We start from the raw sequence: 114941 nt of genomic DNA, 5'->3' as shown, positions 1-114941 counted from the left end.
GTGGCGGCCGCGCTGGCCGCCGTGTTCGTCTCCAGCCTGGCGTACGCGGCCGTGCTGTCCATGCCGGGCCGGATCCGGCGGGTGATGGGAGGCTGGCTGGCAGCGATGTCCCTCGGGTTCGCGGCCGCCGTCGTGCTGCTCCCGCGGATCTCGGAACTTCTCGGCTGGCGCGCCCCCACCGCCGCGCTCGGGGTGGCGGCGGCGCTGGCCCTGATCCTGCTGCGCCGAGTCCTGCCGGAGGATCGCCCGGCGAAGCCTCCCGCGGCCGGTCCCTCGGCCCGCTTGGCGGCGCTGCCCGACCCGGCCCGGACCGCCTTCCGCGCCCTGGCCGCGGCGACCGGGGCGGCGGCGCTGCAGCTTGCCCCCGTGCTCGGCTGGGGCGATGCGCGCGTCGGCGGGCTGCTGATCGCCTCGGTGCTCGCCGTCCTGGCGGCACGCTGGTGCACCCTCAAGGAGGTGCCCGCGCGCAACTGCGCGCCGCCGGTGCCCGGCCGCATCTGGACCACGACCGCCATGGCCGCCTTGATCGTGGGCTTCATCCAGGTCGTGCTCACCGGCGCCGTCCCCGCGCTGGCCCGCGCCTCGGGGCTCGAGCCCGGCCGCACCGCACTGGTCCTGGCCGCCTTCGGTCTCGGCGGCGCGGTGGGCAGCCTACTGATCCGCCGTTGGAACATCGCCCCACTGGCCGGCGCCTCCCTCGGGCTGCCGCTGGCCGGCCTGGGGCTGGCGCTGCTGCACGCCGTCCTCGGCCGCAGCACCTATCCGCTGGCCACCGGCGCCCTGGTGACCGCCCTGATCGGCCTGGGCATCATGCTCGCCGCGGCACCGCAGATGGCGCGCGATCTGGCCGCGGCCCCCCGACCGCACCTGGGCGTCAATGCCGCGCTGCTGCCCGCGGCCATCCTGTTCGGCAGCGCCGCCGCCCAGGCCATCCCGGCTACCGCGGCCGCCGCCGGTGTCCCCGCCCCGATCGAGGCCCGCGCCCTGCTGTGGACGGCCGTGATCGTGGTGGCCGCCGCCGCGTTCGCGCTGGGCCGACCGGTGGTCGCCGCCGCCGTCGCCCTCGCCTCGGCAGCGCAGTACGTGATCGTCCACCTGAGCCGCGGCCACTCCCTGAGCATCATCGTCGCCCTGCTCGTCGGCGCCATGGCCGGCATCCTCGCCTGGTCCCGCCGCCAGCAGACCGAGCGGTTCACCCAAGCCAGCGCCACCGCACATGCTCTGCAGACCGCCGTGCTGCACCCCATCCCCGCCAGGGCGGGGGAGCTGCGCCTGGCTGGCCTGTACCGGCCCGCGACGCAAGGCACCGGAATCGGCGGCGACTTCCTCGAAGCCCTGCAGACCCCGTTCGGCACCCGCATCCTGATCGGCGACGTGCGCGGCAAGGGACTGCAGGCCGTCCAGAGCGTCACCGACCTGCTGGGCTGCTTCCGCAGCCTGGCCCACGAAACCCCCGACCTCGCGGCCGTCGCCGGAAGCCTGGACCGCCAACTGCGGCGCGCCGCCACCACCCGCGGCGACGACGAACTGTTCGCCACCGCGCTGCTGCTGCAGTACTCCAGCGACACCCACGCCCTCCAGGCCATCAACTGCGGCCATCTGCCGCCGCTCCACATCGATGCCACCGGCATCACGCCGATCCCCGTCCCCGCGGCGCTCCCGCTGGGCTTCGGCACCCTGGACGACGGCGATGCGCTGCGCCCGCACGAGCTTCCCCTGTCCCCCGGCGCCACCGTGTTCGCCCACACCGATGGACTGAGCGAGGCCCGCAACGCCAGCGGCGAGTTCTATCCCCTGACCGAGCACCTGACGGGACGTCACCTGCCGACACCGTCGGACCTGGTCCGCCACCTCGACGCCGACGTCCGCGACTTCACCGCCAACCTCACCGACGACCTGGCCATCATCGCCCTGGCCCGCACCTGAGACCACAGGCCCGCACCGACCCGGGGTGACGCTTCGTCATGGCACGGGTCTACCGGCGCTCCCCGCCCGCGGTCAGCGGCGTGGCGGCGGGGCACGGAAGCGTGAGTCAGCACGCACGCGAGTTGGGATGAAACAGGAACAGGTCGCCTTCCGCTCCACCCGCAACCCCGCCCGCCTCCTGGGCCCCCACGGCCCCCACGGCCACCGCGGCCCCGGCAATCCCGAGACTAACCGATAGCCATACAACTACGTACCACCTCGTTACAGGTGAAAACGACCTCTCAGACGGAATCCGAGGCCACCCGGACGAAGGCGCGGACCAGGGGGTTGTCGTCGGCCGCCCGCCAGGCGAACGCCCAGCGGAGCGGCGCCAGTCCGCTCACCGGGACATACGCCACATCGGGCCACGGGGAGAAGCGGGCCGCCTCGGCCGGGCAGGTGGCGACGGCCTGCCCGGTGCTGACGGCCTTCAGCCGGTCGTCCCAGGTGGCGACCAGCGGGCCGCGCGCGATCCGGCGCCCCGAGGGGGTGGCGAAGGGCTGCAGGACCTCCTCCATGGCGGGCGGGATCGGCGAGCGGTGGCCGACGAGGACCAGATCGCCGAAGTCCTCCAGGCACACCGATTCACGGTCCGCGTACGGGTGGTCGGCGGGCAGCATCAGCAGGACGGGCGAGGTGTGGGTGACGCGTCCGATGGCGAGGTCCGGCTCGCGCATCGGCATCCACAGCAGCGCCACGTCGACCTCGCCCGACCGGAGCGGGGTGAGCGGATCCACCAGGCTGAGGTCGCGGTGCGTCAGATCGACCCCCGGGTAGCGGGATCGGAACCGCTCGACACGGTCGTGGACCCTCCAGCTCTGCGGGCCGACAGTGCCGAGCGCCAGGGTCCCGCCGGCGCCGGCCCCGGACGCCCGCACCTCGTCGATCCCCTCCATGATCTGCCGATAGGCCGGCCGCAGGTGCTGGTAGAGCCGTTCTCCGGCGGGGGTGAGGCGGACCGCCCGCGAGGTCCGCTCGAACAGCGGGACGCCGATGTTGCGCTCCTGCTGCTTGATGACGTGGCTGACCCGCGAGGGGGTGATGCGCAGCCGCTCGGCGGTGCGCGCGAAGTGCAACTGCTCCGCCAGCGTCAGGAAGATCTCTATATCGCGCAGCTCCACCGGGCCCTGCCCCCTCGCCGTATCCGAGCGCGAACCTACAACGCCGGGGTCGGTTGACGCACGTCCAGCTGGCGCATAGATTCCGCACGTCCGCGGCGGATCGCAGGTGAACAGGACACTATGACAGCGCAGCCCCCGCCCCCGCCCGGCCCTCCCCTGGTCGGTCGGGGCGAGATCCTGGCCCGGCTGCGGCACAAGTTGCGCGCCGTGTCGGACGGCGGCGCCGCACGGTGTGTGGTGCTGCGCGGGGTCGCCGGGATCGGCAAGTCCCGGCTGATCGCCGAGGTCTGCCGGGAGGCCGCCGACCGCGGCATGGCCGTCGCCTCCGGCCGGGCCACCGAACTCGACCGGGTCTCCCCGCTGGCGACCCTCACCCAGGCGCTGCGCGCCGCCGCGCCCCCGCTGCTGGACACGGACGCGTCGACCCGGCTCGCGGCCCGCGCCGGCACCCCGCATCTGCAGGCGGAGTTCCTCGCCGAGCTGCTCGGCGCCCGCGCCCGCAGCAGCCCGCTGCTGCTCGCCCTCGATGACGCCCAGTGGACCGACGAGGCGTCAGCGCTCGCGCTGCGGCTGCTCACCCGCGAGCTGGCCGAGGCGCCGGTGCTGTGGCTGCTGGCCGCCCGGCCCACCACCGGCGCACAGGCCATGCACTCCGTCCTGGACGCGCTCGGCCAGGGCGACGGCGGCGCCATCGAACTCGGACCGCTCTCCGCCGACGCGGCCGGCGAGCTGGTGCGGCACCTGGCCGGCGGCCGTCCCGCCGCCGCCCTGCGCGAGATGGCCGAACGAGCCGGCGGCAACCCCTTCCTCCTCCATGAACTGCTGCTCGCGCTCCGCGAGAAGCGGCGGCTGCGGGTGGCGGCGGACGTCGCCGATGTGGCGCCGGGCGAGCTGCCGCCGGACTTCCGCTCCCGGATCGCCGAGCGGCTGCGCGACCTGCCGCCGACGGCGCGGCGGCTGCTGGAGGCCGGCTCGGTGCTGGCCCGCCCCTTCGACCTGCGGACCGTCGCCGCCGTCAGCGGCCTCGATCCGGTGGGGGTGGCGGGGGCGGCACAGGAGGCGCTGCTGCACGGCTTCCTCGCCGAGGACGGCCCGCTGCTCGCCTTCCGCCACGACCTGCTTCGGGAGGCGATCTACAGCGGACTGCCCGGTCCGGTCCGGCACGCGCTGCACGGCAGCGCGGGCGAGGTGCTCAAGGAACGGGGCGGACCGGCGGCCGAGGCTGCGCTGCACCTGGCGCACGGCGCCACGACCGGCGACATCGAGGCACTGGTGGTGCTGCGCGCCGCGGCCAAGGAGGTCCGCGCCACGGCCCCCAAGGTCGCCGCCGAACTGCTGGTGCGGCTCGTCGATCTCACCGACGCCGGCGACCCCGAGCGGCCCGCGGTGACCGTCGAGGCGGTCCGCGCGCTGGTGTGGGCGGGCCGGATCCAATCCGCCGTCGACCTCGTCGAGCGGGCCCTCACCGCACCCATGCCGCCGGAGGTCGAGGCCGCCGCCCGGATCGTGCTGGCGCAGGCCCTGGCCCACCAGGGACGGCAGGCCGCCGCGCTGCGGCAGGCGCGGCACGGCGGCGCGCTCGCCGGACCACGCTCCACGGCCCGCGCCGGCGCCAAGGTCATGGAGGCGTTCGCGCTCGTCTACGGCCCGACATCGGCCGAGTGCCGGTCCCGCGCCCGGCTCGCGGACGAGGCGGCGGCCGAGGCCGTCCGCCTCGGTCAGGCCACCGGCGATGCCTTCGGCGAGGTGGGCGGGTTGTGCGCGGGCGGCGTCGTGGCCACCGCCCGCGGCGCCGTCCAGGACGCCGTCGGCCTCGCCGAGCGGGCCACCCGACGCGCGGCGGAACTCGGCGGCGAGGCGCGCTGGTTGGCGACACCGGCCTGGCTCGGCGCCACCCTCACCGCGGCCGACCGCTTCGCCGAGGCCGAGGAGCGGCTGGAGGCCGGACGGCGGGAGGCAGAGCGCAACAGCGCGATGTGGTCGCTGTCCATCATGGGCGAGTACCGGGCCCGGCTGCTGCTGCTCGCCGGCCGCCTGGACGAGGCCGAGCGCACCGCCGAGGAGGGGCTGCGATTCTGCCGCGGCATGGGGGCGGTCGGCCCGACGCCGCCGCTGCACGCCGCCCTGGCCCGGGTGGCGATTCTCCGTGACGACCTGGCGTCCGCGGCCCGACAGCTGGTGCGCGCCGAGGAGTTGGGCGCCGGGGGCGTCATGCCCGACTACGACGACGTCCTCGTGGCGGCCGCGCTGCTGGAGTCCGCCCGAGACCGCCCGGAGGCGGCGCTGCGCGCGGCGGCGCCGCTCTACGCGGCGCTGCCCACCGTGCTGGCGTCGGCGTATGAGCCCGGAATCCTGCCCGAGTTGACCCGGATCGCGCTGCGCGCCGGCGACGCGGCGAGGGCCCGGACGGCGGCCGACGCCGCGGCCCGGTACGCCGCCCGCAATCCGCGCCTCGCCTCTGCCCGCGCGGCGGCGGCCCACGCCGAGGGGCTGCTCGGCGGGGACGCCGACGCGCTGCGCGCCGCCGTCGACGCCGCGCGCGGCGGTCCGCGTCCCCTGGCGCTCGCCGGCGCGCTGCACGACCTCGCGGAGGTGACGCGGGAGGCCGACTGTCCGGCCGCGATCGCCGCCGCCGAGGAGGCCGCGGGCCTTTACGAGGCGGCCGGGGCGGACCGTCCCGCCGCCGCCGTCCGGCTCACCCTGCGTCACCTCGGAGTGCGGCGGCGCCCCGCGCGGACACCCGACGCGGACGGCGGCTGGGCGGCGTTGACGCCCGCCGAGCTGCGGGTGGCGCGGCTGGTCGCGGCCGGGATGACCAACCGGGCGGTGGCCGAGCGGCTGTTCCTCTCCCGCCACACCGTCGACGCCCATCTGCGCCGGATCTTCGCCAAGGTCGGCGTCTCCAGCCGCGTCGAACTGGCCCGGCTGGCGGCGGACCGCCGGCTCGCCGACGTCGAGCCCGGGCCCGGCCGCCCGGACGCGTCGCCCGAATAAAGCGTCGCCCGAACAACCGCCCGCCCGAATAACGCGCCCGTCCACGCGGCATCACGTGAGCGCGTGATGCCCGGCTCCCGTCTCGCCGCGCACGCTTGCCTCGGCCCGAGAACACCGGGCTGATCAGCGTCTTCCGCACCCGAGGCATTTCCCGGGCGGCCCAGTCCGTCGCGGTGCGCTGCTCATCGTCACGCCCGTCGACCGAAGGAGCCCCCCGACCCCATGAACGAGCTGACCATCCTCGGCATCTCCGGCAGCCTGCGCACCGCATCCCACAACAGCGCGCTGCTGCGCGCCGCGCAGAAGTTCGCGCCGGCCGGGGTGAACGTGGAGATCTATGCGGGGCTGCGCGACATCCCGCCCTATGACCTGGACCTGGACACCCCGCAGGCCCGCCCGGCCGCCGTACGCGAGCTGCGCGAGCGCATCACGGCGGCGGACGGACTGCTCATCGCCACCCCCGAGTTCAACTACTCCATCCCCGGAGTGCTCAAGAACGCCCTGGACTGGGTGAGCACCGACTGGACCAAGACCGAGGGGCTGCCCCTGCACCGCAAGCCGGTGGCGATCGCCGGGGCGGCGCCCACCAACTTCGGCTCCGTCCGTGCCCAGCTGGCGCTGCGTCAGGTCTTCGTCTGGACCGACTCCGACGTGGTGGTGAAGCCCGAGGTGATCGTCTTCCGCTCGCATGAGCGGTTCGACGAGGGCGGAAGCCTCGTCGACGAGACCACCGTCGAGCTGCTGCGCGGCCAGCTGGAGGCGCTGGCGGCCAAGGCCCGCGCCCACTGACGGGGGCGGCGACCCATGCTCAAGACCTGGGTTGTGCGCCCCACCGGCCTGCCGACCGTCCTACGCGCCTGCCACCGCTGCGCCTCGAGCCGCTTCCGGACGGACGGCACGTTCCGCGTCAACGCCCACCACAAACGCCTCGACGTCTGGCTCCTCGCGCTCTGCGCGAGCTGCGAGGAGACGGCGAAGCTCACCATCCTGGAGCGCAGGCACGTCCGATCCATCCGCCCCGAACTGCTGGAGCGGATGCGCGACGACGACCCCGCGCTGGCGTTTGAGCTGCTCCAGGACCCCGCCGTGCGGCGCCGCAACCGCATCGCGCTGGACTGGGCCGGCTGTTGGCGCCTGGACACCGGAGGTCCGTCGGATCACCAGGGCGGCCAGGTGGTCGACGCCAAGGTCCGTTTCGCGGCCCGGATACCGCTGCGGCCGGTGCGGTTGATCGCCGAGGGGTGCGGTCTCTCCAGGAGTGAGACCGAGCGGTCCATCGACGAGGGCCGGCTCGTCTCCGCGACCCGCCTCAACGGCCGCCGCGCCGACGACTTCGCCTTCACCCTCACTCGTTGACGCGCTGGTCGGCGAGGGCCTGGGGAAGCGCGGCCCGGGAGGAGATGCCGAGCTTGGGGTAGGCGCGGTAGAGGTGGTGGCCGACCGTCTGGGGGCTGAGGAACAGCCGCGCGGCGATCTCGCGGTTGGTGGCGCCGTCGGCGGCGAGCCGGACGACGTCCCGTTCCCGGGGGCTGAGCCGGCCGAGCGGCGCGTCCGCCGGCTCGGCCTCGTCGATGACCTCGCCGCTGGCCCGCAGCTCGGCGCGGGCCCGGTCCGCCAGTTGGGCTTCGCCCTCGCGCGCCGAACCCACAGGTACCAACTCGACCTGCTCACCGCGGGCACGCCAGCGCGATGACCACGCGGTGTCACTCCAACCATGACCCCGGAGTCAACCCTGCCTTGCGGAGATGGCCGTTGATCACCCATGGACGTCCGACCACCATGGTCCCGGATCGCGCGCCGCCGTCGGCGGGCGTGTCAGCGCCGTGACAGCCGGGTGTCAGCTCGTCCCACCAATCTGAACTCACCAACCCGTCAACGATCCTTCAGGAGAACACCATCATGCCGAACTTCGCCACGCCCGCCCCGATCGCCACCGTGATGAACCTCCCGGCCGGCAGCGTCCGGGTGGTCGCGGGGGACCGCGCCGAGACGACCGTCGCGATCACGCCCGCCGACCCCGGCAAGAGCCGGGACGTCAAGGCCGCCGAGCAGACCACCGCCGTGCTCGCGGACGGTGTGCTGCGCATCGACGGCCCTGCCAAGAACCAGTACTTCGGCCCCACCGGCGCGATCCAGGCCGTCATCGAGCTGCCCGCGGGCTCCGCCGTGGAGGTCAAGGCGTCCAGCGTCCAGCTGACCACCGAGGGGGCGCTTGGCGCGGTGACGGTCGCCACTGACCACGGTGACCTGAACGTCGCCGCCGCGGCCACCGCCCAGCTGGCCACCACGGCCGGCAGCGTGACGGTCGGTCAGCTCGCTGACGGCGGCGAGATCCGTACCAGCAGCGGCAGCATCACCGTCACCCAGGCGGCCGGCGGCGCCCTGACGCTGCGCACCGACTCCGGCGCTATCACCGTGGGCGCCGCCGCCGGGGTCTCGGCCTCGCTGGACGCCTCCACCTCCAACGGCCGGGTCTCCAACGCGTTGAAGAACGACGGCAGCACCCAGCTGGCCATCCACGCCACCACCGCCAACGGCGACATCACCGCCACCAGCCACTGAACCCCACCCACCCGCAAAGGAGCTTCCCTGATGTCTACCGCCCTCACCCCGCGCGGTATTCGCCGCCTGCACGATGTCCTGGCCCGCTACACCGATTCCGGGCAGATCCCCGGCGTGGTCGCCCTGGTCGGCGTCGGCGACCAGACGCATGTCGAGGCGCTCGGCACGCTGCGTCACCAGGGCGGCGCTCCGATGCGCCGCGACACGCTGTTTCGGATGTCCTCGGCCTCCAAGCCGGTGACCACCGCGGCGGCGATGGTGCTGCTGGACGAGTGCCGGATGCGGCTGGATGACCCGGTCGACGCCTGGCTGCCGGAGCTGGCCGACCGCCAGGTCCTCAAGGCGCCCGACGGCCCGCTGGAGGTGACCGTCCCGGCCCGCCGCCCCATCACCGTCCGGGACGTGCTGACCTCCACCTTCGGCCTGGGCATCGACCTGCCGCTGATGGGCTCGCCGATCATGACGGCCGTCCTGGAGCGCTCCAACTACGACCCGGAGACCGCGCCGGTCCCCGAGCCGGATGAGTGGCTGCGCCGCATCGCCGAGCTGCCGCTGTCGTATCAGCCCGGCGAGCGCTGGCAGTACGACCTGGCGCACGACCTGCTCGGTGTGCTGGTCGCCCGGGTGTCCGGGCAGCCGTTCGACGTCTTCCTGCAGGAGCGGATCTTTGCGCCGCTGGGCATGTCCGACACCGGCTTCTTCGTGTCGGCCGCCGATATCGACCGGCTGCCGCCGGTGTACTTCCCCGACGGTAACGGGGAGTTCCCGGTGTGGGACGAGGCCGAGGGCGGGCGCTGGAGCAAGCCGCCGGCCTTCCCCTCCGGCGCCGGCGGGTTGATCTCCACAGTCGATGACTGGCACGCCTACTTCCGGATGCTGCTGAACCATGGCACGCACCACGGCCAGCGGGTCCTGTCCCGCCCGGCGGTGGAGTTGATGACCACCCACCGCCTGACCCCCGAGCAGGCCGCGCCGCGTGCCGCGCTGGCCCGGGACAATGTGCACCTGAGCTTTGGTCAGGGGCAGCAGGGCGGTTGGGGCTTGGGGATGGGGGTGCGGACCGAGCGCGGCGACTACGCGCCGGTCGGCCAGTTCGGGTGGGACGGGGGGACGGGCACCTCGGCCTACGCCGACCCGAGCAACAACCTGGTGGGCGTGCTGGTCACCCAGACCGGCCTGTCGTGTCCGGACCCGGCGCGGCTGATCCACGACTTCTGGACCACCGTCTACCAGGCCCTCGAGGACTAGGAGCGTGTCCCAGTAACGGGCAATCGGCTGGGGGATCGTGGTGGGATCGGTCGTGGTCGCTTGGTGTGTGCCTGACCGGGCGGGACAGCCTGGTCCTGGGAATCGGCTTGAAGGGGGCCGGTGTGCCCGGTGGGGTCAGCCGACCGAGGCGGCGAGGCCGGCGGTTCCGGCGTGTCGGAAGATCTTGCGGAGGTTATGGCAGGCGGCCAGCAGTCGCCACTCGCTGCGGGCCCCTTCCTCGCCGCGCAGGAGGAGCTGGCGGCCGCCCTGGCAGGTCATGATCTGGCCGAAGACGGGTTCGACGATGGCCTTGCGGCGACTGTAGGCGGCCCGGCCGGGCTTGGTCCGCAGCTTGCGGGCCATGCGCTCCTTCAAGGTGGCGTCCTTGGAGATGCGTCCGCGGGGTGCGGGCGGGACCTGCTCGTCGTGGCCGAGGCGACCGGTGGCCATGAAGGTGTTGGTGCCACAGGTTAGTTGGCGGTCCTTGGCGGCCTCGAGGTTGGCCTCGGAGCAGTAGCCGGCATCGACCAGGGCCTGCTTGGGGTGGGTGCCGGTGTTGTGCGCAGACTGGTCGAGCATCGGGGTGTAGTTCGCCGCGTCCGAGGCGTTGGTCGTCACATCGGCGGCGGTGATGACCTGGTGTTCCTCGTCGACGACGGCCTGGGCGTTGTAAGCCTGCATGTAGGCGCCGTCGCTGTTCTTCATGATCCGCGAAGCGGGGTCGGTGAAGTTGGCCTGCGCCTTGGGCTTGGGACGGGCCTTGCCAGCGGCCTCCTCACCGGCGTCAGCCACGGCCTGCTCGTCGCTGGTCCCGGCGCGCTCTTGGCGGCGGCGCTCCTTCTCCTCAGCGTGAGCGCGGGCCTTCTCGGCGGCCTCGGCCTCGATCTGCGCGCGGGCGGCCTGCAGTTTGGCCAGGCGCTTCTCACGCCGGTCCAGTTCGGCGGGCAGGTCCACGTGCTTGCCGTCAGGGCCGAATGACTGGTCCTCGGCGGTATCGGTGGCCTCCGCCTCATCCAGCAGGGATGCGGCCTTGGCCTCCAGGGCGGCGATCTCGACCTCGATCCGCTCTTCCTTGTCGATCAGGCGGCCGTAGCTCATCGCCTTGTGCTTGGAGGCGTTCGCTTCGAGGTTGGTGCCGTCCAGCGCGACGCGGCCCATCTTGACCATGCCAAGCCTCATGGCGAGGTGCAGCGACTGGGTGAACAGCCCGGCCAGGGCGTCCAGGTGGCGGCGGCGGAACCGGGCGATCGAGCGGAAGTCCGGGGCCTGGTCGGCGGCCAGGAACCGGAACGCGACGTCGTCGACGCACCTGCGCTCGATCGCCCGCGAGGAGCGCACACCAGTGGTGTAGCCGTAGATCAGCAGCCGCACCATCAACCGCGGGTCGTAGGGCGGGTAGCCGCGCTTCTCTGTGTAGTCGGCCAGGACCGGCGACAGGTCGAGTACCTCGTCGACCAGGTCGGCGACGAACCGGGCCAGGTGGCCCTCCGGCAGCCAGTCGTCCAGCGACGGCGGCAGCAGGACCTGATGCGGATCGAACGCCCGGAACCGCTTGTCCCCTACCGCCGGACGAGCCTGCCGCTGCTTCCTTACGCCCGGCTCGACCTCGAACAGCCCATCGCCATTACTCACACCGAGATCATCCCGCACGTGATCAACCTGGGGTCACGCTGCTACCCGCCGGGCGGTTGAGCGTGGATATGCCCCACAGTTCGGCGATGCGGCCGTCCTGTACCCGGAAGATCTCCATCATCGAGGGCAGAGGCTGGTCATCGATGCCTGCGCCGCCCGAGACGCCATGCAGGGCCGTGCGAACCGCCACCTTGTCCGCATCCACGACCATGTCCTCGACGATGACCTGGATGTCGGGGAACGTGGTGTGAAGCCCGCTCCACGCCTTCACGACGCTGTCGACGCCGACGGTGCCCAGCGGATGGCTCACGAAGTCGGCGGAGAAGATCGTCTCTGCTGCGGCGAGGTCACGAGCGTTGAACGCCTCGTACATGCGCTCAGCAGCGGCCCTTGCGTCGTGCGTCATAACACTCCCCAGTCGTTGGCGACCTCAGCAGTCAACCACGCGTTCGACTAACCCAGGCCACCAGAGGCCAAGGCGTCGTCCTCGGCCGAAGCCGAGCTGATCACCGGGTGACATGATGCGTCAGCCACCCAGGAAGCCGAGGAGAACGCCGTGCTGCACCTGCTGTTGCTTCACTACACGGGTTCGGAGCTGGCCGCGGAACCCTTCATCAAGGACCACGTCGCCTACCTGGAGCGGCACTACCGCGACGGAACGTTCCTGGTCTCCGGCCAAACCGATCCCACCTCGAACGGCGGCGCCATCGTCGCCCACGGCGTCGACCGTTCCACAATCGAACAGATCACGGCGCAGGACCCGTTCGTCGCCAACAGCGTCGCGAAGTACACCATCACGACCATCATTCCCGGACGGGTACACCCCGACCTCGCTGGCGTGCTCAAGTCAGTCCACTGACCCGCGGCCCTACCCGAGGGACGAAAAGCTATACACGGCCGTGTCCGCGGACAAACGCACGCTGCGCTTGCTGACCCATGCTCCTAGCGTCGGCCGTGCTCGACGCTGGCTGGCCACAGGCGAGTACGCCCGCGCAGCCGTGAAGACACTCGAGGACCTCGCGCGCATCGCCTGCCGACCCAGCTTGATTCAAATCGCGAACGTGTACGGTCAGGCCGCCGGGCACCCTTGGACACCTCTGACAGACGCTCTACTGCGCAGACCGCCGCCCTTGACCAGCATGAGCTCTTGCCGCCTGTCTGACCGGCACCCCGGCCAGCACCTTCAAGATGGCAGTGGCGCTATACACAACGAGGGCCTGGGCGAGCCGGACCATCGATGGCGAACGCTGCCGCGTTTGGCGGCGCGCCTGCGCCGGGTGCGATACAGGAGTGCTGACGAGGTGACAGAATCCTCATGCGGACTCCATGGACTGTGGTCCGTTCGGCCCCCGGCGCGGAGCTTCACCGCCGCTGCGCCGGGGGCCTCCCCTGGCGGCACGCATCCGTCCGTCGTGATTCCCTGGGATCGGTCTTCGGCTACGAAGACGGTCCCTCTGGCTTTGGATCAGCTGGTCAGGGGGCTTGGTCACGGCCGCAGGACTCGTGGTGGAGGAGTCGAGGACCCACAAGATATGTGCTGTCAGAGGTTGGACGGCCTTGGCACTCGAGTGGTTCGATATGGCCCATCACACCAGCACCCACCATCCAAAAGCCCGATGACCCGGGCCCGGTCGTGGGAGGAAAGCGAGCCAAGCCGTGACTTCTCCGACCGAGTCTTCCGTGTCCAACGGTGTCGGCGATGCGCAGCAGCGCTTCCTTGAGCAGATGCATGCGGAGCTGCGGAGAATCGAGAACGAGCGGCAGGGTCTGCGCACGGTCATTGCACAAATGCAGGCGCAGCTCGCCGCTTTGGACGCCGACCACGCCGTCCGCAGCCGCGTGGTCGCCAGCGGAAGGACGATACTCGGCCACGCCCGTGAAGGCGCCCCCACTGGGGCGATCCGAGGCGCGACGTCAATCCCCCCGGCGCGCTGCCACAGCGAAGCGAAGCCCACCGAGGCGCAGTCCGGTGACGGATCCGGGCCGAGCGCTGCTGACCGCGTCGCCGATGCTGCGGGCCAGCCAGCACCGGTCAAGGGGTCCGCGACGCCGATTCGCGGAGCCGAGCCCACGCTGGTGGAGCGCATGCGTCAGCTGATGGACCGGCAGACGGAGCCGAGAACGGCGGCAGAGTGCGCACAGGAGTTGGGGGTGGGGACCGAGCGGGCGCGGGCCGCCCTCAATGGCCTGCTTCGGGTCGGACGAGTGACACGGCACCAGCAGCAACGCACTGTCTATTACGACGCGGTCCGCCCCGAAGATGCGTCGCACAACGCCGAAGCCACAGCCTGGGACGGCAGCCCCGCAGTTGACAAAAATGTTCTCCCTGCGGCTGCGGGCCGCGGACAGAGTCGGAAGGCGGATGTGCAACGGCGCGGCGCGTCGCCGGTGGCTTCAAGGATCGCATCCGGAAGCGCGGTGCCGACGGTGTCCGACCGCGTGCGTCAGGCACTTCAGGCGCGGGCGGTACCGCAGAGTGCTGAGCAGATCACCGTTGAGGTCCACGGAGCGGACGCGGATGCCACGGCGATCAACAGGATCCGCACCGCGTTGGACCGCCTGGTGGCCCGCCAGGTCGCCGAGAAGATCCACCTGGGAAAGCGCAGGGTCGCATATCAAGCCACCGGCGGCACCAGGTCAGGTCGCAGCGGTGGTTCGGAGGAACGGGCACCACGGGGCGCACCCGAGTAACGGGCCTTGGCCGGCATCGCATCCGGTGCACCCGTGGCCAGCTGCACTGCCGTCAGACGCTTCGGCAGGACGGTCAGCGGCGCAATCGGGGACATTGCAGCCACAGGTTCGAGTGCGAGGAATGAGATCCGCTCGCCAACCGCGGTGTCCGGATCCATCGGCCGGAGTGCGGGGCGGTGTCCTGTTGCCGGGGATCGGCGGCCCCGGTGACACTCCGCTCTCCGCCCACCAAGATCCTGGATGTTGCCTGACGCCCCGCCATCTCCTCTACAGAGAAGGAGGACGGTGCGCGATGCCGGACTGGATACAGCCTTCGCCGCAGCGGCAGGCCGACTGATGCGGGCCGCGATGCGCGCGGTAGCTCGGCCCTACCCGCTCACCGGGACTGCCCCGCCTTGATGACCATGATGCGGGGCTCGGGTTACCCGGTGGGGCGCGGGGCAGGCGCGGGGACTCGCCGCGCCCGCTCGCAGACTCCGCTGTATGCACGCGCCCGGTGGGCCTCGGGGCTCCTCGGCCGTATTCCCCGTCCCCCGGCGCCCGGGACCGCTACCTTTCCGGGGATGAGCCCCCATGGGAAGGCCCGCCGCTGGTCCCTGCTGGCACGGCAGCGCGCCGCACGGGCACGTGGCCGCGCCGAGAATCTGCGGGCGCGGGTCCCCCAAGACGCGCTCGGCCACGACCGGAGCGGCGATGCGCAGGTGCGGCTGGAGAGCGCGGTCTCCCGCCGGCGACCGACCCGTACCGGAAGGGCCCCGGTGCCCTCGTCCCGTCGCCGACTTCGCCTGCGTCTTCACCGGGTCGAATTGAGGCACATGCAGGGCCCCAGTCGCCTCAATGGCTGTCGTTCTCCGCGCACCGGCGCTTCCATTGCAGGTCCGCCGATCCGGAGGTGGCCAACGGCTCAGGGTGCGGCTGGGCAGTGCGCCGTAGGCGTCCCGGTACTTGGCCGCGAAGAGGCCGTACTGAAGAACCCCCATCGGAAGGTGATGAATCCGTCACTCTGACAGGGGTCGGATACCGATCGAGCTCACACCTCGATGGCGCGCGCAACCTCGCGGAGGCGGTCCTGCGCTCCGGCCAATTCGGCTCCCCGGTCCAGGGCCAGATGCAGGAAGACGCCCTGCCAGCCGCGGTTGAGGACGGGCACGATGATATGGCTGCGATCGAGAAGGGAGACAGTGATGTCCCGCAGAGCACCCACCTCGTAGCCGAAGGCCTTCAAGGCGTCCAATTCGGCGCGGAAGACGTCGGTGTCCACGGCCGCGATGGCACTCGGGTCAAGGTCCGAAGAACGCGTCCTGCTCGCCAGCGACAGGCGCGCGTAGTAGTCCACGACGGTCGCCGTTCGCGCGCCCCTGATCGCAATGATCTGATCGACGGCCTGACTCGGCGTCACCGAGAGATCCTCTGTGGCTCCCGCAGCCAATTTTGCATAGTGCGAGGGTAGTCCGGGACTTGGCCCGCCGGTCGACAGTTTGCCGACGCGCGCAACCATCACCGAGCCGCCTCGGCCGGGATGCCGCCCAGCCGCTGGCGCTCAGGATGGGTTCTCCTCGATACAGCTCGATCGCGTCGGATCGTCGGACCGGTACCCGACACCTCGAACGGCTGTGATGTAGACCGGATGTCGCGGGTCCGGCTCGATCTTCGCCCGCAGGCGCAATACATGGACGTTGACCGTGCGCCCGTCGAACGGTGCGTCGCCTCCCCAGACCTGCTCGAGGAGTGCACGTCGGCTGAGGACCTGCCCGGGCCGGCGGGCCAACACGGCCAAGAGGTCGCACTCAATGGGCGTCAGCCGCAGCGGCCGGCCGGCCCGGGAGACGGTGCGGCCGTTGAGGTCGATGACCAGGTCGCTGAGGGTGAGAATCCATGCCAGGCCTATTCCTGCACGCAGGCGGACGCGGATGCGTGCACGGAGTTCGCTCAGGCGGGGCGGCTTGGCCATGAAGTCGTCGGCGCCTGCCTCAAGTCCGGCGACCACGGCCGCAGTGTCGGTTCGGGCGGCGAGGAAGATAACGGGCGTCTGCGATTCGGCGCGGATGGCCCGGCAGACGGCGAAGCCGTTCATGCCGGGAAGCCGCGCCTCCAGGAGGACGACGTCCGGATTGATCTCACGGAATGCCTCCAGGGCCCGGTCCTCGTGGCCCACGGCCCAGGCGTCGTGACCTTCCGCGCGCAGCACCGATCGGACCAGATCAGTCGTTGCAGACTAGGACGTCCCACGCCGGATCCAACGGATGCAGGACCAGCCTTGGCCTAAAATTTGCATTATGCCATTTTTGCTGTGTGCCATCGATGGGCATGCCTTCGGATGCGCGGCCGCGCCGAGGCCGACCTGGAGGAGTCATGCACAGCGACGTCCACGCCGATCTCGTCGAGTTCGCATGCCGGCACTGCACCCACTGGTGGCTGCGCCGGTTCGAGGTCTGGCACGTCTACACCCACACCACCGAACGCGCCTACTACCGGCAGGACGGGCATTGGACCATGGCCCCCTACACCGCCTCCGGGGCGCACACCTGCAGACACTGCGGAACACCAGTGACCGGTCGGCGCCTGGAGCGGCGACGCCTGCCTGCGCCGCCCTCGATCCCCTGAACTCAAACGCAGTTCACCATTCGGCTGGCCGGCCGTCGTCGGCGCGGGGTTCGTCGCCGGCCTCGTTGAAGGCGCGGAGCGCCTCGACGAGGTTGGCGCGGGCCTCGGCCGGCATCCGCTCGACGACGCGGGCGATCTCGCGGCGGCGCCTGTCGGTCGCCCGGCCCACGGTGCGCCGGCCGGCGCCGGTGAGGTGCACCAGGGTCTCGCGGCGGCTGGCGGGGCTCGCCTCCCGCTCCAGCATGCCCGCCGCCACCAGGCGGTCCACCATGCGCATGGCGGTGGAGGGGATGACGTCCAGGTGCTCGCCCAGCCGGGAGATGTTCATCGGCCCGCGCGAGTCGAGCACCACCAGCATGCGGAACTGCGGCAGCGTCAACGACTCCTCGATGGACGCCAGCGAGCGCGCGGAGATCGCCACCAACAGGCGCGAGGCGGTCAGCACGACGCCGGCCACGTCGTCGGCGCCGTCGGCGCCCGGCGCCGCGGAGGCGGGAGAGGGCTTGGACATGCCCCCTTTCTACCCCCACGCGCCGATCGGGGAGGACATCTCCCCGAGAAGCGGCCCTCTAGATGGTTGAGTCCAAGGGTCGCGTGACGCTTAGTGGTCGTAGGCGATCAGTGACCGCTTCGCCGGCCGGCCGGTCTTGTCGTTGTGCCAGATCGCCGCGGTCAGCGCCAGGATGCGCGTCAGGACCCGCACCACCACCCCGGCCGGGCTCCTGCCGCCATGGCGTTCCAGGTCCAGCTGGCCCTTGAAGGTCTGGTTGATCGACTCGATGACCTGCCGCAGCGGCTTGAACAGATGCGCCCCGGGCCGCTCGGCCTCACCACTGCGGGCCGGACGCAGCAGCACCAGCCGACGCTCGACCAGGTCGCGCTCGAACTGGCGGCCGTAGTAGTTCCTGTCCCAGATGATCGTCTGCCCGGGATGGGAGGCCGCCACGTCCGGGGCCGCATCGAGCAGGTCGCGCAGCGTCTCGCGCTCGTCGGCCTTCGCGCCGGTGAGCGCGAACAGCACCGGCGGTCCGCCCAGCGTGCACACCAGGTGCAGCCGCAGCCCCCAGAAATAGCGGGAGTGCGAGGCGCAGTAGCCGTAGGCGGCCCAGCCGGCCAGCTCCGAGCGCTTGGCCGTCTCCCGCGAGCAGCCGCAGCCGACCGGGGTGGAGTCGACCACCCACACGTCATCGCTCCACAGCATGGTGTCCGCAGCCAGGATCCGGATCATCTGCGTGAGCAGGCAGGCCGCGGCACGCAGCCGCTTGTTGTAGCCGGACTGGCCGGGCAGGTAGGGGAACAGGTGGCAAAAGTCGGCCCGGACGCGGCGCAGCCAGCGCCGCTCGGAGGTGTAGCCGAGCAGCGCCGACATCACGGCCAGGGTGAGGAGCTCGGCATCGCTGAGCGTGGGAGTGATCCCCACCCTCGGCCGGGACGGCGCCAGCCACGGCGAAGCCTTCAACTCGTCATCGATGCGGGCATAAAGTGCCGTTGCGAGGGTGTCCAGGTTGTTCGTCACAGACTGACCGTGGACGCCCTCGCTTCATGTCCGCAGCAGAACCCTTGGACTCATTCATCTAGCAGTCTAGGCTGGCATCCGAATTCCTCGGGGTCCGTCCGCCCCAGTCGTCTGTTCAGGCCGACGGCTGTTCGAGGGCGGCAGCCAAGTTCTCGTATCCGGGGAAGAGCTCGGCCCACATCTTGTCCGGATCCGTGCGACCGCGCCCGGCCAGGTGTGCGGCGAGGTCTTCGACGTGGGTCTGATTGCCAGTGCCGAAGGCAGCGATGAGGTCCAGGGGAACCCCGTGCTGTATGAGAACAAGGATGGTCTGGTGGCCGTCCGGATGCAGAGTGACTTCGGTGCCGTTGTCGTCCGTCGCCTTGTCCTCGGCGGGCACCAGGTGCAGCCGCCGATGCGGTTCACAGGCGTTCACGCGTAGCGTGCCCTCCCAGCCGCTGGCGTAGTAACGTGCGCGAAGCTCGCCGCCGAGACGAAAGTCGCCGTGGATTTCGCCGAGCCAGCGCGAGAGGCGGTCTGGTTCGGTCAGGGCCGACCACACATCGTCGAGGTCGGTGTCGAAGCGACCCTCTATGCGCACGGTGCCTTGGCCTTTCGCGGCGTGGAGAGATCCCTGGATGTGGCATCTGTCATGATCCGTGCCGGCCATTTGGTGTCCCCTTGATCGTGGGTGATTGCTTCGGCGATCGATGCGTCCGGACTCGGAGTTGCTCTCAGGTCTAGACGACGGGCGTGGTCCCGCCAGGTGCGAGTGAGGTCCGTCTATCGGCTGCCGCCACAACGCGGGCATCGACTCTCGCTTCATCCCTGCTCGAAGACAACACCCTTTCGCCCAGGCGAAACATGTCCACCAGATGCACGCTGACGCTACGCCACCCCAGCTTTTTGAGCGGGAAGGGAACCATCCGACTGCGCTCCGGTGACTCAGCCGCCGTCACCGACGGCGAGCTGAACGATCTCATCCACGCGTCACTCGATGCCTGGCTCAGCAGCGGTCGAACGACACCGACGCGGCACCAGTGGACTCCACCCGGTCCTGGGCGCTCAGCGGTCACCCCCGCCCGGAGCGCTGCGCAGGGGGCGGTTTCGCCTCCGAGCGCCGAATTGTCGGCCGCGGCTTTGCCTCATCGACCCCGTGGATGCCCTCCGCTGCTGGTGACGGCGTAGCCCTGCCTGATCGACCAACAGATCGACCGGTCGCCGGGCGGCTGTCGCCAGCTCACCGCTCCGGGGAGTTGTTGCGGTGTCACCTCCGGTCGGAGCGGTCAACAGGCTTCCGGTGCGGGCTGACCGTCCGTGCTGCGGGCTCAATGTATGTCGGCCTCTGTGAGCGCTACCTGGAAGTGGACGATGCCGTCGTTCACCGCGCAGCAGGTCTTGGCGCGCCAACCGGGAGAGGCCGCGATGTTTCCAAACATCTCGCCTCTGACCTGCGGAGTTGACCGTCAGTGGCACGCTGTAGGTTCTGCGGGTGATCATCAAGCAGCTCGGCAAGATTCGTCCGCACCGCTACGCAGACAAGGACTTCAGGCACCTTCTCGGCAACGACATCGGCAAGGCCACGCAGGATCAGTTGCTCGCTTCCTTCATCTACACGACTGAGGCGAACTACGCCTCCGCCATCGTGAGGACACTGCACGACCACCTGCAGTGCGTGACCAGGGAGAAGACGGAAGCGACAGCGCGTCAGGCCGCTGCTATGACTGACACTCCGAAGCCGATCGCGGACCTCTGCCGGGCAGCCGCAGGGCGGCTCGCCGATGCGGCGATCGAGGAGATCACCGAAGCCGAGCAGGCGTTGAGTGAAGCCTGGGCCGCCTTCAAGGCGATGAAGGAGACATTCGGCAATTCCATCGTGCGGAACCACACGGAGACGGCTGCAGCCAGTGGCCCTTCGCACTTCGAGATGCTGATGCCGCTGTGGTCCCAGTACCGAGACGCAGACGCTCGGATCGAGACACTGCTGGATGCCGACACTGAGGAACTGCATCGCATCGCGATGCTTGACGCCCGCCGAATGGCGTTCATCCGCTCCGAAGCGAGTGTGATACTTGAGCAGATTCACGCGCTGCACCACTCGGAGTTCGAGCAACTTGCTGCCGATCTCATGCGGGATGGGTATCAGGTGACACGCTCGGGTGGAGGCGCCGGCGACCTTGGTGCAGACGTCATCGCACAGAGTCCTAAGGGCAAGGTCGTCGTGATTCAGTGCAAGCATCGGTCTGCCAGTTCCGGTGCGATCGGCTCACCTGACCTGCAGCGACTTAATGGCACCGCTCGGCCGGTCCACAATGCCGACCTCGTGGTCGCGATGACCAACGGAAGCTTCTCGCTGCCCGCCCGGCGCTTCGCCGACAGCCAGAAGATCCATCTGATCGGGGCTCGGAGGCTTGAGCAGTGGGCCACGTGGGGCCAGCCGCTCACGGAAGTCCTGGGGCTTCCGACGTAGGGGTTGAGTTCTTGGCAGGAGGGGTCGGGTTGGGTGAGGCGGCCGATCTACGTGGCAGTCCCCGCCGCTTCCGGCTGCGACTGACGTCGACGACGACCTGGGCCGGTTTCCGGCCGACGCCATGATTCATGCCGGAGACCAGATAGAGGCGGATCGCGCGCTTGTCAGCGGGCACGGTGCGCTCGCACGGTCTCCGCTGCCAGTTGGCGTCCGTGGCGGGAGTGCCGAACCTGGCGGCCACGGATCCGCAGGCTCTCCGCTGGACGCGCGCCGAATGGAGTGCGGCCGGTCGTGACAAAGGCCTCGCCCACTCCGCGCGGCCCGGAGCCCGTCAGCCGCGGACCCGCCCGCGACCGAACCGCGATCCTCCTACCATTCGCGGCCAGCGGAAGCATCCACCCCTGGGCGGCCGATAGATGGCCAACTTGTCCGGAACAAGGCCGTGTAGGGGGCCGGATGCGGGACAGATGACCGGAGACCGCCGGCTCCCGGCCCCCGAGCAGCGGCACCGGTGGCCGGGCTCGTCTCGGGGACGCCCGGCCACCGCACGCCCAGGCTCGGCGGCACCAGGTCCCGTGATACGGAACCCCGAGGGGCGGTTAAGCGCAGAGAACCGGCCCTCCGCCGCTCGGGGGTGAGCTGGCTGACGAAGGAGGCTGTCACCGGGCGCCGCCGCCGATCCTGACGGTGCCTCATCCGGTCCGGCAGCTCGGTCGAGAGGCCGGGGCCAAGGGTGCGGCCGCGTGTCTGGGGGACGGGATGCCGCACCGGGCACCGGACCATTGTGGGGCGCGGTTTACAGCTCGCTGCGTCAGCTCCGGTCGCGGATGCGCTGCAACGTGGCGGTGAGGCCGTCGATGACCTCCTTGCGTTCTGCTGGGGTACCGCGGCCTAGCAATGCGCCGAGGCGCTCGGCGGTCTGGAAGTCGTAGGCATGTTCACGGTCCTCGCCTGGAACGTTCTGGTAGGGGTTGGGCGCGGAGAAGCCGATGATCGCCTGGACAAGGCGGGCCAGCAGCCAGGTCATCACGAACGAGAAGGCGAGCACGGCCGCGACGGCCACCAGTTGGCGCCAGAGCAGTCCGGCACCGCCGCCGTAGAAGAGGCCTTTCTTGCCGCTGATGCGGGATGTGGCCAGCAGTCCGACCATGACCACGCCGATGAGACCGCCGGCGCCGTGCACGCCGACCACGTCCAGGGTGTCGTCCACTCCAATGCGGTACTTCCAGGTGATGGCCCAGGCGCACAGCGCGCCCGCGACCAGCCCGGTGATCACCGCCCCGAGGGGGCTGATCTCGCCGCACGCAGGGGTGATGGCGACCATGCCGGCCACGGCTGCCGAACCGACGCCCAGCATGGTCACCCTGCGGGTGCGGTATTGCTCCACCAGTGGCCAGGTGACCATCGCGGCGGCGGCGCCGAGTTGGGTGTTGAGGAAGGCGGCACCTGCGGTGCCACGGTCGGCCAGCGCGGAGCCGCTGTTGAAGCCGAGCCAGCCGAACCACAGCAGTGCGACGCCGATGATGACCAGGGGGATGTTGTTGGGTCGCTCCTCGCGCTGGGCGAAGTCCTTGGGTCCGCGCACGACCAGGGCTGCCGCCAGGCCTGCGACGCCGGAGTTGAGTTCGACGGGAAGTCCGCCGGCGAAGTCCAGGGCGCCGAGGTGGTGGACGATCCAGCCCTGCTTGTCGAAGACCCAGTGGGCAATCGGCACGTAGTCAAACAGCAGCCACAGGGCGGAGAAGACCAGCCAGCCCCGCATGGTCGCGCGCCCCGCGATCGAACCGCTGATCAAGGCGGTGGTGACGATGGCGAAGCCCATCTGGAAGGTGCTGAAGACATAGGTGGGGATGTGCCCGGTGAGGGTGTTGAGGTTGACGCCCCGCAGGAAGGCGTGGTCGAGGTTGCCGATCAGGCCGACTCCGCCCACGTCGGGCCCGAAGGCGAGCGAGTAGCCAACGGCCCACCACAGCAGGGTGACGAAGGCCAGGCAGGCGAAGCTCATCTTCAGCATCAGCAGCAGGTACTTGGTGCGCACCATACCGCCGTAGAAGAAGGCGAGCGCCGGTGTCATCAGCAGCACCATCGCGGTGGCCGCGAGCAGCCAGGCGGTGTCGCCGGAGTCGTAGGCGCGGGGCATCGGCGGGGCGGCCGCCAGCAGTGAGGACGCGGGGATCGTCACGTGGTCACCTCGGGTGGGGTGCAGGTCAGGGTTTGCGGAGGTCCGGTGCGGGGTGGCCGGTGAGCAGCTGTCGGGTGGCGTCCCACAGGGCCCGGCCGGCGTCGGCGATCCGGGGCGGGCTGTCGCCGAGCAACCGGACCCAGGCGCCGCAGTCCCCGGGCAGGGTGCTCACCCCGTAGCGGACGTCGGCGCCAGCGAGCGCTTCGTGCAGGGCATCTGCCACCTCGCGGGCCGGACGGCGGTCGGTGACCACGTAGTAGGAGCCGACGTGGTCATGGCGGTCGAGGACCCCGGGGCCCAGGACGCCGCGTCCGCGGCCGGGTTGCAGCCGGAGCGCGTCGAGGGCCAGCAGCGTGCCGTCGGGGCGGGTGACCTCAAGGTCGGTGGCGAGCACCCGGTAGTTGTGCCGCTCGCCGCGGGCCAGTCGGCCGGCCGTCACCGTCTCCCCCAGCACCACGGTCGCACCGGGTGCGACGGTCACCCGGGTCTGCTGGTAGTAGCGGCTGTCGGCGAACGGGATGAGCGGGTCGGGCAGGTACTCCAGCAGGGCGCCCTCGTCGGCCGAGAGCCGAACCTGCTGCGTGGCGTAGTCGTGTTCCATCCGGTAGACCTTGGTGGCCGCCTGGGTCGTCAGATGGGCCTCCGCGTCGGGGCCGCAGCGGACGTCGATGCGGTAGCGGTCTGCCTGGGCGGTGCCGCCGCCGGTGGCCATCAGGTACGCGTACGGCATGCCGGGGCGGTGCGGGTCGATGTACAGCGGCCGCATCAGCTGCAGGGGTGTCTTCTGGTACCGCTCGACCAGCTCGGTGCGGCTGTCCCCGGTGCGGGCGAAGCCCAGGTCGAGGATGCCCACCTTGGCCGGGGAGCCGGGGCGCAGGGTGTCAGGGACCGAGGACAGTTCGGCGATCTCGGGCGGGATGCGATCCGGCTCGTAGTGCTCCGGCGCGAGCCGGTCGACGGCGGCGGCCATGTCAGATCAGCGCCTTGCGGCGGCTGTCGAGGAAGTCGGCGACGTGGTCGATGCCGCGGCCGGCGAGGCAGTCGGTGAGGATGACCGGCCGGCCCTCGCGCACCCGGTTGGCGTCCGCCTCCATGACGGCGATGTCGGTCCGCACGTACTGGGCGATGTCGGTCTTGTTGATAACCAGCAGGTCGGAGTCGGTGATGCCCGGGCCACGCTTGCGGGGCATCTTCTCGCCCTCGGCGGTGTCCAGGACGAAGACGAAGAGGTCGACGAGGGCCGGACTGAACGTCAGGGTAAGGTTGTCGCCGCCGCTTTCGTACAGGAGGGTGTCGGTGTCGGGGAAGCGGTGGATCAGTTCGGCGCCGGCGGCCAGGTTCATCGTCGGGTCGTCGCGCACCGCGGTGTGCGGGCAGGCGCCGGTCTCCACGCCGACGATGCGCTCGGGCTCCAGCATGCCGGCGAGGGTGCGGCGGACGTGCTCGGCGTCCTCCTGGGTGTAGATGTCGTTGGTGATCACGGCGGGCCGGTGGCCGCGCTCGATCATCAGGGGCACCAGGGCCTCGATGAGCGCGGTCTTGCCGGAGCCGACGGGGCCTCCGATGCCGATGCGAAAGACGGTGTCGTCCATGGTGGGGTGTCCTCCCGGAAGGGTGCGGTACGGGGATCGGTGAGGGGCGGGCCGGACGGTGCCTCAGCTTGCGAAGAGCCGGGCCTCCGCGCGTTCGTGGCGGGCCGACATGACGTCGACGGCGAAGACAGTCGCGCCCAGGTCGGCGAGGTCGCGGCCGAGCGCCTCCCGGGTCGCCTCCTCGATGACGGGCGCCGCCCGGCGCAGCAGCACCTGCGCCTGGCGGTGGTCGGCGAGCCGCAGCCGCAGCGCCGCGCCGGCAAAGCTGGCGCAGAAGGCGAAGAGATCGGAGGCCACGGCCTGGGCGACGGGAACGCGGGTGCCCGCGTAGACCACCCCTGCCACCACGGCCTGTGAGCCGGGGGCGCCGCCGTCCTGGACGATTTGCCGGTAGGCGGCGGTCCCGGGCAGGGTAAACACCTCGTCGGCGAGGGAGAGCAGCTGGCGCCCGGTCCGGGTGGCGGCCACCCGGATCTCCCGGCTGAGCTTCGCGGCGTCCAGTCGGGTGTCGACGGCGGCCACCCGCGCCCAGTCACCGGCCGCCGCGGCGCGGTGGGCGTGGGCCAGCGCGGTGGCGTCGGACGGGCCGACGCCATGCAGCAGCTGGTCCTCCAGCAGCAGCGGGAGGCGCTCGGCGTCCAGGGCACGGGCCTGTGCGTAGCCCTCCAGGCCGTGCGAGAGGGTGTAGTAGCCGGTGGGGAAGGCCGAGTCGGACAACTGCAGGCTGACCAGCAGCTGCGCGAGGCCGCCGGGCGCGGCCGCGGCGCCGTGGCCGGCTGCCGCCTCCCGCACGGCGGCGGCCCCGTCCGGGTCCTGGAAGGCGGCCATCAGGCCAGGAAGTACAGCTGGTTGAGGGGCAGCCTGGCGGCCGGCTCGATGGTGGCGACCTCGCCGTCCAGGGTGACCCGGTAGGTCTCCGGGTCGACCGCGATACGCGGCAGCGCGTCATTGCGGCACATGTTCTGCTTGCCGATGGTGCGGGTTCCGCGCACCGGCAGCGTCATCCGCTCCAGCCCGAGTTCGTCCGGGACGCCGGCGGCGATGGCGGCCTGCGACAGGAATGTCGCGTGGGTGGCCGGCAGGGCCTTGCCGCGCTGCCCGTACATCGGCCGCATGTAGACGGGCTGCGGGGTGGGCAGCGAGGCGTTGGGGTCGCCCATCTGGGCCCAGGAGATGATGCCGCCCTTGATGACCAGCTTGGGTTTGGCGGCGAAGGAGTGGATCGGCCACAGCACGATGTCGGCGAGCTTGCCGGCCTCGATGGAGCCCACGTAGTCCGCGGTGCCGGAGGCTCGGGCCGGATTGATCGTCAGCTTGGCGAGGTAGCGCAGCACCCGCTGGTTGTCGTTGCGCTCGCTGTCGCCCTCCAGCGGGCCGCGCTTGTCCTTGCAGTGGTGCGCGGTCTGGAAGGCGCGGGTCATAGACTCGCCGATGCGGCCCATGGCTTGGGAGTCGGAGGAAAAGATGCTGATCGCGCCGAGGTCGTGCAGCACCGTCTCGGCGGCGATGGTCTCGGCGCGCACCCGGCTGTCGGCGAAGGCGACGTCTTCGGGGATGTCGTGGCTGAGGTGGTGGCAGACCATCACCATGTCCAGCAGCTCGTCGATGGAGTTGACGGTGTAGGGCAGTGTCGGGTTGGTGGAGGACGGCAGGCAGTTGGGTTCGCCGACCACCCGCAGGATGTCCGGGGCATGGCCGCCGCCGGCGCCCTCGCTGTGGAAGGTGTGGATGGTGCGGCCATCGAAGGCGGAGCGGGTGTCTTCGAAGAAGCCGCTCTCGTTGAGGGTGTCGGTGTGGATGGACACCTGCACGTCGTAGTCGTCGGCGACGGTCAGCGAGGTGTCGATGACCGCGGGGGTGGCGCCCCAGTCCTCGTGGATCTTCATGCCGCAGGCGCCGGCCTCGATCTGCTCCGCCAGGGCTCCGGGCATGCTGGCGTTGGACTTGCCCATGATCCCGACGTTGACCGGCAGGTCCTCGACGGCCTGCAGCATCCGAGAGATGTTCCACGGTCCGGGGGTGGTGGTGCAGCCGTTGCTGCCGTCGGCGGGTCCGGTGCCCCCGCCGATCAGGCTGGTGATGCCGTTGGCCAGGGCGTTCTCGGCCTGCTGGGGGGAGATCAGGTGGATATGGGTGTCCATTGCGCCGGCCGTGGCGATCAGGTGCTCGCCGGAGATCGCCTCGGTGCCGGCTCCGACGACCAGACGCGGGTCGACACCGTTCTGGGTGCGCGGGTTGCCGGACTTGCCGATGCCGACGATCATCCCGTCCTTGATGCCGATGTCGCACTTGACGACGCCGACCATCGGGTCGATGACCACGACATTGGTGACGACCGTGTCCAGGGCGCCCTCGGCGACGGTGGCCTGGGGATCGGCGCCCATGCCGTCGCGCATCGTCTTCCCGCCGCCGTAGACGATCTCGTCACCGTACAGGCCTTCGCTGAAGTCCTTCTCGACCTCGACGAGCAGGTTGGTGTCGCCCAGATAGAAGCGGTCGCCCCGGGTGGGGCCGAACATGTCGGTGTACTGCTTGCGCGGGATGATCGGCATCATCGACCGCCCTTCTTCTTGGCGGACTTGGCGTTCGCGGACTTGGCCGCCGCAGGCTTCGCGGTGGCGCGCTTGGCGGTGGCGCGTTTGGCGGCTGCGGGCTTGGCGTTCGCGGGTTTCGCCTTCGCGGCCCGGCCCGGGGCGGTGCGCGGCGCGGGCTCGGTCGCGCCGTGGAAGCCCAGCTCCAGGGCTTTGCGGACGGCCTCGACGCGCGCGGGGCGGGAGGCGACGCTGCCGTTGAACAGTCCGCTGAAGCCGATGAGGCGGCCGGTGCCGGCGTAGGTGCACAGTTCGACCTCGCGGGTCCCGCCGGGCTCGAAACGCACCGAGGTGCCGGCAGGAATGTTCAGGTGCATGCCGAGGGCTGCGTCCCGGTCGAAGTCGAGGGCGGAGTTGACCTCGAAGAAGTGGTAGTGCGAGCCGACCTGGACGGCACGGTCGCCGGTGTTGCTGACCCGACAGGTCAGTGTGCGGCGGCCGGCGTTGATCTCGATGTCGCCGTCGCCGTAGAGGTACTTCTGCTCGAAGGGCATGCTGCTGCTCCTGGGGTGCGGGAATGGTCGTGGTCGGCGTCCGGCCCGTGGCTGTGGGCCGGGCCGTGGTCGTGGTCGGCGGCGGCACCGGCGGCCAGTCCGTCGATCCCGTGCTCGCGGCGGTGCACGGCCTCTGCCACCCGGGCCCGCAGGACGCCGGCGAGCCCGGCCGGGCCCAGCAGGGGGCCGACCGCCCGGACGGTGCCGTCCGCCGGAGCCGCACCGGCCGGGGCCTCGGCCGTGCCGAAGGCGGCGGGCAGGAGCGCGACCCGGCGCGCGCCGAGCAGGCGGCAGCGCCGCACACCCTCCGCCGGATCGGGGTCGCCGCCGGCCAGCGCGGTCTCCACCAGCCGGTGGCGGCCGTACTGGCGCACCGTCCGGCTGATCCGGAACAGCTCGGCGTCCTCGTCGATGCCGCCGGTCGGGGCGGTGACCAGGAGTGCGTGGTCGGCGGGCGTCCGCCGGGCGAGGCCACGCAGCCAGCCGATCAGGTGCACGGGCGTCCCGAACGGCGCGCTGAGCATCACCCCCGCACGCTGCGCTGCGGGCAGCGCCAGCAGCGTCCGGGCAGTGTCCGCGACGAGCCGCGGGTCGCGGCCGAGCGTCATCGGCACCACGCACACCACCTGTCCGCGGCCCGTCAGGCCGGCGGCCAGCCGGTGCAGTTCGCGCCCGCGGGCGGCCACCTCGACCCCGGCGGGCATCAGGCCGCGCAGCGCCTCCCCGAAGGCGCTCTCGTAGCCGGCGACGGCGATCACCGCGGGCGGCCGCGTCACTTCTTCGCGCGCTTCCGGGCGCTGGTGATCGGATCGTGGCAGGAGACCAGTTTGGTGCCGTCGACGAAGCCCGCCTCGACCTGCAGGAGCGGGAGCATCTCCTTCACCCCGGGCATGGTCTGATCGACCGTCACCACGGTGCGGCCCAGCTCCATGCAGTCCGCGACGCTCTTCCCGTCCCGGGCGCCCTCCAGGATTGCCTCGGTGACAAGCGCCACCGCTTCGCTGTAATTGAGCTTGAGGCCGCGGTCCCGGCGCTTTCGCGCCAGATCGGCGACAACGTAGACCAGGAGTTTGTCGATCTCCCGAGGGGCCAGGTTCATCGTGCGACACCTTTCTGGATTGATGCTGCTAAGCGGACTTGCCCAATCGCGAGAACGCGGGGGCAGCCAGCACGAAACCCCAAGTGATCAGGATGAACGGCCAGGTGAAGGTATGGCCGCCGAAGGTGGTGAAGAGGGAGGTGACCGATGCGGTCAGGCCGACGCTGGCGGCGGCGCCGACGAGCGCGTACCCGACGCTCCACGGCGAGGCCTCGAGAAGTACCGCGCCCAGCGCGAGCGCGACCAGGACCGCGTTGTAGCCGTAGATCCCATTGCCGATGAGCTGCGCGGGTGCGCCCAGCGCCCAGGCCGCGAGCGTCCCGACGACGCTGCCGCCGGCGGTGAACGCGAACACCGCCCAGCCGGCGAACGCCAGGCCCACCAGCATGATCAGTCCCACGTACCAGCTGTTGACGAGGAAGACCTGGGAGACATTGCAGAAGAACGCGTGCCAGGCCTGGTTCCAGGTCAACGCGGTGCCTGCGCTGACGGTGCCGGCGCGGGCGCTGTCCGGGGCGCCGTGCCAGATCCGTGCGAACGACGGGGCTCCGAGCACCATCACCCCAGACACCAGGCAGAACGGCGCGGTCAGCGCAGTGAGCCCGTGCGGGGCGAGGAAGGTGTTGAGCGCGGCAGTGAGGATCGCGCACAGCACCGCGCCCACCACGGTCAGCACCAACGTCGAGACATGCGCGCCCAGGTTCACCACCAGGGCGATTCCGGCGAGGCAGCCCGAGTACCCGTAGAGGCCGAGCCGGATAGCCTTCGCGTCGCCGCCGAGGAGGTGGGCGGTGAGCGTCGAGACGAGCACCCCGATCGTGGCATACAGCCCGACGGCCCACCCGGCCGCCCAGAGGGAGACCCAGATCAGCAGCCCGGTCACGACATTGGACTGGAGGTCGACCTGCCCGAATCCGCGAACCCATGTCCAAGCCGGCGTCAGAGGCGTGGGAGTGCCAGCGGATTCGGTGCCTTTCGCGATGTCCACGGATCCGCTCCCTGCCCGATGACGAATACTTCGGGCGGTGCATTCCGCCGAGGCCGTCCAGGACAAGACAAATACACCAGCGAACGACGGAAGGTGCGCCGGGACACGCGGCACCCGTACAGACGGGTGAAGGCGACGCAAGCCTTCCGCGCCGAGCCTGGTGCGGAGCGATGCGCCCCGTCGGGTGGTCCTTCCGCGCGGCGAGTGCCCACCTCCACGGCACTGTGCACACTCGGGCCTATATAAGCGATCATGTCCCCGCCTCCATCGCCTATTTCGCACGTCCTACGCGTCGTGCGGCTCCCGGCTGTGCTTGTGGTCGCTGCGGGTGGGGCGGTGGGTGCCGCCGCCCGCTACGGCATCTCGTTGATCCACCCGACTCCCGTCACCGCCTTTCCGTGGACCACCCTGGTGATCAACCTGTCCGGTTGCCTGATGATGGGTGTGCTCACGGTCGCGCTCACCGAGCGCTTCACCAGGGCTCCCCGGCTGCTTGACCCGGCGCTCGGTACGGGGGTGCTGGGCGGGTACACCACCTTCTCCACCTTCACCGACGACACCCGACTGCTGTTCGAAAGAGGCAAGTCGGGTGAGGCCGTGGCCGATCTGGTGCTCACGATGGGCCTGGCGCCGGCGGCTGTGGTGGCGGGTTTTGTGCTGGGGCGAGTGGCGCTGGTCCGTCCGCACGGCAAGAGGGTGGACGGCGATGGCCGGCGCGGATGATTGGGTTCTGATCCTGGTCGGTGCCGCCGTCGGGGCCGTGGCGCGCTACACGATCGGGGCTGTGGTCAAGTCCCTGTGGCAGACAGTGATCCCGTGGGGAACCTTTACGGCGAACGTCCTCGCAGCGCTGGTGCTGGGGATCGCCTTCCAGGAGGGCGTCGCCGAGGGAAGCGAGAACACGCGGATGCACTTTCTGGTGGCCACCGGATTGTGTGGCGCGTTGTCGACCTGGTCGACGTTCGCCCGCGAAGTGGTGACGCTGCAGCAGCAGCGACGGGTCAAAGTCGCAGTCTGGTACCTGCTGCTCACTTCCGGGGCCGGCCTCGGAGCCTCCTTCGCCGGGGCCGCCCTCGCCCAAGCGCTGGGCTAGGGCGCGTCTTTGGATCATCGGGCGGACCGCAGGAAGGTGCCCGCGATGTCCATCCCGGCCAGGCAGATGGTGGCGGTCTTGTCGTACCGAGCGGCAAGGTCGCGCCACAGCTTGAGGCGGTTGATGTGCCGCTCGACGGTGTTGCGCAGCTTGCGGGCCTGGCGCTCGAAGGCCGGCGGCCGGCCGCCCCGGCCGCCGCGGCCGCCGCGGCGCAGCCGGTGGGGGCGCTGATCGGCCGGGGTGGGGGTGACCGCCCGGATGCCGCGGCGGCACGGATGCGCCCGGATTGCTCTCGAGGAGTAGGCCTGATGGGAGGCGAAGGACGACGGGAGTCGACTTTTGTGGTCCATCCGCCGCGGGAGCGGCCGAAGGTTTGGTCGTGCGGCTCCGGTCGGGGGCCCCTTTTCTGCGGTCCGGCCGCGTGCTTGCCCCGCCCCCACTGGCCGAAAGCAAAACGTCAGCGGGCCTAATCAGCTAACCTCATCGAGTGGCTGAATACTCGAGACCGACCCACTGTTGACGAGTGCCGACGTGGCACCTATGGTCAACCAGCGTCGCCATGACCGCTCCGAGCAGAGTCCCCATTTTTCTTGGTTCACCTCGCCCTTTTCGCCGTGGAGATTCGCACATGATCAAGTCACTGCATACGAGCCGCCTGATCGTTAGGCGGTTCGCGCCAGGCGACCTTGCGGACTTCTGCGCATATCAGGCAGATCCGAAGGTGCGGGAATTTCAGCGTGGCGATGCGATGAGCGTTGGGCAGGCAATGAGCTACCTGAGCGCTCAGTCCACCATCGACGAGCGCAAAGTTGGCGCATGGCATGGGTATGCCGTTGAGCAGAAAGAGTCCGGAACCGTCATCGGAGACATCGGCGTATTTCTTGCCACTCATTTCGAAGGTGACGTCGGTTCTCAGTTTCATCCGGCGTACCACCGGCAGGGTTACGGATACGAGGCGGCGTCCGCTTTCTTGACCTACCTCTTCGAGGATCTCGGATTGCGACGCGTCACGGCAGGCTGCGACCAGGCCAACACTGCTTCGCGCGCGCTGCTGACGCGCCTGGGTGCACAGCAGCGGAAGCCGTCCGGGACTCGCGCGGACTGCTCCTTCGAACTTGTGCGGGCGGAGTGGCTCGCAGGGCGGTGAGCGCCTGGCCAAGCAGAGGTGGTCATGACGGGTGACTCGCTGCCCTGCAAGGACACGTTGGCACGGGGGACGGGACCGAACGCGCAGATCGACCAAGCGCAGGGGTTGCCCGGTGATCTGACACCTCATCGGCGGCGGGAGAAGCGCGCCGCGGCGAGGGAGGCGAAGACCGCGATGATCCCCGCGGTCCAGACCAGGGACACCCAGACGTAGTAGGTGGTGGGGTGCGGCAGCAGCGCCTGCACCCGTGGGCCGCCCGCCAGGGCGCGGACCGCGTCGACCATGGGTGTGACCGGTTGGTGCTCGGCTACCGGGCGCAGCCAGCCCGGCATGGAGGCGACCGGCACGTACGCGCTGGAGACGAAGACGAAGAGCGTCATCATCACCGACATGCCCTGCGCGGCCTGTGCGGTGCCGGAGAGCAGTCCGATGGCGATGAAGACCCACTCGAAGGCGAATCCGTAGAGAACGCAGAGGCCGAACGCCGCCAGCCCGTGCCCGATCGAGGCGTGCATCCGGAAGCCCACGGCGAACCCGAGCGCCGAGCCGACGAACAGGCCCCACACCACCAGGGCGGTGTCGGCCAGGCCGCGGCCGGCGAGTACCGCGGCACGCGGAATCGGCAGTGACCGCAGCCGGTCGAACAGGCCGTTCTCGACATCCTCGGCGACGCCCGCCGCCGCACTCATGCCGTTGAAGAGGATGAGCGTGGTGACGAAGCCGGGGACCAGGAAGTCGACATAGCCCAGCCCCCGGCCGGCGTTGATGGCGCCGCCGAAGATGTAGCGGAACACCACCAGGAAGACTGCGCTCTGCACGGTCGCCAGGACGATCAGCTGCGGGGTGCGCACGAACTTGCGGACGGTGCGCTGCGCCACCTGGGCGCTGCTGGGCCAGAAGCGGGCGCCGACGCGGGGCGGGTCGACGGTTGGGGCCGGTGCGGCGGAGTTGGTCAGGGCGGTCATGACTGCTGCTCCTTCCGGACGGATGCGTCGTCGGCGCGATGGCCGGTCAGGGTGAGGAAGACCTCGTCGAGGGTGGGGTGCCGGAGCGCGATGTCGTCGATCGGGACTCCGGTACGGTCCAGGGCGCGCATCGCCTCCATCAGGCGGCGGGTGCCGTCGCTCACCGCGGTCCAGGCGCGGCGGGTGGCCGGGTCGGTGCGCGGTTCGCCGCCGACGGTGGCGAGGACGGCGGCCACCTCCCCCAGTGCGAGCGGGTCGCGGACGTGCACCTCGATGACGTCGTCGCCGCCGAGGGCCTTCAGCTCGGCCGGGGTTCCGGCGGCGACCACCCGGCCGTGGTCGATGATGACGATGTCGGCGGCCAGTTGGTCGGCCTCGTCCAGGTACTGGGTGGTGAGAAGGACGTCGGTGCCATCGGCGACGAGTTGGCGGATGGCGTCCCACAGCCGGATGCGGCTGCCGGGGTCGAGGCCGGTGGTGGGCTCGTCGAGCAGCAGCAGCCGGGGCGTGCCGACGAGGCTGGCGCCCAGGTCGAGGCGGCGGCGCAGGCCGCCGGAGTAGCCGCGGACCAGCCGGTCGGCGTCCTCGGTCAGGCCCATCCGCTGCAGTACGGAGGCGGCGGCCGCCTTGGCCCGGCTCCCTTTGAGGCCGAAGAGGCGGCCGACCATCACCAGGTTCTCGCGTCCGGTCATGGCGGGTTCGACCGCGGCGAACTGACCGGCGAGGCCGATGATCTGGCGTACCTGGGCCGGCCGGCGCAGCGCGTCGACGCCGGCGACCTCCAGGGCGCCGGCGTCCGGTCGCAGTAGGGTGGCGACGGCCCGGACGAAGGTGGTCTTGCCGGCGCCGTTGGGGCCGAGCAGGGCGACGACGCGGCCGGGTCGCAGGACCAGGTTGAGCCCGTCGAGGGCCCGGGTGTTGCCGTAGTGCTTGACGAGGCCGGAGGCCCGGAGTACGGGTGGTGCGGTGGTCGGGTCGGCTTCGGTGGTGGTCCGCCGGCCGCTCGCCGCGGGGCTGTGGGATGTCATGTCGCTGCTCCTGTCCGGGTGTTACCCCGACCGGTTCCGTTTCGACTTATCAGCAGTGGGGTGTCGGACCGGGGCGGCGGAAGGTAACGGCGATGGACGAGCGGGACTGGTTGGCGCGGCGGTTCCAGGGGCACCGCCCGCGGCTGCGGGCGGTGGCGTATCGGATGCTCGGCTCGCTGTCGGACGCGGACGACGCGGTGCAGGGGGCGTGGCTGCGACTGGCGCGGGCGGACGTCGGTGCGGTGGCGAACCTGGGCGGCTGGCTGACCACGGTGGTGGCGCGCGAGAGCCTGGATCTGCTGCGGGCGCGCGGCTCGCGGCGCGAGGAGCTGCTGCCGGAGCGGCTGCCCGACCCGGTGGTCGGCCGCTGGGGGGCGGCCGGTCGGGAGGAGGACCCGGAGGCGGAGGCGCTGCTGGCGGAGGGGATCGGGCTGGCCATGCTGGTGGTGCTGGACACCCTCACGCCCGCCGAGCGCCTCGCGTTCGTCCTGCACGACACCTTCGGGGTGCCGTTCGCGGAGATCGGCCGGCTGCTGGGCCGCTCGACGGCGGCGGCGAAGATGCTGGCGAGCCGGGCTCGGCGCCGGGTGCGGGGCGCTGCGGCGGACGCGGAGCCGGATCCGTCCCGGCAGCGAGAGGTGGTGGAGGCGTTCTACGCGGCCGCCCGGCAGGGCCGGTTCGAGGATTTGGTGGCCCTGCTGGACCCGGGCGCTGTGGTGCGGGCAGACAGCGGACGGTCCGCGGGCGTCGAGGTGGTGCGGGGGGCGCCGGAGGTGGCGCGGCGGGTGGTGGAGTCGGGCGGCTTCGGCCATCCGGCGCTGACGCCGCGTCGGGCGCTGGTCAACGGGACGGCGGGCCTGGTACTGGTGACGGCCGGGCGGGCGGTGGCGGTCCTGGGCTTCACGGTGCGTCGAGGACGTGTTGCCGAGGTTGACATCTTCGCCGACCCGCAGCGCCTGCGCCGCCTGGACATGGCGGTCCTTGACGAGCCGTGAGGCACCCGGGTCTCGACGTCGCGGGCGATCGCGGCCCGCTGCTGCACGCCGCAGGGAGCGGTTCCGAGTGCGGTCCTCAATTACGGGTGCGGGTCGCGCTCGCTGCGCAGGCGTATGGGTGGGGTGGTGATGACTGTCGCTGCGCGAGCAAGGACCGTCCCGGCGCCCCGGCCGGCCCGGCGACGTGTTCATCCGGCCGCGCCGGCTCGGTGTCGGGCCTGGAGGCCGCCACGAGTGGTGATTCGGCGTCGTCGATCACGGCGCTCATGGTCGGGGCAACCGGTGGTTGCGGACGGAGGTAGCGAGGTGGCGGCCGCTCATCAGGGTCGGGATGCTGCCGATGATCGGCCGATCGCTTCGCGGGCGAACCGGGTGCGCCGTGGCGGATCCGGGACCGCGTGCGGCCCCGAACTCTGGGTCTCCCGGCACGCCGTTGCCGAAGAGGTCATCATCGGCTTCGTCACCTGCCGCATCGTCAGATCTGCGTGGGAGCCGACGTCTGCGCCCGCGGATCTGCTTCAGCCAGGCCCGCGGGCGCCCCAGGCCAACTGCGGTCACTGTCGCGCTTGGGGCGCGTCTTCAGGGACCGCTTGAGAGACGCTTTGCGTCGCCCGGGCTGGCTCGCAATCCCTCGGTCCTCAGCGCCCGCTCGACGGTGGGATGGCTGATTCTGAGGCAGGTTCTATCGTTCGTCGGTCGGGCCCAGGAGCGGCTTCAGGTCGAGCACGGGCGTGCCGTCCAGTGCCTCGAGGTTGCGGACTCGGATGCGGAGTTCCTCGATTGAGGTGATCGTGACCTGATGAAGTCCGATCGGGTTCGGTCGGTCCGGCGAGCGTGTACTGAACACGCCGGCGCGCGGGCGGCTGGTGTCGCCGCGGGGATGGACTGCTGTCACTGAGCGGTCGCTGCGATCGAGCCAGGTCAGGACGAGAACGTCACTGCCCTCGGTGAGGCCTTGCAGTGCAGGACGAACGGTCTCGTCGAACACCAGCCATGCTTCAGGGGCGCCTTCGTCGCCCTGCCGCGGAGCGTCTTTGAGGTCAGTCAACTCGGACACGACCGTGCCGACCGGCTTCAGGGCAAGATCGTTGGGGTCGGGCGAGTATGCGGGCAATGCAGGTCTCCCTTGTTCGTTTGCTGGCGGCGCGTGTTCCATTGTTCAGCGGCACAGTGCCCTCGTGGGCCGGCTTGCGGACCGGATGTGACAGTCGCGGCACCCGTTGCGGAAGGCTCGTGCTGTGCTCGTGGCCACCGGTGTGTGAGGGCGGGGTTGCGGGTCCGGGGTCAGCAGTGGTCCGGTTCGGGGCTGTTGTCGGCGGCGCTTGAAAACTGATCCACTTACAGCGGATCAAAAATGATCCACCTGGTGGTGATCCGGACATCCTGATGCTGACACAGCGTCAGGATGAAGAAGGTGATCCACGTGGAGGACTGGGCAGAGATCCGCCGCCTGCACCGCTCCGAGGGCCAGGGCATCCGTGCCATCGCCCGCGACCTGGGGATCTCCCGCAACACCGTCAAACGGGCCCTGGCCAGCGACCGACCCCCGAAATACACCCGCGCCGCCAAGGGCTCGGCGGTCGACGCGGTCGAAGAAGAGATCAAGACGCTGCTCGCCGACACCCCGACGATGCCCGCCACCGTGATCGCCGAGCGCATCGGCTGGGACCGCGGGATGACCATCCTCAACGAGCGTGTCCGCGAGCTGCGCCCGGCCTTCCTGCCCCCGGACCCGGTCTCGCGCACCACCTACCAACCCGGCGAGATCGCCCAGTGCGACCTGTGGTTCCCGCCGGCCGAGATCCCCCTCGGCTTCGGCCAAAGCGGAAGCCCGCCGGTCCTGGTGCTGGTGGCCGGCTACTCCCGCGTGATCGCCGCCCGCATGCTGCCCTCCCGCCGCGCGTTCGACCTCATCGACGGCCACTGGCGGCTGCTGACCGGATGGAACGCGGTCCCCAAGATGCTGGTCTGGGACAACGAACCCGCCGTCGGCCAGCGCGGGAAACTCTCGGTCGAGTTCGCCGCCCTGGCCGGACTGCTGGGAATCAAGGTCTTCCAGGCCCGGCCCCGCGATCCGGAGGCCAAGGGCCTGGTCGAGCGCGCCAACGGCTATCTGGAGACCTCCTTCCTGCCCGGCCGCACCTTCACCTCCCCGGCCGACTTCAACACCCAGCTGACCAACTGGCTGCAGATCGCCAACCGGCGCCGGCACCGCAGCATCGAGGCCCGCCCCGCCGACCGGTTCGAGGCCGACCGGGCCGGCATGCTCGCCCTGCCGCCCATCGAGCCGGCCCGCTGGTGGCAGTTCGGCCTGCGCCTGCCGCGCGACCACTACGTGCGCATCGAGACCAACGACTACTCCATCCACCCCGCCGCCATCGGCCGGCGCATCACCATGCGCATCGACGCCGAGCAGGTCACCGCCCGTCTGGGCGAGCAGCTGGTCGCCCGGCACGAACGCTGCTGGGCCCGGCACCAGACCTTGACCGACCCCGAGCACACCGCCGCAGGACGCGCCCTGCGCACCGCCTTCCTCACCCAGCGAACCTCCCCGGCCCAGGCCGCCGATCCGGCCGCGGTCGAGGTCGAGCAGCGCCCGCTGGCCAGCTACGACCGGCTGTTCACCGTCATCGACGGCGGCCGGGCACCGGGCAAGGAGCAGCGGTGAGTGCCACCAAGCGCCGGACCGGGCAGCCGGCGGCCGACCTGGCCTTTTTGACCCGCGCGCTGAAGGCCCCGGCGATCCGGGAGGCCGCCGAGCGTCTCGCCGAACGCGCCGCCGGCGAGTCCTGGAGCCACCTGGAGTTTCTGACGGCCTGTCTGCAGCGCGAGGTCTCCGCCCGCGAGTCGCACGGCGGCGAGAATCGGATCCGCGCCGCACGCTTTCCCGCGGTCAAGACCCTGGAACAGCTGGATGCCACCCATCTGCGCGGCATCACGCGTCAACAGCTGGCGCATCTGGGAACGTTGGACTTCCTGGCCGGCAAGGAGAACGCGATCCTCCTGGGTCCGCCGGGCACCGGCAAGACCCACATCGCCACCGGTCTGGGGGTTCGGGCCTGCCAGGCCGGGCACCGGGTGGCCTTTGCCACCGCCGCGGAGTGGGTGGACCGCCTGGCCGCCGCCCACCACGCCGGCCGGCTGCGCGAGGAGCTGACCCGGCTGGGCCGGATCCCGCTGATCGTGGTCGACGAGGTCGGCTACATCCCGTTCGAGGCCGAGGCCGCGAACCTGTTCTTCCAGCTGATATCGCACCGCTACGAGAGAGCGAGCGTGATCGTCACCTGCAACAAGCCCTTCGGTAAAGCGCACATGTTCCGGCGAACCTGTGTCAGGTGGCGCCAGAATGCGACAGGTTCGGCTCGGTTCAGGTGGTCTCGGGCTCGTGGTGGAGGAAATCCCGGACGTCGGCCGCGAGTATGGACATCTGCTCGCCGGCTTCCAGCCAGGTCGTGACGGTGGCCTTCCAGCCGTCGGTGGGGTTCCGCCACGGGCAGAGGGTCCAGCTCACCGCGACGTGGCCGCCGGAGTGGAAGATGGCCCGGACGGCAAGGTCCCGGTCGGCGGTCTGCCATACGCGTTCGCCTCGCCATCCGCGGAAATCCGCGGCGAGTTCGTCCAAGAAGGGCGCCAGGTCCGCGTCCCAGTTCCAGGCGGCCACCGCGTCAACGCGGGCGTTGAGACCGGGTGCGCTGGCCTCAACGGCGTAGTGCAGGCAGTCCTGGTCTTCCCGGAAGCGGTCACAGAGCCGGACATGCACCGTTCGGTCGCGCTGGCAGCGGACGATGACGTCGGCGGTGTCTTCGGGGATCATCTGCGAAACGTTAGGTCAGCGGGGTGCCCATCGTCATGGTGTTTCCGGCCCGGGCAGCGCTCCGGGATCGACGCGGTCGGCGAGATAGATCAGCGTCGACTCGGCCGTCATCCCGAACGCGGCGGCGACGAGCTTCGGATCCATCACATTCACGAGGTCGAGGAGACGGGTGCTGCGGATCATCCGTGGCGGGAAGCCGCAGGGGTCAAGGACATGGGAGAGATAGGCAGTTGAGGCCGGGCTCCGCCCGGCCTTCGTTCCTTTGGTGACCATGACGTGCGGGTTGTCGGTCCGCCAGCCGTCGCGATGGGCCAGGCAGCGTTGCAGGACCGCCCAGGACGCCGGGTCCATCGGCACCGGACGGGGCCGTTTGCCCAGGCGGAGGCTCTGGGTGGTCTCGTCGACGTCGTCGATCTGCAGCAGGCGGGTCTCGGTACTGGAGGCGCCGTGCAGCAGCGCGAGCATGCCGACCAGGGCCTCGTGGGGGTGCACGCTCTCGTCCGTGGTCCAGCGCCGGAAGAGGCCGCGCTGCTGGTCGAGGGTGAGGGTCGCACCGCGGAATCCCCGGGCTTCGTCACCGGCCAGTCCGCGGGTCGGGTCGACCAGCACCAGGTGCTGGGCACGGGCGAAGCGGAAGAACTGCCGCAGCACGGTCAACCGTCGCTTGCGCGCTCGCGGCAGCGTGTTCAAGAACGCCTCGATGTCCTGCACGTCGACCAACTCCCAACCGTCCTTGCCCCGTTCGGCCGCGAGGAAGAGCGCGAGATCCCGCAGGATTGACAGAGCGGTTTCCAGGGTGTGGTTGCTGCGGGGCCGGGTGCCGGCCCGGCGGGCCCGCTCCTGGGCCCGCATCCGCGAGGCGTCGAAGGCCGTCACGGCCAACCGCAGCGGATCGGGAACGGCGTCGAGGCGCCGTCGGCGGCGGCCCGCCGCCAGGCGATCGCTCTGGTCGGTGGGCAATGCCAGGCCGTGACGGGTGAAGAAGTCCTCCAACGCGCGGGCGAAGGATCCCATCGACCTGCCCGGTCGGCGGGATCGCTCCAACAGGGCCTGCGGCGAGTTGGGGTGTTCATCCCCCAGGAGTCGGCCCAGGTCGGTGACGAAGCCGCAGGCCCGCGAGACGCAGTGTCGCTTGGCGACGTGCGCGACGAAGTCGTCCAGCCACCAGGGTGGTTCCGCGAGTTGTTCCCGCAGGTGGTCGCCGCGGATGAAGGGGCGGCCGGGATGCTTTTGCCAGCACGGCGAGCACAGGCCGAGTCCGGCATGGCGCCGCAGCTGCCCGCATTCTCGGCAGATGCGCGGCGGCTTCTTCGCCGGCCGGGGCCGTGAGCACGACCCGCACCAGCCGGTCGGCTCACGCAGATAGCCGGGACGGCCGCAGCGCGGACAGGGCTGCTGGGCCGCCAGGCGACGGGCCTTGTTCCGGCAATCCCGGCACAGCCGGCCGTCCTTCGCCCGCACCGGATGGCCGCACTGTTCACAGATCCGCGAACACAGAACGCATCGACCGGTGTCCTGCTGCAGCACTCGCTGCAGGCCGCAGGACCGGCATGGTGATCGCGCGGCGTCTTCCTTCATCCGGCGCCAGCACCGGCAGCAGTGCTCGCGGTCCAGGAACCCGACCGGGGCACCGCAGGTGACGCAGTCCCGCTGTCTCTTCCCCACCTCGGCCGCCGGTCACATGGGTGGCATCGACCGGCCGCGCGCGGAGGCGACCCGCGGGAGCTTGGCGACCGGACGGGGCGGGGCGACGGGTCGTTCGACCGGCGTGGTGTCGACCTCGATCAAGTCGTTGGGAGTGCACTCCAGCGCGGTGCACAACGCGGCCAGGGTCGTCATCTTCACCTGGGAGGGCTCCTTGGTGAACAGCGCGGACACCGACGCCGAGGACAGGTCCAGGCCGGCCTTCTCGGCCAGCAGACGCCGCAGTTCGGTGCCGGTCCAGACCTCACGCTGAGCGGCGGCCATCCGCAGACGCCATTGGATCTTCATTCCGTGGACTCCTTCCCGGTCAGTTCGGCGAGTGTGCTGGCCACGGCCCGCTGATAGGCGTCCTCGATGAAGGTGGTCGAGGGCCGGACATATCTCATGGTCGAGCCGACCGTCCAGTGACCGAGCATTTGCTGGATCGCCACCAGGTCGACGCCGCGTTCGTAGTTGTGGGTCGCGCACGCTCGGCGCAGGGCATGCGGGCTGAACCACTCGGCTGCGGGCTGGCCCTCCAGTTGCATGAGATAGCGCAGCCGGTTGCGGATCGTCCCGCGGTGGAGGGGGCCGCCGGACTCGTCCGCGAACAGCAGGGGGGAATCAGGGAACTTGGGCCGCACGTCCTCCAGGAACCACCGCAGCACCAGGTCCAGGCCGTCGAGCATGGGCACCCAGCGCGGCCTGGGTCCGGAGGTGTGGGCTCCCTTGCCGAAGCGGACGTGGATCTTGCCGAACGGTCCGCGGGTGAAGTGCAGGTCCGGCTTCTCCAGGAGTGATGCTTCCTCGGAGCGGAGCCCGGCGTGATACAGCGTCCGGAACATCGCATAGTCCCGGGCGGCGGGGCCATACTTCCGCGCGGTCGCGATCCGCTGCTTCATGAAGTCGAAGAACTCTCCGATCCGCTCCGGGCTCGGCGGCGGCACCAGGGCCGGCGAGTCGTCACCGACATGCCGTGAGGCGTTGAACTCGTCGATGGGGCAGACCAGCCGAACGCCGAAGGCGGCCTCGATCTCGGCAGCCTTTCGGGCCTGGAGGAAGCGGTGGAAGCCTTTGAAGATCTGCACGTATTCGCGGCGGGTCGATGTCCTGCGGCCCTGGACGGCGAGGTCGCCGACGATCCGGTCGATGTCCTCTGCGGTCACCTCCCAGGCGGGCCGGCCCAGGGCCTTGAGCGTCCGCTCCAGCAGGCCGATGTCGTTGTCGATGGTCACCGGGCTGAACCCGCGGGCCCGCCACGAGGCGACGAATGCGTCGACGCACAACGTCTGGAACTGCCAGGGGTCCGTACTCAACGGTTCCTGCGGAACCGCCCCTCCGGTTATGACCTGCAGTCTCGTCCCGGCCACCGGCACACCTTCCTCGCGCCTGAACGGTCAAGGTGGCACCTGGAAAATCCGGGACCCACCACGAGAACCAACGAGAGCCGCAGGAGATGGATACGGGCCGGTGGCAGCACAGATTCCCGGGAACGAACAAGTGCCAGCCCCAGATCGCTGGGGCGAGGTCTTCGGCGACGAGACCGTGGCCGCCGCCATGATCGACCGGCTGGTCCACCATGCCGAGGTCCACTCCCTCAAGGGCGAGTCCTACCGGATGAAGGGCCGCAGCCTCGGCGACCGCTCCAGCACCGACGACGACTGACCGACACAGACGCCACCTGGATCACGTTTCACCCGCTCAAAGTGGATCAAAATTCAGCCGTTGCCGACACGGACTCCGAGATCAGGGGTTACGGCCCCGGAGGGATGTCCACCATGGAGAGCATGGGGAAGAAGAAGCCGCGCCCACGGCGCTCGTTCACGCCCGAGTTCAAAGCGGAGATCGTCGAGCTGTGCCGGCTACGAGGACGCCCACGCGGCCTGACCACCACACCGAACGTGTCCGTCAAAGCGGAACAAGCTCACTGTCACGTTCGAGTGGCGGGACTCGTCCTTCGGAGTGAAATGGCTGCGGACAACGAAGGCAGCGGGCCCGTCCTGCCGATAGGGACATGTGGCCGCATTTATTACTCTCCGTAGCGCGCGGACACTGCGCACGCCCGCGATCGCATGCCTTCTGGCCTTGTTGTTCGCCCTGGGGCAGGCGGGCAACGTCGCCATGCAGGCCACGCCCGACACCTTGAACTACGTCACCTACGCGCACCGCATCTTGGGTCAGGACGAGACGACAGCCACGCAGGCCGCAGGCCAGTACTACTGCCTGAGCGCGATCCGCACCGCCCAGGCCTCCCACCGGGTCGGGGACACGACATTCGCCACCCCCGCAACGGCGGCGGGCAGCGCCGCAAAGCGAGCCTGCGGGGCCAAGATGAAGCGTCAGCTGGCCCAAACGCACGCATTCGACCACGCTGTGGTCTGGCCCTTCTGGCCCGTCCGCTACCAGAAGATCTTCTCCTCGCGCCCGGGCTACCCTGTCCTACTCGCCCCGTTCGTCGGACTGCTCGGTGATGCATGGGGCGTCTGGCTGTTGTCCGTTCTGGTCACCGCAGCGGCCGGCCTCGTGGTCGCGCTCGCCTTGAGGGCTGCCAGCCTCGGAACCGTCGCCGCCTTCACACGATTCTCGGCTACACCGAAGAATACGCGGCCGAGATCCTCGACGAGGTCGCCCGCCTGGGATCCGAGTACATGGGGGACGGCGTCCACTCCGGCCTCGGCGCCATCAACCGCATCCGCTCGACACTGGTGCGGCGCAAAGACCACACCGGGCTCATGGCCCTCGCCCGCTTCAGCAAGTCGGTCAAAGCGGCCGCTCGACTCGAAGCCGTGCGATGGGAGGACGACGGTACGCTCGCCGTCGATGCGACGGCACGCCTGGCCGTCGGCCCGGACCGGGAGCCACTGCCGCTGCTCCGCGTCGACGACCGCCTGATCATCGACCCGGCTGTCACCGGAAGCTTTCTGCCCGCCGGGGAACACGTCGACGTCACCGACGAACTGACGCACTTCACGACCTCGCTGTCGCTGCGCAACCGCGAAACCGGGGTGGAGTGGCACTGCCTGTGGGGGTCCTCGCCGGAACTCGTCCCGCTCCCCGGCCGCAACCGCTACCACCTCGTCGCGCGGGGGACCGGACGGCTCGTTCACCTCACAGGCGACCAACCCACCCTGCTGGATCGTGGATTTTGGGATGTGTGGATCCCCCTCAAGGGCCTGGGTGCGAGTCGAAAGGCACGCCTGGGCTCCGACCGCGCACCGGCCGTCGATCCCCTGTGCCTCCCCATGCTCCCGGCCATCGGCAGGCACCCGGTCATCCCCTACTTCACCGATACGCACAGCAACTTGACCCTCGACGTCGGCCGCCGGGGCAAGAGACTCACCACGCAGCTGGTCGGACGCGATGTCAGCGTGCTGCCTGGACCACGCCCCGAACTCCGCCTGCCCATCGCCGCCCCCTGCACCGGCACGCCCTTCCCCGCAAAGGTCCTGCTCGACCGGGAATCAGGAGAGCAGATCACCGTCGACGTACAGCTCCGCGCCCGCACCGGCCGTGCCCACCTGCCGCTCGCCGCGCTGACTCACATCCCCGCCGGAACCTGGAGGCTCTCGTTGAGTCTGGATGACTCCCCGGCCCTGGCAGCCGAACTGTGCGAACTGATCGCGGGCCGCAGAGCAAGGATCGGACCGGGCCGTGTGCGCCGTGCCGACCTGAGGACGACAGCTGCGGTGACGCGCGAACGCGGAAGGCCTCTCGTCACGAAGCACCTTGAGCCCCTGTCCCGGTGCATCCACTGGATCTTCAGGCGGGCAGCCGCGAGTAAGACCGACCACGGATAGAAACACCCCGAGGTTGACGGTTATCGAAGGCGACAAAACCCAGCGACGCAGGCCCGGGGGCACCAGGTCCCCCGAACTCGCTTCTGTCTCGCGACGAGCGGGCCTCCTGGGTTTGACCCCGGAGGTGGCGCTGGGCACCGGGATCAGCGGGCCGGGAATCCGCTCGGCGCATCCGCCCGCGAGGTGGCCTGATCGTCCCCGCCACCTGCCCTGGCCCACCTCCCTGACGCTCCGGCACTCCCCCGCCGGCGACGGAGTGCTGCACGCCCTCGCCTACCCGAACGGCGGGTTCATTGCAATGGAGGGATCGACCGCCCACACCCGCCGCATCGTCTCCGCCGGCCACCGCGCGATCCGCCAGGCCGTCGAGGACAGCGCGGCGCTCGACGAAGACGCCCTCGCCGACGTCCTGGACCACGCCGGGCACACCGCCTTGACCCGCGCCATCGTCGGCAACGGGCCCAGCTACAACCACCTGCACTGGGAGCTGACGGCCGTGGGCAGACGACAGTCCCGGCAGCGCCGTCAGCCGGGAAGGTTGCGGCGCGCGAACTCCAGACCGCGCTCATTGTCCTCCTGGCCGTCGATACCGGTCAGGTCACCGCTGGCGATCCGGCCGGCGAAGTAGACCGCCTGCACCGCGAACCGGTAGACCACCATGGGCCGCAGCGCCCGCGCGATCTCCCCCCGCTCCAGCACACCCGTGGCGGCGTAGGCGTCCACCAGCGTCGCCGAGCGTTCCAGGCCGCCGTTGTAGAACACCGCGGACGCCACATCGAACATCAGCGGCATCACCGCCGCCGCACCGAAGTCGATCACCCCGCACACCCCCGGCGCCGCACCGGCCAAGAACGCCTCACTGGCCGGATCGCCGTGCACCACGCCCCAGGTCAGCGTGTGCGGGTCCAGGGCCCGCACCCCGGCCAGCGCCCGACCGACCGCGGGAGCAATCCACTCCCGCACGCCCAGCGCCTGCGTGCCGGCCGGCGGCCGGTCCAGCAGGTCCAGCGCCGTCCAGGCCTGCTCCGCCGTCACCGTCCGCGTGCCCAGCACCCGGTGGACCTTCCCCAGTACGGCTCCGATCACCGCGCGGTCGGCGTCGATGCTGCCGTCCAGCGGCCGCCCGTCCACATAATGCAGCAGCGCCAGCACCCAGCCGCGGCGCTCCACGGCCAGGTGCCCGTCAACGGTCGGCTCCGGCGCGCCGGCCGGGATCCCGCCGGCCTCCACGCGCACGGCGGTCTCAAGTCCGAGCAGGAACTGCTCACGCTGCCGGGTCGGGACCGCCTTGGCCACCAACCGGCCGCGGGGATGGGTGATCGAGAAGGCAACAGAGTTCATGCCGCCCTCCAGAGGCTGGATGCGGGCATCGTCCAGCTGCCAGCACTCGGCCAGCACGGCAGCCAGTTCCGAGGAGGTGGGGGCCGGGGTGTTGCGGCCGTCCGCGGTGGCGGGGCCGGACGGCTGCGCGGAGCGGGCAGGGTTGGTCGAGGTCATGAGGTGGCTGCTTTCGGTATCGCCGAGATACCGCCGCCGCGGGACGCGGGGACGGCCTGAACCGGAAGAGGACCGCACAGCCCCACAGTTGGGGCGCGGCCCGGCACACTCACTTCATCGCCGGGCACGCTAGCGCACCCGCACCCCACCCACCATCGGATATCGGCGGCCGCGCCCGGCTCACATGGCATGCCGGGGCTTCTCCTGGGTTCCGGCCGCCGAAAGGGCGCGGAACCGCTACGTACCGGGACCGGACAGTACTGCGTCCCGACCCGCGCCCGTGGAAGCTCAAGCGGCTGGGGTTCGCGCCGTATCTGCTGCGGCGCATGCTGCGGTGACGACCTCGACCCAGATGTCCGGGTGGGTCGACCAGAAGTCGTGGGGCACATCTGGAACGACCTGAAAGGTGGCACCAGGCACCAGCTCGGCGAGCTGCTTCAGTGGCCACGGGGGCCGGATGTCGCCGCCGGCGGCGATGAACGCCATCGGCACGGGCGAGTCGGCAAGGTCTCGGAACAGGGTGGGGTGATGGATCCACTCGGTGAAGGAGGCGCTCAGCGACTTCCACACCGCAGGTTCGTTCGCGATCTCGATGACGACGTCGTTGGGTTTGCCGGCCTCATAGATCTGCGACCAGGTGCGGTCCCGCTGCGGGCCGCGCCCGGCGACGCTGATCACCTGGGCAACCGCATCCGGGTGCTGGAGGGCGTAGCGGACGGCCAGTTCGGAGCCCCAGGAGTGTCCCAGTACGCTCCACCTACTGATGCCGAGGCTCTCCCTGATGGCCTCAAGATCCACGACTGCCTCGGCCATCGTGTGCGGGCCGCCGCCGGAGCGCCCGACGCCGCGCGGCTCAGGAAACCACGCGCGCATCCCGTGCGGAACCAGCCGGTCGTCCTCCAGGTAGTGAACACAGCCTGGGCCGCCGGACAGTACGACGACATCCGGACCGGAGCCGCTGACCCCGACGTGGAGCGACACTCCATCAGGTGCTGTGATCATGCGTTCGTCCATGGCCGCAGACGCTAACACCACCTTGAGCGGCACTCGCCTGCCGGTGAGCATCGATCGGTCGCCTTCGGGTGGGCGTGGGAGCAGCCGGAGGTGGAGGTGGAGGCGTTGGAGTCGAAGGTGGAGGCATCGGCCACTACCGGGGCAGCGCGGCCCCCGGAGCGGTCGGCAACTTCGCGCTGGCCGGCCACCGCTCCTCCTGGTCGGGGTTCGCGCCGTTCGCCGACCTGCCCGGCTCGGTGCACCGCGGCAGCCGCATCGATGCGGAGTCGGGCGAGGGACGCCTGCGCTACGTCGTGGACGCCACCCAGACCACCGGTCCCGACGACGCACGGGTGCTCGCCCCGGACCAGGGGCGGCGCCTCGGCACCAATCGGCGCCTGATCACCCTCACCACCTGCTCGCCCCACTGGGGCCCCAGCGGCCGCTTCATCGTCTTCGGCCACCTGGTCGCCGTCTGGGCCCGCGGCGGGACCGGCGAGACCTCCGCCTACAGGATCATCGCCTGACAGCGAAGACCCGCATGGGCCCGATGCCGGACACGCCCGTCCCGGTGCCCAAGGGCGCGCCCGGCGGCCCGGGTCACCGGGACGGCCCGCCGCGGGCTCGGCTCCGGCGGGCCACGCCGGGTGATCCCGCGCGGGATCGGGCGGACCGGCACATCGGGGAGGCCGTCAGTCCCCGGGCCGCCGACGGCGGCTTCCCGTTCTCGGCCGACTGTGCATCAGTCCGCACCGCACCCGGGCCAGCGGAGGGTCGGCCTCAGGGCCCCTGCAGCAGAGCAGAACCATACAGGGGCCCCTCGGCACCGCCCGCCGGCTCCTCGGGGAGTGATCAATAGAGCCGCGGACGCCCGGCGGCAGCCTTCCGCATCGACCACGGAGACCGTCCGCCGCAGGCACAGCGGCCAGCGAACCGCTTCGTGCACCCGACCCCACTCTCCACCACACCCCGCCGCAACCACGGGCTCTCCACTCGGTGTCGGCGCGGACCCCACCCATCCGGACCAGCAGCACAAGCAGCGGCTGCCCGGAGGCCCAGGGCCTTCACCAGGCGTCGGCGGCCGCCACCACGAGACCCAACCCCGCACCACGACCGCCCACGCCGATGCGACTGACGCTGCAGGGTCGGGTCCCCGCGAAGGCATGGCTTCGCGGGGCCCCGACCGGCGTATCTCCGACCGGCACCCGCGTGCGGACAGGACCCGGCCGGGGCGGCGGGGCTTCGCGAGACCAGCAGTCTCGGCGAGCCAGCTGATCAACGACGCCCCGAGGCCCTTACTCCGCCCGGGCTGCCAAACCCCCTGCGGCTGGCGCACGTCTGGTCACGACCGGCCTTGGGTCAGCCCTGCTCGGATGGTGCACCCACGACCGCACGGTCCCATGAACAGGCTGAGTGGATCTGCGGCACGAAGGGCAGCCCGGACCGGTGTGCCGTGCACGTCGGCGGGGGCGCCTGCGTCAGGTCGTTTCCCGCGCAATGATGCGGTACTCGGTGGTGACCGAGTGGACTGCGGCGTGGGGGCCGTCAGCCAGGCGGTCGCGCAGCAGGCGGAGTGCGCTGCGGCCTGCTTCGAACAGCGGCTGGTGGACGGTGGTCAGGCCGAGCGGGTCGGCGAACGGCACATCGTCGAAGCCGACTACGGCCAGGGCGTCGGGCACGGCAACACGGCGTTCGCGCGCGGCCTTGAGGACTCCGGCGGCCAGCACGTCGTCGTAGGCGAAGACGGCGGTGGGCGGCTCGTCCAGGCCGAGGAGTTGGTCGGCCGCCGTCCGGCCGCCCTCCACCGAATGGGTCGCGCTGAGTCGGCGTGCCGCGGGGAGGTCGAGGCCCGCTGCTGCCAGTCCTTCACAGAATCCGGCCAGGCGCTCCCGTCCTTGCATGGCCAACGGCGGCGTTGCGTCGTCGCCGGCGGAGGGGGCCTCGCTGATCCAGGCCAGGCGCCGGTGCCCGTGCGCGAGCAGGTAGTCGGCGACCAGGCGGCCGCCGGATCGGGCGTCGGCCGTGACGGAGGAGAAGCCGCCCCTGCAGGTGCCGACGAGCACTGTCGGCACCTGGTCGTGCAGCAGTCGGTTGGCGAAGCGGTCGCTGAGTGCGACGCCCATCACCACCAGGGCGTCGACCCGCTGGGTGAGCGGGAGGCTGTCGATGAGGTGGTGGCGCAGTGCTGCGGACTCCACGTCGAAGACGGCGATCTCCATCTGCTGCTCGGCTGCGGCCGACAGCACGCCGCGCAGGCGCTCCATGAAGGAGGGGTAGGAGGTGAAGGGGCGACGACGCCGACCCGGTGGGTGCTGCGGCGTGCCCGGGAGGCCGCCTCCGCCTTGGGGAGGTATCCCAGGTCGTCGACGGCGGTGAGGATGGCGCGCAAGGTGGCGGGGCGGACCCGGTTGGGTGTGTTCAGGGCGAGGGAGACGGTGGAGATGCTGAAGCCGGCCCGCTTGGCCACGTCGTAGATGCTGGCGCCGCCGCGCCTCGACGCCCGCTCTGCCATTGCCTACCTGCCCTCTGCGTCTGTTCGGATGCCGCCTGCGGGCCCGCGGTGAGTGTAGCCGCTGCCGATTCTCTTCGCCGTGCCTGTGACCTGCAACGTTCACTCTATCGAAGAGCTTCGATTGAAGCATTGACAGGACAAGGATACGGATCTTAGCGTTCCGCTCGGGCCTATACGCACCCTCCCCCCGGCCGATGGGCGCCTCACGCTGCCCCGGCCGCGCAACTGCCTTGCCGAGACCTGCTTCTGGAGATTCACCGGTGGCCCCTTCCCCTGTTCCTGCCGACCTTCGGCGCGCTCTGGCCGAGGTCGCCGCGGCCCCGCGGCTTTTGGTGCGCTGCGAGCTCCCCGCCACGCCCGAGATCACCGCCGCACTGGGCGCGCTGGAGGAGCTGGCCGCGACGGCCGCCTCCACCCTGATGGGCGTCCCGGCTCCCGCCGACGAGCGGATCGCGGCCCTGGCGGCAGCCCGACGCCGCACGGAAGCAACCGCCGTGCTGTATCTGGGCGGCGACCAGGACGCCGAGAAGCCCTTCGCCCAACTGGGACCGGCCGACCTGGGGGGTGCACGTCGGCACCGGATTCAGCGTCGCTGGTCTGCAGGTCCGCGACACGCCTGCGGCCGCCGCCGCGCTGCGGCTGCTGCGCGCCGAGCGGGACCTGCACCTTCGCGGCGTGCCCGCGGCCCCGATCGAGCAGCACGCCATGCTCGCCGACGAGCACAGCGTCGCACTGCTGGCCCCGGACGCCCGCCTGGTCTGGCTCTGCCATCCGCAGCCGGACTCCCCCGCGCTGTTCGCCGATCTGCTCGGCGGGGCGCGCGCCGGGCACTTCTCCATACGCCCCATCGGCGCCCAGCCGGTCCCCGTCCAGCGTTATCTGGGCGAGACGATGACGGTGGAGACCGCCTGGCCCGGCCTTGCGGTGACGGACTACCTGGAGCCCGGCGCCGGGCCCGGTCGTACCCATCTGGTGCGGGTCATCGAGGCGCGCGAGCCGGCCGTGCTCGAGTTCGCCCCGCGGCCCGACTCGCCTACAAGGCGGAACGCGCCGGGTTGCCGGTGGTGTACGTCGATCCGGCATACACCAGCCAGGAATGCTCACAGTGCCATCACATCGACCGGAAGAACCGGCCGACGCAAGCCAGGTTTACGTGCCGGTCCTGCGGGATCGTGCTGCACGCGGATCTCAACGGCTCCCGCACCATCGCCGCTCGCGGCGCTGTCGTGTGGAACGCGGGGCGGCAGTCATCCGTCCCAGAAACCCCCTGACCGGGGTGACCGGACGCGGGAGACCACGCGGCAGCCAGCCGCGCTCTACTCGCAAGCTCGGCCGTTCACAGCCGAGAAGTTGACGTTTGCCACAACCAGCGCGCACAGCCGCTCAAGGCCGGGGGTGTCGAGATCACCGCCGGCCTCGATGAGAATCCAGGTGGGATCGCCAAGGCCGGGACGGGGGCAGGCAGGCGCATCGTGGGCCGCCTCGGTGTGGGGAGCGGGTGCTGCTCAGTGTGGCGCACTTGACGGGCACGCATGTCCAGTTCGATCACTCGTCAGCCGGTGTTCGCAAGGCCCTTGTCGGCCGGGCCGGCGGCGCCATCACCGTTCGGCGCGATCGCGGCGAGGCGGGCCGCGGGTTGTTGGCGACTGACATGGCGTCAGGGTGTGGCGAGGTTGACGCCGTTGTCGGATGCACCAAGGACAGCAGTGGATTGGGCCTTGGCATTGGTGTCGCCCGCACGTTCGATCTCGGGCGTGGCGGGGTCGGCCGCCGCTGCGCGCATGGGTTCGCAACGAGTGATCACTCCGGTCTGGCGTGCCGGGCCGACCTCCGAGGGCGCCGGGCGGCTTGCCGCGGAGGACGTCTGCTCGTGCCGTGGGCGTCGCAAGGCCATCCCCCTATCCCATGCGGGGCCGTCCCAGCGACCTGTCCGACGCCCGCTGGGCCCTGATCGAACCCATCCTGACCGCCTGGCGGGCCGAGTGCCGCCGCCACGCCCTGGACGTCGGACGTCCACCCAAGCACGACCTGCGCGAGATCCTCAGTGCCATCCTCTACCTCAACCGCACCGGCATGCAGTGGCGCTACCTCCCCCACGACTTCCCGCCCTGGGAGACCGTCTACAGACCCCTTCGCCAAGTGGGAGAAGGACGGCATCTTCACCCAGGTCAGCAGCCTCCTGCACAGACGCCTGCGCCAGCAGGAGGGCCGAACAGCCGAGCCGACCGCGTGCATCGTCGACGCCCAGAGCGTCAAGACCGCCACCACCGTCCCGGCCGCCAGCCAGGGCACGGACGCCGGCAAGAAGATCGTCGGCCGTTATCTTGAGCCCGTACCAGCGTGTCCTTCATGTGCGTGAAGCACTGACGAGAGCGCCATGCGGCAGTTCCCCCTCGCCGGTCGCCTCGAGCGACATGTCGTCAGGCCCGAGCGTGCGCCGAAGCCGCACGCGCTCACCCTGCTCGCGCCGGCCGGTGGCTCCTGGTTCGGCGACGTCTGCGGAGTCGAGGAGGATGACAACGATGCCATTGCGCGGGACACAGCGGACGGCCCGATGCTGACGGCTCTGCTGATTCTCTGCCAGTGCCGGGTGGCGCAGCCCGTACAGCGCACGCATCGCACACCTCCGTTAGCCCATTGAGCCCCTCCTCGGCCAATCGCCGAGTCACGCCCCGTGGTGATGGGAAGCGAACGGCACCCGCGCCACCTCTGAGACCCACGTCACATGTCTGGCGTCGGTGCAGCATATGCCCATATCGACGCAGTCGAAGCGGATGAGACATCCAACTACCGACCGACGGGAACGGGGCGACGAGTGGAAGACAGTTCCCCTGCCGGCTTCGACGGCTTCGTGGTACAGCACTCCGCGGCGCTGTTCCGCACGGCCTATGTCCTGACTGGCAATCAGCACGCGGCCGAGGACCTCCTGCAGGAGACTCTGGTGCGGGTGTGCCGACACTGGCGCAAGGTGCGGCGGGCCGATGCGCCCGAGGCGTACGCGCGGCGCATCGTGGTGAACCTGGCCAACGACCGATGGCGCCGCCTGGTGCGCACGGCCGAGACCGGAGATCTCGCCGAGATCGAACGAAGGCCCGATCCGAGGGATGCCTACGGCGCGGTTGATCTGCGCGCCGAACTCATCCAGGCCTTGCACCGCCTGCCGATGGGCATGCGCACCGTCGTCGTCCTGCACTTCCTGCACGACATGGACGACGCGCAGATCGCCCAGATGCTGGGAATCTCGGCGAGCGCCGTGCGCTCGCAGCTGGCGCGGGGCCTGGAAAAGCTCCGCGCGACCCTGCCGTCCTCCCTTCCGGAAGGTGCGCAATGACCGAGCAGAACCCCATGTTCGAGAACCACACCGACGGTTACAACCACCACGAGGTGCGCGCCGCTGTGAACCAGTTCGCCAATCGGACCCCAGCCCCCAGCGTCGACCCCTCGCGCATTCGTCGCGCCGCCCGCCGCCGCAGTGCCGGCCGCGCTGGGATCGCGGCGGCCGCGGTGGCCCTGATCGCGTCGGGATCCGCCCTGGCCTGGGCAGGAGCCGACCGCACCGAGCGGCCCGCTCCCGCGGCCGCCACCGTGGCGAGTACCCGCCCCTCGCAACCGGCCCTCGATGCGAAGCCGTCGGCGACGACCGCAGGCCCCCAGCACGGCAGCACCGTCACGCTTCCGCCGCTGCGCAACCAGCTCCGGGCGGACGCCGAGCACCAACTGGACAAGCTGGGCCTGCGCCACACCGTCTCCGACGGCAGCGACCGCAACGTTGCGGCCGGCCGCGTCATCAGCAGCTATCCGCGCCCGGGAACCGCGATCCGCCCCGGCACCACAATCCACCTAGTGGTCAGCTCCCGCGGCTGAGGAGGCGGTTGCCACCCCGAGGCCCGGCCCGCAGGGGCGACGGGGACGAGCGGCGCTCCGCGGCCATCACCCGGACGCTTCGGGGGAGCGCGCCGATGCCCGTGGGCCCTCACCCTGCCACCGACCACCGTCTGGGCGGGATCCACGGACTAGATACCGGCCGGAGGCCGATTCATCGCGGGCGCCTCGCCGATCCTGGTGAGCCAGGATGACCGAGTCTGATTGGGGGCTTGGAGCCCGCCGGGACGTCCTACCACCAGCTTTCCCTGCTGCACGAGGAGGTCCGCATGGTGCCACACGTCCAAGCCCAGCCATGGGTCGTGAAGGCCGCGGCCTCCTGCCGATCCAGGCTCCAGCGCACCACCCGGCCGCAGTCGCGGCAGCGTTCCAGCAGGATGTTGCGGTCGAGCGCGCCGTCGCAGCGGCCGGTCTCCCTGACGACCTTGATGCGCGTGTGCGTGCACGTCACCCCGGCCGCGTCCGCCTCGGCCCGGTAGCCGCGATCCCACCAGGAGGAGTTGGGGCCGAAGTTGGAGCGGTGTCCCGACTCGGCATCGCTCATCGGGTACCAGCAGCGCAGCCGTCCGCCCAGACGGACCCACAGCCGCCACTCGTCGCCGCATACCGGGCAGCACCAGCCGACCCCGCTGGCGAAGCGGCCGATCGAATGCTCCCATCCCAGTCGGGCGCGGTACTCGCCGAGTCCTGCGTAGCGCTCCCGCCATGGCAGGAGGCTGTAGGCGCGAGGCCGCCCGTAGTTGGTGCAGACGTGGCCCCACCACCTGCTCGCCCTGGTCACGGCCCGACCGCCCCTCCTGCTAACGGCGCGACGCACACCCTGCTCGGCGGCGCCAGCCCTGCCTACCCGCGTCCATATCGGGCACCAAGCATCCTCGGCAAGCCATGGTAGGGACGCGTGCCGGAAGGAGATCCGGCCGGACACGCGAGAAGCAGTCTCCGCTGCCCTGGTGGGGATCCATTGCTGGCCAGACTGGGCGGACAGGACGGTGCGAAGCCGGGCTCCTCACGTGCTCCCGGCCAGGGCCGTAACCTTCGGCCCGAAGCCGACGACAGAGCCAACTCCCCGCAGCCGATGGATGCGCGGTGGCCTGCCACCAGCCGCAGACCGCCGTCCACGCCTACCTCAAGGAGTATCCGGGTCGGTCCTCGGCTTGGACAGAGGCGGACAACGCTGGCCGCCTGCAGGCGAAGGAGCTGCAGGAGGTCCGCGACGCTCCCGGGCAGGCCGACTACGACCGGCAGAGTCGCATCAAGGACACGGCCCCCGGGGTGCACAAGGCGGGGCTGCGGCCGCGATTTCTCCTGCTGAGACCTCCTGGAGTATGCGAGTGCCGCCGAGGGGCCGGGGCGGGGCCCCGCTCCGGCCCCTCGGGGGTGTCAGCACACCCGGACGTTGTCAGCGTTGCCGACACTGGCGCTGATGTAGCCGGGCGGCCTGCCGGTGAAGTAGGCCGGCCGGGTCCCCAGGGTCTTGCCTCCGGAGTAGTAGGTGGAGTGCACGTTGCCGATCTGGTTGCTCTTCACCCAGGTGATCACGCCTCCCTCCCAGGGACGAACCACCTCGCACTTGCTGTACGGGCCGAACCAGACGTAGTAACCGTCCCCGTAGTTGACGTGGAGGCACAGGGTGCCGGCCGGCGGTGTCTTGCTCCCCTCGCACTGGGCGGTGGAAGCCTGCGCCTGGGAAGCGGCGCCGATGCCGATCAGGCTGATCGCCATGGCCCCCGTCGCCGCCGCTGCCGCGGTGCGTTTGCCCAACCTCATGGAACGACCCCCTTGTGTGAGCACCGATGTGACGACTGCAGGATCACCGGGGGCGTTGGGAGTCGCCAAGAGCATTGCGTCTGAGAGAAAACATGCTGGTGCTTGTCCAAAGGGCCACCGTGTACAGCGCACCTCGGTTCGCGTGACGGAGACTAGGGTGACGGCCATGGCGAGACGCGGCCCGTATCGCAAGGGCGAGGCAAAAGCGAGCACAGATCCTCCAGACCGCGCTCGAGGTGTTCGCCGAGGAGGGGTATCGTGGCACGTCGCTGCGCAAGGTCGCTGCCCGCTGCGATCTGAGTCTGCCAGGGCTGATGCACTACTTCGATTCCAAAGAGGATCTGCTCACCCGGGTACTGGAGGCGCGCGACGAGGCCGAACGGGCGCGGCATCCCGACTACCGCCTCAACGAGGATGCTGCGGCCACGCTGCGGGGCGGTGCCGGCGACAGCAGCGGCAAAACCAGCAACGGCACCGGCGGTGGCAGCACATCAGGCCGTCCCAGCGGTGGTTCCACTGGCGGGACGGGAAAGAGTAACGGGAATGGGTCCTCCACCGGCGCCGGGGTGGCCAACGGCGGCGCCCGCGCTTTTGGCGGCGCCGGCGGCTGCCAGTGGCGCACCGGCTGGTCCACCGCCAGTGGTGACGCCCCGGACACGAAGCAGCCCCAGACCATCGCCTCGCTGAAGTTCACCAATATCGGCAGCAGATCCTGCACCGTGCGCGGCTTCCCGGGCGTGGACCTGGTCGGCGGCAAGGGCACCTGGTCGCTGGGCCGCTCGACCCAGAAAGTGGAGGCCGTCACCGTCCAGCGCGGAGCCAGCACCTACTCCCCGGTCTACCTCGCCCCCGCGAAGGACGGCACCGCTCAGAACTTCCCCGTCTCCTCGGTGCGCGTTACGCCGCCGAACGCCACCCGGACCGCCATCCTCTCCTGGCCCTGGAAGAGTGATCTCATCGGCGGCAAGAGTGCCCCGTACGGCACCTACCTCGACCCCATCGGCCTCCACTTCGGCGGCTGACCCACCGCCCAGCCTCTGCCTGATGGCGACAAGGCGAAGAATCACGTCACTCCGAAGTCGCGCGTGACACCCCGAACCGGGCAACGACACCGTCTGCGCAGCGCCGCCGACCACCACTCCTGGCCGTATCTCCAACGGCCGCTGGGCGCAGAGAGTGCCGATGCGGTGTCATAGCCCAACTCGGCTGGCTATGACGTGAGTTGAGGAATCCTCAGGCCGGCGATCACCTTGTCGAAGATCGCTTTGGGTGCATCGCCGTTGACGAAGTCCTCCGTGCCGCTGACGCTGACGGTGATCTCGTACTCCGTCTTGCTGTCCTTGCTGAGTACCGCGAACTGGATGATGCGGTGGTCTGTGCCCCTGGTCTGATTCTTACTGCGGAACGTGTAGTCCAGGACGCTCGCGGTCTGGCCGTGGAAGGGCACCTTGTAGTCCAGTGAATAGTGCTCCTTGGTGTAGACCATGTCGCTGAAACTGCTGGAGTCGTAGCTCTGGAGCGTGCTGTCGGCCGCATCGCCCGACGACTTGTCGCTGGTCTGGTCGTCGTAGGCGGCGGAAATCCTGGTGGTCGGATCGGATTGCTTCTTGTGGGGCGCAGGGGAGTCCCAGAACAGGGATTGCGCCGAGCCGCTGGTGTCCGACGATTGCCGGTAGCCGGACGGCGTCGGGATGGTCATCTTCACCGCCGCCTCGTCGTTCGACACCCAGGTGGACGGCACCCCGGAGGGGCCGGCCCACGGGTCGGCGACGGCCAGCGCCGCCCCGGCGATCACCAGCAGCGCCAGGCCCGCCCCGATGAGGCGGTTGCGGGGGCGCCGGTGCCAGGCCTTCGGCGGCGCGGCGGGCGGCACCGGGCCGCCGGTGTCCAGGCGGGTGCCGCCCGGGCCGACGGGCGGCACGGCCCCGGGCGGCGGGGTGAGCTGCGGGGCGGGCGGCGGCTCGGCGACGTGCTTGAGCCCGGCGAGCACCGCGCCCACCTCGGGCCGCGCGGCCGGGTCCTTCTGCAGCAGCGCGGTGATGAGCGGGGCGAGTTCGCCCGCCCGGGCCGGCGGCGGCGGGGTCTCGTCCCGCACCGCCAGCATGGTGGTCATCGAGTTGGAGCGGCGGAACGGCGACCAGCCCTCGACGCTCTGGTAGAGCAGCACGCCCAGCGACCACAGGTCGGACGGCGGGCCGGGGCGCAGGCCGTTGACGCGCTCCGGGGCGACGTACTCCGGCGAGCCGGCCACCGCTCCGGTCTCGGTCATCGGCGCCTCGCCCTCCACCTGGGCGATGCCGAAGTCGGTGAGGACGACGCGGCCGTCGTCGGCGAGCAGCACATTGCCGGGCTTGATGTCCCGGTGCAGCACCCCGTTGGCATGCACGGCGCGCAGCGCCTCGGCGACGGCCGCGCCGATCCGGGCGGCCTCGCGGGGCGAGAGCGTCCCCTCGTCCAGGACGTCGGCGAGCGAGCGGCCCCGCACCAGCTCCATCACCAGCCACGGCCGGCCGTCGTGGATCACCACGTCGTGCAGCGTCACCACATGCGGGTTGGCGACGCCGGCCGCGGCGCGCGCCTCGCGCAGCATCCGCTCGAAGAACCGGGTGCGCTGATCGGGCGTCAGGTTCTCGGGCAGCCGCGGCTCCTTGACGGCCACATCGCGGCGGACCGTCTCGTCGACGGCCCGCCAGATGGTGCCCATGCCCCCGTGGCCGAGCCGCTCCAACAGCCGGTACCGGCCGCCGATCAGCGGACCGTCCTGATCGGTCACGTGTCTGCCCCCGTCGCTCCTCGTCGTGGTGCGGACCGCAACGGCCCGTTCGCATGATTCGATTGATCAGTAAAGCGAAGGGTCCGGCGCCGGGGCAGCCCGCGTGGGGCTTTGTTGCTGAGTCGTCGACAACGGCCTTGGGGTGCGGCTGCCTCCTGCCGGTCGCTCTGCAGCTCTGGCCTGCATCCGCGTGCGCGTGCAGGGGGCGTGCTTGCACTTCCCTCAGTTGTGACGGCACTCAGGAGCTCCAGCGCCGGGCGGTCGTTGCGAAGTCACTCAATGCGTCTCCGCCGTCCTGCTTGTTGACGTTGTTGATCCACAAGAGCACCAGAGACTTGTCGGACAGTTCGATGCACACGCCCGTGTTCTTCTTCAGTAGGTTGCCTGTCTTGATCGACGCGATAGTCACAGGGTTGGGCAGGCTTCCGGATCGGGCCGCGGCCCGGCATTCGCCCTCGGATACGTTCTTGTCCGTCACCGTCCCCCAACTGCCCCGATTGTCCAGGAGCTTCAGCCCGCTGGTCGGCCCCAGGCCGCCGCCGTCGCCAATCGACCCCTGTGCGTCACCGTTGGAGCAGTCGGTGTAGCGAAGCGCGTACTGTGCAGGAACCTTGTCATCCGAAGCGTCGGCCTGTCCCGTGTAGGACTTGAGCTTGTGGAGATCGACGTAGACCGTCCCCGTCGACGGGGACATGCTGACTTCGCAGCGGCCGTCGATCGTTCCCGACTCGATACTGAATGTCGGCGCACTGATGCCCAGCGGAGTCCCGTCCGACGCCATGCTGCTTCCAGCCAGCAGCGAGTTGACGAGCAGAGCCAGGCATGCCCCCACCACACACGCCCCAAGACCCATGGCCATCAGGCGGCCGCGCGAAAACCTCCCGCGCACGCCGCCATCATCCTTGCCATGCGCATGGTCGCCACCCCCACGGCGACTGGGCGCAGGCGGTCGTCCTTCCGGACCGCCGCTATCGCTGCTCTCGTCGGCCGGGTCGACTTCGGTTGCCGCGGTAGTACGCGGCCGTGCCACCGGCGGCTCCGGCCTCGACTGCAGCGTATGCGGATGCGATCCCGTTGGCGGGCTCGACGGTGGCAGAGGCGGTGTTCCCTCAAGCATCTGCGTCGCCTCGGAGGCGAGAGTTCGGGGGAGCCACCACCCTTCCTCCCGCACCAGGTCCGTGCCTTCGGCCTCTGCCAGCTGACGACAGGCCTCGATGATGCCCCCAAGCTCGGGCCGCTGGTCGGGATCCTTGGCAAGGCATCGCTTGATCACAGGCTGCACCGTGCGCGGGCAGCCCGTGAGGTCCGGCTCCTGCGTCACGATGCGGTAGAGCAGTGCGTGTCCGTCCCCCTCGCCAAATGGATGCCGTCCCGTCGCCGCGAAATACGCGACGAGTCCGAGCGCGAAGATGTCGAGTGCAGGGCCCACGGCAGTTCCCTCGGCCTGTTCAGGCGACATGTACGCCGGGGTCCCCACTCGCACGTCGGTCCCTGTCAACGCCGTCGTGTCTCCCGCGCGTGCGATCCCGAAGTCGATCACTCGCGGGCCATCAGAGGCCAGCAAGACGTTTGACGGCTTCAGGTCGCGATGGACGACGCCGGCGGAGTGGATGGACTGCAAGGCCTCGGCGACGCCGGCCATCAGCGTCAACACGGTGAGCAGTGGCAGCGGCCCGTGCTCGCACACAGCATCCGCCAGTGGCGGACCGGGCACGTAGGCACTGGCCAACCAGGGCTGATCCCCCTCGGTGTTGCTGTCCAAAACCGTTGCCGTGTACGACCCTTGGACACGGCGAGCCGCTTGGACCTCACGCGCAAAACGACGCCGGAATTCCGCGTTCTCCGCGAACTCGCGGCGGATCACCTTCAGCGCCAGAGGCTGACCGCCTCGGGTGTGGGAGAGGTACACCGTGCCCATGCCACCGCTCCCGAGCCGCCCCCGTAACCGGTACCCGGAGATCTCGTGCGGATCGTTCGGTCGCAGCGACTCGACCACGGTGATGCGCCCCCATGCGATTCACGTCGTACTCGACAGGCGGCAACAGTAGCGATGAGTCACCCTAAGGAGGAACCGAGTTGATGCCACATCCGTGTCACAACCAGGTCAGCGGGACACACTGACTGGCCCTACCGGCCGGTGTCCGCCGTGTTCGACCTCCCGAGGGTCAGCCTCGCGTCAGAGAGACCAAGCGGGAAAGCGCTCCTGTCTCAACCACCGTTCGCCTGCCGCAGCGGTGCGCCGGGGACTGCCCTACAACGACTCGGTACGCACCACTACCGCCGAAAGACCGCCGCCAGGCGGCGTGCCCGGGCGCGGCCGGCCGTAGCGGTGCGGGATGTGGCGTCGGGCCATCGGGTGGCGAGCGTCAAGTACTTGGTGCCGACCAGGCGCCCACCGCTGGCCATGCCGCCGGCCCAATCGTCGCCCAGGTCGAAGTGCCGCATGATGTGGGCCTGGGCGAGGAAGATCCAGTTCGCCCAGTCTGCGGCCGGCATCGGGTCGAACCAGATGACGATCTCAGGCACGCCCAGGACGAGGACCGCAGCCGGGGACCGGCCCGGTCGCTGCCTCGCGCACAGACCCCCCGGTCGATGCGGGGCCCGCGGGCGCGGGGGCCCGTGGGCGACGGCCCGTACGGAGTGTGTGCCACGGGCGGTGACGGCGGCTACAGGTCGCTCTAACATCGGCCGGTGGCCAGTCAGCGGATTGCATTCACCCGGCGCCAGCGGAGGCGCACCGAGATTCCGGTCGGCATTGCCACTGTCGTGGTGTGCGGGGGGCCGTGGTTCCTGAACTGGGTCCTGGGCGCGTTCTTGACGGTGCTGTGGGTGGCGTGCGTGCTGTGCGTGTACGTTCCGGACCTCTACGGCACCACGGAGCTGACCGAGCAGGGGCTGCGGCTGCGCACGCCGTATCGGCGGCGGCTGATCCGCTGGGCGGAGGTGACCGGGATCGTGGAGCAGGAGAGCGACGGCAAGGGCGGGATCCGCAAGGTGGTTGTGGCCCAGCGGGTCGACCGCAAGCCGGTCGTGCTGCCAGCCACCCGGTCCTTTCAGTCCGACCGTGCGCGATGGGAGGACTTCGACCGCCGCTTCCGCGACATCTACATCTACTGGTACCAAAACGGCCGGGGCGCACGCCCGCCCGCATGACGGACGCGGGCAGGGACACGAAATCCGCTGCCCGGACATGATGGTGTTCCCCGGAGCGAGACAGGGCCGGGCACGAGGTCGCGGGCCTTCCGGCCGCCGGTCGTCTGCGCCCGCGCTCGCGGCGCGTGGCCCCGGCCGGGTTCCCCTGCCCGGCCGGGGCCGCTGGACAGCCCCCGCCGACGGCGTCCAGCCGGCCGGGGCGAGGAGCACAGGCCCCGGCGGGAGCCGCTTCGGTCGGGAGAACCGGCCGAAGTGGCGGCAATGCCCCCAGGAGGGCCGCCCGCTCGAGTTCGGTGGGCCGACGCTGCCGGAGGAGAAAGGAGAGCCTCGCCCCGGGGTGTGAGCCGACCGGAGCCCGGTCGACCCCTCGAGGTACGAGGGACTGCAGGTGTCGACGGTGCCGCAGGGATATCCAGTACCGTCCAGTGGCTGAATCGTAGTCAGATCCTCCCAGGCGCTGGAAGAGACACGACTCCGCGGATTGGTGCACAGGCACCGGCAGCGCAGTGCGGCCCATGTCCGGAACATGCGGCCCACGGTGCGCGCGGGCGGCATTCAAGCCCACCCTGGAACGGGGCAGCCCTCCCGGACCTCAAGCCACGGCCCTGTCTACCGGGGCTGCCCGCATGGAGCCCCGGAACCGACATCCGCACCGCCTGAGCCGGCGGCGGCGCCGCGGCTCCCAGCCGGGGACCACCGCGTGAGGCCGCAGCCGCGCTCATGCCGGGGCATCGCCTGGCCGATAGCTCCGTTCTCCACGGAACCTCACGCCGCGCCGCGCCAGCGGCCCTGCACAGGGCGCGACTGCCAACCAGACCCGCCGCATCCTGCCGACGACCCACCCGCAACGGCCGGCCTCACCCGCAGGGAGAGGCGAAGCCCTGTCCGGCCGCGCGGCGACCGGCACAGCCCTGGTGACGGAGCGTCAGGACCACGTCGTGTCCCAGCGGTGCTTCTGGAAGCGGCCGCGCCCGGAGCGGTTGCAGGGAACCCAAGCGATCGCAGCGGGCCGGATGCCCGGTTGCTAGCTATCGGGTACGTCGATCGTCATGTGGATGCGCAGTCCCCCGGGGATGGGCTCGATGTAGCGGGCGGTCTGATGGCCGGCTGCGGCGCGCAGCCAAGCGGAGACCGCTGCGGCACGCTCCGGCGGGCCAGTGATGGTCACTTGCACGGCGTCGGCGTCGGCGTCCGCGTCGGGCGGGGCGTCGTCGCCGCGCATTGCCGCATCCAGATCGATCAGGTCCACGCACGGCCCAACGCGGCAGACCCCTGGCAGGTCACGCGGAGGGCTCCGGCCAGCGACGGCGGCGGCAAGGGACTTCGGAACGGCGCCGCATGGTCAGCAAGGTCCTGGACTGGGTTATGTCGTGCAGCGTCGTGGGGCGGGAGAGCGGCCGGCAGGACACCGCGGACACCGCGGGAGGCCGTCAGTTCACCACCGGAGGGTCCGGAGCCGGCGTGGTGGCCCGTCCACCTCAGCAGGTGCAGGTTGCGCCGTGCGAGCATGTCCCGGTCCTGGCCGCTGCGGTCGGGCCCCAGGTGCTGTCCGTTGATCTACGGCACGGTCACCGCTGACGGTTGATGCGGTGCAGGCTCTGGCCGTTCGGTGCGCGCGGCGAGGAGGATGACCGGGCATGGAGGAACTCAACCCGGCGCCCGATCAGGTGCGCTACCGCGTGGAGATCGCCGATGCGCACGCCTGCCATCGGCTGGTACCGCTGTACGCCCACCTCGAGAACGCGCTGGCACGGTGCGAGCATGATCTGCGCCGCGCCTATCCGGGGCCGGCGGCGGACTGGGAGATCCGGTGGGTTCCCGACCGGGACAGCTCACCCAGTTGCTGGAGGATGGATGTGTGCACGCCCCTGTTGGGGAGGCGGTTCGTGGCCGTCGGCTATTGGGTGACGGCCGTCGGCTCCGAACTGGAGGGCGTCCCCAAGCCACTGACTGTCCCCGCTGCAGGCGGCATCGGGCCGTAGCGCCCGGGCGGCCTCCTCGCTGCCGGTGCGGCTGAGCTGGTCTCGTTGCCGGGCGACTGCGGTGGCGGGCGACACGCCCTCGTCAGGGTGATCGCAGGCCGCAGGAGGGTATTGCCGCTATCCGTAGACTCATGATCATCAAGAGGGTTAGGGCCACCGCGGCACTGCTGTCGCTGCTGATGGCTCCCGCAACGGCCCACGCCGCCGTCCCCGCCGCGCCGCCGTCCGCCGCACCCGCGTTCGCCTGCCCCGCACCGGACGGGATGTTCACCGACCCGCAGGATCCATCTGGCTTCTACCAGTGCAGCAACAACATCGCCTACCGCAAGCAGTGCCCGGCCAACCTGGAATGGAGCCAGGCCGAGCAGCGGTGCGAGTGGCCGATCATCGCCAACGCCGACTCCGCGCTGCAGGGCTGACGCCGGCGCTGCACCGCGAGCGCTGCGACGGCAACGACAACCCCACGTGCTGTTGAGTGCCCGCACCGACCGCTCACCGAACGCCGTCAGGCCGCCCCCGTGCAGATGGCCACGGCACCGGTCGGCGACGATGCTCAGGGACGGTACACGCCCTCCCGCACGAGCGCGGCCGCCCGCTCCAGGCGAGCGGCCGACGTCTGCAGAAGCATCGCCGCGGCATCGCTGCGGGCGGCGCTCGCCAGGTGGTGGGAGGCAGCCACTTCAAGCTGGACCAGCAGGTCGCCGTTGGACGACGCTGCGCGCTGGATCCGCAACCGGGTGAGATCGGCGCGGGCGCGTTCGTGCGCGGCGCGCTGCCGCGCCAGCTGTGCCCAGTGCCGGGCTCGCATCGAAGGGACCACACCACCAAAGTAGGGATCTTGACGTGGCGCGGGGTACGGCCCAACGACCCGCCTTCGCGCCCACACGTCCCGAGCGCCTGCGGCGCGGAGGGCTGTGCTGTCCCCTGCTGCGCTACGCGGAGGTGTCGGGCAGGTGAAGGCCGTCCAAGACGGCCTGGGAAACGTCGCCGATCTTCTGCTGGTGGGAGCGGGCGTGATTGCGCAGCACGGTGAAGGCCTGGGCGGTGGTGACGCCGAGGCGTTCGCTGAGAACGCCCTTGGCCTGCTCGATGCGGATGCGGGAGTACAGGGCGCGCTGCAGCTGCCGGCACCGCTCCTCGCTCTTGTCCAGCAGGAGCCGATGGGACAGACCGGCTGCAGCCGCCCCCGCCAGCAGCTCGGCAGCCTGCAGCCGGGCCGGATCCGTGGCGAGCGGCGCAGCGCCGAGCACCGTGACGGAGCCGACCGTCAGACCGCGGCGGACCAGGGGAAGCGACAGCGTGGTGCTGTAGCCCAGCAGCCGTGCTTGGCGGCTCCACCTGGGCCAGCGCACCCGGGCCGGCGGATCGGCCACCGAAGTCTCGGGCTGCGTGCGGCCAGCACGCAGGCAGTCCATACCCGGGCCGCGGGCGCTGGCGGTCTCCAGGACGGCCAGCTCGGTCGCGGCGGCGTTGGTGCCCACCGCCGCGGGCGGCGCGGCCGCGCTGGTGATCAACAGGCCCGTGGCAGAGCGGGCCGTGAGGCAGGCAGTCAGATGTCTGCAGGCGCCTCGAAGGTGCTGAAGCGGCTCATCGCCAGAGTCGGCCAACTCCAGGACGATTTCGGCAAGAGACGGAAACGCGGAGTCAGTTGATCGACGGGTGTGGTCGGGCACGGCAGAGGCCCCCATACTCCGGAACGAAGCGGGCAGACGCGGACCCAATGGCAGGTCCGGCCTTCGGCGCGGAGGTAGTTAGCAGTCCGCCGCGGGGGCCGGGCGGCGGATCGAACTTCCCTGAGGGGATTGAGAGGCGCGCGCCGGCACGGTATCCACCGCGTGAGGGCACGCCTCCATCATGCCGGACTGTCAAGGGGGTGGAACGATGCGTACTCCTTCACGTTCCCTGGCCGGACTGCTTGCCGACCTTGCCCACGGACCCGGGGGCCTGGCCGGACTCGGCCAGATCGACGACGCACAGATGCGGGCCGTGGGCGAAGCGGATGCGCTGGCCTTCTCGCTGTATGCCGGGGGCCGGCCCGAGGCGGTGTGGTGGACCCGGCCCGACCACGGCGCACTGGACCTGGAGGATGCCCAGTACGTGGTGGGGGAGGGACCGACTGTGGAGGCGGCCGAAACGGGCCGGCCGGTACTGGTGCCCGACATCTGCCACATGCCGCAGCGCCGCTGGCCGCTGCTGCTGGCCGATCCGGATGTCGGCACGAAGCTGCGCGCGCTGATCGCGCTGCCGGTGCACGTGGAAGGCGAACCCGTCGGGGTGCTGGCCGCCTACCGGCGCGTGCCCGATCTGCCATCCCGGGAGGCGATCCGGGCTTTGAAGGCGATCGCGCGGGAGATCGGTTCGCTGCTTGAGCGCGCCCCGTTGGAGGTGCCAATGTTGCATCGGGCGGTGGTCCATCAGGCGGCCGGCGTGCTCGCCGACGCGTGCGGTCTGGGACTAGAGGAGGCGGCCGACCAGCTGCTCGCCCAGATCTTCGCCGCCCGCCTCGGGCTGATCGACGGCTCCCGCCGGATCCTTCGCCAGTTGAGAGCGCAACACTGACGCACCACGACGAACCTGCGGCCGCTTGCCTGCCGGCCGTTCCCTAGCGCGTGCGCCTGGGTCCGTCGTGATCTGGGGCCGTGCGCCGAGTCCCCGCGCCGCTTGGGGGGTTGACGGCGCGGGGACTCTCATCGGAGGACATAAGGGCGGGTACCCGCAAGCCGCCGTCGACTGCAGGCGAATCCGGCTTCCCTACTCCGGAGCCCTACCACTGATAGGGATCGTTGAATCTGGTTCTGACCGCAGTTCCGTGAATGCCCAGGTCGGAGGCGGCATGCAGGAACGTTCCCCTGCGGGACATCCTGCGCATGGGGGTCGAATCGCTCGCTGATGTTCTGTTCTCCGGTATCGATGTGCGGTTGACGCGCATCACCGAGACCGTCGAGGGCCTCCTCGTCGAAGCGGCGGCATGCGGGCCGCCGCCACGTTGCCCGGGGTGTAACTCGCAGGCGTCGCGGGTGCACTCCGCCTACGAGCGGGGCTTGGCCGGACTGCCGGTGAACGGGCGGGCCCTGACTGTCCGATTGCGGGTCCGGCGATTCTTCTGCGACCGCGGCCGGTGCCCGAGGCGGACATTCGTCGAGCAGGTCGACCAACTGAGCGAACGGTACCGCCGCTCCAGCCTGGGACTGAAGCAATGGCAGCATGCGGTGGCGGTCGAACTGGGAGGCCGTCCGGGCCAACGGCTGTGCCGGCGCCTGCGGTTGACGGCGGGCCGAACGCGGCTGCTGGGCCTGCTCACCGAGCCGGCCGTACCCGAGCAGGCGCCGCGGGTACTCGGCGTCGACGACTTCGCCTTCCGCAGAGGCAAGCGCTACGGCACCGTGCTGGTCGACGTCGAATCCGGCCGCGTTGTCGACGTCCTGCCCGACCGCGAGGCCGCCACCTTCGCCGCCTGGCTCACCGCGCATCCCGGCGCCGAGGTCATCTGCCGGGACCGCGCCACCGCCTACAGCAAAGCGATCAAGGAAGCAGCGCCGGACGCCCTGGAGGTCGCAGACCGCTGGCACCTGCTGCAAAACCTCGGCGTGGCCGTGGAGAAGACCTGTCATCAGCACCGCTCGTGCCTGCGAAAACATACCGAGGGGGAGGCTGCCGTTCCCCTGGCGGCGGCCATCACGGTCACCGAGCTTCCACCCTCTGCCCCGCCCCGCACCCAGATCGTTGAGCGGACCCGGCAGCGCCACGCTGACGTCCGGAGCCTCGTGGACACCGGCTGGACCATCAGTGCCATCGCACGCCGGCTCCACCTGGACCGCAAGACCGTGCGCCGCTTCCGCGACACCGACCTCGACATTCTCCTGGCCTCCGCCCACGAGCGCCGTCCCACCGGCGTCCTTAGCCCCTTCAAGGCCTACGCCACTGCGCGCTTCACCGACACCGGCGGAAGCGTCACCGCGACCCAAGTCCTCGCCGAGATCCGCGCCAAGGGCTATCGCGGCAGCGTCCAAGCCATCCGCAAGCACTTCGCCGCCCTACGCGACGGCACCGCCGAACCCGTCCGCGCCGACATCCCCAGCCCAAGGAAGATCACCTCGTGGATCATGTGCCGCAGGGAAGACCTCAGCGCGAAGGACGACAAACGACTGCTCCAGGTCCGGACCGCCTGCCCCGACATCAACCGCGTCTGCGACCTCGCCCGCACCTTCCACGACCTGCTCGCCCACCGCCGCGGACACCTGCTGATCGACTGGATACGCCAGACTGAGCAAGAGGCTCCCGCGCCCGTGCGCGGCTTCGGCGGCTTCCTCCGCCAGGACCTGGCCGCCGTCACCGCAGGCCTAACCCTGGACTGGAGCTCCGGCGTCGTCGAGGGCAACGTGAACCGAGTGAAAACGATCAAGAGAAGCATGTACAACCGGGCGTCCTTCCGGCTTCTCCGGATACGCATCCTCACCCGACCATGAGCGTCACGGAACTGCGGTCAGAACCAAATCCGGAGATCCCCATCACCACGGAACACCTGGCGTGCTGACAGTTGCCGGTGAGGGCGCCGGTCGAGGATGTTCCCGTGCGCCCCCATGATTCCGGCGTGCACCGCGGGAACAATTTCCCTCAGGGGCAAGGGTGTTGCTCGATGACGCCGGCCTCCCGCTACTATCAGCGATGCTCGGCGCTGTTCTGCTGAGGGGTGGCAGGGCCGGCGTCCGGGGGGAGGCGGCCCTGCCACACGGCTGTGCGGCCATCTTGCTCGAAGCCTGTGCCGACGGCCGAGCGCGTTGGGCAGTACCCGCGGCGAGGCGGCCAGATGAGCGGCTGCCGCCGGCGAGGCCCAGGTCGTTCGAACCAGACCGTGGAGGCCGTCATCCTCCATCCCGAAGCCAGCACCAACTCCCCGATCTGCCTCGCCTGCCACCGGCGGCGCCCGACCTGTCCGGTCGCCCCGGTGCGCGTTGTGCCGCCGAACGGCGGGCCGTCCCCGACGGGGCGTCGGCCGGCGACGCTCCCCAAGGTCCGGCATCGGCCTCGCTCGGCCGGACGATCGCGCTGCATGGTGGGCGGTCGCAGCCCTTGAGGGTAGGGCGGGCCGCGACCGCACCGTGCAGGGGCCGGGTGGGGGTACGAGCGCCGACTTCCACCCGGCCCTGGCATACGGCGGCGGGAGAGTCATCGCCCAAAACCGCATGCACCCCGTCAACGTCGGCTGCAGGGGGCTGGATACGGCCGGGCACCCGAACCGGTGCGAGCCCGGGTGGCAGGCTGACCCTCGGCCGATGATGATCTAGAAGGATCATGGGGCCGAAGCCGCTCGGACCGCAGCCGGGGACCGAGAACAGAGACCTCTCTGCCCGGGGACGAGGATGCTGCGCCGACCCGACTCGTGCCCCCGGACGCCGCAGTACCTGTGACGGACCGCCACGTTGCATCGGTTGAAGCGGCCCGTCCGGCACGGGCTGTGGCGTAGCGTCGGCCGAGGAGCCCCGGTCCGGCACCCGCAACCCGGACCGGGGCATCCGCGCTGCGAACGCGAGATTGGGCAAACCGCCCGCAACAGCAGCGGATCGCCCGGGAGACTGGGGCGCATGAAGCAGGCCGACAGCAGGATCGTGATCGCGTTAGTCGGCGCGGCGATGACGCCGTCCGCCACCCCGTCGCACGCACCGGCATGGAAGGCCCTGGAAGCCCTGCTGGCTGAGCAACTCGGCGCCGACCGCGACGACGGCGGCCCCGGCGGGTCGAATGCCCCGGGCGGGGCGTGGCGCTGGCCGCAGCGGCGACCACCGCGGTGCTGGCCGACGCCAAGGACCTCGACGATCCCCAGAAGGTGGTTGACGCGCTCTACCACCCCGACGGCGGACTCGACATCGGGGCGGCGCGCGCCGTCCTTGAGGATCTGCTGGACGGGCCGGACGAGGTCGCGGCGCGCCGCCGGTTGGCAGCCCTGCGCATCCGCGACGTGCCCGGGCTCCTGGCCACGGTGGCCGGGCTGGCCGCCTGCACCGGCCTGGTGGTGCACCTGCTGGCGGCCACCGGCCCGCACGACGGCCCGCAGGTCCTCCTTGAGCTGGAGCGGATGCTGCGGCACGGCCCCTTCTGACCCCCGAACGCCTCCTACACGGCTCCGGGGATGAGCTCGCCGAGGAGGTTCGCGGTCAGGTGCACGGCGATCAGGGACCCGGCCTCGGGCTTCACCTGAAGTGCGTACTGGCTGACGTCACCGCCGTCCAGGGGCAAGTCGGCGCAGCGCAGGACCAGATGCTTGCCGTGGAAGCGGTTGCCCTTGTCGGCGGGGGCGAACCGGTGGACCGCCTCAAGATCCTGGTAGCTCACGGTGCGCAGGTCGGGCTGCCCGTACCAGGTCGGGTCGTCGGTGGTGCGGAAGGCATAGGCGACCGTCGGTGGGGGTGCGGCGCCGTTGCCGGTGGGGTTGCTCATGGCCTCGATGCTTCTGCCATCGACCTCGGGATGCAAGGCGCACCGGCGCTACCTTGGGCGCAGTGTTCGCGGTCCGGCTGGACATGCGCGCCCCTCGGAACAGGCGCATTCTGGCGGTATGGCGACGCCGATCATCGTCCACCCGCCCGACGAGCACGGGAGCCGCCGGGTGGATGTCACCGGCATCCACGTCGGCCGCGCCTTCGGCCGCCAGGATGTCGAGGAGTTCGCCCGCCGGTCCGGCTTTGAAAACCTCGACATCACCGATCCGCGGATGGTGGAGTGGCGCGGCGGCGGACCCGAAGCGTGGGGCTGAGACGGACCAATCCTGGACCACCTGCCCATCTTGGGAAGGCGCCTGCGGGGATCAGAGCAGAGAACCATCCGGCGGCGAGCATGGGCTGGCACTCAACCGGATTCCCGCTTCCGGCACATGGCGCCACGGCCCGCGCCGAAGCCGCACTGGCGATGAGATCGTGAAGATGCACCTGACGTTCGCACATGCCAGTACGCGTGGTGCGTGAGCGGGCAGTGTCCTATCCGGATACGACTGCGTTGGAGCTGATGTGAACCGTATCGATCTATCAGCGGCCGCGTGCGCTGACCGTCCGCCGAACCCAGACGCCGTCCACGTGATGGTCACCGGGCCGGCGGAACAGGCCGTGTTGGTCGCAGCGCGGATCAGTGCGGCGCTCACCCCACACACGTCCCGCTACGTGGAGAACATCCCCGGCGGCCTGCGGTTCTTCCTGGAAGTCGATCTGACCGACACGCGGTCGGCCCCGTCTTCGGGCGACCACCGTCCGTCGGTGTGAAACACCACCGCGGTGGTGTCCGCGTCGGTCTCGTCCCGGCCGCGGCGGCAAGGCGCTTCCGTGGCGCAGAGCGTGCCGCGGTGAAGGGAGGTGACTGCACTCGGTGGATCCGTCGACTGGACGGCCAAGCGTCTGAAGGCTTGCCCGGGCTTTGAGGCCACGTCGGCCTCGGTGTAGCCAGCGGCCGCGGAGTCCGCCCGACCGGCGCAAGGACCGTTGCGGGCTGTGATCGCCAGGAGCGGTGGTCGTGTTGCCGGTGCGGCCGGCCTCGGCGGGCGTCTCCTGCGAATGCACCTCTGCAACGGGCCGGTGGCGCTTCGGATGTCCCGTCGCGGCGAGGAGGTGAGGGAACACTCCTGCAGGCGGGTCTGGTCCCGGATGCCTCGTGTCCCTGAATGTGGGCCCCGGCCCGACAACGGACTCGCCGGCCACACTCGTGGCCGCAGCCGGTGTACGGGACGGGGCTGTCACGGGTGCACGCGGTGATGACCAGGGCGCCGTCGACACCGGCGACCGAATCGATGATCATGGGTCCCACCTGCCGAAGCAACAAGACGAGCACGTCGCCAGACACCCTTGGGTCTCGCCAGAATGACGCAGTCACTATCCCCGTTGGTCCCGTGATCATCGGCTACGAGAATCTTGTCTGAGCCACGATCCGAACCCAATCCCGTTACAGGGCTACGGCGACGGCAATGTTGGGGCCGAGGTACGAGAGGGTCTAGCGTTCCGGACCGACCAAGTCGGTGAAGGCCTCGACGCCGTCGACCACCGCCTCGAAGCGCGCGGAGTGAAACACATCGAATGAGTGCTGGCCGCCGGGGAGTTCGGCGTAGACGACCGTGCCGCCGCCGACCTGACGCAGCCGGTCGACGAAGTAGCGGGCGCCCTCGACGCTGGCCAGCGCATCCTTGGTGCCGTGGGCGATGAACATCGGCGGCGCACCGGCGTGGAGGTAGGGGAGCGGTTGGTTCGGGGACGGCGGCACATCAGGTGTCTCGCCGAAGAAGTCGCCGTAGTAGCCGTAGAGGCAGATCGCCGCGGTGACCGATGTGTCGACGGACTCGAATCCCGGCTGGTACGCCGGATCGTTCGGCGTGAACGCGCACATCGATGCCAGATTGGAGCCCGCGGAGCTGCCCGCCAGGAACAGCCGCGACGGGTCGGCTCCGTAGTCGGGACCGTGCTTGCGCACCCAGGCGATGACCTTCTTGGCGTCGATCTGGTGGCCGGGAAACGAAGTCTGCGGCATCAAGCGGTAGTTGGCGCTGACGCACACCCAGCCCTGGCTGGCGAGCCGGTTCAGCAGAGGAATCGCCTCGCGGCTCTTCTCGCCGCCGGTGAAGCCGCCGCCGTGGAAGTAGACCAGGACCGGGCCGTCGGCCGGCGCGCCGCGACGTTGGTAGACGTCGAGGAGGTTACGACGCCCGGCATCCCCGTAACTGATGTTGCGGATCCGCTGGACGTCGCCCCTACGGCGGTAGAACGGCACCAGCATGATGCGAGCCCACGGCCGGTGCCGACGCAGCGGCACCCGCACCCGCTCGCGCCAGTCGGCCCCCAGCCCTTCCCGAAGAGCCTGCTCGACAACGCGATCGGAGCGCACGCCACGACGGGCGGCGATCACGAGGCCGACGACGGTGAGGAGGGCCACGACGGCTGTCACCTTGGCGCCGGTCGACGCCAGGTCGCCCTGGGCTGCCGTGAGCGCCGAGGTCGCCACCAGGGCGTATACGACGAGGAACGGCACCTCGTTGATGATCAGCCCGAACCAGAAGCTCAATCGTGCCGAGAGGCGGGGCCGCCGCGGTGCGACGACGGCGAAGAAAGTGCACCAGGCAAATAGCGCCGTCGGCGCCGCGTATCCCATCGGCATGGCCAAGATCCTATCTTCACCATATGTTGCGTCGTGGCAGTTCCGAGCTCCGCTGGCGCATCCCACAGTTCGAGCACGCTAACTGCTGTCCGCGGGCGGCAGCCCTACCGCGGGTGGGTCGCGGCCTGCTCCAGGACCTCGATGAACGCGCGGGCGTTGACGAGGTCCTCGGGGTGGATCGCCTTGATGCGCTTGCCGTCGTGGCGGCGCAGGACCAGAGTGCTCGAGCTCGTACCCGAATAGGTGTAGGGCATCAGGGAGGCCACGTCCGCGAGCTGGGACCAGGGTGTCAGCTCGCCCCGGGTGCGCACACCCTCGGGGGCGACTTCGGCGGCGCCGAAGGAATACGTGGCGCCGCCGCGCAGTGCGTCGAGGGCGGCGGCGATCACGTACGCGGTGTGGGCGTCCTCGATCGCCAGCGCCACGCGCGTCAGGTCCTGGGACCTGCCGGTGCCGACGCGCCTGACGACCAGCGGGGGCAGACCCTCCTGGTCGACCTGGAGCGCGTGCTGGACGCTCGTGTGGGAGAGCACACCCGCGGTCTGCCGGGTCTGCAACCGGATCATCCGCAGCCTGGTCACCTCGGGCCAGGTGTAGATGCGCAACTCCTGCCCGCCGCGCGCACTGTGCAGCCCCCAGATCGCGCCGCCCTGGAGCGCCTGCGCAATCTGGACGCCGCCGCGTGCCGGCAACGTCGTGCTTGCGGTGCTCCTCGCGCCCGTGCCGGAGCGCATCCTGAACGCGCGCATCACCAGGTAGCCGAAGGCGGCCAGCGCGGCGGCCAGGACGATGAGATGGAGCACCTGGCTGCTGCCGCCGATGACGCCCAGGGCCAGGATGCCCACGACCAGTCCGGCAGCCGCCACCCACGTCCAGTTCACGTCGGCGCTCCTGTACTTCAGCGGCAGGCGCGCCTCGGCGACCACCGCACCGAGCCCGCGTTGCCGTGCGACGTCGTCCATGGCCTTGCGCAGGCCCGTCTCGTGCGACTGGCCTCCCTGCTGCATGCTCATGTCCGCCATCCCAACCCCCTCTTGACTCCCCGGCCCGCGCGAATGCCGTACGGTTCCCGGGCCGTACGGTTGCGCGGCGCCTGTCCATAGCGGTGTGCCCGGGCACGGAGGAATGCCCATCCGCGGCGCGAGGGCACCCTGGCGCGCGACCGGCCGTGCGCCGGCGGCCGCGTCAACGGCGTTCCAGGCCGGTCGCGGCGAGAGCGGCGCGTTGAGTGTCGGTCAGCTTCGCTGCCGCGCCGGCGACTTCACATGCGATGCCCGTACCCCCAGCCGGCTGATGACCGGTGCGGCGCCGTCCTCGAGGACAACGTGTTCTTCAGGCTGACGAGGGACCATCGCGTTCCCATTTCCGGCGATGTGCTACCGCAGTGCGGCAAGGCCCCTCGAGAAGGGCCACGCTGCGCCACCTCGTCTCGCTGACCAGATACCTTCCCTCGAGGTCGACTGACGTTCCATTTCCCGGCACGTCGGCGCCATCCCCCGACCTGTCGGTGACCGAGCGGCTGCCGGCCGTGGGCCGTAGCGGGGCCCCGCCCCTCAGAACGGCACCTCCTTTCCGAACGGCACCTCATCTCCGCCACGTCCCGACAGCGCGCGGCAAAACTCCACCGCGTCGTAGGACACCGCAGGTCCGCCGTCGCCGAAGGCGAAGTCGCCGCCCGCCGGGCCCGTCAGGGTGAGCCGCACTGGACGCTCATGCCGCTGCGCCCAGTCGGCCGCCACGTTGGCGACCAGGACGCCGTCGTGATCCGCCGTCAGCTCCATCGCCCGGCCCGTGGCGCGGCAGATGTCGATCCGATGCATCCAGCAGTCCCGGGTTCCGATGACGTCGACCACGTAGCCCAGACTCCACCGTTCTCTCGTGCCGGCCACCGGAAGGTCCGATGCGATACGTACCAGGTGGCGCAGTGGCGCCGGCACCCGCCGCCGCCCGGCCACCGCGCGCGGCAGCAACGCCCGCATCTCGGCCGTGATCTCTTCCGGACTCAGCGCGGACAACTCCCTGACCTGCAGATCCGACATTGCGTCAGCGATCGCACCTCCGTGGGCGCGCGCCACCCGCACCTGCCGGAGTTGCTCCCGTACGGAGGCGCAGGCCCGCATGTAGCCGAGCAAATGGGTGGCCATGGAGCGGACGTCCCACGGCGGGCACTCCGTCGGCAGCGCCCATTCCCGCACTTCCAGGGACTCCAACAGTGCAGCGCCACGCGCGTATTCGGCGGCCGCGAGCGTCATCGCCGCACGGTGGCCGAGGGGCGGGGTGCCCCCCTCCAGAACCCCACCCTTCTGTCTCACCACTCTTCCTCCTAGCGTCAGGAAGTCCGAACAGTGTCAGGATGCTTGCTAGGCTGATGCCATGTCAACTCCCACACCCGGCCACCGCGATCGACGACGTGTCCATCACGAGGCCACGCGACGCGAGATCCTGGACGCGGCCTGGGCCAACGCCCGCGAGAACGGCCTGGCCGGCCTTTCGCTGCGTGCCCTGGCCCGTACGGTCGGTATGGAGCCGCAGTCCCTTTACACGTACTTCCACTCGAAGAACGCCCTCTACGACGCGCTGTTCGCAGAGGCCTACGCGGAACTGCTGAGCCGTCAGAGAGCGGCCGCCCACCCGGATCCACAGGTTGCCTTCACGCGTATCGCACACGCCTTCGTCCATTACTGCACCGAGGATCCCGTCCGCTACCTGCTGCTCTTCCAACGCACAGTGCCCGGCTTCACACCCGGTCCGGACGGCATGCGGTCGGCCGTCGAGGTCTTGGACCTCGTCCGCGACATCCTTGCCCGTCTCGGAATCGGCGACCCCGAAGCCCTGGATGTGCTGACTGCTGTCCTCGGAGGCATTGCGGCGCAGCAGACCGCGAACGAGCCCGGCGGTCGGCGCTGGACCGGCCTGACCGACCGGGCGGTCACGATGTTCCTCCGCGAGTTCGCACCGGATCGATGACCGGGATCTTGGGCGCCGGGGGCTCGGCCCAAGGCGGGGAAGTGAGCGGATTGCTCTGTGCTCACCAGCGCCGATGTTGTGGATGAGGCCGTCGGCGGCCCGGCGGTCGAGCTGCCGGCGCGGGCCGCGATGTCGCGGTGCCGCCACGGGCGGTGCGGGGCTTCGTACCGCAGACCGAAGATGCGGTGCCGGCGCCGTTGGTCTGGGGAGACGGTGCGGTCATCGCGGGAGGTGGTGGGGAGTGCGGGCCGGGTACTGGCGGGCTGTCCACGCCGGCGACCGTGCGGCTGGTGTCGGGGCGGCCGTCGTCCTGCCGTTCGGCGTACCGCGGGACCGGCGAGCGGACCGTGCAGGTGCTGACGCGCGGCCGTCGGGCAAGCAGGCGAGCGGCCAGGACGCGCGGGCAGATGACGCCGGACGTGGCGGACTGCCTGAGCAACGCGACCCCGCTCCCCGCGTCATGAACCGACACCGAAGCCTCTGGCCGCCGGCGGATCCGCCGACCACCCGGCCGTGGGGAAAGACCCGCCCGTCCACCAGGAAGCCCGCGCCCGGGGCCGACACGCTGCCGCGCAGTCACTCGTCGCGGACCGGTCGCCCGCCTTGCCGGAGCCCGCGTCGCCTTTTACGGTGTGCACGGTGTGCGCAGCAACAGCCCGGGGCGGGACAGAGGATCCGGCATTGGCGGAGCGGGCGCGGGCCCCAGCCGGGCGTCGGAGCGTGTTGCGCGCCGCGGGCGCATTGGCCCTGGCCGGATCGGTGTGCGGGTGCTCGGCGCATCGGGATCCGCCCGCCTCGGCGCCTGTGGCACACGAGGCGTGGGAATACCGCACCAAGGAACCGATCATCGGCGGCCCGCTGACGTCGGATGACCTCGTCTGGGTGCGCACCACATCCCGCTTGCACGCGGTCGACGCAAGCAGTGGGCGCCGCCGCTGGGTGGCCGCAGTCCCGCCGGCTCCCAGCGCACTCGCGGCGCCGGTGGCGTCCGGAGGCCTCGTGATCGTGCTGTCCGAGAACGAGACCGGTGCTCGGGTGCACGCCCTGAGCCGGTCGACGGGGAGGATGCGGTGGTCGGCGCCGTTGCGGCCCGCGATCGGCCGGGCCCGGGCGAGCAGTGGACCCGTGGTTGTCGGCGGTCGGTGCTTCGCGGCGTTCGGCGACGGCTCGGTCGCCGGCGTCGAGCTGGAGGCGGGCCGAGGTCTGCCGCCCACTCTGACCGACCTGCGCGCAACGGACGGCGCCGCTCAACTGGTCGCCGGCGGCAGCCGGGTGTTCGCCGTTCCGGGCACCGCGGACGGGGCCGGATCGACGCTGGTCGCCGCGGCAGCGGGGCCGCCGGGCGCCGCGTTGTGGCGGACCTGGGTGCGCGCCGACCGGGCGACACTGTTGGGCGTCGCTGACGGAGCCCTTCTGATCAGCACGCTGGCGACGGTGGCGGATCCCGGTTCCGACGAGCCCGGCCCGGTGACGCGCCTGATGGGCCTTCAGGCGACCACCGGACGCACACGCTGGCAGCACGTCCTCCCGCTGCCCGGGCCCTCCGTGAGGAACGGTGCCGACCGCGCCGCGGCACTCGGCGGTTCGGTGGTCGGAGTGGTGGATGCGTGGGGCGTGGCAGGCGTACTGCCGGCAACCGGCCGTCTGCTGTGGCGGCAGCATCTGGATGCCTCGGCCACCACTGCGGTGACGGGACGTCCCGCAGGCGCGGCGACGGACCGGATCTTCCTCATGGGGGAGGACGGCGCGGTGACTGCCCTGTCTGCAGCAACCGGACGCCCGGTATGGCGCAGGTCCGGTCAACGGTCCACCGTGGCGCCAGTGTTGGCCTGTGGCACGGGTGCCGACTACGTGGCGGAGGCCGGTGGAACCCTGCTTGCCCTGACGGTGCCACACCTCGGGGGCCCGGGTAGTCGACCAGACGCGACGAGATTCGCTGTTCGAAGGCCAGCGTCACCAACCTGCCTTTGCCGCACGTCCGCCTGACGGACCAGCACCTTCAGCGCCTCCAGCTTCCTGTCCCACTCGCCGCGTGAGTCGCCGATCACCACCTGCCAGCCCTCCTCGGCGAGCTGGAGCACGCCGGAGGCCATCTCTGGGTAGTAGGGGTTGGCCAGGTCGTCCAGCAGCAGACCCACCCTCACCGAGTCCTGCCGGCGCAGCCCGCGGGCGAAGCGGCTGGCCCGGTAACCCAGCGTGCGGGCCACCTCCAGCACCCGCTTCTTGGTCTCCGGCCCGATCCCACCCTCTGCCATGACCGGGTGAACAGTTGATTCGTCGTCAGGCTCGCGGCCTGGGGTGCGGCAGATGGGGCCTTCGCGGCCCCACGCGCTACGGCCCAGGGGCACCCAGGGGTACGGGCAAGCGATCGCCGGATCGCCGGAGTGCCCAGCTTCGGTGGCCGCGTTGAGGGCACGAACCCGGTCACCTCTGGTGCCCGTTCTGAGTTTCCCCTTCCACCTGCTCTCTGGCCACCGGCATACCGCGGCGATACGGTCCGGCGATGGCCCAGTGGCAATACATGCAGACGTCCGTCGATCGGTTCTCCTCAGACGAGGCCGTCAGCCAGCACCTCAATGATATGGACGCCACGGGTTGGGAGCTCGTGGCCACGGACCTGACCATCAAGGGCAGCACCTACGGCAGCTCGACAGAATCCAAGCAGTTCATCTGGAGGAAGCCGAGGTGAAGTGGTTGTCCTTCGGGTGAGCGATGAGAGCGGGTTCTGCTGGTCACTGCGCGCCTTGCGCACCCACTGCGCCGTGGGGTTCTGAACGCCCGTCACTTTCTCGGTGTACTTCGCGGGCGTAGTGCCTGGATGGGTCTCCCACCAGCGTTCCAGGTCTTCGGACGTGCGCGGGGGCGACGTGCGCGGGCCCGGCGAACAGCGTCAAGCATTCGTCCCGCAGCACTGCGTTCGAGGAGGCACGCCTGCTGCGGTCGGAAGCCGGACCCTGTCCGGCATGCGGTTCCTGCCAACGGTCTTGTGGTGGCGTGACCCCCGCTGCTGTGTCGTGGATCGAGGACCCGGCCCCCGCGATCGTTGCCGTACGTGCAGGTCCGTATCGACCCGCGGCGTTGTCACACCAGCACCGCACCGCGGCACTCAACGAGACTCGGGCGCACCAGTGCTCGCCCCGGCCGGCGCCCCATGTTCTGTGTCGTACCGTTCGCGCGCCGCCAACACATCGGAGCGGTGATTGCGCGCCCAGTCGGCAAGGGCGGCCAGCAGCGCTGCCAGCCCGAGGGCCAGAGGCGTCAGTGCGTACTCGACCGTAGCGGGAACGGTCGGGTACACGGTCCGCGCCAGCAGTCCGTCGCGCTCCAGCGCGCGAAGCGTCCGGGCCAGCATGCGGCGGCTGATCCCCTCGATCGCCCGCTCCAGCTCGGTGAACCTCCGCGTCCTGCCGGCGAGTTCCTCGATGACCCGGACACTCCACCTGCCGCCGATCCGGTCCAGCAGGTCCCGGATCGGGCAGGCCGCGCCGACCTGGTCCGTTACCTCGGTGTCCCCTGGGTACATGAAAGTCCCTCCTTCCGTATCCGCCGATCACTGCCAAGGATGGCCCACATATCCCGCAGCAGAGAAGGGACGTGAGATGGCATCCACGGAACGCAGCGGACGGCGGATCCACTACCGGGTGAGCGGTGACGGGCCCCCGCTGCTGCTCCACCCCGGCATCTACCAGATCGGAGCGCACTGGAGCGCCGCCGGCTACACGCCAGCACTGGCAAGCGCCTTCACGGTCGTGGAGATCGACCCTCTCGCACACGGCAGCAGCGCGGCGCCCGTCGATCCGGATGAGTACCGACTGGATCGCCGGGCCGCCGACGTGGTCGCGGTACTCGACGACATCGGCGCGGACCGCGCTGTGTACTGGGGCTATTCCATGGGTGGATGGGTCGGCTGCGGCCTTGCCTTGCACGCACCCGATCGGCTGGCAGGCCTGGTTGTCGGTGGGTGGGACCCGGCGGGCGGCATCGAAGTCGCCTACGCCCACGCGCGCCGCACCCTCGCCCTCCCCGACGACGTCGAGTGGACGACGCTGCTGCGGGAGTCCGCACGCAGGCTCCCGCCTCAGGCCGCCGTGATCAATGCAGGGACGGAGGCGGCCTTCGATGCTTGCCACCGCTCGTTGGAGCACAGCCCTGATCTGAGCCCGGCATTGTCCCGTCTCGCGGTCCCGTTGATGCTCTACACAGGGGAGTCCGACCCTTACCACGGCGGCGCGGCTGCCGTAGCCGCCCGGACAGGCGCCCACTTCGCGGGCATTCCCGATCGGGATCATGCGGGCGCCTGGTATCCCGCTTTCGAGGTCCTGCCCAGGGTGGCCCCGTTCCTGCACACGGCGTCCGTCAGCATGCGTCAGCCCATCGAACCGCGCTGACGTCCGGCCGCGACCGAGATCCCCCCTGCGCACATAGAGTCACAAAAAGTACGCCAGGGTTTGCTCCAGAAGGCCGTGCTTTCGCAGGTTGAGCGTGCACGCCTGTGAGCCTTCCATGACGTTCAGTTCACCGGGATACCCCGGCGAGAGAGAGGGGGCAGCCCGGTGCGGCTGGTCCAGAGCCACGAGAGACCAAGGCGGCGGCGGTGGACAACGACGAGACTGGCGCGCAGCCCGGCGACCACCACCGTCAGCTGAACCACTACTACGAACGTGATCCCCTCGACGAAGCCGTAGGGGGCGGTGCCGTCACCTGCCCCCTTCCACCGGGAGGGCAGGCTGCGCGCTCCCGGCTCCGGCCACCGGCGGGTTCTCCGTCGACAATGCGCTCCACGAGTGTGGCGGGAATGTATCGAAGGATGACGTTCGCGCCATCGTCGTGAGGCGGCTCGAGTAGTCAGGATCGAGGCATGACATCGACGCATGCACACGAAGACCCCAACTCACGCGGCCCAGCGGCAGCCTTGGGCCTTCCGAGCCCTGATGGCTTTGAGGGCTCCCCGTGGACGGTCGCCCAGCACCAGGCGGCGGTTGCTGCCGGCGCTGTAGAAGAGGCCATGTGCCGCGCCCTGGCCGAAGACCGCGCCGAGGACGACATCACCACCCGCTGGGCAGTGGCGGACGGCACACGCGGCCATGCCCACATCGTCACTCGCCAGGCCGGGGTGATCGCCGGTACCGCGATTCCGGCCGAGGTGTGCCGGCAACTCGGCCACGAAGTCGCCGTCACCGAGCACGTCCAGGACGGCGACCGCGTGCGTGCCGGGCAAGTCCTGTTCACGCTCGACGGATCCGCGCGAGAGATCATCAGCGGCGAGCGAACGGCGTTGAACTTCTTGCAACGGATGTCCGGCATCGCCACCGCAGCCGCCGCCTACGCGGAGGCGGTGGCCGGGCTCCCGGTACGGATCCTTGACACCCGCAAAACTGCACCGGGTCTTCGCACGCTCGACAAGGCCGCGGCCGCTGCCGGCGGGATGAGCAACCACCGGCTCGACCTCGCGGCGATGGTGCTGCTCAAGGAGAACCACATCGCCGCAGCGGGCGGCGTGACCGCCGCGATCGCGGCCGTGCGCGAGTGCAACACGCAGGGCGTTGCTGTCGAGGTGGAGGTCGCCTCGACAGCCCAGGCTCTCGAGGCGCTCAGCGCGGGAGTCGAGTGGATCATGCTGGACAACATGCCGCTCGACGATATGCGGGACATTGTGACGCAACGCGGGCCGGTAGGGCCCCGACTCGAGGCGTCCGGGAACATCACGCTGGAGGCGGTCAGGGCCGTCGCGGAGACCGGAGTCGACGCGGTATCGGTCGGCGCCGTCACCCACAGCGCGCCGGCCTTCGACCTCAGTCTGCTGATGACACCGGCTACGCCCGCCGGAAAAGTGACGCGCGCTGGTGCGGATGGCCGCCCGGCGCAGGGGCTCTGACGAACCACCGGGAGCACACGGTGCGTTCATGGCTAAGTGAGATTGGAACGCCGCGCATCGCCGGGGACCGCCTCCGAGGCGCGGAAGGTGCGACGATAGGCCGACGGGGCGACACCGGCCGCCGCTGCCAGGTGCCTTCGCAGCGAGGTCGCAGTGGCGAATCCCACCTCGTGGGCGACGCGTTCGACCGGCAGGTCACTGGACTCCAGCAGCTGCCGCGCCCGCCGCAAACGCTGCGCGGTCAGCCACCGTCCGGGGCTCAGACCCGTCTCCTCCTTGAAGCGCCGGGCGAAGGTCCGGCTACTCATCGCCGCATGCGCGGCCAACTCCTCCAGTGGCAGCGGACGTTCCAGGCGCTGCAATGCCCAGTCGCGGGTCGGCCCGGTGCCGGTGGCGCCCGTTGGGGGCAGCGGCCGCTCGATGTACTGGGCCTGCCCGCCGTCCCGGTAAGGCGGCACGACGCACAGGCGGGCTACCTGGTTGGCGACCTCGGTGCCATGGTCCTGGCGCAGCAGGTGCAGGCAGACGTCGATCCCGCTGGCCGCCCCTGCTGAGGTCAACACGTCACCGTTGTCGACGAAGAGAACGCCGGGGTCGAGCTGCACCCGGGGGAACAGCTCCCGGAAGTGGTCGCAGAGCGCCCAGTGGGTCGTGGCCCGGCGCCCATCGAGGAGACCGGCACCGGCCAGCAGGAAGGCACCGCTGCAGATCGACACCAGACGGGTGCCCGGCCGGACCTTCGACAGCGCGTCGAGAGCCTTCGAGTCCGTGGCGGAGGCCGAGGCCCGGGTGATCGCATACGGAGGGATGATGACCGTGTCCGCCTCGGCGAGCACCTCGGGGCCGTGTCCGGGAGTGACCCTCAGGTCCGGGTCGGTGCGCACGGGCTTACTGTCCAGGCCCGCGGTTATCACCTCGTAGCGGCTGCCGGCGGATCCCAGGACCCGTTGAGGTATGCCGAGTTCGAAGGGGTAGAACCCGTCGAGCACGAGTACGACCGTCTTGTGGGCGCCAGGCCGCGGTTGTGGGCGCATCGCGCGATCCAGTTCTGCGGCACGACCGGCTAGGTCGCTGGGGCCGGGCGACACGGCTGCGGATTGATGGACGGACATGGCGCGAACGTATCCGAGCCTGACCTCTTAGCAATGGCCGAGGCCCGCCCGAACGGAGAGCACCGCGTGAGTCGGGGTGCCGGTGACCTCGTAGTAGTCGAGGTCGTCGAAGACGACGGACGCGCCGTGCGCGCGGACTGGGGCACTTCAAGTACGACCCACAGCGGCTGCGGAACGCCCTCAGGCTCTTGACTCGCACCGGCGCACCGGCGTAGCCCATGCCCGCAGGCGGGGGACCGCCGGTTCGTTCGGGCGCGGCGGGGGTGATCGGCACTCCGCACGGTCATCCCCGAGCCGTGGTCCTGCAGCCCGGCGCGCCACCGCGCCGATCGCACAGTGGCGCATCTGCCGACCGCGCTGTGGTGGAACCGGCATCCCGTACCGCGCGCCCTGAGGGGGCTTTGCGGCCCACGTCCACCACAACTGCCTCTTCGGCTGCGCCGACCCTCCTTTGCGTCGGCGCCCAGGCGGCCGGGGCCCGGCTGTGCCGCGCCTTCCGCCTGATGCCGCCGACGAGCGGCAGGCATGGTATAGGGAGCCTGCCCTGTGAGTGGAGTCACCGCTTTCGCGGTCATATGTCCGACTACAAACACATAAGATCGATCGCCGGTGCCGCTGCGCGCCCGAGGAGACGACCCGGGCAACCCCCATCCCCTTTCGAGTGCAGGACGAACCTTTTATGACGAACCCCGGCCCTGGCTGGAACCGCTACGACTTCGACCAGGACCCCGCTCGGTCACCGCGGCGAAGCCTTCGCGACCGCTGGCGCGGCCTGCGCTGGTACAAGAAGGCCGGGATCGGACTGGGCGCCGCATTTGCCGCACTGATGGTCATCGGGATGACGGCTCCGGCGCCCGCAAAACCACCGTCCTCGGATGTTGCCGCATCGACCGCCCCCAGCCCGTCGGTCTCGGCCTCGCCGCAACCGGTCGTCTGGACGCCATCGCTGGCCGACGATGCCGCATCGACGAAATACACGACGGCGGTGACCATCGACGTCCTGGCCAACGACCGATCCGTGCCCTCAAGGGTGTCCGGCGCGGCACCAACGCTGACACTGGCGTCCGTCGCCGCGCCCGCGCACGGTTCCGCATCGGTACGCGACGGGAAGATCCTCTACACGCCGCAGGCCGGGTTCTCCGGCACGGACGCCTTCTCCTACACGGCGGCGGTCAAGGGCAGGAGCGCCTCGGCGGCGGTGTCGGTCACCGTTGCCGCCAAGCCCACACCCACGCCGACCCCAACACCGTCGGCGACCCCGGCGTCGACGCCGACGCGGTCCGCGGTGCCGCACCCGGCGCCGACACGGGAATCGCGCTCTTCCGGGGCCTCCGTCACCGTGGTCGTCAACCCGGGCTCCTTTTGCTCGGTCCACGGGGACCTGGGCGTGACCAAGAAGGGCACCGCCATGATGTGTCAGACGGCGAGCGACGGTCGGCTGCGCTGGAAGAGCGTGGGGTGAGGTGCGATGGGACTGGGATTTCGCGTCGGCGTGCCAGGACTGCGACTGCGGGTCTCGACCCGGGGCGTGAGGGCGTCGGTCGGGCCGCGCATCGCCCGTGTCCATGTCGGCGGCGGGCGGACACGCGTCTCCAGCGGCGTCGGCCCCTTCTACGCCTCAGCCGGCAGCCGGCGCTCCCGCTCGCGGTCCATTCCGCATCGGCCGACGGCCGCACAGCTTGACCGGGCGCGACGCGCGGCAGCACGCGCCGAGGAACAGGCGCGGCTGCAGGCGACCATCGCGGAGCTCAACGAGCTCTACCGCCACACGACCTCGGTCCACCTGGAGGAGTTTCCTGCCGTCCGTCGCCCCGAGGTCCCCGCGCCGCCGGCCCTCGATCGCCGACGGGCGCTGAAGGACGCCGAACGGCACCACCTGGCGGGCACCGGACGCTTCGCGCGCGGCACGCGAACGGCCGCCCGGGCCCAGGCGGCACGGGATGCCGATGCCTACCTCGCCGACGAACAGCTGCGCCTGGCAGCGGTGCACCGGCGGGTCGTCGGCGAGGCCGACTCATGGTGGCGCCTGCTCAACGCCAACGACGAGGCGACGGTGTGCGAGCTCGTCAACGACGCCTTCGCCGACAACGCCGCCTCGGGCTTCGCGGTCGGCGTGGACGGCACGACCCTGCATGTGGTGATGCGTCAGCCGGACCTGGACACCCTCCCGGACCGGATGCCCGCCACCACGCCGGCCGGCCGTCCGACCCTCAAGGCACTCACCAAACGGGACGCCTTGACCTGGTGGTTCACCACCCTGGGCGGGAACGTGATCGCCACCGTGAAGGAGGCGCTGGCGACCGCGCCCGCCGTGGAATGCGTGAACGTCGCGGTGCTCACCCGTATCCCGACCACGCGGCGCCTCGGTGTGGTGGTGCACGGCGAGTGGACCCGCCGCGCGGTGGAGCACGCACGGTGGCGCACCGAGCAGGACGCACTGCGGTTCCTGGATGTCGGCCGCGAGGTGCGGTGCTCGGTCCGCATCCCCGAGGGCGGACGCCTCGCAGCCGGGATCAAGGCCCTGGAGATCGTGCCCGGCGATCCCCTGGCCGATCTGCTGGATCGCATCGACGAGGACGCGGCTTCCCCTGGCGCCCTGGCCGACCTGGACGCGGCCCTGGGCGAGGAGCGACCGGCCCCGGGCCCGGCGCTGCCCAACCCGTACGCGGTCGTGCCCTTCTCCGCGTGGAAGCAGCGACTGGGCGACGGCGCGTCGGATCTCCCGGCGGCGCGGCAACGCCTTCACCAGGCTCTTGATGGAGCGGTGACGCATCGACAGCTGGCCGAGGGACCACTGAGCCTGGAACTGCCCGCCGGCAGCCAAGGCGACCTGTCGGTGCTGCTGTTGGGCCCCGAGGGGAAGGTCGTCAGCGACAGCGACTTCATCTTCTACAACCACCTGTCCACGCCGAACGGCGCAGTCTCGCTGCACACCGCCGGGTCCGACGCGGACCTGCGGACCACCCGCGCCGTGCTGCGCCTTGCGGCCCTGTCCGAGCACATCGAGCGGGTGGCTGTCGTCCTCAGCGTCCCGGAGGCCGCTGCGGGACTGGCCGGCACTCGCGTCCGCATGGATCTGCCGGCAGCAGACGCTCACTGGCACCTCGATGTACCTGGAGGCTCCACCGAACCAGCCTTGGTGCTGGGCGAGTTCCTCCGCGCCGGCAGCAGCCACGGCGACACGTGGCAATTTCGGGCGGTGTGCTCAGGCTGGACGGACGGACTCGTTGGCCTGCTGCGCGCGCACGGCGTCGAGGTCGATGAGTAGGAACCCGATTCCTCGCTCACTGAAGGCCGCACGCGACGCATGGAGGCGCCTGCCGATGCCGATGCGGCCATCACCGCCCGACATGCCGCACAGACGGCTTGGCGGGAAGCCAACCCGGTCACACAGAGAGAGTCACACTCTGGTGATGATCAGTGGAATCGACTGGACGGCCGTCCGCGACAGCGGCTTTGACGACGGCGCTAAGGCCGGGCAGATCACCTCCGGAAGCGGAGGGACCATCACCTCCGCGCCGCAGTTCCTGGCCTTCGACCACGCGGTCGCCGGCCACGGCGGCATCACCGTCGCACCGGCGACCATGAAGACCTCCTACATCCGTTTCGAGCAGCACTGAGCGAACCACGGATCGGCCCGCCATGCCGAACCGTGCCAACACGCAGGATGGGGCATTGCCCAGTCATCCCGCGAGATAGCCCCGGCATCGAGGCCCAACACGATCAGGTGAGGGCTGGCCTCACGCGGACTGTCCACAGCTCGCACAGGGAAGGCCGACACCACCTATCTGCCGCACCATCAGCCTGGGGAGCCCTGCCGTGAGCGGATCCACCAACAGCCCACCCTCCGCGCTCCAGGCCGGCGCCGCACTGGGCCGCCACGCTGCCTCTCGGGCCGTCACCCTGCTGGAGGAGGCGGCCCGGCACCCCGTCGGCTCCCCAGCCCGCGCGGCGCTGGCCGCCGAGGCGGGCGCCTGGGCCCAGTTGCGCGCAGCCGAGGCCGTTCTGATGCTCGCCGTGCGCGCCCACGCCCTCGAGCAGGGACTGGAGAACGTCGCCGTGGCCCTGGACCACCACCATGACCCTGCGGCGTGAGGCAACCCGCCGACAGGCGCGGCGCGCGGCCGCGAATGAGACCCGGCGTGCCAGGCGGAGGCCCAGCCTGCCCAAGAAGTGGCATACAACTGGTTGCTGACCGCACCTCACATTGCCCAGCAACTGTCGAGTTAGGGATAATGGCCGTGCTTCGCCGGGCGGCGGTCCATTAGTGATCAAAACCCTATTCCCGTCCGGCGGAGCGAACACGCCATGTGCCCACCGTGGGAACCGGCCCAGTTCTCAATGCGCCGCCCCGTGACGCGCCGGTACAACGCCCGACCAGCCCGCCAGCGGGCACCTCACCCCGCACCCGCCTTCGACGCCGCACCCATGTGCCGCCGATCGTGCAGCAGCCGCCCCAGGAGAGCCGGATCGATCGCTGATCGACAATCAGAACGAAGGCACGACCGGGCGAAAAGCTATTGCGTGGTACGCGAAACCGCCGGTTTTGATGGGTGCTGTTGCGGGGCGATGGCGCGCCGGCGTCTCCCATCTGCAGGACGCGCCACCCTGCCCGCACCCGGGCCACTAACCCGCGCCGACGCTCCACTGCCGAACCGCTCCCTGACATCAGGACGGTCCTGGTACCAACCGGAGCCCCCCTCGACGAGGCGTCCTCCCCATGAGCGCACACCTCATCAAGTCGCGCCCCCGACCGGTACCGGCACCGCGCGCTCCGCTCAACGGGTCCTGGCGACATCGTCCGGAGCTCGCCGAGCCACACCCTCAGCCGCCCGACCCCTTCGGAAACGGTCGCCGTACCGAAGGCGGTGCCAACGCCCTCCAGCCAAGCACCGGCGCAGCGCACCGCACCGACAGGGCCCGGGCCGTCGCCGCATGGGCAACTACTGTCCGGGCGGTCGGGGGCCCCGGTGCCTTTCCAGGACCGGGGCGTCCCCGAGGCCTATCCCCTTCGGCCAGGACGAGGACGCCGGCGCTGTCCGCCCGACCGAGTTGGCGCGAGAGATGCTGATGTTGACGATGCCACAGCCCAACGCCCGGGCCGGCGCCGCGCCCCTGGCCGACACCGGCCCCTGGCCGCCACCGGCCGACCGGAACACCAGCCCCACAGTGGAACGGTAGGCAGAGCCGCCCGGGGCCGGCGATCCCCCGGCTTGTGACGAACCCTCCCGCCGCCCGAGCGACCACGGCAAGATGACGCAGTGATCACTCAGATATCGCGGGACAACCTGTCACTTCTCGAGCGGGCAGTCCACCACTTCCGCGGAGCCGCGGAGGCCGACATGGTTCGGGCGTTCGCCGACACACCCAGCGCACTGGCCTTCGTAGCAGCCCACGACACTGAGGTCCTCGGCTGGTGCTGGGGCCACCACCTGACGCGTCCCGACTCGTCATCAATGCTCTACGTCCACCAACTTGACGTGGCGGACGCCCACCGCCGCCAGGGCATCGGACGGGACCTCCTCCGTGCCTTAATGGAGACTGGTGCGAAGGCCGGAGCCACGAAGATGTTCCTGACCACCAACGAGGCGAACACGGCGGCCCGGTCCCTCTACGAGTCCCTCGGCGGCGGGCTCGGCACGCACGGCCCCACAGTGAACTACTGGTTCCTGCTTGAGCCTTACCTCAAATGAGCGCGGCGGCGGACCGACCATCAAACGCAGCAGCCACGGCGAGAGTGGCGTCATCGCCATGCGTCGGCGATGTCCTGAGGACTCCAGACCTGGGCGAGGGGGAGTGGGCCGCGGGTGCCGCTGCGGGAGACCGCGATGAGAGGGAGGTCGTCGGTGGCGCCGGGGACCTTGGCGGCGTCGCGAGCGAGGGCGTCGTAGTCGTGGCGGTCGAAGGGACGGTCGTCGAGCCATTTGATAGAGCCGGCGAAGTGGAGGCGCTTGGCGACCGGTTGGCGGTCCGCGCCGATCAGGTCGATCTCGGGGTTGTTCTGGCGGTTCCACCACCCGCCGATGGCTTCGGTGGCCGGCCAGGTGTCGTCGGGCAGTCGGCGCAGCAACGCGTCGCGGATGATCGGTTCGACGGCGCGTCCGCGCCAGGAGGGCCAGGAGCGGTTGATGCGCTGCAGCAGCAGATCGCTGCGGCCGCGCTCGACCAGGGGCAGGCCGCGGTTGAGGAAGGCAAGCCAGAAGCGCAGGTAGGGATCGGCGACGCGGTAGCGGCGGTTCTTGGTGTCGGGCTTGGTCGACAGCGGGTCGTCGACGGCCAGGACGCGTTTGTCGAGGAGGGTGGCGAGGATGGGGGAGAGGGTGCCCGAGGGGAGGGCCGCAGAGCCGCCGGCCTCGGCGGCGATGGTGGAAAAGGTGCGCTCGCCACTGCCGACCGCCTCCAGCACCGCCCGGGCCCGGCTGGATTCGGGGAACTCACCCAGCAGCGACAGCTCGCCGGACACCAGGAGCGGCGAGAGGGGGTCGGACAGGGCCTGGGGCAGGAACTGGGCGCTGGGCATGGCGTGCGGCCAGGAGGAGAGCACCTCGGGGAAGCCGCCGGTGATCAGCAGGGCGTCGATGGCTTCCGCGGCGTCCAGGCCGGTGAAGTCCTGCACGTCGGCCAGGTGGAGCGGGTTGATGGTCATGGTGGCGGCGCGTCCGAAGAAGGGCCGGCCGTAGGTCTGCAGTGCCTGCATGACCGACTGGTCGCTGCCCACCAGGATCAGCAGCACGGGCTTGTCCGACAGGTGCCGGTCCCAGACGGTCTGCAGGGCGCCCTCGAACTCCGTGTCCTGCTCGATCAGCCACGGCACTTCGTCCAGGACCGCGATGCTGGGGCTGTCGTCGGGGACCGCCAGCGCGAGTGTGCGCAGCGCCTGGTTCCAGTCGCCGGCCTGCAGCCCGGCGACGAGTTCGGCACCGGGTAGGTCGGACTGGGCCACGGTGGCGAGGAAATCGGCCCGCTCCGTGACCGGGTTGCGTCCGCGAGTGGCCTGGAAGACCAGGTAGGGGACCTCGGAGCGGTCGCAGAACTCCTGGACCAGTCGGGACTTGCCCACCCGCCTGCGCCCGGTGACGGTCAGGGCGCGCCCCCGGGTGGCCCCCCGGCCGTCGGCGATCGTGCGGAGCTGTTGCTGCAGGATCTGCAGATCGTCGGCGCGTCCCTGGAACTCCACAGCCACCTCGGCAATGCTAGATCGAATATTACGTAGATTGAATCTAGCATTGCTGGCAGTGGGTATCGGCGCAAGCGCACTGTCGGATGCTTGGGGCTGCCGCTCCACGGCACCAGGGGGCGGCGGAGGAGCGTGTTGGATGCCGGGGCGGGCTCTTGGGTTTCCGCCGGGAAGCACCCTCGCAGTGATTGATCGGACGAGGGGGCACCATGGCCGCGTCCGGTTCTTCCCTGCACTGGCGAGACCGCCGTCCCCCTGTCGGAGGGCGGGTGCCAGCTACTTAGCGTCGGGCGGTTGAGGCGCGTTGACGAATGTGCCCTTCCCGTGGACGGTCGTGATCAGCCCACGCTCGCGGAGTACCACGGCCGCCCTGCGCACAGTCAGATAGGCCACGCCGTATTCCGCGGCGAGGTCTCGCTCGCTGGGCAGTCGCGAACCGGGGTGCAGTTCTCCGGCCGCGATACGCGCCGCGATGTGGTCGGCCAGAGCGACATACACCAGCTCGGGGCCCTGAGGGTCGAATGCCGGAACGCTTTGGCGATCATCCACAGAAGCACCGTAGAGCGGACCTGACCTGCGCGAATCTTGGGAAAGCTATACATAGCTCTACATGGCTCGTACTCTGTGGTCAGAAAAGCCCCGGCGACGGCGGACACCATCCCGGGGCGTGGCCGACTGCTGAAGGAGTCGACGTGAGCCAACCTACCCCGATGGAGCATCCAGTTCCCCAATCCGAGTGCTGCAGCTTCTGCCAGGCAAAGGCCTCGCCAGCGCGTCCCTACGGTGACGGGCTGATCTGCCAGGGCTGTGCACTGGTGGAGCATGCGTGCGGCCGTACGACCCCGTGGTGGGCCGGGCCGGCGTTCGCATTGCCGCCGCTTCCGATCGGCGCACTGGGAGGCGCGTGATGGCGGATCAGACGCCGGGCAGCTGCTCGTACTGCGCCGCCGCTGATGTCCTGGTGACAGCGGTCGGCGGGATCGAGAACCGGCCCGGGCCGGGCTGCGCCACTCACGCGTGCGCGGACTGTGTCGCCTCCGGTCGCGCAGATCGGGTGTGCGACGTGTGCCGCCGACCGGGACCGGTCGAGGCCGTGGCGAGCGTGGAGACCGATTCGGGCGGCGGCTACATCGTCATGGGCTGCAGCGAGTGCCGGAAGGCGCTGCTGCCGGACGAGGAGGGCCGGAGACTGTACTGGGCACCGCCCGGTCGGGCCCCGACGTATCTGACGGGCCGTGACGCCGACCATCGACGGCAGACGCGGGACGGGGGAGCGGAGTGATGGCGCCCCTGGTGCACCTGGGTGGTGCAGGTTCGGTCGGTGACCCGGAGTGCGGGGTGTGTGCGGAGCTGCACCGGTCGTTGGTCTCCAGCCTGGGAGTGCTGCGGTCGTGCCTGGATGACCCGGACCCGCTGGTGCGGATCGCGGCCGCCGCGCACACCGATGACCGGGCGATGCGGTTGGCGGCGCATGTGCGTGGCCATCTGCCCCGGTGGCGCCGCCCTCTGGCTCGGGCGGGCGCAGGGTCCTGGATCGTGCCGATGTTATGCATAGGCGTAGGTGCGCCGAGATCGACTGTATCGAGCAGGCATTCGCAGCTGGCGAGACGGTTAGAGGAGGGAGAAGTTTGGCGATGCTTGTGCGCGGACCTAATAACGTGGACCACAGGCTTATAATACCGGGATACGAATGGTGTACGCCAATGATGAAGGTCTGGAGGATTACTGACGAGGCTCGTTGAGATTCGGCGGATGATTGATCCGGCCTCGAATGGCTGTACGTTCGGGGCCGGCCATGGCACTTGATGCAGGAAGTATGCGCCTGTCGCACCGCTTGAGTGGTTGAATCGGCATTGGTTGTGCAGTATCATCACTGCAACGATATAATCCTCACGGCGCGTACGGAGGGGAAATGGCGGGTAGCATTCTCGGTGATGTCTCACGAATCCCCTGGGGATCGCTGTCTAGCGCGGACGGAAATTCGAGTGCAGTTCCTGGCTTGCTTGGAAAATTGGCCTGGTCCGACCTGGAGACAGCCAAGATCGCACTCGACGACCTGCAAATGCTGATTTACCGTGATTCCACGGGAGTGGACGAATCCACGTCGATCACCATTCCTTTTCTGTGGGATATCGCTGCGGCGCGTAGAGATTCCGTGAGTGCGGAAATTATTTCGATGTTTAGCGACATGCTCCAAAATGATTCTGCGCAGCGAGCCCAGAAAGCATCAAGGCGTCCGCATGGGTATGAGCATGCCGTTCGGTGGGAGCTGGCTTGCCATAGGAATATTATATCTGGGCTCTCGACAGCGGTCGAGTTGAAGAGGATTGGGAAGGGCGACCTTGTGCGGCAGGCGGACAGAATTGCCGAATTGATTCGGCTTCGGATTAGTAAAGATGGACCCTGACTCTGGCGTTTCGACTCACGTCCGTTGGAGTCGGCGGCCCGCCGGCAGGCCCTGGTCGAGCGGATGGCCCGCCGATCGAGGTGCAGCTGATCCCGCACCGCCAGGACGAGCTCGATCCGCAGATTGTGCTCGAAACTGAAGCTGCTGGTGGAGCGCGGGTGGCTGGAGTACTTGTGGGCGACAGCCCGGTGCCTTTACGCGGCCGACGATGCGGCCGCCGAGGACTGGGTCGCCGCCCTCGCGGCGCGCATCCTGGCTGGTGACTGCCTCGGGGCAGTCGCCGAGATCCGAACCGAGGCCGACGAACACGGTCTGACGGGCGATCAGGAGTCTGCGGCCGATCGGACCTGCCAGTGTCTGGGGAGCAAGGCTGACTACCTCCACTACGACAAGGCCCTGGTCGGCGGTTGGCCGATCGCCACTGGCGTGATCGAGGGAGCCTGCCGTCATTGGGTGGCCGACAGGTTGGTAAACACCGGTTCGAGGTGTTCCGGGAGCCGAGGCCGTGCTCATGCTCCGGGCGGTGGTCGCGAACGGTGACTTCGAGGCGTATTGGCAGCATCACCTTGTCGCCGAGTACCGGCGCGTCCACGGCGGAGGCGATCATCCCGACTGACGTCTCATCAGTCGGTGAAGGCTCTCCCCGGAGAAGAGCCACTCCCAGCTGCGCACACCACCGAACTGCACTGGTTTGTCAGCGGGGGACCGGCCCCTGCGCAGGAGGCTGCGGACCAGGCCTCCACTGCACCCCGGCAGCGCACCACCCGGTACCTGCTCCGCACCCGCCTGATCACTGTGCAGGCTCAGAAAGACCGATCGGATTCCGGCGAGACGGCGCAGGCCGGTGCCGGGCCGCAGCAGCAGATCCGCACCGTCCTGCACTACCTTCTCGGTCGTCGCGCCACGAGCGCGGCGCGGCCGGCGGCCGGGCGGGAGCAGGCGCGGTGACGGCGGCCGAACTTGGGGAAGAACCTAGTCCTCTGTGAGTGAGTCGGGCAAATAGTGCGCGTAGGTTTCCCGTAGATGCTGGACGACGCGTTCATCGGTTGCCTCGTAGTTCAGCTGCTTCTGGAAGAACAGAAGCTTCTGCTCTGCAGCGCCGAGCAGTTCACCCCAGCTCTTGACCCAGACCTCGTACTCAGGCTGGTCGTCGGCAAGGCCTTCCGGCCTGCCCATCTGCCGGATGTCTCGCCGGATCTCATCCGCCCACTCGTAGGTGACGAGGTAGAAGCGCCACTTGCAGTCCACACCCTTGTACTGTGGATCTTCGACGATGGCCCGCGCATAGTCCGTGATCTGCTTGAGCTCCTTGCGCCCTACCTTCACCGTCGGACGCTTCAACTCGACGATGATCCTCTCGGTTGAGGCATCGTCACGGCGGCTGCGAAAGAGCAGGATGTCCACCCGACCGTCGCGCCCGTTCGGTTTTGTCACCTTGTGGAGCTCGTGCTCCAGGACGGCGTCCGGTCCGAGCATGTCCTCCAGGTGGGCCTTGAGGACGTTGGTGAGTCCGACCTCGCAGCTCGCCATGCTCCAGTCCTCACCGAACAGCCACAGATTCTTCGCGATCATCGGATGGAGCTGGTCGACCTCGCGCAGCTCGCTGCGGAGCAGTTTGTCAGCGAAGATTTTACGAAGGCCGTTGATGAAGTCCAGGCGGTTGGTGACGGTGGTGGCGGCGCCAATCACGTGCGGCAGGCTGGTGCCGTCCAGCAGCGTCTTCAAGTGCCGTCGATCATCTTCGCCCAACGCAAGGACCTTCTCGAGGATGGCGTGCAGATCCCCCGGATTGCTCTCCAGCGCACTGCGAATCAGGTCGACCGACAGGCGTCGCGGAGTTCCCTTCTCGGGTAGCGCCGTACGAGCGACAGTTACCACTACGTCGAACGTCTGGCGCTCGACCGCTTGGGCACCGCTGACAGGAGTGTCGGGGTAGGGGTAGAGCCCTTCGTTCTTCAACTGGCGCACGACTTCGGCTGAGATCTGCCTGCTGCGCATCCCCAGGTGTGCGCGAATGGCTTTCTCTGCGGCCGCCAGCAGGGGCTCCTCTGTCATCGGGAGCATGTGCAGGTCGTCAGTCGACAGCGCGTTGAAGCGTGCGGATCGCAGGTACGGCGTGAAGCTGACAATGCTGTCGGACCACTCCTGGCCATAGGCGTAGAGGGCCAGACCGTCCGCGTTGCAGATGAGCATTGCTCGGTCGCTGAGCCTGCGGCTCCACTCCACGAACGTAACCACCGGCTGCGGCTGGTCGTCTGCGTAGCTGTCAGGTAGGTCGAGGGCGAGGTCAACGGGATCGCAAGCGAGGATCTCGTCGGGGTCCAGTGGCTTGCCGTCGAAGGTGACACGGACCTGAGGATAGGCGCGCAGATAGAACGCGAGTTTGGCAGTCAGGTTGGCTGACGCATCCTCGGCCTCCAGCCCACGCAGGTTCTTGTTCTCCGGGACAGCGATCCGGACGGTGGTGCCAGGCTGCTCGTCCTCGGGTGCGGCGCCCTCCACCCTCCAGACCGTAGGTTGATCCAAGCTGCCCAGGATCCGGACGCCCACCAGAGTTTCGCCCTCGGTGGCCGTGGAGTGCCAGGTGAACGTGTCGCCCAGAGCCAGTGCATAGAGGCGGCCCTCGCCGTTGTGGCCGTGGAGGATCCGCTCCTCGTCGTGGGTCTGGGTGCGGTCGGCCTTCCAGGTGGTGCCGTAGTCGTGGAATGCGGTGCGCGCATGTTTCACCGTCATGCCGTGCCCGTTGTCACGAACCACGATCTCAGTGACGGCCCCCATCTCGGAGCGGTTCAAGTGCACATCGACCCGGGTGGCGTTGGCATCCAGGCCGTTCCACACGAGCTCGGCGACGGCCGCCACCTGTGGCTTCTTCTGGAACTTGCGGATTTTACTCTCGCCGACTTCCAAACGGAACTCGGCCGCAGGCGAGCTCGTCTGATGCGGCACGCCAGCACTAACCACTCTCGTCCCGGTTTCCGCGGGAACCGGACCCCCACCACTGTGCTCCCCAGGCATGCTCGAAAGGTACCGCCTCCTCGTGCCCTTGGACACCACTTGCTGACTGCATGTCAGAGTAGCCAGTCCTGACAGCAGTCAAAGGCGTCCCGGGCTTCAGATGCGTCGCGATAAGACCTTGGAGCCTTACGGTGGAGGTCACCAGGCCCCGTCGTCGCGCAGGTCACGGGGAAGGTGATCTGCCGGGCGAGGTCCCTGTCATCGTCGACCAGCCCGACCCGGTAGCAGCCGCAGACACAGCGGCGCCATGCCTGGCCCGGTAAAGAGCGTCCCGCGCCGTCGTGATGCATCCACCCAGGTACCACCACACGATCGGTGAGGCGATGATCGCCAGGATCTGGGTTGCGAGCAGGATCCACCCCTGGTGGAGGTCGCCGTACACGGCGAGCGCCAGGGCCTCGGGGATCGGTCCGACCAGCAGCGTCCAGTACAAAACCGCGGTCCGGAGGGAAGGGAACGTGCCGGTCCCAGGTGCGCCGAGCGCCGCGAAGCCCACCGCGAGCACCCGGGCCGCCTCCCACACCAGCAGCAGGATCAGGCCCCACCAGGCGAGCGGTCCCAGCAGCGGCGGTACGGCGAGCAGGTTCATGACCTCCACCCTGGCGGGGCCGGCCCGCCGGCGCGTGAGCGCGCGTACTCAACTTCCGCCGGCGTGGCCGGCGAAGACGACGGTCCAGCGTGGTGATATACGCCAAACGTAGAATGGTCGTTGAAGCGGACCGGGAAGGGGGTGGGCCGGGTGATCCGTGCGTACAAGTTCCTCATCAGGCCCACCGTGGGCCAGGCCGCCGCACTGACGGCGATGCTCGTCGACCACTGCTCGCTGTACAACGGAGCCTTGCAGGAACGCCGCGACGCCTACCGGCACCCCTCGAAGACGAGCATCACCTACGGGCAGCAGTCCGCACAGCTCAAGGACATCCGGGCGTTCGACCCCGAGCGTCAGGGGCGGTGGTCCTTCAGCTCACAGCAGGCCACGCTACGCCGCCTCGACAAGGCGTTCGCCGCGTTCTTCCGCCGCGCCAAAACCGGTGAGAAGCCCGGCTATCCCAGGTACCGGGGCGTGACCTGGTTCGACACCGTGGAGTTCCCCAAGGACGGCGACGGCTGCCGCTGGGATTCCACCCCCAACGACCCCGTTACCCGTGTCCGCCTCCAAGGCGTGGGGCACATCAAGGTCAACCAGCACCGGCCCGTGGACGGCAAGGTCAAGACCGTGTCCGTCAAGCGCGAAGGGCGCCGCTGGTACGTGGTGCTGACCGCTGACCAGGTCCAGCCCGAGCCGCTGCCCGCAACGGGGTCCGTGGTCGGCATCGACCTGGGCATCGCCTCGTTCCTCACCACATCACACGGTGAGCATGTGGAGAATCCGCGTCACGCCCGGAAGGCTGCCGCGAAGCTTCAAGCCGCACAGCACAAGCTCGCCCGGTTTGCCCACGTCCGCCGCGACAAGCGCACCGCGAATCACCAGCGGGCTGTCCGAAAGGTTGCCAACCTGCACGGTAAGGTCCGCCGCCAGCGCTTGGACCACGCACACAAGACCGCGCTGGAACTGGTGCGGGAACACGACTTCATCGCGCACGAAGACCTGAAGATTTGCAACATGGTCACCACCGTCGCGCCGAAGCCCGACCCCGAACGGCCGGGCGGCTTCCTGCGCAACGGGGCCGCCGCGAAGACGGGCCTGAACCGCTCGATTTCGGATGCCGGATGGGGGGTGTTCCTGACGATCCTGCACGCCAAGGCTGAAAGCGCCGGACGAGACGTGATTGCCGTGGACCCCCGCAACACCTCCCGGACCTGCCCCGAATGCGGGCACGTCTCGGCGGAGAACCGGCCCACACAGGAGAAGTTCCACTGCGTGTCGTGCGGTCACCAGGCGCACGCCGACCACGTTGGGGCACTCAACGTTCTACGGGCCGGGCTGGTCCGTCGCGTCGCCAACCCGGCATAGCGAGAAGCTCCCTTATATTTGAGGGGGAGGAGTCACCGAAGCCCCGGAGGCGGCAGCGGGTCAACCTCCGGTGCGTGTGCGGCGGGTAGAGGCGGTTGGGGCCGTGGGGCTGCTGTCCGCTCGTGCTCAGCGTCGGTTTCCCGCGCGTCAGGTTGGCGTGCTCGCCCCGGGGCTGCGCTGCTGCGGCTACGGTTCGTCGAGGGTGACGGCCGGCTGGTCGTTGTTCCAGGTGACGGTGGCGGTGCGGTCCTCGGCCCAGGCCCGCCAGCCGTGCATGCCCGCATCGAAGTAGGCCACGACGTCGATGGTCTGGATCCGCACCGGCCGGCCCTGCTGGTCGCTGTCGTTTATGGCCAGGACGGGGCGGCCGTCCAGCAGGTGCCGGCCGGGCAGGCACACCGCGGTGCCCCAGTCGGCGCCGACGCTCATCTGGATGTGCGGGGGCGCGGCGTACTCGACCTTGTAGGAGAAGGTCGCGTGCGGGCCGCGGCGCTCCGGGTCGGCGTCGGCGCGGATGGCGACGACCGCGTCCGGGACCTCCGGGACGCGGGTGGCGTCATGCGCGCGGCGCTCGGCGTCGCGGTGTGCGGCGGAAAATGCAGGCGGCCGGAACACCTCCGGCCGGGCGTTGCCGTGCCAGGCGGTGAAGCCGTCGTGGACCAGCACGGCTACTGCTTGGCCGATCTGGGCGCGCACTGCGGCCAGTTGGCCCGGCGTCAGGCCGGGCACTGGGGATTGGCCGGGGGCGCGGTGCTGCAGGTGGTGGGTCAGGGTGTCGGCGTCCAGCAGGGACGTCCAGTCGCCGCTTTCGGGCGGGGCCAGCTCGTCCTCCAGCGCCAGCTCGAAGGAGAGGTCGCCGGCGGCCGCGGCGAACAGCGCGTGCATCCCGGCGCGGTGCCGCACCCCCACCGAGGCGGTGCCGGCGTCGGCCTGGGCGGCCGCGGACAGGTAGATGCGGGCCGGCTCGGTGACGGCTGCGCCGTGGGATCGCCAGAACGCCACCAAGTCCGGACCGACCGGGGCCCGGTTTTCCGGTTCGTCGGGGGCGGGCAGCGGCAGCAGCATCTCCTCGCCCAGCCAGGCCACCATGCTCAACCCCTCACCGCCGGTGCTGCGGTGGGGGAGGGCCGGCAGCGGTTCGGTGGAGCACAAGGGGTCGGCGCCCCAGATGTCCAGGACGTGCTCGAGGACCTCCGGCAGGTCGAAGTGCCGCAGCTGCTGCTCGGGGAGCGGCGCCGTGCGCGGGTGGGGGACCAGCAGGCGGCCGTCCATCAGGGCCCGGACATGCCCGCCGGCCGCGGCGAGGTCGGCGGCCGCGCGTTCGGCACGGAAGCGGGCGTGCGCCGGGGAGGCGGCGCCGCCGCTGTCGTAGGACTGCGGGCCGCGGCCGACGACCGGCCAGCCGAGCTGCCACCGCCACCCCGCCTCGGCATCGGGCCCGGGAAACAGCAGCGCGCCCCGCTCCTCGCCGGCGTCGCGTTCGTCGGGAGTAGCGGTGACCCCTACCGGGGCGAGCGCACCCGGAAGCCTCACGTCGGCCTCCAGCCCGCCGCGCTTGCCGACGGAACGCCAGGACAGAGCGGGCGGAACCGGGTACGCGCAGGTCTCGGCGAGTACGGCCGCAACGCGTTTCAGCTGCTCGGCCACCGCCCCGGCCACGGCGCCGCGTTGACGTGGCGACCAGGTGCCCGGGTTAGCCGCAGCCGCCGCACTCAGCTGATCCTCGATCACCGCGTCCTGCATCCGCTCGTCGCGGTGCCAGTCCTCGACGCTTCCGAAGACGACCGGGCCGGTCTCGCGCTGCGCGCGGCGCCTCAGGGCGCGCAGCCGATGCTCGGCCATACTCCGCGGCACCGCCAGGGCCGTCGCCGACTCCTTCAACTGATCGGACGTCAGGGCGGCGGCCAGCTGCTCGATCCGCTCCCCCAGCACCCGGCCCGCACCGACCGCCGCGCCGTTATCCGCCTCGTCGGCGTGAGGTTGGTCCCCGTGGTGACCGAGCCGCTCCTCGACCGTGCGGGGATCGGGATCGGCGGGCAGCTCCTCGAAGGCCTCCAGCAGGGCGCCGAGCAGCACCTTGGTGGCGCCTTCGGCGGCCCGAGGCGGCAGCCCGGCGTAGGGCGCCAGCGCCCGGACCAGGTCTGCTCCGTGCTTCTCGGCGTCGAGCACCTGGCGCCACCGTTCGATGCGTTCCGTGTGCCTCATCCGCCCCGCCCTCGCCCGGCCGCCCGGCAATCCGTCCGGGGCGGCGCCCGATCCCGACGGATCCAGCATTCCACCGCGATCTTCGAGGGAGGCGGGTATCGGTCGGCAAACCGCCGTCTCGCGCCATTAGTCCGCTTGGCCACCGGACCGTTTGGCCAGGGCCTCCGCAGTGGCGTTGCGTTGGGCCTGATCGGAGACAGCGTCACCGGTGACAGCGGCCCGTCGGCTTGCTCCCGCACCCCGGAAGCCATTCACCCGCCACAGGTACCTGGCGACGGTTTCGCGGTCGAATGCGTCCAGGCTGGGGTCCTCGGCGAGAGCGATCAACCGGTCGGCTCCCGGCTTCTGATACCCCTCCATCCCGGCCAGCAGTCTGGCGGCTTCCGCGCGCGCGAGGCCGCTGAGGGTGAGGTCATCGGCGAGAGCAATCAGCCGGTCGGCTCCCGCCGTCCGGTAGCCCTCCACCTCGGACAGTCGCTCGGCGGCATGCCTGCGGTCGTTCGAGACGAGGGTGGGGTCGTCAGCGAGGGCGGCCAGCCGGCTTGCTCCCGCAGTGCGGTAGCCCTCCACCCCGGAGAGCCGCTCGGCGGCGTACGTGCAGTCGTTCGCGTCCAAGGTGGGGTCGTCGGCGAGGGCGATCAGCCGGTCGGCTCCCGCCGTCCGGTAGCCCTCCAGCCGAGACAGCCGCTCGGCAGCGTACGCACAGTCGCTCGCATACAGCGCGGGGTCGTGGGCGAGGGCGATCAGACGGGCAGCGGCCAGCTCTCGGTGGCCATCCACCCACACCAGAGCCGCCGCAGCTCGAATGCGATCGACGCCAAGGAGGTCGGCGCTCTCACTGAACCGCAGGAGTTGCCGCGCTGTGGGTACGGTCGGCAACTGCGTCTGGAGGTTCACCTGGGCGACGAGGAAGCGGCAGTCATCGGTTCCCCCGATGCGGGTGGCAGCCTCAACCATTCGAGTGACTTCCAGCGGGGCATCGCCTGGAGCTGACAAGAGGGCATCGAGGAGGAAGCCCGCGTAGGACAACTCGGCCTCCGGGGCACTCAGAAGTCGGCCGCTACGGAGTGCGTCGCTGCGTGCCTGTTCGTCGCGGGTCGCATGCCGCGCCGCGTGGTACTCAAGGAAGGTCTGGTGGGGGAAGCCGAGGCCGTCCGGAAGGTGGACCAGGAGCCCGGTGTGCCCCAGCAGGCTCTCCACAAAGTCTTGCCAGACATGGGGTTGCACCTTCCCGGGGCGCTGAACGGCCTCGTGGTTGGCCAGCACTACGGCCGCCGGGTCTTTTGGACCCGTGTGCCAACGATGGGCCAGGTAGTCGATCAGCTGCGGCAGCCGCTCGTGGACCTGCCGTGCGGCGGCTTCGGCCGCTTGGCGTGCGGCGGGGCTTTGAAGACTCTGCACCAGGTGTGTGATGGCTGCTTCGTGGCTGTCGGCCACCTGCTTGTGCGCGTTGCTCTCGTACAGTAGTTCGGTGAATGTCTCGTAGACGGCGTGGCGGCCGGCGGGCAGCGGCCGGTCTGGGTGGGCCAGGTAGAGCTGGCAGAGAATGAAGGCCATCAGCGGTGATTCGGCAAGTTCATGTAGGAACGCCTCGCGCAGCGCGGCGGCGAACCGGCGGGAGCGGTGTGTCGCCTCCGGCTCGGGCCATCGGTATGCGAAGTACTTTGCGATGTAGGCATCCAGGTCGCCCGGGGTGAAAGGCTGCAGCTGATAGCGCGGAACGCCGGAACCCACGGGTATGAGCTCATACTCCGTCAGCGGCCTGGTGGCCACCACGCACCGATACAGCGACGGGTCCTGTGTGGCCGCGTTGCGCAGCTTCTCCAGCACTTCCCGGCGCCGTTCCGCGCCGGGGAGCTCATCCAAACCGTCGACCAGTACCTGCCAAAAGGCCCCAGGGCAGGGGCGCTTGAGGAAGCGGGTCGCAGGAAGCCCCGGAGACGGTCCGAACCGGGACAGGCTCCGGGTAGCGCCGGCCAGGGCGTCGGCCACCGTCACATCATCGCCAGCCAGGCCGCGGGCGCTGACCCAGACCGGAACGGTTCGATCGAGGCGCCGAGCGGGCACTTTGCCATCATTCCAGGCGTTCGCGGCGGCCCGCAGCCGGGCGCGCAACAGCGTCGACTTACCACCTCCCGGTCCGGCGATCAACAGGCACAGGCGATCGTTCCGGCCAAACAGTGCCTCGGCGGGCTCTGCTGGGACCTCATCGCGATCGGCCGCCTGGTTCTGCTGGTGGACATAGACGTCGGCCAGCGGGGGTGGCCCGGCCCGCCCGGCAAGTCCCGAGTAAGGGTGCTGCTCAGCGGATTTGCGGGCGGCGTCGAGATAGCCGCGCACCTCATCATCCAGACCTGCTTCGGGCAGCCGCGCATCCTGGTGCAGCCGCTTCCAGTGACGCCGCTGCCGGGCGTCGGGCGGAGTCCCGGTCGCCTCCAGCATCACGGCGATCACGGCCCACAGGTCCTCGAAGTCCGACGGCACACTGGGCTCGGCGCTGCTCCGCTTCTTGGGCAACCAGCCGTTGACGGTCTGGAGGGACAGGTCACTGCCGCCGCCGCTGCGCGGCCAGGGCTGGTGCACGGGGCGGCCCGCAGCCGCGCGTCGGCGCCGGTTGGCTTCCTCGACGGCGGCGTTCTGCTTGCCGTTGCGCCTCTGGAATTCCTCGTTCAGCAACCCCAGCTGCTGCGTCAGCACCTGACGTCCCGTCGCCTCCCCCGCAGAGCACATCCCGACCGACTTCCCCTCGAGGGCGACCCGATCCGACCCGATCCGGCCGCCCCGCACCAAGTACTGCTCTGACCTAGGCAGTTGCTCCGGATTATCCGCCGATCCGGATCCCATGTCTTGTGCCGGTCCGCCTCGGCAACGGTGGCCGAGGTCGCTTCGTCCGGCGCGGCCTACCCTCTCGGGAAGAAGGATCCACATATGGACATCCAATGGGCAGCGGCGCTCCTGTTCGGCCCGGTGATCCTTGCACTCTCCGCTGTAGTCATCAGTATCTTGGCGCTCAGGGGCACCGCGTCGAAGGACCGGGCTGGCATCCTGCGCGCGGTCGCCGAATTGGTTCGGGGCCTGCGCGGCCGCCCATGATTCCGGTGGGCCGCGTGTGCGCCGACGCAGCGGATGGAGGCCTAGCGCTTCGTGTGCTCGACACGATCAGGTGAGGGCCGGCCCGCCGCGGACTGGCCGCGGCCCGCAGCGGGAAGGCCGACACCACTGACCTGCCGCACCGTCAGAACCCGGGGGAGACCTGCCGTGAGCCGACCCGCCGACAGCCCGCTGTCCGCGTTCCAGGCCAGCGCCGCGCTCGGCCGCCACGCCGCCTCCCGGGCGGTGACCCTGTTGGAGGAGGCGGCCCGGCATCCCGCCGGCTCGCCGGCCCGCACGGGGCTGGCCGCCGAGGCGGGCGCCTGGGCCCAACTGCGCGCCGCCGAGGCGACGCTGATGCTTGCGGTGCGCAGCCAGGCTCTGGAGGCCGGCCTGGAGAACGTCGCCCTGGCCCTGGACCAGCGTCCCGCGCCGTGAGGTATCCGGCTGGCGCCCGCGGCGCGCGAGCGGGAGTTGACGCCGGGGCGGCCGAAAGCCTCGAACGGCACGCGTTGTGAGCTTGGGCCGGGCGGCTTCCCGGGGAGGCGGTGACGGGTCCATGTCGACTCGGTTCGGTCATCGGTTAGCCTGCCGGGACGGCGACGGGCGCGATGGTGCGGGGGATGCGGATGCGGATAGCCGAGGGCGGCGGAGAGACGCCCGAGCAGAAGAAGCAGCGGGCCCGCCGCCTGCAGCACCATGCCACCCGGGCCCGCCGCCTGGCTGCCAGCCTCGGCGGCTACCTCGACGGGGAGGCCAAGGCCGCCGCAGAGAGGCCCGCGATCTGGCTCGGGCCCTACGCCGAGCAGACCACCGCCCAACTGCACGGCCAGGCCAAGACGCTGCGGCAGATGGCCGATGCCCTGCGCGCGGACGCCGCCCGCTGGGACCGGGCCGCCGAGGACCTGCTCCACCAGGCCGCGGCCGACGCCAAGCACCCGAGCCGCGCATGAGCGGCGACCACGGCAGCGGCACGGTCGGCTTCAATCTCCCCAAGGTGAAAGCGCTCGCCGGCCGGATGGACGCCGCCGCGCCCGGCGCCCACCACCTGCACACCCAGCTCGCCCAGGTGTTGCTGGACGCCCACACCGACCTCGCCGGCGACGCCGCGACCACCGACCCCCATCTCCTGCAGATCCTGCAGAGCTACGGAACCGGCCGGTCCGGTGGCCTGCCCGGCCGTCTGAACCGCGAGCTCACCGAGACGGCCGCCTCCATGCGGCGGCGCTGCACGCAGATGGAGGGCCTGAACAAGCTGAAGCTCGCCGGCTGGCCGGTGGATCCGAGCATGGCGTTCCTGGACGAGAAGCCCCCGGACCCGAAGAAGATCGAGAAGGCGTTGGAGGCGATCCGCCACCACGAGGGCCAGTACGCCCCGCAGGACGCCGGCCCCCAGCTGCCGTTCGGCGGCCGCAACGTCTACAACGACCTGCACGGCCTGACCGGCGCCGAGCTCGACCTCGTGCTGAAGAAGCTGACGCCGGCCGACTACCTGGCCATCAAGGGCCAGGTGACCGGCAACCACATCGACGCCAACCTCCGTATGGACCTCGGCAGTCTGATCATGGGGAGGGCCACCGGCCCGGCCGCCGCCCGCGCGCTGAAACAGCTGCCGATGCTGCAGCCGGCCACCGCCGCGGGCGCGCACTACACGCTGGTGACCGGGCCGCTGTTCGGTGCCGGCAACCCTGCCCTGGACCTGGCGCAGCGCGAGGCGGACGACTGCTGGGCGCTGGCCGGCGTCGGCGCGGTCGCCCAGACCGACCCCACCTTCCTCCAGCAGCACATCCACACGAACGACAACGGGAGCTACACCGTCACCCTGTACCAGGGCGGGCACCCGGTGCAGGTCACCGTCGACGGCCAGTTGCCGGAGAACGGCGACGGCACGCTGTATGACTACCCCGGGGTGAGCGGGCAGCGGGTGCTGTGGCCGGCGATCTACGAAAAGGCCCTCGCGCAGCTGCACGGCGGCTACCCGCAGTTGAAGGCCTCCACCGGCGCCGCCGGGTTGGAGAGCGCCTCCGGGTCCGCGGCGCGCACCCGCTCGCCAGGCGATGTGTCCCTGGCCCATCTGCAGGACCTTCTGGATCGCGGGCACGCGATCACCACCGGCAGCGTCCGCGATCCCAGCACCTTCACCTCGGTGCTGAACGCGCTGGGGCTGGAGGATCTGCCGCACACCATGGACGGCGGCCGGATCGCCCGCTCGCACGGGTACATCGTCACCGGCGTCCACGCCGACGGGCACCCGCCGATTGTCACGATGATCAACCCCTGGGGCCGCAAGGTGATCCTGAACCACAAGGTCGTGCCGCAGACCGTCACCCTGACGCAGGATCAGTGGCGGACGTATTTCAACGAGGTCGCCGACGTCCCCGGGGGTCGGCGATGACTGCCACGGGCACCGCGCCCCGCCGCCGGATTCGCCGGCTGCCGGCCGCGGCCCTGATCGTTGTGGTGCTGCTGGCCGGCACCTGGCTGGTGCTGCACCTGCGCGCCGAACGGACCGCGCCGCCGCTGGGCGCCCACGCCGCAGACGTGCACCGGCTGACCCAGAAGGTGCCGCCGATGCCCACCGCGATCGTCCACGGCATCGCCCTGACCTACGGCGGCGCCTCCCACGGCGCCGCCTCCATCGGCTTCGCCCCCCGCAGCGACCCGCAGGACTGGCACTGGCACACCGTCACGCTCCACCACCCCGCCACCGACCTGGGCGTGCGGGTGACGCTGCTGCACATCTGGGACCTGCCGGATGACCGCCACGACGCCGCCGACGTCCGCGTCGACCCCGCGCCGTAGCCGGCTGCGAGGCCGAGGCCGGCGGCACCACCACCGTGGACGCGACGCCGGCGGACGCTCTACTTGCCGCTCGGGGAGGGCCGGTTGGCATACTGCGCAGACGATCACCGACTCGAGGGGGCGTCAGGTGCCGGACCCGCTGGAGGACCTGGTCGGCGAGACGACGATTCCGCCGGGGGGTCTGGTACTCGGTCGGCATCCTGACCAAGCCGCCCATCCAACCGGCGTTGACCGCGCGCATGGAGCGCCTGGTCGAAGCCGGCATCCTGACCCGGACCGCGCCCTACCAGCAGGCATCGCCGATGGCGGCTGCCGCGGCACGGGCCTTCGCGTTCCGGACCGGCAAGCGTACGAACTCACCCGGCTGGAAGGCCGAGCACATCCGCGACCACCGTGGGGCCCGGCCCCGGCAAATGCACGCCAGCGCCCCTGAGTGGTTGCCGGCTGCGGGGCGATGGCGTCCACAACGCCATGCTCGGCACCGTTTGGCTGCACAAACTTGACCCTCGGCAGCTGACCGGCTGGCTGCCAATCCGCAGTTGGAGCTGGGACTCGCGCGGCCCGCTCGACGAACTGCCTGCTGAGTGTTAGTCAGATACCAGCAGTCTGTCGACGCTTGGAGCTATTCGGAATGGATACCACCGCTTAGGCGAGGACAGCCAAGAGTCTCATGCATGCCTATTGAAACAGCATGCAGCACTGGTTACGCTCGCGTTCGTACATGCAGCCTTCACCGTCTTGGCTCAACCGAGCCGAAGAGAGGGAGTCGCGTATGAGGTACATCGAAACCCCAACCAATCCGGCAGTGCCGATTGTGGTCGCCGAGGACGAGAAGCCCGATTTCGCACCTATTGGGAACCTTGAGTCCCTGGCGTACGGAATTGGAAGTGCTCAAGGTGAGAGCACCGGCAAGTTCTTCGGCAGCGGCTGCTAACAGCACGCCCCGATGAGTGACAGATAGTCTGGGAGAGGGGAATTTATGGGGAACGTCTCACTCGGGGAAATTGCTCAGCGATTCCCCTTTCCTGGCTGCAAAGGATCAAACATTTCTGACGCTGTCGCCGCCGCAATTTTCGGCATTGCACATAAGCCTGAGCAGGCGATCGTGGGATCCCGCGCAGCGTCGTGGAAGGCGGTTGCGGCGGTATTAGTCTGCAGGTTCCGAGGGCTTCAGGCTGCTATCCATCTCCTTGAGGCATCGGCTTCAAGACTGGATAGTGACTCGATCAGAATCGAGGATGCAAGGTGGGCTGCTAATCGCATTCGATTGAAGTTGCGTCGTGTTGTTGGCAGACAACGATGTCTCTATGAAGCGGTTGGTATCTGCGCCGGCTTGCGCAAGTTGGGCTTCGACGCCGTTCTGACCTTTGGGCACGCACTTAACGAGGGCTTCAGCGCTGGCCGAGGGGACGTGCACGCCTGGGTGACACTACGTTCCGACAGTACGCCGGTAGACACGCTGGCCAGTTATGACTACCTGTACTTTGTCATCGGGCGCTACCCGGAGGATGCCCCCTCGTCGGCGAAGGACTCCTGAGGGCGGGCCTCTGCGGAACGACGCGAGGGGGAATTGTGCAACCAAATGTAGATCGTGTTGACTGCATGGCCAAGGGCGTTTCGCTTGGCCAGTATTGGGGTGTTGGTTCCGTCTTGGCGAGTGTCTCGCAAAACCTCGGGGCGCTGGTGCAAGAAGTCACCTCGGAAGTTTTCTTGAAAGCGGCATTCCGCCACCCGTTCTGCAGCTATTACATCGGAGGTCGACGCCTCTCGCCGCGTGAGGCTCACTCGGCTTCCTCGATCGACAGGATGCTCAATGCAGGAGCAACTGTTGTTATGCAGCAAGCGCAGGACTATATTCCCGAACTCTCTCGTGTAAAGAATTGGGTTGATGCACGTGTAGGAATACCGTGCCGAATCACCGGTTTTTTCACGCCCGTCGGAAATCAGGGCCTTCCATGGCACCGTGACGAGCCTCACGTGTGCGCTATCCAGCTTGAAGGATTCAAGAGCTGGGAGATAGAGGATAAGTCGCCGACAACGGAGTGGGAAGCTGGCCCGCTTCCAGTCGACTTTCATCCTCGAGGTCAAGCCAAGGCGTATGAAATGCGCCCTGGGGATCTTATGTACGGCTCTCCCGGTGTTGCACATAGGACCGCTTCCGGCGGTGAACTGGAGAGCTTCCATGTTTCCATAATATTCCCAAATGACCGAATGGGCAATAGTGCATGATGAATACTTGATTCATTGGCTGCTTGGGTTCGCTTGGAATTCGATGAATTGATCTGGAGGAAGTCATGCACGATGAGATTCAGGTGCCTGAGTACGTAGCCTACACGCCCGGGCCCAATCCGGGCCAAGGCCTCCTTCTGGACCAAAGGGAATTCGAGGTGGTCCGCCTCAACGCTGCAGGCGAAGTGGCGTGGAAAGGGCTGGCGGCAGGCTCCCTCGGCCAGGCGGCCGCCTACTACGCCGAGCAGACTGGCCGCAACCCGGAGCGGGCCACGGCAGAGGTGGGAGAGTTCGCCGTCCGGCTTGCGGCGAAGGGGCTGCTAGTCCTCACGGGCAACGGAGCCGCGAACCTGTGAGGGCAGCTGTGCCAAGCGCTTGGAGTAGTGCTCAGTGATCCGTGATACATACGACCGTTTGGCCTGGGCGCTGGGGCAGACGGTGGGGGCGCCCATCATGCGGCACCGTACCCGGGCGGCACTGCCGCTGGTGGCATCCCGCCTCAAGGAGTCAGCGAACGCCAGTATCGCCGAGGTGCTCTCAGGGTCGTACGAGCCGATCAGCCCAGGTGGACCGTGGGGCCGTGCATGGAGTGACACCTGGTTCCGCTTCGACGGCTTCCTACCCAGAGCCTGGAACGGCGCTGACGTCGAAGCACACCTTGATCTGGGGTTCTCAACACGGTGGACGGGCCATCATCTTGAGGGCCTCGTCCACGGCGCCCGAGGCGACCTCATCAAAGGAATCTTTCCCGGTGTCGACTACGTCCCTATTGACGCCCGGGCTCTCGACGGAGATCGCATACGGTTGCACGTGCAGGCTGCAGCGCTACCGCTGTTTCCGAACGAGCCGACGCCGCTCGGTGACCCCGAGACTGCGCCGCCCGGAACCTTGTACCAGTTCCGACACGCCATCCTGCGACTTCTTGATCCTGAGGTAGTGGCGTTGTGGGACGACCTGGAGCTGGCATGTGGACTGATCCGCGAACTCGACGTCGCCGATCCCTGGCGCCAGTCGGTGGCCGAAGCAGTTTCTGCAGCCCTCACAGATCTGGACTTTGGTCAGATCCCAGCCACAGCTGGAGCTGCGCGCGAGCGACTCCGCTCATTGCATACTCGCTCGGAAGGGAGACCGGGACATTACACCCAGGCGGTCGTAGGGCACATCCACCTGGATGCGGCGTGGCTGTGGCCCGTGACCGAGACACGACGGAAAGCAGTCCGTATCTTCAGCCACCTGCTGTCGATCATTGAGGACTACCCCGAGCTCGTGGTGGCCTGCAGTCAACCTCAGGTCTTCTCCTGGCTCCAGGCTGATGCTCCTGAGGTTTTTGAAGCTGTCCGCAGAAAGATCGAACTAGGCGCCATCGTCCCAACGGGAGCGATGTGGGTCGAGGCGGACCTCAATCTGCCCTCCGGGGAGTCGCTGCTGCGTCAGATGGTCTACGGCCTGCGCTACTTCGAGGAGGAGTTCGACCTCACGGTCCGAGACGTCTGGCTGCCTGACTCCTTCGGCTTTCCTGGGTCCTTCCCGCAGATCGCCAAGGCGGCAGGGCTGCGCTTCTTCTTCTCCCAGAAGCTCTCATGGAACGAAGTGTCCACCCACCCCTACAGCACCTTCGACTGGGAAGGAATCGACGGGTCACGGTTGCTGACCCACCTGAGCCCCGCCGACACCTACAGCGGCGACCTGTCGCCGCATCAGGTCCTTCACACCTCGCGCCGGCACCACAGCTCCAGCCGATCTGCACGATCACTCACCCCGATCGGCTGGGCCGGAACGGGACCGACGCGCGAGGTGATGGAACGCTACCGTCGCCTCCGCGGTTCCCCCGGCACAGATCTGATCGAGGTTCAGGGCCCTAACGCGTTCTTCTCTGCGCTCGACGATGACCCCGCTCCCCGCCCGATATGGCGGGGTGAGCTGTACCTGGAGACCCATCGCGGTACCTACACCAGCCAGCACGTCGTCAAGACCGGGAACCGGGCCTGTGAACGGCTCCTGCACGATGCCGAGTACTGGTGCACGCTGGCAGCACTTGCTACAGACCGGGCATATCCCCACCAACGTCTAGAGAAGCTCTGGAAGTTGGTTCTGCTCCACCAGGCGCACGACATCGTGACTGGCACGGCCATCGCCTGGGTCCACCGCGATGCGGCGGCGGCGCATCAAGAGATCATCGCGGAACTGACCGAGATCGTCGAACAGGCGCAGCAGTCCGTCTCCGGCCCGGGCGCGACGACCCCGCATCTGGCCAACTCGGGCCCGCGGTCCACCCACGGCGTGGTCCTCGTCGACGGCAGATCGCTAAGCGGCCATGGGCGGGCTCCTAGGGCCGCCCAAGTCCTCCGCGATGGACGTTGGGCGCTTCCCGCGCGTGTTCCGGCATACACGGTGACCCCGTTGACTCGTGCGGTCGCGTCGGCTGGCGCCCCTGTCCGGGGAGGGCCGAGGTTTCTCGACAACGGCCTCCTCCGCATCGAGTTGAACGAGGTAGGCAACATCTGCTCGGTCTACGACTACACGACGCGGCGCGAGATCCTCACCCAGAATGGCGAGATCCGCCTGCTGGTGTTCCCGGACCTTCCGAACACCCACGATGCGTGGAACCTCGACGCTCACTACGATCACCTGGCTGGCACACCAGGCCGGTTGCAGTCCCTGCAGTTGCTTGAACCCGGACCCCTCGTGGCGGCGATCGAGGTCGTCCAAACGATCGGTTCCTCGCGCGTTACCCAGACAGTGATGCTGAGGTCCGCGAGCCGATCGGTCGATGTCGACCTGGTCATCGACTGGAACGAATACGACCGGATAATGCGGCTTTCGGCGCCCATCGACCTGCACACCGCCGAAGCAACCGCCGCTACCCAGTTCGGTCACATCACAAGGGACACGCACCGCAACACCGATCGCGACGCAGCCCGATTCGAGTCCGTCACCCAGGGCTGGATCCGCCTCACAGAGGCCGACTACGGCATCGCACTGATCACCCCGACTCTCTATGGGTTCAACGTGCGCCGCACACCATATCGAACCGGCGTGGCCAACGAGGTCGGTCTGTCGCTCCTGCGGTCCAGCCAGGTGCCGGACCCGGGGGCCGAACGCGGCCGCCACCTCCACCGATACAGCCTGATGCCTGGAGCTACGATCCAGGACGCCGTAACCGCCTGGTACAACCAGGCGCACCCATTGAGCTGCTTTGCCAGTGCAGCCGAAGAGCACGCCCTGGTCACGGCCATCGGTCCGACGGTCGTCGAGACCATCAAGATGGCCGACGATGCATCAGGGGACGTTGTCGTGCGCCTGTACGAGAGCACCGGCGGTCGCACTGCGACCACTGTCGCCGTGGCCTTCCCGGTCGGGGGAGCCTGCCTTGTGAATGCCCGGGAAGCACCCGTGCCCTCCGGCCGCCTGGCCCGTGCAGGGCACGGGTTGTTCACGATTACCCTGAGGCCTTTTGAGATCGTCACCATGCGTCTCATGCGAGGCCCTGCAACCTCGACCGTCCAGGGACGGGACTGATGCCTCCATGCTGAGCCTCCTGCGATTCGCATTCCGCCGCCGCCCGCGATTGACGTGCTCTCTTGTAGTCCTCAGTATTCTGGGCGGAGGCCTGGCCGCAGCCGAGCTCTTGCTTCTGGGCCAGGCCGTAGCCGCAGTCGCCGGCGCGAGCCACACAGGTTCAATGTCTGGTGCATGGGGCCCGGTGATCGGCCTGTCTGTCGTCCTGGTCTGCCGATGCATGCTGCCGCCTGCCAGCGACTGGGTTGCCGAGGTTCTTGTCGGGCGCCTCGATGACGATGTCAGCCGTACGATCACTGGATCGCTCCTTGCGGCATTCAACCTGTCGACCCTCGAGGACTCCGCGGTTCAGGACCAGTTGGCCCAGGCCCGAGGCATGAACGGTCTTCCGGTACCGCATGCCGTTCGCATTGCCGCAATGGGCCTGCAGAGCCGTCTTGCAGCGCTTGGCTCACTCATTCTGGTTGCGTTCTACCTGTCCTGGTGGAGCGCGATTCTCCTGGTCGCCGCCCTGGCTCTGGCCTCCCAGGTGCTGGCCGCCGCGTGGCGTGTGGAGTTCCGCTCATGGCCGGACCAGGCCGAGGCCCAACGCCAGGCCTCCTACTTCTTCGAACTTGGCATGGGCGAGGCAGCCAAGGAAGTACGTGTCTTCGGCCTGGCCACCTGGTTGCGAGAAAGCCACCTCGACCAGTGGATGCAGGCCATGCGGCCGGTGTGGCACGCACGTCGACGCACTCGAATCCGAGCGTTCCTGGCTGTGATCCCCCTTGCCGGTTCGATCTCCGCGGTCCTGCTGTACCTGATCTCGCAAGTGCGCGGCGGACACGTCGATATTGCCGCTGCCACCTCGTCCGCAGCGGCAACGCTCGCAGTCCTGGCGGCCCTCAGCCCACACCTCACGGTCCTAGCACAGCGCGGCGCCCGGACCCTGGAGGCCCTGGATGCCATACCCGAGTCCGTCGCACCGGACGCCGCCGCTCCATCGCCGTTGTCCCAGCTGCAGACCGGCCACCCACACACCATCCGATTGCACCAGGTCAGCTACCGCTATCCAGGACAAGACCGCGATGCTCTGACCGACCTCGACCTTGAGATCCGCGCCGGAGAATCCTTCGCCCTCGTCGGCGTGAACGGTGCCGGCAAAAGCACATTGGTCAAACTTCTCACCGGAATGATCAGCCCGACCAGCGGACAGATCACCATCGACGGAATCGACCTTGCGCGTCTTCATCTGCCGCAGTGGCACACGCAGATCGCCGTCGTCATGCAGGACTTCCTGCGACTGCCGCTCACGGCATCCCAGAACGTCGCCATCGGCCACCAGCCACCCCACGACATCCGCGCCATGGATCAGGTTGCCGAACGCGCCGCCTTCGACGGCATCGTTCGGGACCTGCCCAACGGCTGGGACACGCCACTGGACCGCAACCAAGACGGCGGCACCGATCTGTCCGGCGGCCAATGGCAGCGCCTGGCCCTGGTCCGCGCCCTTTGGGCCGCCGAGCAGGGCGCGAGCCTCCTGATCTTGGACGAACCCGCAGCCGCACTCGACATCCGCGCCGAAGCCGAACTCGTCGGACGATTCCTCGATCTGGCTGCCGGCCTCACGACCCTGACCATCTCGCACCGCTTCTCGGTCGTCCGCGGCGCGGACCGCATCGGCGTCCTCGACGGCGGAAGGATTGTCGAGTCAGGTACACACGACACCCTGCTGCGGCTGGACGGCCGCTACGCCGCCATGTTCCGTGCCCAAGGCAGTCTCTACCTCACCGACGCGGACAACCCGCCGGAGCCCAACGATGGCTGACACCACACCAGGACGGATCGCCACTACCCGCACGATGCTCGCGCTGCCATTCCGGGCCGCCCCGCTGATGGCCACCACCCAGTCAGCCCTCATGGTCGCCCAAGCGCTCGCCGCACTCGGCCAAGCATTCGGCGTCAAGGTTCTCGTCGACGCCGTCACGGGCGACGGATCAACGTCCCTCGCCTTCGCCCTTCTGATCGCCGCCACCTGCGCCACCTTGCTGTTCGAGGTCGCCGGGACAGCGCTGTGGGCAACCCTCAACGAGCGGATGGACTCCTACATCCAGCAGCGCGTCCTGACCCTCACCACAGCCGTGCCGCACATCGCCCACCACGAAAGGCCCGACCTGGCCGACCGCATCTCGATGATCCGCGGAAATCTGGGCGAGCTTCAAAACTCGGTCACCTTCGTCGTCGACGGCCTCAACATGCTCGTGTCAGGCATCGCCGTCCTCGCCGTTCTGACCACGGTCCACCCCCTGGTCCTGCTCCTGCTGGTCCTCGCGGGACTCCGCGTCTGGGCCTCGGGACGAGGAGCACGCGGGATCCTGACCGCTACCGAAAAGTCCCAGGCAAAAACCCGCCTCGCGGGCCAGCTGGAGGAAATCGCGGCCGCGCCTCGTTACGCGACGGAGGTCCGGGTCAGCGGGCTGGCCGCCACCTTGTTGGACCGCATTCTGACCCTCAGAGCCGAGGCCCGTCGCGAGACAGAACGCGCCGCTGCGCGCGGACTTGCCCTTCGGCTCGCAACCGGCCTCGCCTACGGCTTGGCCTACGGCGGCATCCTGACTTTCATCATGAACCGCGCCATCCACGGGCACGGATCGGTCGGCGACGCAGCCTTGGTTCTTCTCCTGAGCGTCCAGTTGGAAGGACTAGCCCAAGGAGTCGCCGGCCAGGCCCGAGGCATGGCGGGCACTCTACGTGTCGTCGCCCACTTGATGTGGCTGACCGAGTACTCCGGCCAAGAGCAGGCACACATCGCGCACGGCAGCCCGCCAGCGTCGCTCCACCGGGGCATCGAACTGCGCGGCGTCACCTTCGCCTACCCCGGAGCCGCCACCCCGACGCTCCGTGACATCAACCTGACCCTCCCCGCAGGATCGGTGATAGCGCTGGTCGGCGAGAACGGAGCGGGAAAGAGCACGCTGGTGAAGTTGCTGTGCGGCCTGTACCCGCCTACCGCCGGCGAGATTCTCATCGACGGTCAGAGGCTCACCGATATCGCCCCCGATGCCTGGCGCACTCGTGTCACCGCCGTCTTCCAGGACGCCGTCCGCTACAAGCTACCCGTCACCGATGCCGTAGGAATCGGCCTGCTCGACGACCGGCAGGACATCCAGGCGGTACATGCCGCCCTGCATCGTGTCGATGCCGAGCGGATGATCGACAGCCTGCCGCGTGGCCTCGAGACCCGTCTCGGGAAGGGATTCGCCGGAGCCGTCGATCTGTCAGGCGGTCAGTGGCAGCGCTTGGCGTTGGCTCGATCAGCAATGCGCCGCGACCCACTGCTGCGGGTCCTGGACGAACCTACATCTGCCATCGATCCGGAGAGCGAAGTGGCTCTGGTCCGCCAGTACACCCGCGGCGACATCCAGGGAAGCGCCAACGGTGTGACCGTGCTCATCACCCATCGCCTGTCCTCGGTCCACCTGGCCGACCTGATCGTTGTCCTGGACAACGGCCGCATCGCTGAGGTCGGAGCCCAGCAGGACCTCATTGAGGGCAGTGGCATCTTTGCGGAGCTGTTCGATCTGCAGACCGCAGCCTATCGGACGGGAGAGCCAGGATGACGACACCTCGGACCGCCCCAGTCCTTGGCATCCAACGCCTCCTCTGGATCGTCAGCGGGTCATCCACAGCAAGCGGGACACCGTTTTGGCTGAGCTGGTTCCGCACACACCTCACAGACATCGACCTGCAGATCGTGCTGACCCGGAGTGCGATGCCATTCGTCGCACGCCACGACCTGCAGCGACAACCCGGAACCCGAGTTGTCCTCGACGATTGGGAGTCAGACGGGCATGCTAAACATGTTGAGTTCTCCGAGTGGGCTCAGGCAATTCTGATCTACCCGGCGACATTCCACTACACCGCCCGCCTGGCCCTCGGATTGGCTGACACCCCATCACTACTGGCTGCGCAATGCACTTCCGCCACTATTGCCGTGGCGCCCTCACTCCCGCCTGGCGGTTCCCAAAGCAGTGCCTACCAGCAACATCAGGAGTCATTGACCGCTCGGAAGAACATCGTACTTGTGCCGCCAAGACCAGGCGCCAGTCTCACAACTGGCCGCCAAGACGCTTGGGTTCCACCGCCCCTTCCTGAGGTTCTCCAGCAACTAGAGAGCCACCGGACTTGGGCAGCAAGAGCAAATCTCGGATAGTCGCAGCATTTAACTGGAAAAGGGTGAATTGCGGTGTATTACCCAGCAATGACGGGATGGTTTTCCCTTGACAGAAAGTCCCTGAAGGGGCAATCCATCGCTTTCAGGACCGAATCCTCAGGATATCCCTCTCGTGGAGAGTGGGATGATCCCACGAGCGGTCCTTTCGGTGCTGAGCTACCGTGCCGTGACGTACTCGTGCAGGGCTGGCTGCACTATTCATCGGCGAATGATCAGGATCGTCACGACCGCCTTGCAGTGATGGGACAGATGAGGTCAGATGACCGAAGTCGTCGATCGCACGATGAACTGATCGACCGTCTGGACCGGGGGAATCTGACTTCGTTCCCAAGCATTGAAGGAGAGTTCTGTGCAGCGCATGTAGACCGAAATGGTGAAACGGCGACACTGTATCGAAGCATCACCAGCCCATGGCCGCTATATTATCGACTCACCTCGAAT

The 114941-nt window shown here is 69.7% G+C and carries 108 protein-coding genes and 4 pseudogenes (2 of these 112 cut by a window edge); 61 read left to right on the top strand and 51 right to left on the bottom strand.

Annotated elements, in window-relative coordinates:
- Positions 1–1926: the 3' portion of a SpoIIE family protein phosphatase gene (locus tag BIV57_RS01125; RefSeq protein ID WP_071654658.1), read on the top strand. It extends 321 nt beyond the left edge of the window; 1926 of the gene's 2247 nt are visible here — the last part of the coding sequence; its start codon lies beyond the left edge, outside the window; the stop codon is at positions 1924–1926.
- Between the two features lie 281 nt (positions 1927–2207).
- Here BIV57_RS01125 and BIV57_RS01120 read toward each other — a convergent pair whose 3' ends face one another.
- Entirely contained in the window at positions 2208–3086 is an 879-nt protein-coding gene (locus BIV57_RS01120) for a LysR family transcriptional regulator (RefSeq protein WP_071654657.1), read from the bottom strand.
- A gap of 120 nt (positions 3087–3206) precedes the next feature.
- Here BIV57_RS01120 and BIV57_RS01115 point away from each other — a divergent pair, with 120 nt between their 5' ends.
- From BIV57_RS01115 to BIV57_RS01105, 3 genes are all read left to right on the top strand, one after another.
- Positions 3207–6080 (top strand): helix-turn-helix transcriptional regulator, encoded by a 2874-nt coding sequence (locus BIV57_RS01115; protein ID WP_071654656.1) that lies wholly within the window; start codon positions 3207–3209, stop codon positions 6078–6080.
- Between the two features lie 222 nt (positions 6081–6302).
- Complete coding sequence (locus BIV57_RS01110) at positions 6303–6869, top strand: NADPH-dependent FMN reductase (RefSeq protein WP_071654655.1); 567 nt, start codon at positions 6303–6305, stop codon at positions 6867–6869.
- A gap of 15 nt (positions 6870–6884) precedes the next feature.
- Complete coding sequence (locus BIV57_RS01105; protein ID WP_071654654.1) at positions 6885–7436, top strand: DUF1062 domain-containing protein; 552 nt, start codon at positions 6885–6887, stop codon at positions 7434–7436.
- On the opposite strand, the gene BIV57_RS01100 is transcribed toward BIV57_RS01105, so the two are convergent.
- Positions 7426–7728, bottom strand: a complete 303-nt coding sequence (locus BIV57_RS01100) for a helix-turn-helix domain-containing protein (RefSeq protein WP_071654653.1) — start codon at positions 7726–7728, stop codon at positions 7426–7428. The genes BIV57_RS01105 and BIV57_RS01100 overlap by 11 nt on opposite strands.
- 251 nt (positions 7729–7979) lie before the next feature.
- Here BIV57_RS01100 and BIV57_RS01095 point away from each other — a divergent pair, with 251 nt between their 5' ends.
- Both BIV57_RS01095 and BIV57_RS01090 read left to right on the top strand, forming a co-directional pair.
- On the top strand, positions 7980–8642 hold the full coding sequence (locus BIV57_RS01095) for a DUF4097 family beta strand repeat-containing protein (RefSeq protein ID WP_071654652.1): 663 nt from the start codon (positions 7980–7982) through the stop codon (positions 8640–8642).
- A 30-nt stretch (positions 8643–8672) separates the two neighbouring features.
- On the top strand, positions 8673–9890 hold the full coding sequence (locus tag BIV57_RS01090; protein ID WP_071654651.1) for a serine hydrolase domain-containing protein: 1218 nt from the start codon (positions 8673–8675) through the stop codon (positions 9888–9890).
- 135 nt (positions 9891–10025) lie between these two features.
- On the opposite strand, the gene BIV57_RS01085 is transcribed toward BIV57_RS01090, so the two are convergent.
- Both BIV57_RS01085 and BIV57_RS01080 read right to left on the bottom strand, forming a co-directional pair.
- Positions 10026–11504 (bottom strand): IS1182 family transposase, encoded by a 1479-nt coding sequence (locus BIV57_RS01085; protein WP_071654726.1) that lies wholly within the window; start codon positions 11502–11504, stop codon positions 10026–10028.
- 40 nt (positions 11505–11544) lie between these two features.
- The gene (locus BIV57_RS01080; RefSeq protein ID WP_071654650.1) at positions 11545–11928 is read right to left on the bottom strand and encodes an ester cyclase; all 384 of its coding nucleotides are present in this window, start codon (positions 11926–11928) and stop codon (positions 11545–11547) included.
- 150 nt (positions 11929–12078) lie between these two features.
- Here BIV57_RS01080 and BIV57_RS01075 point away from each other — a divergent pair, with 150 nt between their 5' ends.
- Positions 12079–12381: a YciI family protein gene (locus tag BIV57_RS01075; protein WP_071654649.1), complete on the top strand. Its 303-nt coding sequence runs from the start codon at positions 12079–12081 to the stop codon at positions 12379–12381.
- 821 nt (positions 12382–13202) lie between these two features.
- A complete protein-coding gene (locus BIV57_RS01070; RefSeq protein WP_071654648.1) occupies positions 13203–14213 on the top strand; it encodes a hypothetical protein in 1011 nt (336 codons plus the stop codon).
- Positions 14214–15243: 1030 nt separating this feature from the next.
- On the opposite strand, the gene BIV57_RS01065 is transcribed toward BIV57_RS01070, so the two are convergent.
- Positions 15244–15612: a hypothetical protein gene (locus BIV57_RS01065; RefSeq protein ID WP_071654647.1), complete on the bottom strand. Its 369-nt coding sequence runs from the start codon at positions 15610–15612 to the stop codon at positions 15244–15246.
- Between the two features lie 141 nt (positions 15613–15753).
- Positions 15754–16413, bottom strand: a complete 660-nt coding sequence (locus tag BIV57_RS01060) for a response regulator transcription factor (RefSeq protein ID WP_071654646.1) — start codon at positions 16411–16413, stop codon at positions 15754–15756.
- 152 nt (positions 16414–16565) lie between these two features.
- Between BIV57_RS01060 and BIV57_RS01055 the strand changes: the two genes are divergently transcribed.
- A complete protein-coding gene (locus tag BIV57_RS01055; RefSeq protein WP_071654645.1) occupies positions 16566–16817 on the top strand; it encodes a hypothetical protein in 252 nt (83 codons plus the stop codon).
- A gap of 13 nt (positions 16818–16830) precedes the next feature.
- Here BIV57_RS01055 and BIV57_RS01050 read toward each other — a convergent pair whose 3' ends face one another.
- The 3 genes from BIV57_RS01050 to BIV57_RS01040 form a co-directional block, all read right to left on the bottom strand.
- Complete coding sequence (locus BIV57_RS01050) at positions 16831–17328, bottom strand: MarR family winged helix-turn-helix transcriptional regulator (protein ID WP_071654644.1); 498 nt, start codon at positions 17326–17328, stop codon at positions 16831–16833.
- Positions 17329–17418: 90 nt separating this feature from the next.
- Positions 17419–18333 carry an IS982 family transposase gene (locus BIV57_RS01045; protein ID WP_071654643.1) on the bottom strand — a complete coding sequence of 305 codons (915 nt, stop codon included), beginning with the start codon at positions 18331–18333 and terminating at the stop codon, positions 17419–17421.
- 115 nt (positions 18334–18448) lie between these two features.
- Positions 18449–18982: an SRPBCC domain-containing protein gene (locus tag BIV57_RS01040; protein WP_071654642.1), complete on the bottom strand. Its 534-nt coding sequence runs from the start codon at positions 18980–18982 to the stop codon at positions 18449–18451.
- Positions 18983–19804: 822 nt separating this feature from the next.
- Here BIV57_RS01040 and BIV57_RS25715 point away from each other — a divergent pair.
- Entirely contained in the window at positions 19805–20782 is a 978-nt protein-coding gene (locus tag BIV57_RS25715) for a restriction endonuclease (protein WP_071654641.1), read from the top strand.
- Between the two features lie 811 nt (positions 20783–21593).
- On the opposite strand, the gene BIV57_RS01030 is transcribed toward BIV57_RS25715, so the two are convergent.
- The 9 genes from BIV57_RS01030 to BIV57_RS00990 form a co-directional block, all read right to left on the bottom strand.
- Positions 21594–22922: an ammonium transporter gene (locus BIV57_RS01030; RefSeq protein ID WP_071654725.1), complete on the bottom strand. Its 1329-nt coding sequence runs from the start codon at positions 22920–22922 to the stop codon at positions 21594–21596.
- Between the two features lie 67 nt (positions 22923–22989).
- Entirely contained in the window at positions 22990–23934 is a 945-nt protein-coding gene (locus tag BIV57_RS01025; protein WP_071654640.1) for an urease accessory protein UreD, read from the bottom strand.
- A 1-nt stretch (position 23935) separates the two neighbouring features.
- Complete coding sequence (gene ureG / locus BIV57_RS01020) at positions 23936–24556, bottom strand: urease accessory protein UreG (protein WP_071654639.1); 621 nt, start codon at positions 24554–24556, stop codon at positions 23936–23938.
- Between the two features lie 63 nt (positions 24557–24619).
- Positions 24620–25384, bottom strand: coding sequence for an urease accessory protein UreF (locus BIV57_RS01015; RefSeq protein WP_079169909.1), 765 nt, complete (start codon positions 25382–25384; stop codon positions 24620–24622).
- On the bottom strand, positions 25384–27108 hold the full coding sequence (gene ureC / locus BIV57_RS01010; RefSeq protein ID WP_071654723.1) for an urease subunit alpha: 1725 nt from the start codon (positions 27106–27108) through the stop codon (positions 25384–25386). Before ureC ends, BIV57_RS01015 begins: the two co-directional genes overlap by 1 nt.
- Entirely contained in the window at positions 27108–27641 is a 534-nt protein-coding gene (locus BIV57_RS01005; RefSeq protein WP_071654638.1) for an urease subunit beta, read from the bottom strand. Before BIV57_RS01005 ends, ureC begins: the two co-directional genes overlap by 1 nt.
- On the bottom strand, positions 27572–28417 hold the full coding sequence (locus BIV57_RS01000; protein ID WP_071654637.1) for a sirohydrochlorin chelatase family protein: 846 nt from the start codon (positions 28415–28417) through the stop codon (positions 27572–27574). The genes BIV57_RS01005 and BIV57_RS01000 overlap by 70 nt, the downstream gene beginning before the upstream one ends.
- Entirely contained in the window at positions 28414–28740 is a 327-nt protein-coding gene (locus BIV57_RS00995; protein WP_071654636.1) for an urease subunit gamma, read from the bottom strand. The genes BIV57_RS01000 and BIV57_RS00995 overlap by 4 nt, the downstream gene beginning before the upstream one ends.
- A gap of 28 nt (positions 28741–28768) precedes the next feature.
- Entirely contained in the window at positions 28769–29722 is a 954-nt protein-coding gene (locus tag BIV57_RS00990) for an urea transporter (protein WP_245797377.1), read from the bottom strand.
- A gap of 258 nt (positions 29723–29980) precedes the next feature.
- Between BIV57_RS00990 and BIV57_RS00985 the strand changes: the two genes are divergently transcribed.
- On the top strand, positions 29981–30451 hold the full coding sequence (locus tag BIV57_RS00985; protein WP_071654635.1) for a fluoride efflux transporter FluC: 471 nt from the start codon (positions 29981–29983) through the stop codon (positions 30449–30451).
- Positions 30435–30821, top strand: a complete 387-nt coding sequence (gene crcB / locus BIV57_RS00980; RefSeq protein ID WP_071654634.1) for a fluoride efflux transporter CrcB — start codon at positions 30435–30437, stop codon at positions 30819–30821. The genes BIV57_RS00985 and crcB overlap by 17 nt, the downstream gene beginning before the upstream one ends.
- Before the next feature lie 14 nt (positions 30822–30835).
- Here the strand turns inward: crcB and BIV57_RS00975 are convergent, their stop codons facing one another.
- The gene (locus tag BIV57_RS00975; RefSeq protein WP_071654633.1) at positions 30836–31171 is read right to left on the bottom strand and encodes an IS5/IS1182 family transposase; all 336 of its coding nucleotides are present in this window, start codon (positions 31169–31171) and stop codon (positions 30836–30838) included.
- Positions 31172–31449: 278 nt separating this feature from the next.
- On the opposite strand from BIV57_RS00975, the gene BIV57_RS00970 reads away from it, so the two are divergent.
- On the top strand, positions 31450–31968 hold the full coding sequence (locus BIV57_RS00970) for a GNAT family N-acetyltransferase (protein ID WP_071654632.1): 519 nt from the start codon (positions 31450–31452) through the stop codon (positions 31966–31968).
- Between the two features lie 125 nt (positions 31969–32093).
- Here the strand turns inward: BIV57_RS00970 and BIV57_RS00965 are convergent, their stop codons facing one another.
- Together BIV57_RS00965 and BIV57_RS00960 are read right to left on the bottom strand one after the other, a co-directional pair.
- On the bottom strand, positions 32094–32933 hold the full coding sequence (locus BIV57_RS00965; protein ID WP_071654631.1) for an ABC transporter permease: 840 nt from the start codon (positions 32931–32933) through the stop codon (positions 32094–32096).
- On the bottom strand, positions 32930–33961 hold the full coding sequence (locus tag BIV57_RS00960) for an ATP-binding cassette domain-containing protein (protein WP_079169906.1): 1032 nt from the start codon (positions 33959–33961) through the stop codon (positions 32930–32932). The genes BIV57_RS00965 and BIV57_RS00960 overlap by 4 nt, the downstream gene beginning before the upstream one ends.
- Positions 33962–34053: 92 nt before the next feature.
- Between BIV57_RS00960 and BIV57_RS00955 the strand changes: the two genes are divergently transcribed.
- Complete coding sequence (locus BIV57_RS00955; protein WP_071654630.1) at positions 34054–34956, top strand: sigma-70 family RNA polymerase sigma factor; 903 nt, start codon at positions 34054–34056, stop codon at positions 34954–34956.
- A 682-nt stretch (positions 34957–35638) separates the two neighbouring features.
- Here the strand turns inward: BIV57_RS00955 and tsaA are convergent.
- Positions 35639–36070, bottom strand: a complete 432-nt coding sequence (tsaA, locus tag BIV57_RS00950) for a tRNA (N6-threonylcarbamoyladenosine(37)-N6)-methyltransferase TrmO (protein WP_071654629.1) — start codon at positions 36068–36070, stop codon at positions 35639–35641.
- 300 nt (positions 36071–36370) lie between these two features.
- Between tsaA and istA the strand changes: the two genes are divergently transcribed.
- Both istA and istB read left to right on the top strand, forming a co-directional pair.
- The gene (istA, locus tag BIV57_RS00945) at positions 36371–37624 is read left to right on the top strand and encodes an IS21 family transposase (protein ID WP_071654720.1); all 1254 of its coding nucleotides are present in this window, start codon (positions 36371–36373) and stop codon (positions 37622–37624) included.
- On the top strand, positions 37621–38412 hold the full coding sequence (istB, locus tag BIV57_RS00940) for an IS21-like element helper ATPase IstB (protein WP_272868237.1): 792 nt from the start codon (positions 37621–37623) through the stop codon (positions 38410–38412). The genes istA and istB overlap by 4 nt, the downstream gene beginning before the upstream one ends.
- Here the strand turns inward: istB and BIV57_RS00935 are convergent.
- The 4 genes from BIV57_RS00935 to BIV57_RS00920 all read right to left on the bottom strand — a co-directional run bounded on the left by BIV57_RS00935 (position 38324) and on the right by BIV57_RS00920 (position 41829).
- Positions 38324–38770 carry a DUF6228 family protein gene (locus BIV57_RS00935; RefSeq protein ID WP_071654628.1) on the bottom strand — a complete coding sequence of 149 codons (447 nt, stop codon included), beginning with the start codon at positions 38768–38770 and terminating at the stop codon, positions 38324–38326. The genes istB and BIV57_RS00935 overlap by 89 nt on opposite strands.
- A 33-nt stretch (positions 38771–38803) precedes the next feature.
- Positions 38804–40297, bottom strand: a complete 1494-nt coding sequence (locus tag BIV57_RS00930; RefSeq protein WP_217651671.1) for a site-specific integrase — start codon at positions 40295–40297, stop codon at positions 38804–38806.
- A gap of 150 nt (positions 40298–40447) precedes the next feature.
- Entirely contained in the window at positions 40448–40762 is a 315-nt protein-coding gene (locus tag BIV57_RS00925) for a helix-turn-helix domain-containing protein (RefSeq protein WP_071654626.1), read from the bottom strand.
- A complete protein-coding gene (locus BIV57_RS00920; RefSeq protein ID WP_245797365.1) occupies positions 40759–41829 on the bottom strand; it encodes a tyrosine-type recombinase/integrase in 1071 nt (356 codons plus the stop codon). The genes BIV57_RS00925 and BIV57_RS00920 overlap by 4 nt, the downstream gene beginning before the upstream one ends.
- A 124-nt stretch (positions 41830–41953) precedes the next feature.
- On the opposite strand from BIV57_RS00920, the gene BIV57_RS00915 reads away from it, so the two are divergent.
- Entirely contained in the window at positions 41954–42118 is a 165-nt protein-coding gene (locus BIV57_RS00915; RefSeq protein WP_272868236.1) for an ATP-binding protein, read from the top strand.
- 809 nt (positions 42119–42927) lie between these two features.
- The gene (locus tag BIV57_RS00910; RefSeq protein WP_419185673.1) at positions 42928–44250 is read left to right on the top strand and encodes a hypothetical protein; all 1323 of its coding nucleotides are present in this window, start codon (positions 42928–42930) and stop codon (positions 44248–44250) included.
- A 525-nt stretch (positions 44251–44775) separates the two neighbouring features.
- Here BIV57_RS00910 and BIV57_RS00905 read toward each other — a convergent pair.
- Together BIV57_RS00905 and BIV57_RS00900 are read right to left on the bottom strand one after the other, a co-directional pair.
- Positions 44776–45747, bottom strand: coding sequence for a phosphotransferase enzyme family protein (locus tag BIV57_RS00905; RefSeq protein WP_071654623.1), 972 nt, complete (start codon positions 45745–45747; stop codon positions 44776–44778).
- Positions 45748–46035: 288 nt separating this feature from the next.
- Complete coding sequence (locus BIV57_RS00900; RefSeq protein WP_071654719.1) at positions 46036–46761, bottom strand: alpha/beta fold hydrolase; 726 nt, start codon at positions 46759–46761, stop codon at positions 46036–46038.
- A 74-nt stretch (positions 46762–46835) separates the two neighbouring features.
- Here BIV57_RS00900 and BIV57_RS00895 point away from each other — a divergent pair, with 74 nt between their 5' ends.
- Positions 46836–47267, top strand: coding sequence for a class E sortase (locus BIV57_RS00895; RefSeq protein WP_175548622.1), 432 nt, complete (start codon positions 46836–46838; stop codon positions 47265–47267).
- A 951-nt stretch (positions 47268–48218) separates the two neighbouring features.
- On the opposite strand, the gene BIV57_RS00890 is transcribed toward BIV57_RS00895, so the two are convergent.
- Positions 48219–49004 carry a LacI family DNA-binding transcriptional regulator gene (locus BIV57_RS00890; protein WP_079169902.1) on the bottom strand — a complete coding sequence of 262 codons (786 nt, stop codon included), beginning with the start codon at positions 49002–49004 and terminating at the stop codon, positions 48219–48221.
- A 92-nt stretch (positions 49005–49096) separates the two neighbouring features.
- A pseudogene (locus tag BIV57_RS26705) lies at positions 49097–49252 on the bottom strand (LacI family DNA-binding transcriptional regulator); the annotation flags it as partial.
- Between the two features lie 705 nt (positions 49253–49957).
- On the opposite strand from BIV57_RS26705, the pseudogene BIV57_RS26700 reads away from it, so the two are divergent.
- The 3 genes and pseudogenes from BIV57_RS26700 to BIV57_RS23760 form a co-directional block, all read left to right on the top strand.
- Positions 49958–50221: pseudogene (locus BIV57_RS26700) on the top strand (trehalase-like domain-containing protein); the annotation flags it as partial.
- 92 nt (positions 50222–50313) lie between these two features.
- Positions 50314–50523 (top strand): zinc ribbon domain-containing protein, encoded by a 210-nt coding sequence (locus tag BIV57_RS26835; protein WP_473234595.1) that lies wholly within the window; start codon positions 50314–50316, stop codon positions 50521–50523.
- Positions 50524–51157: 634 nt separating this feature from the next.
- Positions 51158–51572 (top strand): annotated as a pseudogene (locus BIV57_RS23760) (transposase); the annotation flags it as partial.
- A gap of 27 nt (positions 51573–51599) precedes the next feature.
- Here BIV57_RS23760 and BIV57_RS24430 read toward each other — a convergent pair.
- Positions 51600–51869 (bottom strand): hypothetical protein, encoded by a 270-nt coding sequence (locus BIV57_RS24430; protein ID WP_139275371.1) that lies wholly within the window; start codon positions 51867–51869, stop codon positions 51600–51602.
- 198 nt (positions 51870–52067) lie between these two features.
- On the opposite strand from BIV57_RS24430, the gene BIV57_RS00865 reads away from it, so the two are divergent.
- The gene (locus tag BIV57_RS00865; RefSeq protein ID WP_071654616.1) at positions 52068–52583 is read left to right on the top strand and encodes a SigE family RNA polymerase sigma factor; all 516 of its coding nucleotides are present in this window, start codon (positions 52068–52070) and stop codon (positions 52581–52583) included.
- Positions 52580–53116 carry a PASTA domain-containing protein gene (locus BIV57_RS00860; protein WP_071654615.1) on the top strand — a complete coding sequence of 179 codons (537 nt, stop codon included), beginning with the start codon at positions 52580–52582 and terminating at the stop codon, positions 53114–53116. The genes BIV57_RS00865 and BIV57_RS00860 overlap by 4 nt, the downstream gene beginning before the upstream one ends.
- A gap of 250 nt (positions 53117–53366) precedes the next feature.
- On the opposite strand, the gene BIV57_RS00855 is transcribed toward BIV57_RS00860, so the two are convergent.
- Positions 53367–53915 (bottom strand): hypothetical protein, encoded by a 549-nt coding sequence (locus tag BIV57_RS00855; protein ID WP_071654614.1) that lies wholly within the window; start codon positions 53913–53915, stop codon positions 53367–53369.
- Between the two features lie 599 nt (positions 53916–54514).
- Complete coding sequence (locus tag BIV57_RS00850; protein WP_139275369.1) at positions 54515–54901, bottom strand: hypothetical protein; 387 nt, start codon at positions 54899–54901, stop codon at positions 54515–54517.
- Between the two features lie 166 nt (positions 54902–55067).
- On the opposite strand from BIV57_RS00850, the pseudogene BIV57_RS00845 reads away from it, so the two are divergent.
- Both BIV57_RS00845 and BIV57_RS25710 read left to right on the top strand, forming a co-directional pair.
- Positions 55068–55290: pseudogene (locus BIV57_RS00845) on the top strand (TetR/AcrR family transcriptional regulator); the annotation flags it as partial.
- A 177-nt stretch (positions 55291–55467) separates the two neighbouring features.
- Positions 55468–55923 (top strand): DUF4232 domain-containing protein, encoded by a 456-nt coding sequence (locus BIV57_RS25710; RefSeq protein WP_245797376.1) that lies wholly within the window; start codon positions 55468–55470, stop codon positions 55921–55923.
- A 188-nt stretch (positions 55924–56111) separates the two neighbouring features.
- Here the strand turns inward: BIV57_RS25710 and BIV57_RS00835 are convergent, their stop codons facing one another.
- From BIV57_RS00835 to BIV57_RS23755, 3 genes are all read right to left on the bottom strand, one after another.
- On the bottom strand, positions 56112–57674 hold the full coding sequence (locus tag BIV57_RS00835) for a serine/threonine-protein kinase (RefSeq protein WP_071654612.1): 1563 nt from the start codon (positions 57672–57674) through the stop codon (positions 56112–56114).
- A gap of 238 nt (positions 57675–57912) precedes the next feature.
- The gene (locus tag BIV57_RS00830) at positions 57913–59670 is read right to left on the bottom strand and encodes a serine/threonine-protein kinase (RefSeq protein WP_071654611.1); all 1758 of its coding nucleotides are present in this window, start codon (positions 59668–59670) and stop codon (positions 57913–57915) included.
- A 278-nt stretch (positions 59671–59948) separates the two neighbouring features.
- On the bottom strand, positions 59949–60200 hold the full coding sequence (locus BIV57_RS23755) for a hypothetical protein (protein WP_071654610.1): 252 nt from the start codon (positions 60198–60200) through the stop codon (positions 59949–59951).
- 165 nt (positions 60201–60365) lie between these two features.
- On the opposite strand from BIV57_RS23755, the gene BIV57_RS00820 reads away from it, so the two are divergent.
- Positions 60366–60827 carry a PH domain-containing protein gene (locus BIV57_RS00820; RefSeq protein WP_079169896.1) on the top strand — a complete coding sequence of 154 codons (462 nt, stop codon included), beginning with the start codon at positions 60366–60368 and terminating at the stop codon, positions 60825–60827.
- Between the two features lie 1024 nt (positions 60828–61851).
- Here BIV57_RS00820 and BIV57_RS00815 read toward each other — a convergent pair.
- Positions 61852–62076: a hypothetical protein gene (locus BIV57_RS00815; protein ID WP_139275367.1), complete on the bottom strand. Its 225-nt coding sequence runs from the start codon at positions 62074–62076 to the stop codon at positions 61852–61854.
- A gap of 388 nt (positions 62077–62464) precedes the next feature.
- Here BIV57_RS00815 and BIV57_RS00805 point away from each other — a divergent pair, with 388 nt between their 5' ends.
- Together BIV57_RS00805 and BIV57_RS00800 are read left to right on the top strand one after the other, a co-directional pair.
- Positions 62465–62809: a hypothetical protein gene (locus tag BIV57_RS00805; protein ID WP_071654606.1), complete on the top strand. Its 345-nt coding sequence runs from the start codon at positions 62465–62467 to the stop codon at positions 62807–62809.
- A 131-nt stretch (positions 62810–62940) separates the two neighbouring features.
- Positions 62941–63228 (top strand): carbohydrate-binding module family 14 protein, encoded by a 288-nt coding sequence (locus BIV57_RS00800; protein ID WP_071654605.1) that lies wholly within the window; start codon positions 62941–62943, stop codon positions 63226–63228.
- Positions 63229–63362: 134 nt separating this feature from the next.
- On the opposite strand, the gene BIV57_RS00795 is transcribed toward BIV57_RS00800, so the two are convergent.
- On the bottom strand, positions 63363–63629 hold the full coding sequence (locus BIV57_RS00795) for a hypothetical protein (RefSeq protein ID WP_139275365.1): 267 nt from the start codon (positions 63627–63629) through the stop codon (positions 63363–63365).
- Positions 63630–63741: 112 nt separating this feature from the next.
- Complete coding sequence (locus BIV57_RS00790; RefSeq protein WP_071654603.1) at positions 63742–64323, bottom strand: ANTAR domain-containing protein; 582 nt, start codon at positions 64321–64323, stop codon at positions 63742–63744.
- Between the two features lie 367 nt (positions 64324–64690).
- Between BIV57_RS00790 and BIV57_RS00785 the strand changes: the two genes are divergently transcribed.
- The 3 genes from BIV57_RS00785 (at position 64691) to BIV57_RS00775 (ending at position 68906) form a co-directional block, all read left to right on the top strand.
- Positions 64691–65368 carry a GAF and ANTAR domain-containing protein gene (locus BIV57_RS00785; RefSeq protein ID WP_175548621.1) on the top strand — a complete coding sequence of 226 codons (678 nt, stop codon included), beginning with the start codon at positions 64691–64693 and terminating at the stop codon, positions 65366–65368.
- Between the two features lie 308 nt (positions 65369–65676).
- Entirely contained in the window at positions 65677–67275 is a 1599-nt protein-coding gene (locus tag BIV57_RS00780; RefSeq protein WP_175548620.1) for an ISL3 family transposase, read from the top strand.
- Positions 67276–68564: 1289 nt separating this feature from the next.
- Positions 68565–68906, top strand: a complete 342-nt coding sequence (locus BIV57_RS00775) for a hypothetical protein (RefSeq protein WP_071654601.1) — start codon at positions 68565–68567, stop codon at positions 68904–68906.
- Positions 68907–68920: 14 nt separating this feature from the next.
- On the opposite strand, the gene BIV57_RS00770 is transcribed toward BIV57_RS00775, so the two are convergent.
- Positions 68921–69244 (bottom strand): hypothetical protein, encoded by a 324-nt coding sequence (locus BIV57_RS00770; RefSeq protein ID WP_071654600.1) that lies wholly within the window; start codon positions 69242–69244, stop codon positions 68921–68923.
- A gap of 118 nt (positions 69245–69362) precedes the next feature.
- Here BIV57_RS00770 and BIV57_RS00765 point away from each other — a divergent pair, with 118 nt between their 5' ends.
- Together BIV57_RS00765 and BIV57_RS00760 are read left to right on the top strand one after the other, a co-directional pair.
- Positions 69363–69560, top strand: a complete 198-nt coding sequence (locus BIV57_RS00765) for a hypothetical protein (protein ID WP_071654599.1) — start codon at positions 69363–69365, stop codon at positions 69558–69560.
- 250 nt (positions 69561–69810) lie between these two features.
- Positions 69811–70059 (top strand): hypothetical protein, encoded by a 249-nt coding sequence (locus BIV57_RS00760; protein ID WP_139275363.1) that lies wholly within the window; start codon positions 69811–69813, stop codon positions 70057–70059.
- Between the two features lie 721 nt (positions 70060–70780).
- Here BIV57_RS00760 and BIV57_RS00755 read toward each other — a convergent pair.
- The 3 genes from BIV57_RS00755 to BIV57_RS00745 form a co-directional block, all read right to left on the bottom strand.
- Positions 70781–71935, bottom strand: coding sequence for an alpha/beta hydrolase (locus tag BIV57_RS00755; RefSeq protein ID WP_071654597.1), 1155 nt, complete (start codon positions 71933–71935; stop codon positions 70781–70783).
- Between the two features lie 104 nt (positions 71936–72039).
- A complete protein-coding gene (locus BIV57_RS00750; RefSeq protein WP_139275361.1) occupies positions 72040–72948 on the bottom strand; it encodes a hypothetical protein in 909 nt (302 codons plus the stop codon).
- A 540-nt stretch (positions 72949–73488) separates the two neighbouring features.
- Positions 73489–74187, bottom strand: coding sequence for a maleylpyruvate isomerase family mycothiol-dependent enzyme (locus tag BIV57_RS00745; protein ID WP_071654717.1), 699 nt, complete (start codon positions 74185–74187; stop codon positions 73489–73491).
- 121 nt (positions 74188–74308) lie between these two features.
- On the opposite strand from BIV57_RS00745, the gene BIV57_RS00740 reads away from it, so the two are divergent.
- The 3 genes from BIV57_RS00740 to BIV57_RS00730 all read left to right on the top strand — a co-directional run bounded on the left by BIV57_RS00740 (position 74309) and on the right by BIV57_RS00730 (position 77591).
- The gene (locus BIV57_RS00740) at positions 74309–74902 is read left to right on the top strand and encodes a TetR/AcrR family transcriptional regulator (protein WP_079169893.1); all 594 of its coding nucleotides are present in this window, start codon (positions 74309–74311) and stop codon (positions 74900–74902) included.
- A 720-nt stretch (positions 74903–75622) separates the two neighbouring features.
- A complete protein-coding gene (locus tag BIV57_RS00735; protein WP_175548619.1) occupies positions 75623–76888 on the top strand; it encodes an outer membrane protein assembly factor BamB family protein in 1266 nt (421 codons plus the stop codon).
- Positions 76889–77405: 517 nt separating this feature from the next.
- Positions 77406–77591: a hypothetical protein gene (locus tag BIV57_RS00730; protein ID WP_071654594.1), complete on the top strand. Its 186-nt coding sequence runs from the start codon at positions 77406–77408 to the stop codon at positions 77589–77591.
- A 417-nt stretch (positions 77592–78008) separates the two neighbouring features.
- Here the strand turns inward: BIV57_RS00730 and BIV57_RS00725 are convergent, their stop codons facing one another.
- Positions 78009–78425 carry a winged helix-turn-helix transcriptional regulator gene (locus tag BIV57_RS00725; RefSeq protein WP_071654593.1) on the bottom strand — a complete coding sequence of 139 codons (417 nt, stop codon included), beginning with the start codon at positions 78423–78425 and terminating at the stop codon, positions 78009–78011.
- Positions 78426–78501: 76 nt separating this feature from the next.
- Here BIV57_RS00725 and BIV57_RS00720 point away from each other — a divergent pair, with 76 nt between their 5' ends.
- A complete protein-coding gene (locus tag BIV57_RS00720) occupies positions 78502–79290 on the top strand; it encodes an alpha/beta fold hydrolase (protein WP_175548618.1) in 789 nt (262 codons plus the stop codon).
- 470 nt (positions 79291–79760) lie between these two features.
- Complete coding sequence (gene nadC, locus BIV57_RS00715) at positions 79761–80777, top strand: carboxylating nicotinate-nucleotide diphosphorylase (RefSeq protein ID WP_245797364.1); 1017 nt, start codon at positions 79761–79763, stop codon at positions 80775–80777.
- A gap of 32 nt (positions 80778–80809) precedes the next feature.
- On the opposite strand, the gene BIV57_RS00710 is transcribed toward nadC, so the two are convergent.
- Complete coding sequence (locus tag BIV57_RS00710) at positions 80810–81889, bottom strand: GlxA family transcriptional regulator (RefSeq protein ID WP_107409387.1); 1080 nt, start codon at positions 81887–81889, stop codon at positions 80810–80812.
- 679 nt (positions 81890–82568) lie between these two features.
- On the opposite strand from BIV57_RS00710, the gene BIV57_RS24425 reads away from it, so the two are divergent.
- The 5 genes from BIV57_RS24425 to BIV57_RS00680 all read left to right on the top strand — a co-directional run bounded on the left by BIV57_RS24425 (position 82569) and on the right by BIV57_RS00680 (position 87582).
- On the top strand, positions 82569–83351 hold the full coding sequence (locus BIV57_RS24425; RefSeq protein WP_139275359.1) for an Ig-like domain-containing protein: 783 nt from the start codon (positions 82569–82571) through the stop codon (positions 83349–83351).
- 6 nt (positions 83352–83357) lie between these two features.
- Positions 83358–85157, top strand: coding sequence for a TerD family protein (locus BIV57_RS00695; protein ID WP_071654588.1), 1800 nt, complete (start codon positions 83358–83360; stop codon positions 85155–85157).
- Between the two features lie 145 nt (positions 85158–85302).
- A complete protein-coding gene (locus tag BIV57_RS00690; protein WP_139275357.1) occupies positions 85303–85509 on the top strand; it encodes a hypothetical protein in 207 nt (68 codons plus the stop codon).
- A gap of 199 nt (positions 85510–85708) precedes the next feature.
- Positions 85709–85984 (top strand): hypothetical protein, encoded by a 276-nt coding sequence (locus BIV57_RS00685; RefSeq protein WP_071654586.1) that lies wholly within the window; start codon positions 85709–85711, stop codon positions 85982–85984.
- 1166 nt (positions 85985–87150) lie between these two features.
- Positions 87151–87582 (top strand): GNAT family N-acetyltransferase, encoded by a 432-nt coding sequence (locus tag BIV57_RS00680; protein ID WP_071654585.1) that lies wholly within the window; start codon positions 87151–87153, stop codon positions 87580–87582.
- Positions 87583–87632: 50 nt separating this feature from the next.
- On the opposite strand, the gene BIV57_RS00675 is transcribed toward BIV57_RS00680, so the two are convergent.
- Positions 87633–89066, bottom strand: coding sequence for an ATP-binding protein (locus BIV57_RS00675; protein WP_071654584.1), 1434 nt, complete (start codon positions 89064–89066; stop codon positions 87633–87635).
- Between the two features lie 276 nt (positions 89067–89342).
- Entirely contained in the window at positions 89343–89615 is a 273-nt protein-coding gene (locus BIV57_RS00670) for a GntR family transcriptional regulator (protein ID WP_071654583.1), read from the bottom strand.
- Positions 89616–90168: 553 nt separating this feature from the next.
- Between BIV57_RS00670 and BIV57_RS24420 the strand changes: the two genes are divergently transcribed.
- Together BIV57_RS24420 and BIV57_RS24415 are read left to right on the top strand one after the other, a co-directional pair.
- Positions 90169–90348 (top strand): hypothetical protein, encoded by a 180-nt coding sequence (locus BIV57_RS24420; RefSeq protein ID WP_139275355.1) that lies wholly within the window; start codon positions 90169–90171, stop codon positions 90346–90348.
- A gap of 630 nt (positions 90349–90978) precedes the next feature.
- A complete protein-coding gene (locus BIV57_RS24415) occupies positions 90979–91473 on the top strand; it encodes a hypothetical protein (RefSeq protein WP_139275353.1) in 495 nt (164 codons plus the stop codon).
- Between the two features lie 972 nt (positions 91474–92445).
- Here the strand turns inward: BIV57_RS24415 and BIV57_RS00650 are convergent.
- Both BIV57_RS00650 and BIV57_RS00645 read right to left on the bottom strand, forming a co-directional pair.
- The gene (locus tag BIV57_RS00650) at positions 92446–94419 is read right to left on the bottom strand and encodes an ATP-binding protein (protein WP_245797363.1); all 1974 of its coding nucleotides are present in this window, start codon (positions 94417–94419) and stop codon (positions 92446–92448) included.
- Between the two features lie 232 nt (positions 94420–94651).
- Positions 94652–95077 carry a hypothetical protein gene (locus BIV57_RS00645; RefSeq protein ID WP_071654578.1) on the bottom strand — a complete coding sequence of 142 codons (426 nt, stop codon included), beginning with the start codon at positions 95075–95077 and terminating at the stop codon, positions 94652–94654.
- A 150-nt stretch (positions 95078–95227) separates the two neighbouring features.
- On the opposite strand from BIV57_RS00645, the gene BIV57_RS00640 reads away from it, so the two are divergent.
- On the top strand, positions 95228–96442 hold the full coding sequence (locus BIV57_RS00640) for an RNA-guided endonuclease InsQ/TnpB family protein (protein WP_071654714.1): 1215 nt from the start codon (positions 95228–95230) through the stop codon (positions 96440–96442).
- Positions 96443–96628: 186 nt separating this feature from the next.
- Here the strand turns inward: BIV57_RS00640 and BIV57_RS00635 are convergent, their stop codons facing one another.
- Together BIV57_RS00635 and BIV57_RS00630 are read right to left on the bottom strand one after the other, a co-directional pair.
- A complete protein-coding gene (locus BIV57_RS00635) occupies positions 96629–98647 on the bottom strand; it encodes a hypothetical protein (protein WP_071654577.1) in 2019 nt (672 codons plus the stop codon).
- A 126-nt stretch (positions 98648–98773) separates the two neighbouring features.
- Positions 98774–101344 carry an NACHT domain-containing protein gene (locus BIV57_RS00630; protein WP_139275351.1) on the bottom strand — a complete coding sequence of 857 codons (2571 nt, stop codon included), beginning with the start codon at positions 101342–101344 and terminating at the stop codon, positions 98774–98776.
- Between the two features lie 231 nt (positions 101345–101575).
- Here BIV57_RS00630 and BIV57_RS24775 point away from each other — a divergent pair, with 231 nt between their 5' ends.
- From BIV57_RS24775 to BIV57_RS00570, 14 genes are all read left to right on the top strand, one after another.
- Entirely contained in the window at positions 101576–101740 is a 165-nt protein-coding gene (locus BIV57_RS24775; RefSeq protein ID WP_175548617.1) for a hypothetical protein, read from the top strand.
- Positions 101741–101905: 165 nt separating this feature from the next.
- Positions 101906–102175 (top strand): hypothetical protein, encoded by a 270-nt coding sequence (locus BIV57_RS00625; RefSeq protein WP_071654575.1) that lies wholly within the window; start codon positions 101906–101908, stop codon positions 102173–102175.
- A gap of 185 nt (positions 102176–102360) precedes the next feature.
- Positions 102361–102690 carry a hypothetical protein gene (locus tag BIV57_RS23745; protein ID WP_107409386.1) on the top strand — a complete coding sequence of 110 codons (330 nt, stop codon included), beginning with the start codon at positions 102361–102363 and terminating at the stop codon, positions 102688–102690.
- Positions 102687–104132 carry a C2 family cysteine protease gene (locus BIV57_RS00615; protein WP_071654574.1) on the top strand — a complete coding sequence of 482 codons (1446 nt, stop codon included), beginning with the start codon at positions 102687–102689 and terminating at the stop codon, positions 104130–104132. Before BIV57_RS23745 ends, BIV57_RS00615 begins: the two co-directional genes overlap by 4 nt.
- Complete coding sequence (locus BIV57_RS00610) at positions 104129–104539, top strand: hypothetical protein (protein WP_071654573.1); 411 nt, start codon at positions 104129–104131, stop codon at positions 104537–104539. Before BIV57_RS00615 ends, BIV57_RS00610 begins: the two co-directional genes overlap by 4 nt.
- 772 nt (positions 104540–105311) lie before the next feature.
- Positions 105312–105473, top strand: coding sequence for a hypothetical protein (locus BIV57_RS24770; protein ID WP_175548616.1), 162 nt, complete (start codon positions 105312–105314; stop codon positions 105471–105473).
- Between the two features lie 45 nt (positions 105474–105518).
- The gene (locus BIV57_RS00605; protein WP_079169889.1) at positions 105519–106076 is read left to right on the top strand and encodes a lasso peptide biosynthesis protein; all 558 of its coding nucleotides are present in this window, start codon (positions 105519–105521) and stop codon (positions 106074–106076) included.
- Between the two features lie 65 nt (positions 106077–106141).
- Positions 106142–106768, top strand: coding sequence for a JmjC domain-containing protein (locus BIV57_RS23265; RefSeq protein ID WP_079169888.1), 627 nt, complete (start codon positions 106142–106144; stop codon positions 106766–106768).
- Between the two features lie 65 nt (positions 106769–106833).
- Positions 106834–107124, top strand: coding sequence for a PqqD family peptide modification chaperone (locus tag BIV57_RS00595; protein ID WP_071654570.1), 291 nt, complete (start codon positions 106834–106836; stop codon positions 107122–107124).
- Between the two features lie 34 nt (positions 107125–107158).
- Entirely contained in the window at positions 107159–110287 is a 3129-nt protein-coding gene (locus BIV57_RS00590) for an alpha-mannosidase (RefSeq protein ID WP_071654569.1), read from the top strand.
- A gap of 163 nt (positions 110288–110450) precedes the next feature.
- On the top strand, positions 110451–112094 hold the full coding sequence (locus BIV57_RS00585) for an ATP-binding cassette domain-containing protein (RefSeq protein WP_175548615.1): 1644 nt from the start codon (positions 110451–110453) through the stop codon (positions 112092–112094).
- Positions 112087–113886, top strand: coding sequence for an ABC transporter ATP-binding protein (locus BIV57_RS00580; protein ID WP_079169886.1), 1800 nt, complete (start codon positions 112087–112089; stop codon positions 113884–113886). The genes BIV57_RS00585 and BIV57_RS00580 overlap by 8 nt, the downstream gene beginning before the upstream one ends.
- Positions 113883–114479, top strand: coding sequence for a flavoprotein (locus BIV57_RS26695; RefSeq protein WP_071654566.1), 597 nt, complete (start codon positions 113883–113885; stop codon positions 114477–114479). Before BIV57_RS00580 ends, BIV57_RS26695 begins: the two co-directional genes overlap by 4 nt.
- A 198-nt stretch (positions 114480–114677) precedes the next feature.
- Positions 114678–114941: the 5' portion of an asparagine synthase-related protein gene (locus BIV57_RS00570; RefSeq protein ID WP_175548614.1), read on the top strand. Its footprint extends 1413 nt past the window's final position; only the first 264 of its 1677 coding nucleotides appear in the window; the start codon lies at positions 114678–114680; the stop codon falls past the right edge of the window.

It is taken from the genome of Mangrovactinospora gilvigrisea (genome assembly GCF_001879105.1).
Taxonomy (GTDB): Bacteria; Actinomycetota; Actinomycetes; order Streptomycetales; family Streptomycetaceae; genus Mangrovactinospora; species Mangrovactinospora gilvigrisea.
Note: the sequence above shows the minus strand (reverse complement) of the source record. Positions and strands in the feature narration are given on the sequence as shown.

Coding starts and splice junctions, on each gene's coding strand:
- BIV57_RS23265 (WP_079169888.1), top strand. CDS start 106,142: ATGGCCAAGGGCGTTTCGCTTGGCCAGTATTGGGGTGTTGGTTCCGTC.
- BIV57_RS01080 (WP_071654650.1), bottom strand. CDS start 11,928: ATGACGCACGACGCAAGGGCCGCTGCTGAGCGCATGTACGAGGCGTTC.
- ureC (WP_071654723.1), bottom strand. CDS start 27,108: ATGCCGATCATCCCGCGCAAGCAGTACACCGACATGTTCGGCCCCACC.
- BIV57_RS00805 (WP_071654606.1), top strand. CDS start 62,465: ATGGAGGAACTCAACCCGGCGCCCGATCAGGTGCGCTACCGCGTGGAG.
- BIV57_RS24425 (WP_139275359.1), top strand. CDS start 82,569: ATGACGAACCCCGGCCCTGGCTGGAACCGCTACGACTTCGACCAGGAC.
- BIV57_RS24770 (WP_175548616.1), top strand. CDS start 105,312: ATGAGGTACATCGAAACCCCAACCAATCCGGCAGTGCCGATTGTGGTC.
- BIV57_RS00850 (WP_139275369.1), bottom strand. CDS start 54,901: ATGAGGTTGGGCAAACGCACCGCGGCAGCGGCGGCGACGGGGGCCATG.
- BIV57_RS00960 (WP_079169906.1), bottom strand. CDS start 33,961: ATGACATCCCACAGCCCCGCGGCGAGCGGCCGGCGGACCACCACCGAA.
- BIV57_RS00610 (WP_071654573.1), top strand. CDS start 104,129: ATGACTGCCACGGGCACCGCGCCCCGCCGCCGGATTCGCCGGCTGCCG.
- BIV57_RS23745 (WP_107409386.1), top strand. CDS start 102,361: ATGCGGATGCGGATAGCCGAGGGCGGCGGAGAGACGCCCGAGCAGAAG.
- BIV57_RS24775 (WP_175548617.1), top strand. CDS start 101,576: ATGGACATCCAATGGGCAGCGGCGCTCCTGTTCGGCCCGGTGATCCTT.
- nadC (WP_245797364.1), top strand. CDS start 79,761: ATGACATCGACGCATGCACACGAAGACCCCAACTCACGCGGCCCAGCG.
- BIV57_RS01115 (WP_071654656.1), top strand. CDS start 3,207: ATGACAGCGCAGCCCCCGCCCCCGCCCGGCCCTCCCCTGGTCGGTCGG.
- BIV57_RS00710 (WP_107409387.1), bottom strand. CDS start 81,889: ATGTCCGTCCATCAATCCGCAGCCGTGTCGCCCGGCCCCAGCGACCTA.
- BIV57_RS00695 (WP_071654588.1), top strand. CDS start 83,358: ATGGGACTGGGATTTCGCGTCGGCGTGCCAGGACTGCGACTGCGGGTC.
- BIV57_RS00615 (WP_071654574.1), top strand. CDS start 102,687: ATGAGCGGCGACCACGGCAGCGGCACGGTCGGCTTCAATCTCCCCAAG.
- BIV57_RS00605 (WP_079169889.1), top strand. CDS start 105,519: ATGGGGAACGTCTCACTCGGGGAAATTGCTCAGCGATTCCCCTTTCCT.
- BIV57_RS24430 (WP_139275371.1), bottom strand. CDS start 51,869: ATGCGTGCGCTGTACGGGCTGCGCCACCCGGCACTGGCAGAGAATCAG.
- BIV57_RS00860 (WP_071654615.1), top strand. CDS start 52,580: ATGACCGAGCAGAACCCCATGTTCGAGAACCACACCGACGGTTACAAC.
- BIV57_RS24415 (WP_139275353.1), top strand. CDS start 90,979: ATGGCGGGTAGCATTCTCGGTGATGTCTCACGAATCCCCTGGGGATCG.
- BIV57_RS01030 (WP_071654725.1), bottom strand. CDS start 22,922: ATGCCCCGCGCCTACGACTCCGGCGACACCGCCTGGCTGCTCGCGGCC.
- BIV57_RS00635 (WP_071654577.1), bottom strand. CDS start 98,647: ATGAGGCACACGGAACGCATCGAACGGTGGCGCCAGGTGCTCGACGCC.
- BIV57_RS00780 (WP_175548620.1), top strand. CDS start 65,677: ATGGGGGTCGAATCGCTCGCTGATGTTCTGTTCTCCGGTATCGATGTG.
- BIV57_RS00900 (WP_071654719.1), bottom strand. CDS start 46,761: ATGGACGAACGCATGATCACAGCACCTGATGGAGTGTCGCTCCACGTC.
- crcB (WP_071654634.1), top strand. CDS start 30,435: ATGGCCGGCGCGGATGATTGGGTTCTGATCCTGGTCGGTGCCGCCGTC.
- BIV57_RS01015 (WP_079169909.1), bottom strand. CDS start 25,384: ATGGCCGCCTTCCAGGACCCGGACGGGGCCGCCGCCGTGCGGGAGGCG.
- BIV57_RS01090 (WP_071654651.1), top strand. CDS start 8,673: ATGTCTACCGCCCTCACCCCGCGCGGTATTCGCCGCCTGCACGATGTC.
- BIV57_RS00995 (WP_071654636.1), bottom strand. CDS start 28,740: ATGAACCTGGCCCCTCGGGAGATCGACAAACTCCTGGTCTACGTTGTC.
- BIV57_RS00740 (WP_079169893.1), top strand. CDS start 74,309: ATGTCAACTCCCACACCCGGCCACCGCGATCGACGACGTGTCCATCAC.
- BIV57_RS00645 (WP_071654578.1), bottom strand. CDS start 95,077: ATGAACCTGCTCGCCGTACCGCCGCTGCTGGGACCGCTCGCCTGGTGG.
- BIV57_RS00965 (WP_071654631.1), bottom strand. CDS start 32,933: ATGACCGCCCTGACCAACTCCGCCGCACCGGCCCCAACCGTCGACCCG.
- BIV57_RS00800 (WP_071654605.1), top strand. CDS start 62,941: ATGATCATCAAGAGGGTTAGGGCCACCGCGGCACTGCTGTCGCTGCTG.
- BIV57_RS26695 (WP_071654566.1), top strand. CDS start 113,883: ATGACGACACCTCGGACCGCCCCAGTCCTTGGCATCCAACGCCTCCTC.
- BIV57_RS00745 (WP_071654717.1), bottom strand. CDS start 74,187: ATGACGCTCGCGGCCGCCGAATACGCGCGTGGCGCTGCACTGTTGGAG.
- BIV57_RS00785 (WP_175548621.1), top strand. CDS start 64,691: ATGCGTACTCCTTCACGTTCCCTGGCCGGACTGCTTGCCGACCTTGCC.
- ureG (WP_071654639.1), bottom strand. CDS start 24,556: ATGGACGACACCGTCTTTCGCATCGGCATCGGAGGCCCCGTCGGCTCC.
- BIV57_RS01025 (WP_071654640.1), bottom strand. CDS start 23,934: ATGGCCGCCGCCGTCGACCGGCTCGCGCCGGAGCACTACGAGCCGGAT.
- BIV57_RS01050 (WP_071654644.1), bottom strand. CDS start 17,328: ATGTCCAAGCCCTCTCCCGCCTCCGCGGCGCCGGGCGCCGACGGCGCC.
- BIV57_RS00755 (WP_071654597.1), bottom strand. CDS start 71,935: ATGCCGATGGGATACGCGGCGCCGACGGCGCTATTTGCCTGGTGCACT.
- BIV57_RS00910 (WP_419185673.1), top strand. CDS start 42,928: ATGGGGCGTCTGGCTGTTGTCCGTTCTGGTCACCGCAGCGGCCGGCCT.
- BIV57_RS01105 (WP_071654654.1), top strand. CDS start 6,885: ATGCTCAAGACCTGGGTTGTGCGCCCCACCGGCCTGCCGACCGTCCTA.
- BIV57_RS00585 (WP_175548615.1), top strand. CDS start 110,451: ATGTCTGGTGCATGGGGCCCGGTGATCGGCCTGTCTGTCGTCCTGGTC.
- BIV57_RS00935 (WP_071654628.1), bottom strand. CDS start 38,770: ATGATCCCCGAAGACACCGCCGACGTCATCGTCCGCTGCCAGCGCGAC.
- BIV57_RS01040 (WP_071654642.1), bottom strand. CDS start 18,982: ATGGCCGGCACGGATCATGACAGATGCCACATCCAGGGATCTCTCCAC.
- BIV57_RS00985 (WP_071654635.1), top strand. CDS start 29,981: ATGTCCCCGCCTCCATCGCCTATTTCGCACGTCCTACGCGTCGTGCGG.
- BIV57_RS01110 (WP_071654655.1), top strand. CDS start 6,303: ATGAACGAGCTGACCATCCTCGGCATCTCCGGCAGCCTGCGCACCGCA.
- BIV57_RS00890 (WP_079169902.1), bottom strand. CDS start 49,004: ATGGAGCGCCTGCGCGGCGTGCTGTCGGCCGCAGCCGAGCAGCAGATG.
- BIV57_RS00750 (WP_139275361.1), bottom strand. CDS start 72,948: ATGAGCATGCAGCAGGGAGGCCAGTCGCACGAGACGGGCCTGCGCAAG.
- BIV57_RS00690 (WP_139275357.1), top strand. CDS start 85,303: ATGATCAGTGGAATCGACTGGACGGCCGTCCGCGACAGCGGCTTTGAC.
- BIV57_RS00955 (WP_071654630.1), top strand. CDS start 34,054: ATGGACGAGCGGGACTGGTTGGCGCGGCGGTTCCAGGGGCACCGCCCG.
- BIV57_RS00770 (WP_071654600.1), bottom strand. CDS start 69,244: ATGAGCAACCCCACCGGCAACGGCGCCGCACCCCCACCGACGGTCGCC.
- BIV57_RS01095 (WP_071654652.1), top strand. CDS start 7,980: ATGCCGAACTTCGCCACGCCCGCCCCGATCGCCACCGTGATGAACCTC.
- BIV57_RS00970 (WP_071654632.1), top strand. CDS start 31,450: ATGATCAAGTCACTGCATACGAGCCGCCTGATCGTTAGGCGGTTCGCG.
- BIV57_RS00975 (WP_071654633.1), bottom strand. CDS start 31,171: ATGGACCACAAAAGTCGACTCCCGTCGTCCTTCGCCTCCCATCAGGCC.
- BIV57_RS01055 (WP_071654645.1), top strand. CDS start 16,566: ATGCACAGCGACGTCCACGCCGATCTCGTCGAGTTCGCATGCCGGCAC.
- BIV57_RS00725 (WP_071654593.1), bottom strand. CDS start 78,425: ATGTACCCAGGGGACACCGAGGTAACGGACCAGGTCGGCGCGGCCTGC.
- BIV57_RS00765 (WP_071654599.1), top strand. CDS start 69,363: ATGGCGACGCCGATCATCGTCCACCCGCCCGACGAGCACGGGAGCCGC.
- BIV57_RS00905 (WP_071654623.1), bottom strand. CDS start 45,747: ATGACCTCGACCAACCCTGCCCGCTCCGCGCAGCCGTCCGGCCCCGCC.
- BIV57_RS01005 (WP_071654638.1), bottom strand. CDS start 27,641: ATGCCCTTCGAGCAGAAGTACCTCTACGGCGACGGCGACATCGAGATC.
- BIV57_RS00730 (WP_071654594.1), top strand. CDS start 77,406: ATGGCCCAGTGGCAATACATGCAGACGTCCGTCGATCGGTTCTCCTCA.
- BIV57_RS00720 (WP_175548618.1), top strand. CDS start 78,502: ATGGCATCCACGGAACGCAGCGGACGGCGGATCCACTACCGGGTGAGC.
- BIV57_RS00925 (WP_071654626.1), bottom strand. CDS start 40,762: ATGAAGATCCAATGGCGTCTGCGGATGGCCGCCGCTCAGCGTGAGGTC.
- BIV57_RS00595 (WP_071654570.1), top strand. CDS start 106,834: ATGCACGATGAGATTCAGGTGCCTGAGTACGTAGCCTACACGCCCGGG.
- BIV57_RS00580 (WP_079169886.1), top strand. CDS start 112,087: ATGGCTGACACCACACCAGGACGGATCGCCACTACCCGCACGATGCTC.